This window comes from Shewanella sp. P1-14-1, from assembly GCF_001401775.1.
Classification (GTDB): Bacteria; Pseudomonadota; Gammaproteobacteria; order Enterobacterales; family Shewanellaceae; genus Shewanella; species Shewanella japonica.
Genome location: NZ_LKTL01000021.1, coordinates 1 through 99665 on the forward strand (window position 1 = coordinate 1; position 99665 = coordinate 99665).

At 41.8% G+C, this 99665-nt stretch carries 67 protein-coding genes and 2 pseudogenes; 29 read left to right on the top strand and 40 right to left on the bottom strand.

Annotated features, from left to right (window positions below; all coding sequences use genetic code 11):
* A pseudogene (locus AN944_RS21785) lies at positions 1-313 on the bottom strand (hypothetical protein); the annotation flags it as partial.
* A 309-nt stretch (positions 314-622) separates the two neighbouring features.
* On the opposite strand from AN944_RS21785, the gene AN944_RS15300 reads away from it, so the two are divergent.
* From AN944_RS15300 to AN944_RS15315, 4 genes are all read left to right on the top strand, one after another.
* Complete coding sequence (locus tag AN944_RS15300) at positions 623-1015, top strand: nitrous oxide-stimulated promoter family protein (protein WP_055025515.1); 393 nt, start codon at positions 623-625, stop codon at positions 1013-1015.
* A gap of 145 nt (positions 1016-1160) precedes the next feature.
* Entirely contained in the window at positions 1161-1994 is an 834-nt protein-coding gene (locus AN944_RS15305) for a hypothetical protein (RefSeq protein WP_063124248.1), read from the top strand.
* A gap of 29 nt (positions 1995-2023) precedes the next feature.
* Complete coding sequence (locus AN944_RS15310) at positions 2024-4087, top strand: S9 family peptidase (RefSeq protein WP_055025517.1); 2064 nt, start codon at positions 2024-2026, stop codon at positions 4085-4087.
* A gap of 246 nt (positions 4088-4333) precedes the next feature.
* Positions 4334-4918: a YSC84-related protein gene (locus AN944_RS15315; protein ID WP_055025518.1), complete on the top strand. Its 585-nt coding sequence runs from the start codon at positions 4334-4336 to the stop codon at positions 4916-4918.
* A gap of 862 nt (positions 4919-5780) precedes the next feature.
* On the opposite strand, the gene AN944_RS15320 is transcribed toward AN944_RS15315, so the two are convergent.
* The 7 genes and pseudogenes from AN944_RS15320 to AN944_RS15345 form a co-directional block, all read right to left on the bottom strand.
* Positions 5781-9374, bottom strand: coding sequence for a VCBS domain-containing protein (locus AN944_RS15320; RefSeq protein ID WP_055025519.1), 3594 nt, complete (start codon positions 9372-9374; stop codon positions 5781-5783).
* A 63-nt stretch (positions 9375-9437) separates the two neighbouring features.
* The gene (locus AN944_RS15325) at positions 9438-12476 is read right to left on the bottom strand and encodes a TonB-dependent receptor (RefSeq protein ID WP_055025520.1); all 3039 of its coding nucleotides are present in this window, start codon (positions 12474-12476) and stop codon (positions 9438-9440) included.
* A gap of 382 nt (positions 12477-12858) precedes the next feature.
* Entirely contained in the window at positions 12859-13848 is a 990-nt protein-coding gene (locus AN944_RS15330) for a polysaccharide lyase family 7 protein (protein ID WP_055025521.1), read from the bottom strand.
* Positions 13849-14944: 1096 nt separating this feature from the next.
* Positions 14945-15166, bottom strand: a pseudogene (locus tag AN944_RS21895) (hypothetical protein); the annotation flags it as partial.
* Between the two features lie 469 nt (positions 15167-15635).
* The gene (locus AN944_RS15335; RefSeq protein ID WP_235530946.1) at positions 15636-16184 is read right to left on the bottom strand and encodes a hypothetical protein; all 549 of its coding nucleotides are present in this window, start codon (positions 16182-16184) and stop codon (positions 15636-15638) included.
* 186 nt (positions 16185-16370) lie between these two features.
* Positions 16371-18710, bottom strand: a complete 2340-nt coding sequence (locus tag AN944_RS15340) for a YgiQ family radical SAM protein (RefSeq protein ID WP_055025523.1) — start codon at positions 18708-18710, stop codon at positions 16371-16373.
* A 215-nt stretch (positions 18711-18925) separates the two neighbouring features.
* A complete protein-coding gene (locus AN944_RS15345) occupies positions 18926-19321 on the bottom strand; it encodes an MAPEG family protein (protein WP_055025524.1) in 396 nt (131 codons plus the stop codon).
* A 207-nt stretch (positions 19322-19528) separates the two neighbouring features.
* On the opposite strand from AN944_RS15345, the gene AN944_RS15350 reads away from it, so the two are divergent.
* From AN944_RS15350 to AN944_RS15360, 3 genes are all read left to right on the top strand, one after another.
* A complete protein-coding gene (locus AN944_RS15350) occupies positions 19529-20752 on the top strand; it encodes a threonine/serine exporter ThrE family protein (RefSeq protein WP_055025525.1) in 1224 nt (407 codons plus the stop codon).
* A gap of 333 nt (positions 20753-21085) precedes the next feature.
* The gene (locus AN944_RS15355; protein WP_055025526.1) at positions 21086-21838 is read left to right on the top strand and encodes a putative porin; all 753 of its coding nucleotides are present in this window, start codon (positions 21086-21088) and stop codon (positions 21836-21838) included.
* Between the two features lie 323 nt (positions 21839-22161).
* Positions 22162-23790 (top strand): ShlB/FhaC/HecB family hemolysin secretion/activation protein, encoded by a 1629-nt coding sequence (locus tag AN944_RS15360; RefSeq protein WP_080917055.1) that lies wholly within the window; start codon positions 22162-22164, stop codon positions 23788-23790.
* Between the two features lie 78 nt (positions 23791-23868).
* Here AN944_RS15360 and AN944_RS15365 read toward each other — a convergent pair whose 3' ends face one another.
* From AN944_RS15365 to AN944_RS15380, 4 genes are all read right to left on the bottom strand, one after another.
* Positions 23869-24285, bottom strand: a complete 417-nt coding sequence (locus AN944_RS15365) for a DUF6491 family protein (RefSeq protein ID WP_055025527.1) — start codon at positions 24283-24285, stop codon at positions 23869-23871.
* Between the two features lie 82 nt (positions 24286-24367).
* On the bottom strand, positions 24368-25105 hold the full coding sequence (locus AN944_RS15370; RefSeq protein ID WP_055025528.1) for an ABC transporter substrate-binding protein: 738 nt from the start codon (positions 25103-25105) through the stop codon (positions 24368-24370).
* Between the two features lie 145 nt (positions 25106-25250).
* The gene (locus AN944_RS15375) at positions 25251-27224 is read right to left on the bottom strand and encodes a methyl-accepting chemotaxis protein (RefSeq protein ID WP_055025529.1); all 1974 of its coding nucleotides are present in this window, start codon (positions 27222-27224) and stop codon (positions 25251-25253) included.
* A 216-nt stretch (positions 27225-27440) separates the two neighbouring features.
* Entirely contained in the window at positions 27441-31274 is a 3834-nt protein-coding gene (locus AN944_RS15380) for a S8 family serine peptidase (RefSeq protein WP_055025530.1), read from the bottom strand.
* Between the two features lie 563 nt (positions 31275-31837).
* Here AN944_RS15380 and AN944_RS15385 point away from each other — a divergent pair.
* From AN944_RS15385 to AN944_RS15395, 3 genes are all read left to right on the top strand, one after another.
* Complete coding sequence (locus AN944_RS15385) at positions 31838-35485, top strand: S8 family serine peptidase (protein ID WP_055025531.1); 3648 nt, start codon at positions 31838-31840, stop codon at positions 35483-35485.
* A 342-nt stretch (positions 35486-35827) separates the two neighbouring features.
* Complete coding sequence (locus AN944_RS15390) at positions 35828-37942, top strand: winged helix-turn-helix domain-containing protein (RefSeq protein WP_055025532.1); 2115 nt, start codon at positions 35828-35830, stop codon at positions 37940-37942.
* A gap of 154 nt (positions 37943-38096) precedes the next feature.
* Positions 38097-40556: a S9 family peptidase gene (locus AN944_RS15395; RefSeq protein WP_055025533.1), complete on the top strand. Its 2460-nt coding sequence runs from the start codon at positions 38097-38099 to the stop codon at positions 40554-40556.
* Between the two features lie 75 nt (positions 40557-40631).
* Here AN944_RS15395 and AN944_RS15400 read toward each other — a convergent pair whose 3' ends face one another.
* Complete coding sequence (locus tag AN944_RS15400; RefSeq protein WP_055025534.1) at positions 40632-41579, bottom strand: LysR family transcriptional regulator; 948 nt, start codon at positions 41577-41579, stop codon at positions 40632-40634.
* 197 nt (positions 41580-41776) lie between these two features.
* Here AN944_RS15400 and AN944_RS15405 point away from each other — a divergent pair, with 197 nt between their 5' ends.
* Positions 41777-42199, top strand: a complete 423-nt coding sequence (locus AN944_RS15405; protein WP_055025535.1) for a hypothetical protein — start codon at positions 41777-41779, stop codon at positions 42197-42199.
* A gap of 7 nt (positions 42200-42206) precedes the next feature.
* Here the strand turns inward: AN944_RS15405 and AN944_RS15410 are convergent, their stop codons facing one another.
* Positions 42207-42566, bottom strand: a complete 360-nt coding sequence (locus AN944_RS15410) for an HMA2 domain-containing protein (protein WP_055025536.1) — start codon at positions 42564-42566, stop codon at positions 42207-42209.
* Between the two features lie 387 nt (positions 42567-42953).
* On the opposite strand from AN944_RS15410, the gene AN944_RS15415 reads away from it, so the two are divergent.
* Genes AN944_RS15415 through AN944_RS15435 form a run of 5 tightly spaced genes read left to right on the top strand, consistent with a single transcriptional unit; the run spans position 42954 to position 46824 of the window.
* Complete coding sequence (locus tag AN944_RS15415) at positions 42954-43256, top strand: HMA2 domain-containing protein (protein WP_144430204.1); 303 nt, start codon at positions 42954-42956, stop codon at positions 43254-43256.
* Positions 43253-44134, top strand: coding sequence for a hypothetical protein (locus AN944_RS21790; protein WP_200913379.1), 882 nt, complete (start codon positions 43253-43255; stop codon positions 44132-44134). The genes AN944_RS15415 and AN944_RS21790 overlap by 4 nt, the downstream gene beginning before the upstream one ends.
* On the top strand, positions 44131-44436 hold the full coding sequence (locus tag AN944_RS15425; protein WP_055025538.1) for a magnetosome protein MamC: 306 nt from the start codon (positions 44131-44133) through the stop codon (positions 44434-44436). The genes AN944_RS21790 and AN944_RS15425 overlap by 4 nt, the downstream gene beginning before the upstream one ends.
* Positions 44429-44743 (top strand): YtxH domain-containing protein, encoded by a 315-nt coding sequence (locus AN944_RS15430; protein WP_055025539.1) that lies wholly within the window; start codon positions 44429-44431, stop codon positions 44741-44743. Before AN944_RS15425 ends, AN944_RS15430 begins: the two co-directional genes overlap by 8 nt.
* The gene (locus AN944_RS15435) at positions 44743-46824 is read left to right on the top strand and encodes a heavy metal translocating P-type ATPase (protein ID WP_055025540.1); all 2082 of its coding nucleotides are present in this window, start codon (positions 44743-44745) and stop codon (positions 46822-46824) included. Before AN944_RS15430 ends, AN944_RS15435 begins: the two co-directional genes overlap by 1 nt.
* Positions 46825-46940: 116 nt before the next feature.
* Here the strand turns inward: AN944_RS15435 and fhuB are convergent, their stop codons facing one another.
* The 6 genes from fhuB to AN944_RS15465 all read right to left on the bottom strand — a co-directional run bounded on the left by fhuB (position 46941) and on the right by AN944_RS15465 (position 54764).
* Positions 46941-48968, bottom strand: coding sequence for a Fe(3+)-hydroxamate ABC transporter permease FhuB (gene fhuB, locus AN944_RS15440; RefSeq protein WP_055025541.1), 2028 nt, complete (start codon positions 48966-48968; stop codon positions 46941-46943).
* Entirely contained in the window at positions 48961-49947 is a 987-nt protein-coding gene (locus tag AN944_RS15445; protein WP_200913380.1) for an ABC transporter substrate-binding protein, read from the bottom strand. Before AN944_RS15445 ends, fhuB begins: the two co-directional genes overlap by 8 nt.
* Positions 49941-50738: an ABC transporter ATP-binding protein gene (locus AN944_RS15450; protein WP_225442122.1), complete on the bottom strand. Its 798-nt coding sequence runs from the start codon at positions 50736-50738 to the stop codon at positions 49941-49943. The genes AN944_RS15445 and AN944_RS15450 overlap by 7 nt, the downstream gene beginning before the upstream one ends.
* Complete coding sequence (locus tag AN944_RS15455) at positions 50708-51430, bottom strand: siderophore ferric iron reductase (RefSeq protein ID WP_055025543.1); 723 nt, start codon at positions 51428-51430, stop codon at positions 50708-50710. The genes AN944_RS15450 and AN944_RS15455 overlap by 31 nt, the downstream gene beginning before the upstream one ends.
* A gap of 72 nt (positions 51431-51502) precedes the next feature.
* On the bottom strand, positions 51503-53677 hold the full coding sequence (locus AN944_RS15460) for a TonB-dependent siderophore receptor (RefSeq protein ID WP_055025544.1): 2175 nt from the start codon (positions 53675-53677) through the stop codon (positions 51503-51505).
* A 184-nt stretch (positions 53678-53861) separates the two neighbouring features.
* A complete protein-coding gene (locus AN944_RS15465) occupies positions 53862-54764 on the bottom strand; it encodes a helix-turn-helix domain-containing protein (protein ID WP_055025545.1) in 903 nt (300 codons plus the stop codon).
* A 380-nt stretch (positions 54765-55144) separates the two neighbouring features.
* On the opposite strand from AN944_RS15465, the gene AN944_RS15470 reads away from it, so the two are divergent.
* The 3 genes from AN944_RS15470 to AN944_RS15480 all read left to right on the top strand — a co-directional run bounded on the left by AN944_RS15470 (position 55145) and on the right by AN944_RS15480 (position 57592).
* The gene (locus AN944_RS15470; protein ID WP_055025546.1) at positions 55145-55699 is read left to right on the top strand and encodes a carboxymuconolactone decarboxylase family protein; all 555 of its coding nucleotides are present in this window, start codon (positions 55145-55147) and stop codon (positions 55697-55699) included.
* 72 nt (positions 55700-55771) lie between these two features.
* Positions 55772-56425, top strand: coding sequence for a DsbA family oxidoreductase (locus AN944_RS15475; protein WP_055025547.1), 654 nt, complete (start codon positions 55772-55774; stop codon positions 56423-56425).
* A 186-nt stretch (positions 56426-56611) separates the two neighbouring features.
* Complete coding sequence (locus tag AN944_RS15480; protein WP_055025577.1) at positions 56612-57592, top strand: sensor domain-containing diguanylate cyclase; 981 nt, start codon at positions 56612-56614, stop codon at positions 57590-57592.
* A 148-nt stretch (positions 57593-57740) separates the two neighbouring features.
* Here the strand turns inward: AN944_RS15480 and AN944_RS15485 are convergent, their stop codons facing one another.
* The 4 genes from AN944_RS15485 to AN944_RS15500 form a co-directional block, all read right to left on the bottom strand.
* Positions 57741-58442: a haloacid dehalogenase type II gene (locus AN944_RS15485; protein ID WP_235530943.1), complete on the bottom strand. Its 702-nt coding sequence runs from the start codon at positions 58440-58442 to the stop codon at positions 57741-57743.
* Positions 58443-58542: 100 nt separating this feature from the next.
* Positions 58543-59139, bottom strand: coding sequence for a TetR/AcrR family transcriptional regulator (locus tag AN944_RS15490; protein ID WP_055025548.1), 597 nt, complete (start codon positions 59137-59139; stop codon positions 58543-58545).
* A 177-nt stretch (positions 59140-59316) separates the two neighbouring features.
* Positions 59317-62403, bottom strand: a complete 3087-nt coding sequence (locus tag AN944_RS15495) for an efflux RND transporter permease subunit (RefSeq protein WP_055025549.1) — start codon at positions 62401-62403, stop codon at positions 59317-59319.
* Positions 62404-62406: 3 nt separating this feature from the next.
* On the bottom strand, positions 62407-63489 hold the full coding sequence (locus AN944_RS15500; protein WP_055025550.1) for an efflux RND transporter periplasmic adaptor subunit: 1083 nt from the start codon (positions 63487-63489) through the stop codon (positions 62407-62409).
* 229 nt (positions 63490-63718) lie between these two features.
* Between AN944_RS15500 and AN944_RS15505 the strand changes: the two genes are divergently transcribed.
* Complete coding sequence (locus AN944_RS15505) at positions 63719-64663, top strand: LysR family transcriptional regulator (protein ID WP_055025551.1); 945 nt, start codon at positions 63719-63721, stop codon at positions 64661-64663.
* Positions 64664-64733: 70 nt separating this feature from the next.
* Here AN944_RS15505 and AN944_RS15510 read toward each other — a convergent pair whose 3' ends face one another.
* From AN944_RS15510 to AN944_RS15525, 5 genes are read right to left on the bottom strand one after another with little or no spacing between them, the layout of a single operon-like run.
* The gene (locus tag AN944_RS15510) at positions 64734-65039 is read right to left on the bottom strand and encodes a hypothetical protein (RefSeq protein ID WP_055025552.1); all 306 of its coding nucleotides are present in this window, start codon (positions 65037-65039) and stop codon (positions 64734-64736) included.
* 4 nt (positions 65040-65043) lie between these two features.
* A complete protein-coding gene (locus tag AN944_RS15515) occupies positions 65044-65235 on the bottom strand; it encodes a hypothetical protein (protein WP_055025553.1) in 192 nt (63 codons plus the stop codon).
* Positions 65228-65356 (bottom strand): hypothetical protein, encoded by a 129-nt coding sequence (locus AN944_RS21985; protein WP_268788280.1) that lies wholly within the window; start codon positions 65354-65356, stop codon positions 65228-65230. Before AN944_RS21985 ends, AN944_RS15515 begins: the two co-directional genes overlap by 8 nt.
* Positions 65353-67914, bottom strand: coding sequence for a hypothetical protein (locus AN944_RS15520; protein WP_055025554.1), 2562 nt, complete (start codon positions 67912-67914; stop codon positions 65353-65355). The genes AN944_RS21985 and AN944_RS15520 overlap by 4 nt, the downstream gene beginning before the upstream one ends.
* The gene (locus AN944_RS15525; protein ID WP_055025555.1) at positions 67904-68947 is read right to left on the bottom strand and encodes a hypothetical protein; all 1044 of its coding nucleotides are present in this window, start codon (positions 68945-68947) and stop codon (positions 67904-67906) included. Before AN944_RS15525 ends, AN944_RS15520 begins: the two co-directional genes overlap by 11 nt.
* Before the next feature lie 685 nt (positions 68948-69632).
* On the opposite strand from AN944_RS15525, the gene AN944_RS15535 reads away from it, so the two are divergent.
* From AN944_RS15535 to AN944_RS15545, 3 genes are all read left to right on the top strand, one after another.
* Positions 69633-70856, top strand: a complete 1224-nt coding sequence (locus tag AN944_RS15535) for a family 16 glycosylhydrolase (RefSeq protein ID WP_055025557.1) — start codon at positions 69633-69635, stop codon at positions 70854-70856.
* A 76-nt stretch (positions 70857-70932) separates the two neighbouring features.
* The gene (locus AN944_RS15540) at positions 70933-72147 is read left to right on the top strand and encodes a hypothetical protein (RefSeq protein ID WP_055025558.1); all 1215 of its coding nucleotides are present in this window, start codon (positions 70933-70935) and stop codon (positions 72145-72147) included.
* Positions 72148-72540: 393 nt separating this feature from the next.
* Positions 72541-75654, top strand: a complete 3114-nt coding sequence (locus AN944_RS15545; RefSeq protein ID WP_055025559.1) for a DUF3857 domain-containing protein — start codon at positions 72541-72543, stop codon at positions 75652-75654.
* A gap of 77 nt (positions 75655-75731) precedes the next feature.
* Here the strand turns inward: AN944_RS15545 and AN944_RS15550 are convergent, their stop codons facing one another.
* From AN944_RS15550 to AN944_RS15560, 3 genes are all read right to left on the bottom strand, one after another.
* Positions 75732-76031: a DUF3144 domain-containing protein gene (locus AN944_RS15550; protein ID WP_055025560.1), complete on the bottom strand. Its 300-nt coding sequence runs from the start codon at positions 76029-76031 to the stop codon at positions 75732-75734.
* Positions 76032-76286: 255 nt separating this feature from the next.
* The gene (locus tag AN944_RS15555) at positions 76287-78437 is read right to left on the bottom strand and encodes a bifunctional 2',3'-cyclic-nucleotide 2'-phosphodiesterase/3'-nucleotidase (RefSeq protein ID WP_055025561.1); all 2151 of its coding nucleotides are present in this window, start codon (positions 78435-78437) and stop codon (positions 76287-76289) included.
* A 1068-nt stretch (positions 78438-79505) separates the two neighbouring features.
* A complete protein-coding gene (locus tag AN944_RS15560; protein ID WP_082420030.1) occupies positions 79506-80675 on the bottom strand; it encodes a BamA/TamA family outer membrane protein in 1170 nt (389 codons plus the stop codon).
* A 375-nt stretch (positions 80676-81050) separates the two neighbouring features.
* On the opposite strand from AN944_RS15560, the gene AN944_RS15565 reads away from it, so the two are divergent.
* Positions 81051-82340, top strand: a complete 1290-nt coding sequence (locus AN944_RS15565; RefSeq protein WP_055025562.1) for a hypothetical protein — start codon at positions 81051-81053, stop codon at positions 82338-82340.
* A 228-nt stretch (positions 82341-82568) separates the two neighbouring features.
* Here the strand turns inward: AN944_RS15565 and AN944_RS15570 are convergent, their stop codons facing one another.
* The 3 genes from AN944_RS15570 to AN944_RS15580 all read right to left on the bottom strand — a co-directional run bounded on the left by AN944_RS15570 (position 82569) and on the right by AN944_RS15580 (position 85959).
* Positions 82569-83816 carry an OprD family outer membrane porin gene (locus tag AN944_RS15570; RefSeq protein WP_055025563.1) on the bottom strand — a complete coding sequence of 416 codons (1248 nt, stop codon included), beginning with the start codon at positions 83814-83816 and terminating at the stop codon, positions 82569-82571.
* A 52-nt stretch (positions 83817-83868) separates the two neighbouring features.
* On the bottom strand, positions 83869-84219 hold the full coding sequence (locus AN944_RS15575; RefSeq protein WP_055025564.1) for a cytochrome c3 family protein: 351 nt from the start codon (positions 84217-84219) through the stop codon (positions 83869-83871).
* 78 nt (positions 84220-84297) lie between these two features.
* A complete protein-coding gene (locus AN944_RS15580) occupies positions 84298-85959 on the bottom strand; it encodes an FAD-binding protein (RefSeq protein WP_055025565.1) in 1662 nt (553 codons plus the stop codon).
* Between the two features lie 685 nt (positions 85960-86644).
* Between AN944_RS15580 and AN944_RS15585 the strand changes: the two genes are divergently transcribed.
* The 4 genes from AN944_RS15585 (at position 86645) to AN944_RS15600 (ending at position 92817) form a co-directional block, all read left to right on the top strand.
* Positions 86645-87355, top strand: coding sequence for a FadR/GntR family transcriptional regulator (locus AN944_RS15585; RefSeq protein WP_055025566.1), 711 nt, complete (start codon positions 86645-86647; stop codon positions 87353-87355).
* A gap of 282 nt (positions 87356-87637) precedes the next feature.
* On the top strand, positions 87638-88318 hold the full coding sequence (locus tag AN944_RS15590) for a response regulator transcription factor (protein WP_055025567.1): 681 nt from the start codon (positions 87638-87640) through the stop codon (positions 88316-88318).
* Positions 88315-89706 carry a HAMP domain-containing sensor histidine kinase gene (locus AN944_RS15595; protein WP_055025568.1) on the top strand — a complete coding sequence of 464 codons (1392 nt, stop codon included), beginning with the start codon at positions 88315-88317 and terminating at the stop codon, positions 89704-89706. The genes AN944_RS15590 and AN944_RS15595 overlap by 4 nt, the downstream gene beginning before the upstream one ends.
* Positions 89707-89778: 72 nt before the next feature.
* Complete coding sequence (locus tag AN944_RS15600; RefSeq protein ID WP_055025569.1) at positions 89779-92817, top strand: DUF1566 domain-containing protein; 3039 nt, start codon at positions 89779-89781, stop codon at positions 92815-92817.
* A 161-nt stretch (positions 92818-92978) separates the two neighbouring features.
* Here AN944_RS15600 and AN944_RS15605 read toward each other — a convergent pair whose 3' ends face one another.
* The 5 genes from AN944_RS15605 to AN944_RS15625 all read right to left on the bottom strand — a co-directional run bounded on the left by AN944_RS15605 (position 92979) and on the right by AN944_RS15625 (position 98569).
* Complete coding sequence (locus AN944_RS15605; protein ID WP_055025570.1) at positions 92979-94172, bottom strand: OmpP1/FadL family transporter; 1194 nt, start codon at positions 94170-94172, stop codon at positions 92979-92981.
* A gap of 71 nt (positions 94173-94243) precedes the next feature.
* Complete coding sequence (locus AN944_RS15610; protein ID WP_055025571.1) at positions 94244-95233, bottom strand: efflux RND transporter periplasmic adaptor subunit; 990 nt, start codon at positions 95231-95233, stop codon at positions 94244-94246.
* Between the two features lie 4 nt (positions 95234-95237).
* Positions 95238-95744, bottom strand: a complete 507-nt coding sequence (locus tag AN944_RS15615; protein ID WP_055025572.1) for a hypothetical protein — start codon at positions 95742-95744, stop codon at positions 95238-95240.
* A 292-nt stretch (positions 95745-96036) separates the two neighbouring features.
* Complete coding sequence (locus AN944_RS15620) at positions 96037-96534, bottom strand: hypothetical protein (protein WP_055025573.1); 498 nt, start codon at positions 96532-96534, stop codon at positions 96037-96039.
* A gap of 64 nt (positions 96535-96598) precedes the next feature.
* A complete protein-coding gene (locus AN944_RS15625) occupies positions 96599-98569 on the bottom strand; it encodes an alkyl sulfatase dimerization domain-containing protein (RefSeq protein WP_028775290.1) in 1971 nt (656 codons plus the stop codon).
* A gap of 164 nt (positions 98570-98733) precedes the next feature.
* Between AN944_RS15625 and AN944_RS15630 the strand changes: the two genes are divergently transcribed.
* Positions 98734-99665 (top strand): LysR family transcriptional regulator (locus AN944_RS15630; protein ID WP_055025574.1); only part of this gene is annotated, 932 nt, incomplete at its 3' end.

A 99665-nucleotide genomic window follows, 5' to 3' on the forward strand; every position in this document is an offset into this window, starting at 1 on the left:
CTGGCTCTGGCTCTGGCTCTGGCTCTGGCTCTGGCTCTGGCTCTGGCTCTGGCTCTGGCTCTGGCTCTGGCTCTGGCTCTGGCTCTGGCACGACAGTGTTAGCGCCAACGACAACCTCATCAACAGCCTTTTCAGCTGTTTCTTCCACGACTTCTGCTTCTACGTCAATCACATCTTCTGACACTGTCGTTTCTTGCGGTTTTTCTTGTTGAGCAGATGTTTTCTCATCTAATTCGTTCTGAGCAACCTTCTGCGTTCGACGGTACAAATAAACGCCCAACAAGACTAATAAAATAATGACAATATATTTCATTGATAACACCATACCTGTGTCATGTTTGTGTGTATTTAAATAGCTAAGCAGTCAAGCTCAAAGTCTATTCAAGAGAGATTAATTTTCACGCTGCTTTTTTGAGCAGGTTATCTAGTATTAATAAGCTATTGTGCAGCAATAAATCAAGTATTTATCCTGCTTTTGTGCCATTAAACATGATAAGTGGGGATAAATTCAAATTTTGAGATTTTTGTGCTTTAGCTCAAGCTTATAATCACCTAAATTGAACTGAATCATTGAAGCTAGTTACACTACTCATACCCGAGTAAATTACTAAGGTATTTATTGATGTCTGAATCTTCTATTCTCTCAGGAAAATTACTGTTTGAGCTCAACACAATGACAGCCATGGCTGGCATATATTGTCGTGCTCATCATCAACAGACACAAGGTAAAGAGTTGTGTGAGGAATGCCGTTCATTACTTGAATATGCCGAAACTCGATTAGATCGCTGCCCTTACGGTCAAGACAAACCAACATGCAATAAATGCCCAGTTCATTGCTATAAACCCCACATGAAACAAAAAGTCCGAGAGATAATGATCTACTCAGGACCACGAATGCTGATCCCCCATCCCATTATGTCGATTAAGCATTTATTATCAGAAAGAAAACCCGCACCAGGTAAGCCACCTGAAGGCGTTTCAAATCGTCACATAAGAAAGCAAAAAAAAGCTTAGGATACTGGTCGAAATAGTCGCTTAGAGGTATTATCACTTAGAATGAAATAAGGGGTAACTGATCGAACTCGGACCGTTTTTCTCGCAAGCTTATATTTGGTTATCTTTACTCGGCGGTATTCATTGCTTCGGGGTAGGCTTGTATGTGCGCTACATATACGCCAACAGCGATCCTAGCACGACACAAAGTAATCGTTTATTAGGCTCGTTATTTTTGCTCATTGCACTTTTTTTTGCCACTGGGGCAATCACCCGTGAAAATGCACCGATTCAAATTCATTTCATTTTGACCTTAATGGTGCCCTTTTACTTTTTATTGATGCCTTTACTTTATTCATACTGTAAAGCTTGCCTGCAAATTCCGGTATCAGATAGTAATATTCTCAAACACCTATCACCGACGTTAATCACTATGATTGCCATTATGTTTGCAGTGTTTTTCAACATTGGGCTGGATCCCACCGCTTCAACACAAGTGGTCAATTCAGTTAGCGAACTCCGTCATATCAACACGATTGCATTAGTCATGCCTGGGTTCATCATTTTACAAAGTGCCATCTACTTTGGGTTGATATTCAATACCATCAATAAACATAAAAAACGCTTTAAATTAACCAATCAACAAAGCTTAAAAGATATTAGATTGCGCTGGTTACTGATACTTACTGCCGGAATATTGCTTAATTGGGTACTGCGCATAGTGATGGTATTAATCCCATTTTATTTCGGTGATACTATTTCAGTTTTAGCTCATACCATTGCACGATTGTCACTGCTGATAACGGTTTATGGTTTTGCCTTATATGGTTTGCATCAAATTACCCGTGCTGCCTACCTCAGAGGTAACAACAATAACGCCAATCAGAATCAATCACACAAGCCACAAAAAGCCAGTGAGCAGTTATTAAATTCTGAAGAATTAAATTATTTACAAACCATCATCAATGAAGATACGGCCTCAGAAAAGCGACTCCATTAACACACATCAAGAATAAGGAAAGGAGCTCCATGTCAACGTTATTAACCCGCCTTCGCCCAATTGGGCTTATTTCTCTACTCAGTATTTCTTTTCAGACAACAGCCGAATCTGCACTAGAAAAAATCACTATTGATGACTTTTTTGACATCGCCATGATGAAACAAGTGAGTTTTAGCCCTAATGGTAAAGAAGCGATTTGGGTAGAAAGTCGTTGGGATGAAACGCTCGATAAAGCCCAATCTGACTTATGGAAAGTCAACACTAAAACCCGTCAAACTCAACGCCTCACATTCAGTAATGAAAATGAAGCAAGTCCAGTTTGGAGTCCAGACGGGCAATATATTTACTTTCTTTCAAAACGTACTGACAACCATGAAAAAGCGCCACTGAATGGCAAAAACCAAGTATTTAGAATGACTAATAGTGGTACGGACTTACAGCCATTGACCAAAGAAACTGAAGGGGTAAATGCGTTTCAGTTAAGCCGTGATGGTAAAAACTTGTATTTTACTGGCAATAAAACCACCGAAGAAACCGATGTCTGGAGTGAAATGCGCAGCCGCCATGATGCGCCTCAATATGGCCATGGTGAACACCAGTCAAATCCACTCTATGTGCTTGATTTAGAACACTACAAACAACAAACCTTAATTGATGACGATAAGGTAGTCTGGCAATTCAGTGTTAATAATGCCCAAACTAAAATTGCCCGAATTACGACCGAAGATAATGAATTAGTAAAACTTGAAGGTTGGTCTGACATTGATATTTATGATGTGAAGCAACAACGTCATCAGGTATTGGCTGATCAACAATGGCGTCAACAAGCTCCATCACCTTACGGTTGGTTATTAGGGTTGGCTTGGCATGATAATAATCAGCAACTGGCCTTTCGCATCGACTTTGACGGTCACCCAGGCAAGTTATTTATCGCTGACACCGCCAAAGGCAACAACAGCATAACCGAGCTCTCTCGCCCGAGTAAGGTCACCTTAAATGGACAAGATATTCAGTGGCGTCCAAACAGTGATGAAATTTGTTATCGCGGTGCAGAGTCTGCTCGAGTAAAAATTTATTGCACAGAATTTATCAAGAACAAGCAAGGTGATAGCCGTAAAGTCATAGATGCTGACATCGTAGTCGGCAGCTATGACTTTAATTCATCAGGTAAACAGCTCGTGCTGAGCCATAATGGCTTAACTCATTTTAGCGACCTTTTTATTGCTGATGCTGATAATCGCCGCGCTAAAATTAAACGTATCACTGACATCAACTCGCAAGTAAAACAATGGCAATTACCACAGATTTCCATCGTGAAATGGCAAGCACCCGATGGCGCTACCGTTGAGGGTATATTAGAACTTCCACATGGCTATAAAGCGTCGCAAGGGAGATTACCACTGATAGTACAAATCCATGGTGGTCCTACATCTGCGACACCTTATGCACTACAACATCGCTCATACGGACGCAGCACATTTTCGGCGGATGGCTGGGCGATCTTATCGCCAAACTATCGTGGTTCAACGGGATTCGGTGATAAGTTTCTCACTGACTTAGTGGGTCAAGAACACGATATTGAAGTCAGCGATATTCTTGCAGGTGTTGATCATTTAATCGCTGAAGGCATCGCTGATGAAGATAAAATGGCAGTGATGGGCTGGAGTAATGGCGGCTACTTAACGAATGCCCTCATCAGCACCACCAATCGCTTTAAGGCAGCAAGTTCTGGTGCAGGCGTTTTCGATCAACGTTTACAGTGGATGTTAGAAGATACCCCAGGTCATGTAGTGAACTTTATGCAGGGATTACCGTGGGAACAGCCAGAAGCTTATAAAAAAGCGTCATCACTGACCTATGCCAATAACATTAACACGCCCACATTAATTCATATCGGCGAACACGACCAACGTGTGCCTTTAGGCCATGCTCAAGGGTTATATCGTGCTTTAAAGCACTACCTTAATGTGCCCGTTGAATTAGTTGTGTACCCAGATGAAGGTCATGGATTAAGTCGATATCAGCATCGAAAAGCCAAAATGGAATGGGACAAGAAATGGTTTGATTATTATGTGCTAGGTATACAAGACTAGAAAACAGCCTTTCATATCAAGACTGTATCTAAGTGCGCTTCGCGTCAGTAGGCTGAACCTTAGCTGACAATAAGCGCGTTATTTTTGCCCTTTGACTCACGGCTTTGATATGCTGCTTGCAAACTTGCATCAATTCAGCTCATTTTTATTGTGAGTACGAACATGATTTGCCATTAACATTAATGAGCAAGTAGTGACCCTACATAACAGCTGAAACCAATCCGATATCGATTAACAGGAGTTAGCATGAAAAATATTTTATCCGTCTTAGCACTGAGCGTTGCGCTGTTAGGGCTTACTTTTTCTACCACTGCCCATGCAGATAAATATGCTGACAAATACGCAAAGACCATTGCTGACTTTAAAAAAGCCCCCGAAGTGCAGAGCTTTTTCAATGATGCTTATGGATATGCCGTTTATCCAACAGTAGGTAAAGGTGGTGTAGGTATCGGCGCCGCCTATGGTTCAGGTCGAGTCTATCGTGGTGGCAGCCACACTGGTGACTCAACCCTATCTCAGCTGTCTATTGGTTTTCAATTGGGCGGACAAGCATACAGCGAGCTTATCTTCTTCAAAAATAAAGCTGCGTACGACGACTTTACCAGTGGCACATTCGAATTTAGCGCCCAAGCCTCAGCCGTCGCCATTACTGTTGGTGCAAACGCTCAAGTTGGCTCGACTGGTAATTCTGCCGCTGCAGGTAATGCTGGAAATCGCACAGCAGCCAAGGCAAGTTATATGAATGGCATGGCAATTTTTACAGCGGCTAAAGGTGGCTTTATGTATGAAGCGGCCATTGCCGGTCAAGCTTTCAGCTTTGATCCGAAATAAGCTTATTTAAACAATAAACTGTCACCCATTAAAAATGGCTGCAATAGTAGCCTTTTTACTCTCTAAAATAAGAGCCAACCCCTTTTGAGCTTATTTGTCGCTGCGAGCATAAGTTGACATAACCTTTATCTGACTTTCAAGCTCTTAGCTTAAAGATATAACCATATCCTGATATAAAATATAACCATAAGCTGACAAATTGTAATATTCACTAATAAACGAGAATAGTGTCATGTTCTTTTATTACGATTAAGACATTAGCTCTTTCTAGCTCACTTTTGTACAAAAGTAAGTTAATGCAGAAATTATAAAAGTGAGCTGTGATATTAGAAAATGTATGGTAATAAATTAAAGTTTACACTGACCCAACATATTCTTGATTTATATAGGAACGACAATCAGTAATATTATTGAGATGTTTAAGCATAATGAGTGTAAAAGTAAAGCAAAGCAAATGGGTGGTTATTTAATTACAGTGACGAGATCAATCAAGTCATTATCTAATACTGATCAGTTAACAATTTTGGTCGTTATATCAGGTACGGCATAAAGGTTTCTTTATTGTATGGTTGCCTTTCATTGAATTATCTCAAGCGCTCTAAAAGCTTGATCTAAAATCTGTTATTTTCACTCACCTATTTATTAAAATTCTTATAGCTGGATATTTAAAAAACTCGCTAAAGACGAAAAAGATAAAGAGGAAAAAATAGATACTTTGTTTGCTATTTATCACTTTTAAAAAAGCGAAAGTCGCATTCAAATAGCACACTTTGGTCTACAAAATAAGTACAAAAAATGCCGCTATCAATAAGCGGCATTTTTAACACATTATTTAAAAGATTAATTTACAACAGCAAATTAATTAGTCCTCTTGCACTGTTGCTTCGGCAGAACTAGAGTAAGTCGTACTTAGATCGTCACCCACAGCATAACTTTCGAAGTCCTCAGATAGCACTGCAGTATCGTTTGCATCAGCGATAACAATGTCATCAGCGAGTAACTCTTTTGCTGACTCTTTCGAAGAGCTACCTATACGGATTTGATACGTTTCTGTCGCTGTACCTGTATTGATTGCTTCATAAGGACCGTAGAACGTAGTACCACCATCAATTGAAAGTGAATAACCTGTTGCGGTCCATTCAAGCACTACATCAATGTCCGTATCATTTGCATGCGTTAAGCCATCAATGATTTGCTGCGATTTAGATGAATCACGATATTTAACACTACCATCATTACTAAAGATAATTTCGCCTGTTAGGTTACTTGAAGAGGCTGAGCCACCATAAATACTAATATAAGCGGTATTATCTTCGCTAACCTCTGGTGTTGCAGTGAAGCCAGCAATCGCCTGTAACTTAACGGTTGTTGAAATAGCGCCTTCAGCAAGTGGAGTCGTGGTTAAGCGTAACTCAGCGTCAGCGTCTAGTGATGTGTCAGCCATTCGGGCAACTTTATTTACACTACTTCCCGCTATGGTCTTAACGGTTGCTTCAGCAGAACTTGAATACATTGCACTTAAATCTTCACCTTCAGCATAAGTTTCGAAGTCTTCAGATAGAACCGCCGTATCTGTTTCATCAGCAATGACGATATCATCAGCGAGTAATTCTTTTGCTGACTCTTTCGAAGAGCTACCAATACGAATTTGATACGTTTCGGTCGCTGTACCAGTATTGATTGCTTCATAAGGACCGTAGAACGTAGTACCACCATCAATTGAAAGTGAATAACCTGTTGCTGTCCAAGCAAGAACTACATCAATATCTGTATCATCAAAATAAGTTAAGCCATCAATGGTTTGTTGATCTTTATTTGCATCACGATACTTAACAGCACCGTCTTTAGCAAAGACAATTTCACCCGTTAAGTTACTTGAAGAAGCAGAGCCACCATAGATACTGATGTAAGCGGTATTATCTTCAGAAACTTCTGGTGTAGCAGTGAAGCCAGAAATTGCTTGTAGCTTAATGGTTGTAGAAATAGAACCTTCAGCAAGTGGCTCCGTTGTTAAACGTAACTCAGCGTCAGCAGTTAATGATGTATCAGCCATTCTGGCAACATTGTTTGCTCCAGTATCAACAACAATTGTGCCTGTAATTGTGATTGCTAATTCAGCGGTAGTGCCATCAAAAGATTCAATAGTAAAGGTATCGATTTCACTTTCACCCACAACAAGTGCTGCAATAGTGGCATTAGCAGTATCAAGTGTATACGTCCAAGAGCCATCTTCTAAAATTGCTAATGTACCGTATGTACCCATTAAGGTTGTCTGAACAATAAAAGCTTCGCCATCATCTGGGTCAAGTACACTTACAGCACCTGCTGCCGTTGCCTCATCACTTGCAATTCTTCCAGTTAAATCAAAGAATGCTGCTGGCGTAGCTTCTTCTGTGCCATCGCCTGCATCAAATACAGACACTTCAGCGTAAATAGCTAGGCTATATTTGCTGTCTGTACCATCTAAAGTTTCACCTGCATCATAGCCTTCAAAGTCATCTGAAAATATACTTGTAGTGCCAGCGGTATCAGAAAATACTTCAATGTTATCAGCATAGAAAGAACCGAAAGGAATCGTTCTATCATTATCACCGAATCTAAATTGGATAGCTTTAACACCATCAGCGAACCACTGGTCTAAGCCTGTATAATCAGAGTCAACAACTGCTGCAGTAGAGAATGAACCTCCACCAATCACTTCACCATCAATAGTCACGGTGATTTGATCTGCCTGATCTAAGTCCCATGTGATTTCTACATCATAAAACTGCTCTTCAACAAATGGGGCAGTGATTATATTGCCAGGGTAAGCGTCACTGTCAGTATTTCGAACAAAGAAACGAGGGTCAATTACTGTGCCGTCGTCTTGAGTTTGAGTTCCTTGAATACGCAAATCTATAAGCGATTCACTAGAACTACCAGATGAGCCATAAAGCGTAATGTAGGCATCTTTAATATTTCCATCACTACCAAGCGCAACCTCTTTAGATATAGATGCAGTCAACTTACCTTGACGAAGGTTATCAACGCTAAATCTAATCTCACCCGTATCGCCGCCTGTATCGCTTATTTTTACAACTTGAGTAAGTGAAGCAACACGAATATTAATTTCAGCAGTGGTACCATCAATAGAAGCGATAGTGATTGAATCACTTACAGACTCACCTAGTTCAAGGTTCGCTAAAGTATCATTTGCAGTGTTAACCGTGTAAGACCAGCTACCGTTGGCACTGATACTAAATGTACCATAATCAAGTGCCACATCAGTTTGAGCAACAAAAGCATCTTCTTCGAAGTTTGGATCGATAATGGTTAGTGAACCAGTTAATGGATCCGTAGCTGTATGTTGAACAGTACCGCCAAATTCACCTTCGATGATTGCTGCAACAGGGTCATTGTTATAACCAACAGCGGCTCCAATTCCGTCAAGTAACGCCTCATCAACAGAACTAGCAACTTGTGAAGTCGTTTGCAAATTAATTTGTGCTGTCTCAAGTGTAACTAAAGACTCTTCAGAAAAAGAACCATCAGCGACGTCACTAGCAAGATCTTCCATAACGGTAGATAAATCTGCGTCTGCGTTGTCTGCATCAACTTGTGATAGTAGCGCTAGCACAGAACCATATCTATCAGCATCTTCAGCACCATCAGCACCAAGTTCAACAGTACCAACTAAAGTAGGAAGCACTTCTGTTGTATCAAAACGAATACCAAAACGAGCATTAATTATTTCAGCTGCGTCAGCAAACTGGTTTAAATCACTACCCGCGTTTTGAACAGCCATTTCGGTTAAAGGAGAAACAACATAGGTAGGTGGTGGTAGTATGGTTTCCACACCCTCATCATCAGTCTCAATAATATTTTCAACTACATTCACTACAGATCTTAGTTGAGGAGCATCTAAGGTTAAACCTGTTGATTCGTCCGTATAAGTACCGCCAGTACACGCAATTAAACCCGCACCTTCGAAGTGTACGTCGATAAAAGTAACGCCACCTGAAGTGTCAGAGGTTGCAGTGCCTTGCTCAGGAAGAACCGCAGCACCACTATCATCAACTTCAAATATCTCACAAGTTGCACCATCAATAGGTCCCTTAATAATGCTAGCAGAAACATCTAAGGTCGGGTTGATAGTGGGTGTAGATGCACCTACGCCTTCGGTAAAGCCTGCATCATCGGTATAATTAGCAGAAACAGAAATGACAGTGCCTTCGTCAGCTTCAGTAATTGTGTAAGATGTGCCGATTGTACCTGTTGACCAAACATAGGTAATGGTGTCTGCTTGAATTCCGTCAGCATCAGTAGCTGCTGCAGAGATTGTTTCGCCAGCGATAAAATTGCTTCCGGTTATTGCTATACTACCGCGAGTATTTCCATCTAGTTCAGCACCGTCATCACCGCCACAACCTAATAGGCCTGTCGCAATGATGAGCGATAAAAGAGATTTATTATTCATTTTTATGACTCCAAAAAGATTCTTTTCCAAATTTAGCTTGTTTTATTTAAGTACTAGACTTGGCTAGTACTTAAAGCTGACACCTGCGAACAGGCGAGGACCGTAATCACTTACTTGACCCAAGTTACCTTGGGTATAGAAGTCATCACTGCGTGGCTCACTGAACAAGTTAATTGCTGAAACTTTAATACGAAGGTGTTGATTGATTTTGTAAGCAGCACGAGCTTCCCAAATACCTGCCTCATCAACATAACGCAGTCTTGTGCCGTTAGAAGTGTATGGTTGGAAGTATTCACTACGATACTTGTAGATAAGAGCAGTATCAAAACCGCCTATTTGGTAGTAAACCTGTCCATTGAATACATGCTCAGAAAATCCAGGTACTGAAGCAGGAGGAACAATACCTACGGTTTCCTGAGTAACAACACCATCTAAACCAGTCGTATAGGTATTACCGTAGTTACTGTCTTCAAACTCATAGGTTGTATCGGCGTAGTTATAACCAAGCTTCACACCAATGCCTAAATCCCAACGATACGAAAATGTCGCTTCGAAACCATAAAGGTCACTGTTTTCGTCAGTAGTGACTGAATTAGTAATAGGTAAAGAAACTTCCACACCGTCAACGATAAAATTCTCTAACTGTGTTTGCTGTTGGTAACCGCCATTGAATTGCTTATAGTAAACACCTAGCGCTACCATAGAGTCATCGCTTGGATACCATTCAAAAGCAGCGTCATAGTTCCATGACATTAATGGTTGAAGATCAGGGTTACCTGAACCATTAACACCAACCAACAAGTCTTCAACTGATTCAGGATCATCCGAGTCATCGGTTACGAATGTGCGGCTATAACTTAGATCAGATGGATCTGCACGTGACATACCTCGGTAAATTCCGGCCCTTAGGAGAATATTGTCATCATAATCAACGACTAAGTTAAAGCTTGGTAGTACTTCAGTGTAATCACCACCACTTTCAATCTTTTCAATACTTCCGTTTGGTACTAATTCGACGATACCTGTCGCCGGATCAGTGACAACGTCGAAACCTTCTCGAAAGCCAATAGAGGTAACGTCAGTATCCACTACACGAACACCAAAGTTACCACGAATATATTTACCAAACATTTCAGTGTCGTAATTAAGCATGGCGTAAGCAGAGGTAGTTTGTTCTGTTACGTCAATAGTACCCGCATTCTCGTATGTAACATCTGGGTATGCGAATTCGCCGCCTTGTGATGCTGCTACTGCTTGAGAGAAACACTCGTTATTGTAAGTTGCCCACGAAGCGCCTGTACCGCTTTCTACAACATTACCTGAACTGTCAACATGGGTGATAATATCACCGTCAGAAACACTGGATAAAAAATCAGTCTCAGGGAAGGCTATTTGGCAACCTTCAAGTACATCGATGGCCGATGTTGCAGATTCATCTAAATTATATGTAGTTCTTGAGCCATTACCGTTCGTGCCACCAAATTGAACAAATGTTAGCTCAGAAACGCGAACACCAGCTTGAACGCTACTAAAAAAATCACTGTCTAGAATATAATCAACATCAAGGCGTGCACCCATAATTTCGTTTTCGCGGACATTTTCTCTGTCGATACGAGTACGAAGGCTATCAGTAAAATTGGAAATATCAGTCACATCAAAATCAGTCACTGTGAAATGAGGAATATGTTCACCTAAATCCCAAGATAAGAAAGGACGAGAGCTCGTTCTTCCTCGGTTTGTTATTTGTAGTTCTTCACGGCTGGTTTTAGAATAGCCAAGGTCAAGACTAATCTTTAGATCATCAGAGAAAAAATGTTCAACGTTCAAGCCATATCCACGATATTTTTCTTCACGCGAAAATTGCTCGCCCGCAGACTCGATGCGTTCTTCACCTTCCCAATGTAGAATACCGCCAACATCGTTCGTGATCAGATTTTGTCCCGTTACACCCGGTGTAACGCGCTTTTGTAAGAAAATTAAATCATGACGCGCTTCTGCTTGGGTACGATCTGAAATTTGCGCGTCAAAATTGATATCCCATTTATTTGAGGGTTGGTATTGTAGAGCAAAGAATAAAGCGTCTCTTTCATCAGAGGTTTCATTTTGACGGAAGCTTCGGCTTGAGCCAGTCCATGCGTATTCTCTACCATCATCTACTGCAAGACCTGTGTCTGGATCAATATCATTATTATAACCTTGGTTATTTGAGCCAACAATTTCATCTTCACAATCGCCCGCTGAGCTACGGAAAAAACCGGTATTGGTATCGGTTGGATCATTCAAACATGCCCACAAAGATGAACCCGTTGGGCTTGAGCTTCTATATTCAGCTTCTGGCTGGCTAATATCTTGACGCTGCAAACCTACACTCAAACCAAATGCTTGACCGTTATCAAACTCAAATTGATCAACATAACTTAGTGTTCCACGGTAGCCCAAATCACCTTGAAGTGAATTGTCAACGTTTGCTTGGTCTGGGTTGTAGTTACCTTTTACTTCAGCCTGAAAACGTTGCTTACCAAAATCTAAAGGCTTAAGTGTTTCCAGGGTAATAACACCGGCAACCCCACCTTCAATCATGGAAGCGTCTTGTGTTTTATAAATAGCGACTTTCTGCATCAACTCTGATGGGAACTGAGAAAAGTTAACTGAACGGTCACCACTACCATTGGTCGCTTCACGGCCATTGATGTTAGTGGCACTTAAGAATGGACCTAAACCACGAATACTGATTTCAGTAGCACCACCATTTTCACGGTGAGATGATGCCCCTGTTAATGTTTCTAGCGCCTCACCAATTGAAAGTGCAGGTAAATCACCAATATCTGAAGCAGATAAACCGTCAACAACCGTGGTAGATTCACGCTTTATTGAAATTTGGTCTTGAATTGTTTTACGTGTACCTGTAACGACAACAACTTCTATATCATTATCAACTTTATCTAGATTTTCAGTTTCGGCTTCTTGTGCTATTGCCGAAAATGCAAAAGAACTGGTTACAGAAGTAAATGCAGCAAGCTTCATCCATTTTGCTATAGGTGAAAGCTTGAACTTCCCTATTTTATGGATGGGTTTTGTTTTTTTACTTAACTTCGTCGACATACCGTACTTCCCCTTAGTATTTTAATAAGCATGTTAATGCCATTTATTGGTATATTTATTTTTGCAAGCAGGTTACTGCCATTTACTTCTTATATTTATTATTGCAAGCAGGTAACTGCCTTAAATTCTTATATTTATTATTGCAAGCAGGTGACTGCCATTAAATTCTTATATTTATTATTGCAAGCAGGTGACTGCCATTAAATTCTTATATTTATTATTGCAAGCAGGTGACTGCCTTAAATTCTTATATTTAAATTAGCGCTATATTAATTTCAACAGACGAAACCCAAACAAAAGTTCTAACCTATTAATTTAAATAAAAATATAACCAATAGTTGTAGTTACGAGTTACGAATTTTAAATTGATGTATTAACTGCGCTAAAATTTATACCCTTTATGCGTGTTATGGATATGATAGAAAGTAGCTTGAACATAATCACCATCAGCGCCGCCATTGTTTTGGTTATAAACACCCGCTTTAAAATACATATACTGGTTACTAGCACTGTAACCACTATCTTTCATATCAAAGTACTTAGTAATATTAGGCTTACCTTCCCTGATTATAGTGACGAACAACACTTCATCTTCGACGGAAATTTTATAAGAGAACTTTTCGTTTAAGGCGATGCCGTCATCAGGATCTGACAAAGTATGTGAACGTGAGCCAATCATATTTATCCAAATATCATCACCATCATTTATTTCATGGGCAAAATAAATAGACCCTTTCGAGTTACCAGGTAATTTTCGGTAATATAAACGGATGGGTTCGTCATCAGTGGCGTGAATTTGGCCGATGATCACGCGTCCGACCTTTTTTTCATCACCAGTGGTAGATACTCGATTTATTGCCAAAGTCCCTTCCAAACTGCCTTCAACTCCCCCAGACTTAGCTTTCGCCGAACCATGCGCATTGCTGAAAACCCAGTTATTTTTAGTCAGGCCACGCGTTTTTATTCGACTATTACCTCTACGTAGCATTTCGCGTAGTTCGGTTCTCGCATATTTTGTATTTTTTGAGGTCTTGGCACCTACGTTTGGGCAAGCGAATACCAAGCCACCATCATCTGCTGTATAAAAAAATGGCTTTAAGTTAAAGCCTTTACTTAATGATTTCTCATAGACGGTATCAGCTTTTTTATCTTCGTTGAGATCGGTTGGCAACGTTAATGACCAATCGAGTAAGTCAAAATTTTCACCTGGCTTTTTAAGCGGATCGAGTTTTGACAAATCCCCCAGTAAAACACCTTCAGCAAGACTAGTGTGTGACTTAGGAATAAGCGTATTCCCCTCAATTTTCTGAGCATTGAGTGATGCGCTAAAAACAGCTAAAGCAAAAACTAGCGCAGCAAAAACGTCACACATTTTCCTTTGAAAATGTCGGTAAGATTTATATGTGTTGATATTGGAATCCTTGATAATTTACGATCTCTTTGTTGAATATGTTCGTGTATTGTTCGGCTTAACTATTTTCAACGCTTTCTTAGAATACCTATATGCGCAGCATATAGTGGCGCACCTACACATGAACTTAACTAACCCCGAAAAACGTAATAAAAATAGGTAAGACTTTGCTTCTAATTAACACCCAAAATTATCTAATTTCGTAGTAAAAAGAAGCAGAACTCTTTGTTGTATATGATCAAAGAGCAATGATTAATTGCAATGCATAGAATCATAGATAACTTACCTAACACAGCCACGCTCTTAACAATTTATTCACATCTATAACTTTGCGTTAAACAAAATATAACCACCACAACATATCACTGTCAACCAAAATAGTAACCAAAGCATTACCAAAAAACTAAATTGGTAGTAACTAGAGCATAAAAAAAGACTAACGCATTGGCTTGACACATTTTCTATTTGATAAAAATAAATCATATAAACAGCACCTTATATAAAAACCGAGCTGTTGTTGTAGAATAGTTTTTATATTCACTACCAATGGATATGACAACATGACCAAATAACATAACAAACTTAACCAGCGGTCAGACTGCATTACCAACCCACAAGTGAAGCTATTACCAATCTGCAACATGTGCTATTACCAATATTGATGCAAGCATTACCAATAGATGATGTGATGAGATTACAATTCAGAACTAATAATCAGATAATAAGCTGTACGATAATTCGTATGGATTGTGATTTATCATTAATGATCTTGTTGAACGAAGCTACGCTGTCAGGCGCATTAGAGCTTATTTAGATGCATGTCCTGATAACCTTTCAACCGAAGATTTGAAGCACTACTTTGCCAGTTTGATTGCCTTAAATTCGTGGAGCACGGTGAAACTCGACCGTAATGGGTTGCACATTCACTTGTAAATAGGTCTATCGACATGTCCTTGCCAACAATGGCAATGGCTTAATATTATTCAGCTGCCAGAAGTCAATAGACTGCCTGATATGCTTACGCCCGCAGAAGTCTCTATCGTTATTAGTCTTACTCATAAGCTGCGATATCAATGGCAAACACATCCGTCAGTTCAAGAATGAGTGATTCAATCCATCCACGTCTGTGGTCATAGTTGTTACCTGTGTATTTATCATCACCACATACTATTTGCTGGGAAAAAGTGCGCGGAGATCTACGCGACTACAGCAATGATAATAAGGGCTATCTCGTTGACAAGAGTTCAAGGCTAATTTGGCTTCTACGAGGGCGCGGCATCATAACCTCCTTGTTTAATGCTCAAATCAAGCTTGGTAGGAAGTCACGATTGATGCCATAAACTATGGGGGTCTACGTATTTTTTAAGAAAGCGCGGCGAACCACACGGCTACAGCAATGATAATAAGGACTATCTCGTTGACAAGAGTTCAAGGCTAACTTGGCTTCTACGAGGGCGCGGCATCATAACCTCCTTGTTTAATGCTCAAATCAAGCTTAGTAGGAAGTCACGATTGATGCCATTAACTATGGGTGTCTATGTATTTTTTTGACTGCCAAAAGTCGTAATTGTTTCGCTCACTTTTGCACTCGCGAATTTAAAAACGTTTTTTATTGAGCGAAGGCTTACGTAAATTCCGCATATACATGCACAAAAAACTCGAGCAACACCAGTACATATAATGTACAGCCGCTCGAGATTTTGTCAGACTATGGTTATCTTATGTCAATGTATGCTTTCAGCGACATATTACTCATGACCCCAAGGGGTTGGCGGTAACGCAACAGGCTTGGTTAAATCAAAGTCGACTCTAAAGTCGCGGTTTTCACGCGTTAAACGATAGGTGAATGTGGTTGGCTCAATATACATGTGCCACACGTTAGTTACTGACGCCGTTAAACCGTTTTCATTAAAGTTATCAATCGACTCTTGGTCAACTGGGAATGACTGCTGAGTGGCAGTGCCCATATCAGCAGTATTCCCGCCATACATAGTGACTTTATCTTCAGTGCCATCTTCATGACGATGATCATGCTTGAGACGCAAGCCTGTTTCAGTTTTGGTAATCACCCAAGTACGTGAATGATCATCACCTACATGGAAAGGTATTTTAAGTTCGGTATCGCTACACTCACGTACGTGCATGATTAACGCTTTATTACTAAAAGCAGAGTCAGCTTCATTACCAGCTGTCACTTCACCGGCAAACGCTTTACCACAGTATGCGGCGATTGCATCAAAATATTGATGTTGTGGGTTGTCTTTAGGGGCATGTGCCATTGCAATAGCAGGCGCCATGCTGCTGATTACACCAGCGATCAATATTTTTTTCATTATTATTCCTTTTAGTATCGATCTCGTTATTTTTATTCACACATCACACTAACAGTGATTGTTTAATTAAACCTGAAAAAAAACCGTCTATAAAGACGGTTTTAATGTAACAAGGTTAAGTCATAGAGCTAACAATAGCCATGCTTTGTATTATTTCGCTCTCGCAGGGCGTTTTCCTTGTTTTTGGCCTGCGCCACCAGTGCCTTTAGCGCTAAACGGCTTTTTCTTCTGTGACCAGCCAGTTTTACCTTTGCCTGCATTGTTACCCTTATCCGATGGCTTCCCGCTCCCACTGGTGCCGCCTTCTGCCTTCGCTTTATTCGCAGGTGTGGGTTTCTTGCCTGATGACTTTCTATCATCAAACTGATTACCAGAAAAACGGGTGAAAGCTTTTTTACTGCCGTCACTCTTACTACCACGGTTTTTAGCACCAAAGCCTTGGCGCTCATTACGCGCTTCTGGCGGAACAATATGTTGGACGCCGTGGCCAATCAAATGCTCTTTACCCATAGCAACAAGTGCTTCACGAATAAGAGGCCAGCCAGCGGGATCATGATAACGTAGCAATGCTTTATGTAAGCGACGTTGACGACCTTTTTTCGGCACGGTCACTTCTTCACTGCTGTGTTTCACATTTTTAAGTGAGTTAAGCTCAGTGTGATAAATGGTAGTCGCATTAGCCATTGGCGATGGATAAAAATTCTGAACTTGGTCTAGCTTAAACTTTTCTGATTTAAGCCATAACGCTAGGTTCAGCATGTCCTCATCTGTAGTCCCTGGATGCGCAGAAATAAAGTACGGGATCAAGTACTGCTTCTTACCCGCTTCTTTAGAGTAAAAATCAAATAACTCTTTAAACTTATGATAACTGCCCATACCCGGCTTCATCATCTTACTGAGTGGGCCATCTTCGGTATGCTCTGGGGCAATTTTTAAATAGCCACCAACATGGTGTTTAGCCAGCTCTTTAACATAGCGTGGATCTTCAGTGGCTAAGTCATAACGTACACCAGAGGCAATCAGTACCTTTTTAATTCCTGGGACGTCACGTGCTGCTCGGTATAAATCAATGGTGTGTTTATGATCTGTCCCCAAATGGCCACAGATACTTGGATAAACACAGGATAAACGACGACAGGTTGTTTCCGCTTTTACGCTCGTGCAGCCAAGACGATACATGTTCGCCGTTGGCCCACCAAGATCTGAAATCACCCCAGTAAACCCAGGTACTTTTTCTTGAATATCTTTAATTTCTTTAATGATTGATTCTTGTGAACGACTTTGAATAATGCGTCCTTCGTGTTCTGTAATCGAACAGAACGAACAACCACCGAAACATCCTCGCATAATGTTAATCGAGGTTTTAATCATGTCATATGCAGGAATTTTCGCCTTGCCATAACTTGGGTGCGGCACTCGTTGATACGGCAAATCAAATACTGCGTCCATTTCGTCAGTATTCAATGGCCAAGCTGGCGGATTGACCCAAACAGAGCGATTTCCTTGGGCTTGAAATAACGCACGCGCACAGCCTGGATTTTGCTCTTGATGCAAAATACGTGATGCATGAGCGTATAAATATTTATCATCAGCGACTTTTTCATAGGCTGGCAATAGTACGTAAGTTTTTTCCCATGGCTTGGGTCTTGGCGGCTGGACACTGATAGCTTTTGGCGCATCGTTATCAAAAATTTTCTTATCAGTTGGCCCTGACAGTTTTTCACAGCCAACATCATCTGCACCATATGGGTTTGGGATCGGGTCAATCTTATGCAATTGATCCAATTTACGTGAGTCCATGCCTTTCCAGCCAGGCAATGGCTCATGGCGAATAACTGCGGTACCACGAATGTCGTGCAAGTCAGCCATTTTCTCACCGTTAGCGATACGATGAGCGACTTCCACCAGCGGACGTTCGGCGTTACCATAAATTAGGATATCGGCTTTAGCATCAAAAATAACACTACGGCGTACTTTGTCTGACCAATAATCATAATGGGCGATACGGCGTAAGCTTGCCTCAATCCCCCCAATGACGACGGGCACTTCTTTAAAGGCTTCTTTACAGCGCTGGGTGTAAACAGTAACCGCGCGATCGGGGCGTTTGCCGCCTTCATCATTAGGCGTATAAGCATCATCACTACGAATACGACGATCTGCGGTGTAGCGGTTAATCATCGAATCCATGTTGCCCGCAGTAACACCAAAGAATAAATTCGGGCGACCTAGCTTCATGAAGTCATTTTTATTCGACCAATCTGGCTGGCAAATAATCCCCACTCGAAACCCTTGTGCTTCGAGCATTCGGCCAATAACAGCCATACCAAAACTTGGATGATCGACATAAGCATCGCCACTGACAATAATAATATCGCAGCTATCCCAACCAAGCTGATCCATCTCTTTACGAGACATAGGAAGAAACGGTGCCGTGCCATAGCATTCGGCCCAGTATCTTGGGTAATTAAATAGCGTGGATTCAACTTGCATGAGATTTGCCTACATTAAACATCATCGATCTGGTGAGTTGCACTTAACCAAGTTTAGTTCAACTCACCCAACTTTTTTCTGGAGGCGGAGTATAGCAGTTACATCACACTAAGTGTGACTAAAAAAGCAGCATAAATAAGGTTTTTAAGCTATTTATAGGTTTCTATAACCTTATTAAAAACAATGACTTTTGTCTTTAAGGCTAAAACTGATTGTTATAAACCAATAAAAAATCCAATATTTACAATCGCTAAGCCAACCATCACAACCCAAGTTAACAAGACGCCCCAAACGCGGCCAAAGTGCACACCGCCTTTAGCTGCAGTTAGCCCTATGGCATGTAATAATCTCGCCACAATCCACACGGTACCAAAACAATGCAATATTGCTGCTGGTAAGCCATTAAACTCAGCCAGCATGAATAAAATCAGTGCAAGGGGCGCATTTTCTAGCAAGTTTTCATGGACACGCTTTGCCAACGCTAAATCAGCATTACCACCAGTGCCAATACCGACTTTATTGACCCTTCGCTGCTTAATCACTCTGATGGATAAACCTATTGCAAGTAGCACGGTTAAGCTGGCGTAGAACCCTGAAATCATCAATGACATGTGTGATATTTCCTTTTTATTATTTTTACGGCATTTAGCCAAATAGTGACTACAATTGAGTATTCATTCTATACACATTGAAACAAAATGGAATTATCAACTTTTTAACAATTTTTTGCTGCTTTTTAGGTATTCAGCCAACCTCATTTCGGTTACTATTCGCGCCATTGACCTACTACCCATGTTAACTAGAGTGACGCACGCCTAATGAACGATGACAACTTCATTGAAAAACGCAGATTTATCATAAAATTAGGCAAAGCCCTGCATAAATTCGGTACGCCCGCTTATCGTCTTGAATCCCACTTACAAACGGTGTCTTCGACCTTAGGAATTGAGGGATACTTTTTAATATCACCCACCTCAATGACCTTTGTCTTGCAGCACGATACCGAACAAGAATATAACCATGTTGCCAGGGTTAAACCCGGTGACTTGGATTTAGGCTCTTTGGCGCGCACCTTTGATTTGGTTGAAGAGCTAAGTACAGGGCAACGTACCCTGAGTGAAGCACTCGAGCGTTTAGAAGAAATTGCCAATAAACCTAACCCTTACGGCCATGGGCTAACGTTATTGTCCTTTGGGGTGAGTGCTGGCGCGTTTGCGATGCTAATGGATACCAGCTGGAACGATGTTTTTTGGTCTGGCATGCTGGGCTTACTAGTTTACGGATTAGTATTTTGGGCAGAAAAATCTAAACGTGTCGCTGAAATGCTTGAACCGTTAGCGGCTGTAGTCTGTGCGATTTTAACCTGTGGTATTGCAGCGGTGGTTGATCCCAGCATCAATATACCCGTGGTCATCTTGTCAGGGATCATTATTTTTATCCCTGGTTTAGCGCTCACCCTTGGTTTAGCTGAGCTTGCCGCTCGAGATTTAATATCAGGCACAGCAAGGATCATGGATGCGATCATGCTGCTTTTTAAATTGTATTTTGGTGCTGTACTCGGCATGACTTTGGGTAAAGTGATGTTTGGCGAATCTGTGTATATTGAACCCGATTTGCTCCCTCGCTATGCCTCATGGGCAGCCGTTCCATTACTGTCTATGGCGTTGGTTATCATCTTTAAAGCACGTATCAAAGACTCACCTTGGGGAATTTGCGCAGGTATTGTAGCGTATTTCTCGGCTATGTTAGGCGGTCTTTACCTAGGGGAGTCGATTGGTATATTTGTTGGCGCACTGGCTGTTGGCATTTATTCAAACCTTTATGCTCGTTGGATGAAAGCACCCGTATCAATTGCACTGCTTCAAGGTATTGTTATTTTGGTTCCAGGTAGTAAAACTTATATTGGTTTAAATGCAATGATCTCAGGTGAGACCATGCTAAACCAGGCTCATTTAGGCACACAGGTATTTTTAATTTTTATGTCACTTATTGCAGGTTTAATTTTTGCAAACGTGATTGTGCCTCCTAAACGTAGCCTTTAATCTCAGCGTTAAGGTCAAAGCATGTCATCCCTATTAATATAGGAGCACACGGTTTGACCTTCCCTTACCTCAAAGTATGTCTCAATCAGTAAAATACATTACTTATTACGTAATAACATCATGATAAATAATTAATTTTATGTTATTTCGTATTTTTTATTTTCTTTTTATTCTGATTTGTATTACCTTCTGCGCCGCTAGGAAAGCATGCGGCACCGACTATGATGTTAGGCCGTAATTCAGGTTCAATGGATGAATCAACCGACCTTGATATCTCCATGTCCTTATTTGCTTGAATCACCTAGCGATAATAATCAAATAAAGGAATGATTGATGAAAAACGTTACCGCTTTAGCACTACTATCTGGTCTATTCGCACTTCCTGCAATCGCAGCACAAGATGCTCCGTTTCAACACGAAGCAGGTCTTGAATATTCAGCTAATACTGAAGAATTCGGCGATGGTATTTGGGATCTAAACTACCGCTACTACATCAAGCCAGTATCACAAGATAATGGCCCATATGCATTGAATGGTTTTTTAGCGCAAACCACTAATATTGGTGCTGGTTACTCAATGTTTGATGATGCAGATACTGACACAATTCGTATTGATGGAACTTATGTATTTGACTCAAAATGGTTTGTTGGTGCTGAATACAATCGCTTTGAAATCGGCGATTTCAGTGGCAACCTTTACCAATTCGATGCGGGTTACTACTTCAATGACAGCTCGAAAGTCGCGGCATTCTATGTCGATGGCAGTGATGATTTTGAGTCATTCTACGGTGCTGAAATTCGCAGCTTTCTAGCCTTTGAAACCACAACAGGCATCGATTTAGGTGCTATGTGGACTCACACTGACAATGACGACATCTTCAATTTGAATGCTGACTGGTATGTGACTAAAGCTTGGTCTGTTGGGCTTGGATATGTTGACGACGGTTCAGATAATGATTTTGCAGCTAAGACAGCGTACTGGTTGCGTATGTCTGACGCTTTCTCTGCAACTTTTGAAGTATCTAAAGTACTTGATTCTGATGTAGATGGCTTTGGCGCAAGTATCGGTATTGTCGGTCGCTTCTAAACCTTGCTTACTATCTCCCCTGATACCCAAAAGGAGCCATGATGAGGCTCCTTTTTTTATTGACTCTCTCAGTCAAATCAATAATTTTTGTAAATAATCTGCGAAATTTCAAATACCCGCCATACTTAATCTTAGCCACTAAACCTTTGTACTAAAAATGATCGTGCAATGATTAATTGCTATTAGGTCAATAACTTAATTAGCTAATTCAATTATACATAGCACTCAAGACTTCTCATTTGTGGCCATTAAAATAAGTATAGGTAACCATAATAAAAACAACGAACGCATCAATAAAGCTTACCCATTGCGCTTGGAGCTTTATGTTAGTCATCATGATGTCTCCCGTGCTTGTATTAGCCTCACAAGCACCGCTAACTGTACCCAATCAAAGCGATAAAGACCGTGAGACAGCAAATCAAAATAACACCATTACTGTTGATAACATTATCGTGCAGAGTAATGCTATTTTTGACGAAAGTGACCCTGATGCCTTTTTTATCCACCATTGGGCGAATTGGCTACACATTAATACCACTGAACCTACCATTCTCGACAAGCTCACTTTTAAAGAGGGTGAACAAGTCACTCAAAAAACGTTTGCAGAAGCACAACGGTTATTACGTGCTGAGCCTTACTTACGTGATGCAAAAATATATGTTGCCCAGAAAGCGCCCGATGCGGACTCCGATGAGCAAACCGTGGTGGTTGAAACCTGGGATAACTGGTCGCTACTCCCCACATTTAGTCTAAGTTCAAGTGGCGGTGAAACCAAATATTCAGTCGGGATTAAAGAAGATAACTTAATGGGACTTGGGATTAAAACTCGCCTTAAGTATCAATCTAATGCTGATAGAACGGGTTATAAATTTGGCGTTACCGCCCCACTCAAAATTATTCAACATGCCACTGTATCTGCCAATATTTATGACAACAGTGATGGCCAAGCAACCCACTTATACTTTACTAAGCCTTTTTACTCATTGGACACAAAGGATCAGTATTTTGCAGAGTACTTAACAGATCAACGTATTGATACTTTGAGGCAAAATGGTGAAGACGTTAATGAATTCGAGCATAACGTTGATTATGCCGCCTTATCTTTTGGTTGGTTATTAAATAAAACAGACGCAGATCTTTCAAGAGTAACACTCGGTATTACCCAGGATAAACATCAATTTGCAGCCAGTGACACGTTCCCCGATGGTCCTTTACCTCAAAATAGAGATTTTATTTACCCTTGGATAGGTTATGAATACCTGCAAGATGACTATCAGGTTTTTACCAATATTCACTTGATCAACAATAATGAGGATTTTAATTTAGGCTGGCGCCATTATGCTCGAGTTGGTTTTGAAACCAATGATGTTAGTGAGGGGAATAATATCGGCTACCATTTTAATGTTAGCTCTAGCCGAGGTTATCAACTAGAAAAAGACTTACTGTTACTCAATTTCAGTGGCCAAGCTAGCATCAATACCAGCCAAAAAGACTTTTATAATGTTAGCGCTCAAGCTGAGTACTTTTATAAAATTCATCCTAAATGGACTGCCTACGCTAAAACTCGGCTGGCAACCTCGAAAAACAATTACCTTGATAAACCTTTTGCTTTAGGTGATGACACTGGAGTTCGGGGGTATCCCAATGATTACCAATATGGTGATAATCAATGGTTACTCACAGGTGAAGTTAGGTATTATCCCAACATCAACCTTTACCAATTAGCTGAATTAGGTTGGGCAACCTTTGTTGATATAGGTCAAGCCTTTGGCGGACCTGATGAAAACAACGAGGTCAGCTCCCCTATAGGCAGTGTCGGCATTGGTGCGCGAGTTTTCTCCTCAAAATCAAGCTATGGTAGCGTAGGTCATATTGATTTAGCCGTGCCTTTTACCAGTGGGGAAAAAGTCGATGACTGGGAATGGCGTTTTCAAGTAAAAAACCGTTTTTAATAAGATCTTCACTATTTAACCTCAGCGACTCAACTTGAGTACACCAGTTCCCTTGTTAAACATTAACAGCTGAAAGGCTTATTTGATGTTTTCAAATCCAGCAATCTCGTCACGAATTTGCTGTTCTTGTTCCTTGCTATCGATTTGATAAATTTTCTTAATTTGACTTTTAAATTGCGGAGCGTCGCCAGTTGATACGGTATCAAACCCAACTGTCACCTTACCCATGCGAGATGTAATAACTAAGGCCTTTGCAAACGTTAAATTCGTATTTACCCCACTTAACACAATGAGATAAGTTTGTTTTGGTCGACTATCAACAAACACTGTGCGATTGTCCATAGTTCGCCAACCGTCCATCCTAAAGTTATCAATACTGGTGACTTCAGTCAGCTCATCAAATTGATAAAGTGCAGCTTTTTGTTTGCTTGCCTCTGACGCACTGCATCCCAATAACATTAACGACACCAACGCAATTATCATTTTATTCAACATAAGCTATCACCCCGTAATATGTTCAGTTAGTTAACGTTTTTAACGGCATAACGTCAGCATAACCAATGAATGAGTGAAAAAGCTAATGAATTTTTGATATCACGGATTGTTCAGCGACTACCTGCCATTGCTCCATTAATCCAGCGTTAATGCTGTCGTTAATGGCGCTATCCAATATAGGAGCCAAATGGGCATATTCGCTGTTCAGATACACATATAAGGGGTAAGTTTGTAGCTCTACAGGCAATATCATCACATTGTCGATATTCATCTTATTCAATGTACTTGCACCATCTAAACGACTGGTCACCGCCACATCAATACGACCTTTAACTAAAAGCTGCATGAGTTGTTCAGTAGACGCCACTTTTAATAGCTTATCTGGGTTTACGTCAATTTGTTCGGTATGTTTAACACCACGGATCACTCCCACATTGACATCGACGATATCTTTTAGCGAGTAAATATTGAGGCGATTATCACTGCGAACCAGTAATGCCGTTTTTAAGTGGTAATAAGGAGTGGGAACACGAATGAGATCGGGATTATCAATGCCATATTCCCATATGCGCATGATTTCACCGGCACTTTTAGCTTCGCACACATTAAGCTCAGCTCGGCTTGCAGGCAACATTTCAATTTCACAATTTAATTGGTACTTTTTGCAAAATCCATCAAATAATCTGGCCCCGACTTCCTGCTCTGCTAGCCCTTGGATACCAACAAAAGAATAGGGTTTTGCCATCGCACCAGCGACAGGTATTAGCCAAATGAACATACAAAGAAACTGAAATAAGAAAACATTAAGAAACACTTTCATGGCAATAAGTCCTTTTGCCGCGACCGATATACACCGGGATATGATTGTTGCTTTACCTATATCTATGCCAATTTAACGAGCACTTTCATAGAGGTAGATTGTAGCCAGCCACAACCACATCACCTGAGTTATATCGATAACTCCATTAGTGAGTTTCTATTATAGTAAATTTATCACTCGCAGCTTTTAAATTGGTACTTAAGTGCGACAGTCCTTGAGACTGTTCAGAGACTTCATTAGCAATCATACCCACTTGTTGGCCAACTTCATCTATTTGCGCCAAGCCTTCTGTTAATTCCGACGTTGCTAACGCCTGCTCCTTACTTGCCTGAGCGATAAAATCTTGCTGCTCTGCTGAATAACTCATGTGAGCCACAATATCGTTGAATGCGATGCCAGTTTGCTCTGCAACAAGATTACCTTCATCCATTTTAGTTAACGACACTTGCACTAATTTCACCGTTTTATCAGCCGCTTCAGCGCTGCGACTTGCTAAGTTTCTTACTTCATCTGCCACCACAGAAAACCCTCGGCCAAACTCTCCTGCCCGTGCCGCTTCAATGGCTGCATTAAGTGCAATTAAGTTAGTTTGTTCAGCAATCTGGGTAATTTCTCGCATGATAGTGGCAATTTGTTCACCTGAAACATGAATATCTTGTAAAGCGACCCTCAAGGCTTGCATTCGATCATTACCAGCTTTAGCAGCTAAATAAGCGGATTGACCTTTTTGGTTCATTTCTTCTGTTGCGTTAGCTGTTAAATGGATCTGGCTGTCTATTTCTTGCAACGCTGCACTGATCGAGCCTACTGACGTTAGCTGCTCAGTGGCACTTTGTGCCAGACTGTTGCTGTGGTGATTCAGATCTTCTGTCGCACTGATAATTTGCTGGGTATTTTGCTTTACCGATACCGTCAACAAGGTGAGGTTATGCACCATCTCAACCAACGCATGCCCTAACAGATCTCGCTCACCGGCTACCGACGGCTGACAAGTTAAGTCACCAGATGCGATAATTTCAGCCGCAGCAACTTGGCGCTTTTGCATTTCAATTAATTGCTTCATTGACTGGCTCATATGGCCTAGCTCATCAGTGCGCTGTAATAGTGCTTGCCACTTTTTGGCATCAAGATGGGTCAGATTGCTATCTCCTACCGATAAATCATCGACTGCGGTGACCATTGTCCCTAACCCTTTGGTTATTGCATTTACTAACCCTAAAATAAGCCCTGTGATCAATAATGATGAAACTAAGGCCACAATGCTGCTCAGCAGTATTAATTGAGACTGGCTTGCAGCCATAACTTTTTTATCGGTAGCACTGACAATGATCCACCCCGTACTGGTTTGTTGCCTGATGGAACCAAGATACGCGACCCCATTCTCTTCAAAATCAACGATGCCAGCTTGTTGTTTGCACAATGCTTGGTGTGACGCAAACGCTCGCTGACTGTCTATAAATGGGTGAGCAATAAGCTCACATTGCGCTGATAAAATAAACGCATAGCTATGCTCATCATGTTGGCTAATATCAACAAAGTCATGGTAAAAATTATCCAGTGGGATACTGGCAAATAACACCCCTTCACCTTGAACCCGTTTCGCAAAAGTGACCAATAACTTACCGTCTACTCGGCTTTTTCTCGGGTTAGAGATAACAATATCTGCTTGGTTAAATGCAGCGTTAACATAAGGAAGCTGCTGATAGCTTTGGCCAATACGCTGCTGATTACTTGCTGCGATGGCGACACCTTGTTTATTGAGTAAAGCGAGGTTTCTAAATTGAAATTCAGAAGCTAAGGCCGCAAAGTGCTTAGAGAGTTGCTCAGCAACCTGCGAGACGTTATTGCCTGTCGAGATGCGATTGTCTATGTGAGCATTATTAGCTTGTAACGTTTCACGTATATATGGGCTGCGAATGAGTGCGCTAATAATACCTTGGTTATGCTGATACCAACTATCAATGTTCTTTTGCAGCAATGCACTATTACCACTTACTGTATTTTCAGCTGTTTGTTTCATGGTGGCCAAACTAAAGTAAATAGTCAGTGTTGCCAATAACATAAAACCACACACAACCGCTGGCACAATAATGAGATTAAACTTATGTTTTAGCTTCATATTATTTTTCTTATTTATTCAGAACACGTTAAAACCAATAAGACATACAATATGATAAAAACCAGCTAAAAAAGATGATTAAGCTCAATTAATTTATACTTAATCTGACAGTTCTTATAGATAAAATCACATAAAGCGTACACAAATAAAAAGCCGCTTCATCATTGAAGCGGCTTAAATATAAAGTTTAGAATTTAGATTAAAGATGCGCTGAGATTAACTTCTGCGTCTAAGGCCTAACAAACCCAGCACAAATAACCATAATCCCATTGCACCACCGCTTGAATCAGACTTAGGTTCAGGTTCTGGTGCTATCACTTCAGCAGTCACAGCAATGGTTGCTGTTGCAGCTACCGCTGTTTTAACACCATTACTGACCGTTAGCTCAATCACGGCACTGGCATCAGCATCAACCGCTGGTAGCGTTACATCGGTATCCATGGCCATTGCATCTGCGAAGGTCACCACAGGGCCTGACACTTGGCTCCAAGCATAAGTTAACTCATCATCACTATTAGGCGCGGTACTATCACTTGCTGATAAGCTCACTGTCGTGCCTTCATCAACTGTCAGCGAAATGGATTGTTCACCATTGATTTTGGCAACAGGTACACCACTTAACATTACAGGCGCTAGCATTTCAGTATGACTCACTTCATTAAGAGTATGCGAGACACTGAATACCAAGTCTTGGCTCATCACCAATGCTTGTGTATCAAGTTCCACGACAATCTCTTGTCCAGCTTCATTGGCCGCTTGCACCACTTCCCAAGAAACCATTTCACCATCAACACTCCCTTGATGACTGTCGCTTTCGATAACCAAACCGACTGGCAACTGCGCAGTGACTGATAAGGTGCGTTCCTCATCAGTGTCATTGTCTGCAAGCGCAATAGATAATGTGATCATATCGCCAGTATCTGCTGATTCGACATCCAGCTGACTTTGGGCATAGGTTGCTTTTCGGTATAACTCAATTGGCATTAATCCCACGTTATCTGCAGCATCTACACCGGTACCAATTTCAAGTACAGTCGTATAAAGCGTGTCAGATTTAAGTGTTTTATCCCAGTTAAGGACTAACCCAATATCCTCATCGGCTGCCACAGCAGATTTAAAGTCAACAGTTACACTTTCATCATCTTTGCCAATGACAGCGAGTTCAATCACCACATCATCTTCGACATCTGACGGCGCAGACGTATCACCATAGTTGTGCACTGTGACATAGTAAGAACCTGGATCTGGGTCATTGATTTCACATGACTCATAAGCCGTTTCTGTTGCGCTCATACACGTTAAAGGATCCATTTCCCGTGCATTATCAGGCTTACCGTTATAGTTACTATCACGGCCAATATATAAGTCTAAATCCGGTGAACTGGTATGTTTAACACGTGCAATAAGACGCTTAGTGTTCGGCGTAATGTTCACTAATTGCGAATAATACTTACTGCTATCGTTATACACATTCGTTGGCCAGTTCGATGTATCGCTGTCGTCTCGAGGTATGGTTGTTTCAATCACTTCAACTTCAGCTAACTCAAAGACCCCAACCTGAATATCACTTGAGCCGACGGTCTTAATGCCAGAAATCGCAGCACTGCCTTTATTCTGCCCTGTGGTTAACTGCGCTATTTCAGGCATACTACCAGCAACAAAGCTCCCCACTACCGGCATCTTGGTGGGAGTTAGCGCAGTATTTTCTGGCGTTAATACTAAATAACCCATGCCATATTCTGACGCATAGCCTTCACCAATGGCTGCAGTGATATCTAAGCTAATACTTTCGCCAGCTGCAAGGGTAAAACTTGAAGGGGTTGCAGAGATAGACAAACCAGGGGTTTGAGATAACTCGCCCACAGTCCATGTTGACGATGCTGTTGCTGTGAATGTTCTTGTCCACGAACACGCCATCATACAGTTATTCATTAATGCTGAAGGTAGGTTCAATGACTCGGGTGTGCCGTCTAAACTAGGATCTGCTAACGTATAGTCTTCATGCGATACATCCATCACCAAGCCAGCGTTTAACGCATCTGCGACACGTGCGCTGCCAGCTCCACCTGTAAATAAACTGGATGGCGTCACACCGTCTTCCATCCATGTGTTTGTTTCAGCACTGAGCATTAAAGCAGATTGAGCTTGAGCCGGTGTCCACTCCGGTTTTAAAGCAGCAATTAAGGTATACACACCTGCAATATGCGGACTCGCCATAGAAGTACCGCTCATAAAGGTCGTCGGAGATTCTGTTTTATCTCCAGTATCTCGCCACGGTTGATACTCTGTATTCGCCCCATAAATTTCAACGCCAGGAGCAGAAATATGCGGTGTAAGCCAACGGTTCATTATTGACTCAGGGCCTCGTGAGGTAAATTCCGCCGCAATATCTGCTTTAGCAGGATCGCTTTCAAGTACTGACGCATTAAAACTCACAGTATGATCAGAACCAGACGATAGCCAATCCGTCAGTAGTGCACCTTGATCAGCATCTAAATGTACTGCGGGTAAGACGTGTAAATCAGCATCGACTGTCTCAGCGCCACCCTCTAAGTTAATCAAGACTAAACCAGCAGCGCCACCAGCACGAACATTAGTCCCCTTAGCTACCCTTGCTATATCTCCTCGCTCGCATACAACAATTTTTCCGGTTACTGTGTCAGCGTCAAAAGGCTCAAGACAGCCTGCCATGCCTAAATCTGCAGCACTAATGATGTCGCCAGAGATACCGCTTGTTGCGCCTTTACCTGTTAATGGCTCAAGATCGTAATCTCCGCCTGTAAAGGTGACTTCCTTGTCTGTGAAGCTACGATCATGTGTATAAGCGGCGACGGTGGTAAGCCAAGGCGCATTACCCGGTGAACCAACGGTCTCAGCGCCTGGGCCGTCATTACCTGCTGCGACCGCAACATGGATACCCGCTTCTCGCGCAGCAAGAAATGCTAATGCATCTGTGTCATTCCATGGGTCACTTGCTCCACCACCGACTGAATAGTTGATAACTTGAACGCCATGTTCAATTGCGTGCTCAACCGCTAATGCAGTGACATCAGGCCAACATCCTGCATCGGCGGCGCAGACTTGATAAGACACAATATTGGCATGAGGGGCAACACCACTAATTTGACCAAAGCTAAATTCAGCTTCTTCGCCAACGGCGTTATAAACCGTCACATCTTTAACGATGTTACCTGCTGTGGTTGAAGCCACATGAGAGCCATGACCATTATGGTCAATACCAATTCGGTCGTCCCCTTCTGGGGTATAGTCGTCTAAAAGAGCTTCATGCGCCCAAATACCAATCAATTTGTCATTACAATAATGCGCTAAATCAGAATCACTACAATGACCTAAGTAGGTACCTTCTCCGAGTGGGTTTGTGTGGTCATAACCATCACCACCAATATCAGCAAAAGAAGCACTTGTATGGTTAATCCCAGTATCCATGATTGCGACGATGACGCCTTCACCCATACTAGAAACGCCTGTTGCTGAGCCATCCCAAGCACTTGGCGCTTGGATATGCTTTGGCCCAGAGTCAGTATTCAAATGACGTAGTTCGACTTTTTGAACGCTTTTTACACCCGCAACAGAAGCCAGCATTTGCGCTTCTTTTTCTGATAACTCAGTACTGAAACCGTTTAAGGCAATTTGATAATCGTCATGCACAGCCAATTGGCGGTTCAATGTTGATTTCGCCAGAGACAATGTTTTACTACGCTGGGTATTAAGGTATTGAATATATTGCTGACTCACTGCACTGTTAACATTCAGCACGCCTGTTTTAGCTCGGGAATTTGATGGGTTAGCTAAAATGCTTGTGGCCTTAAGATCCCCTTTATCACCGTGATAAGTCGCTAGGGGCTGGTCATCTAATAACACCATATAAAGGTTATCAATTTGACGTGGATTCTTGGTCGTTGGTTGGTATCCTCGCTGACCACTATCGGTATCAAGACCTCGGGTATCAATCACTTTCGCTTGCAAGTTAGGGCTAAATGCCAGCGTTAGCGCTGCTGCAATTAAGCTTTTCTTATATATCGATGTCACAATATCTTCCTCGTTCTAATTATTATCTATCGCGTCTTTATCTGTTTTCGTTAGCCATTGCTTGGCAATAAATCATGCTGTTAACGACAACATTTCGCAGCAATAACGATGTCTGTAACCTTGATACTCGAAGATAATAATCTGAGGCAAATATACAGCGACTATTCCATTTCATTTAAGCTTCACTTTTATTTCAATTCCTTTTTAATCATAAACTTACAAAAACAAACTGTATCTAAATGTATCCAATTTTAGCGATATATTCTCTTTTAACTCCATAACAGGGCTTCATGACATTTTTATGGTGCACTCACCAAATTCAACAATAAAAAACAGATGCTATCTTATTGTTTATTAAGTAAATGAAAAATTATTGAAAGATAAAAGAAACAAAATCAACGCCCATTTGCTTGAGCTTTGTGGTGGTTTCAATGAAAACCTATGTACGAGTATTGAGCAGAGGACTTCTGACTCAATGAGCCTAAGAGTGCGGCAACTCTATTTGAAATAAAAAGAAATGAAGTTAAGCAAAAAAATAAAACAATAATTTGAAGGGAAACCCTATGTCATTTACCAAGTCAAAACTAGCGACGTGCATTGCAATCGCCTCAATGATGCCAGCAGCTAGCGTCGTTGCCAGTCAGTCTGATGTGTTGTCACCTTACTCAGCCTCAGCTCAACAAACCGAAAATGCGACCTTATATGTTTACTTATCTGATAAAGGGTCGTTAACTAAAGCAACTATCAACAACAAAAGTAAATTTGCCCAGCGCCTACAACAAATAGAAGCAAGCCAGCAGCAAGTGATTAATAACATCATGGCACTTGATGGCAATATCAAGACGCTTCCTGGTTCTAAACTCGTAGGTAACTTTATTCGAGTACAAGCCGACAGCAGCTATATTGAAAAAATTAAACAACTTGATGGTGTACAAGCCGTGGTTGTGGCTGCAGCACCTATTAGCGTGCCAACAAATGCACTTCGTACAGCAACAAGTCCTTCGACTAACTCTATCACTCCAGCTTCTGCGCCAGCATTTTCTGACGACATGACAGCGGGTGAAGGCGTTAAAGTTGCCATCATTGGTAGTGGTGTTGATTATACCCATACAGGACTTGGCGGCGATGGCAGCGATGAATCCTATGCAACAGCAATGGAGAATGCCGTTAATGCATTTGATGGTTTTCCAACAGATGTGGTTGTTGAAGGGATGGACTTAGCCAGTGATGCAGGCTGGGGATTAGATCCAAACCCAATCGACCAAAATGTGTATTTTACCCGTGATTACGACGGCGCGACACACAATACAGGTCACGGTACTCGACTTGCCAGCGTTGTTCACGCTTTAGCGCCTGCAGCCAAAATTGCAGCGTATAAAACCTCAAATGTGTCTGATCCATATGGCTACGGCTATAGCTTGTCATCAGAAACTTCAAGCACATTTATGTTGGCTCTAGAATACGCTCTTGACCCAAATCAAGATGGCAGTTTTGACGATCGAGCAGACATCATTGTCGTCGATGCATTAGGTGGTAATGCATTTTATGCTGAGCATGATGATGGCGTATCAGGTGCAGTGATTGAAGCTTATGCAATTGAAATGGCTTCGGCATTAGGTAGCTTAGTGGTAGTTAACGCTGGTAATGGCGGAGAATGGTACGACAATAGTTTTAATATGACATGGCGCGGCGCCGCGCCGAGTGCATTAACAGTTGGTGGCATGGTTGCTGACGAAGAAGGCAATATGATGGTCACAGAAAAGACCCCATATGGCCCAGTTCGTGGTGCATCAACATTCAGTAAACCTGATATGGTCAGCTACGCTGAAGATATCGAAGTCGCCGTTGTCGGTGGTGGCGATGAAATGGACACCCAATCTGACACTGTCATGGCAGCTGCCCGCATGGCTGCCGCCGCTGCGGTATTAAAATCAAAACGCCCTTCATTGTCGATGACTGAAATCAAAGCATTGCTCATGAATACAGCCAACAACAAAGTCATGGATCTAAACAACAAGCAAGGTGAATTAACGCTTATTGGTAGCGGCGCTGAAAACCTTGAAGACGCATTAGCTTCTTCAGCGGTTGTGTGGGAAAAAGGCTCATATCAGCCTAACCTCAGTTTTGGCTTTTCAGAAGGCACTGGCACGCAGCGTTATACCAAACAAGTGCAGCTTAAAAACCTTTCAGAAGAAACCGTCACATACGATGTTGCCCTAACAAGCATGGGCAAAGATGGCGACATGGCGCTGACTTGGGAGCACCCAGCCAATATCAGTGTCCCTGCAGGACAAACGGTCGTTTTCCCAGTCACTATGGTTGTTGATTACACCAAGCTGGCTAATTGGCCGATGAAAATGGGCAGTGATTTAACTATTGAAAATTGGCAAAAAATCGAGCTTTCAGGCCAGCTGCAATTAATGGCTGAAGAACGACCAACACTGAGTGTGAATTGGCTTGCCAAACCACGTGCGAAAACTTCTATCACCCGTCACTTTGATACGTATGAAGAAATATACGGTACTGAGTTTACTCAAAAATTTAGCGAAACAGCTGGTGCATATGCACAGCAATTTACCAATGACAGTGAAACAGAAACAACGTTTGCCGTGTTTCCTGCCATGAAACACCAACCCAACATCAATGTCGGCAAAGAGCATACCAAAGGTAACATGCTCAACACGGTTGCTGGTGGTATTTATGATGAAGCGATGTGTTCGTCAGGTAAAAAAATGGTTGTTGCTGGCCGCTTCTTTGAACCGAATGATGTCGGGATGGCGAACCATTTTGATAAAGCGGGTGCAGCACTTGTCTATTGGAGTACTTACCAAGAGCAGTTTGTTATCGACAACGAACTCGATAAAGCAGTTAATGGCGATCCTTATGCATGGGATGAAGCGACTCAAATGGTCATGAGTGGTTTTATTGAAGTTGATGAAAATGGTCAGCCACATTCCTACTACATTGATTTTAACAAAGAGTACGACTGGACCGATCATTATGGCCGCTACACAAAATCTAGCTTACCCACGTATGTCACAGGTCATGGCCAAAACTTTGTCGCACAATACTGTCTCGATGACTTATATCATGGCGAAAACATGGCGAGCTTAGAGGACTTTGACCAAAACCAAGGCTGGCTTTTTGGCACCGACCGCGACGCTTTAGCAAACCTTGGTGAACCCATTATTCTGTTTAATCCGGTCAAATATGGTAAGACAACCACAACTGAGTATTTCGACTGGTTTACCGGCGAAATGGTCGAAACACAAAGTAAAGATGGTGGACTACCATTAATCTCTCGCTTAGTGGAAGAAGGTGAAGCCAAAGATTACAGCCCGATGGTCACTCTAGCCGCTGGCGAAACAGCTGAGCTTGCGATGGCAAGTGAGTGTAACTTCTCTTTCGGATTTGGTGGCGGGGGCTGCCAAAATGACGGGATGTTAATCATGAGCCTGGAAAATAACTGGGCAATGGCGACGCCTATGGGCCAAGGTGATTATGCCTTTATTCCACATCCCAAAGACGGCCAAAGTCACAGCATTAATGAAGATGCTGAAATGGGAGAAGTGGTTGCCCATGTTGAACTGGATGCAGAAACCTTCTTTGCTAATGGTCAATATGAAGCAGAATGGTCTCCATACACACTGGCATTAGCCAAAGCAATTCCTGGCGATCCTTTCTCGGTTGCAAACAACGGAGAAATCACCGTCAACAACCCTGATGCTATCGATTATGATGCAGGCCACATGAGCTATGATTTAGAAGTCATTGGCTATCAAGGTAACGCATACACTGCGGTATCGACAGTGACGATTAACATTAATAACGTTAATGATATTGCACCAGCAATTATCGCTGAAATGCCAGCTGTCACCATGGATGCTCAACAAGCGGCTGAAATTGATGCCTCAATGTATTTCAGCGACGCTGAAGGTGATGCACTGACATTTAGCGCGACGGGTCTACCTGAAGGCATCAGTATCGACAGTAAAACAGGTATGATTACTGGTACTGCAGCTGCTGGGACTTATGAGGTGGTTGTAACAGCTGATGACATGGTCAATAAAACCGAAACTAGCTTTACCATGACCATTAATGCACCTGTGGCTGAAGCGGCGCCAGAACCTAAAAGTGACGATGGTGGTAGCCTAGGCTGGTTAAGCTTAAGCTTGCTCGCTTTACTTGGGTTACGCCGCAGACAACACTAACCTTAGATATCATCTAAAATGAATAAAAAGCGCCTTAGGGCGCTTTTTTATTTCCCGAGATACAAATTGAAACATTAATTTAACATTTGAGCAATATAACTTAAGGCGCTGTAATTGTTATAAAAACACTCCTATCAGTAAACATTATCCAAGATCCCAAAATGCATGGCGTATTTCAAAAAATAATAAATCAGTTATGTTACTCAAAGCTATTTGGTCATGCCTAAAACGCATTAATAAAATATACCAGCACCGTTAAATAATATTTTTAGGCACCATAACCAAATATTACTCTGAACATAATAACGAATAGAAACACGCTCAGGAGTTTATGCTGTTAATATGATTTCCCTTCCTTATCAGCGCTACCAGATTGGTCAATGCATTATCAACTGTTACGACATGACCATCACCTCAGAAAACAATACGGTTGCCTTACCTGCAAAAGTATTCGAATTTTTGAAATTATTGCTGCTTCATCCTCAACAAACAGTCACTAAAGAACAAGCAATTGAAAAAGTATGGCAAGGTAATATTGAAGTAGGAAAGCGTGGAACAGGGAATGCCATTTGGCAGTTACGAAAATCATTTTCTGAGCTTGGACAACAGCCTGAAGATTACTTCAAAACCGTCACAAAAGTGGGTTACCAGCTATTAATTGATCCGGTCCCCATTACTAAGGTGGTCACTCATCAACAGCAAAAATCTGATAATAAAAAGCCCATATTTATAGGGTTTTCTTTGGCGTTAATTGCATGTATTGCATTTTTTGTCAGCCAAACAGCAACCAAGTTAACCCAGCCTCCGATTAATGCTCAGGTTAAACCAGAGCGAATCACACATTTTGAAGGTGTAGAAGAGCGACCATCCATTTCACCTGATGGACGGTTTATGGCGTTTCAATGGCGTAAAAGTGGGACAAAAGGTCAGTTATACATTAAGAATTTACAAGACGAAGATGCCCCACTAAGACAAATTTCAATGAGTCACGATACCGAAGCAACGCCAAGCTGGTCGCCTGACGGACAATCATTGGCCTACCTAAGAACCACAGTCGATAATCAGTGTTTTGTGCATGTTCGTGATCTCATCACAAACCAAGATAAGCAGCTGGATAATGCCTGCGTTAGTAAGGGGTATTTACACAGTCTTGAATGGTCGCCAAACGGTAAAGCGCTTGCGTATGTCAAAGCGACCACAGATGCATCAGCTATTTTTAGCTATCAATTCGATACTCAGGAAGTGACTCAGTTAACCACACCATTAGCTGGTGAGCATGACCTAATGATGAGCTGGTCAGCAGACTCAACTCAGCTTGCAGTCATGCGAAGCCAAGATAACATGCAAGCAAAGATCATGCTGTATTCACTCGATAGCAACACCACAACCAACCTCATTTCAGATGAAACCCTTATCATTGGAATGGACTGGGAACATACACAAAATCAATTGTATTTTACCGCGCTAAGGGAAGCGGACTTTGTCATACAACGATACGACTTCGACACCCAAACATTAAGCGCTTTTCACCAAGATGAAACCATCAGCAGTATTACAATCAATGAAGCTAACCAGAGCCTGTATTATGCAAGGCATATTTCACAAGAACACATCACACATCGCTCGTTAAAAGATGGGCAAATCATCAAACAGCTTATCTCTTCATCTCGCGATTTATATGGACAATACTTTACCGCAACCAACGAATTAATCTTTCTATCTAATCGCTCTGGGAACTGGGAATTATGGCTTAAGCGTCAAAATGAAAATATGATGCTAACCAATGATATCGGTATGATTTCAATCCCTTCCCCTTCTCCAACAAGTTCTCTGTATGCTGCGCCTATTCGCACCCATGGGATTGACTACAATGAACTGTACTTAGGTGATACTCAAAACCAAACCTTAGCAAAGATTGAACAAGTGAAAGGCAATGTGCGCTACGCATCTTTTTCTAATGATGGTAGCGCTATTTATTACTCGGCATTTGTTAACGAACATTGGGGATTTTATCACTTCGACCTTGCCACAAAAAAAGTCAGCCTACTCCTTGATAAAAATATAAAATTTGCCATCGAAGACGATAAAAATGGTATTTACTACACGTTAGATAATGAGCCTGGAATTTATTATTGGGCCATCAGCGATGGGTCAGTTATTCAAGCCGCTAATGATGAAGCCCAAAGCACTCACACCAAAGTAAATGACTCACTGAGAGCCAAAGATTGGGGCAGTTTTTTCTATCAACAAAATACCTTGTATTACCTTGAGCGAAGCGATGAGAATGACCTCATTCAAAAACGTGATGCCAATGGCCAAATCACTACAGCGTTTACCTTACCAGCAATGAGTATTCGCAATGAGCGCAGCCTTGCCAGTAGCACTGACGGTCACTTAATTGTCAGTATGCAGGGTATCAATGATGCTGATATTTATCGTATTCCACTATCAGACTAGCCATGAGTTCTAAAAAATTGTGACATATTCTTTTACAAGCCAACTAAGTTTAACGAATTAAAACATGGTGCATAAGCGCACAATTTTTGACACACTGTAGCGCTAATTTTGGGTTTAAATTCAAGCAAAGAATTAATAACAACAAGGATGCCCCATGAAAGCACTTTCACTGGTTTGTGCCAGTATCGCTTTGGCGTTTTCAGGATTCAGCCACAGCGCAGAAATCGACCATAGTCATATTCAACAATTTGGCCCTGTCGCCATTCCCACTTCACAATCTTTATCGGCTGGCAGTCACAGTGATGCTCTAAGAGCCAACCTTGCATCAAGCTTGTCTGCTAATAGTGATATCGATATTTTTGGTAAAAGCTACCAATGGCAAGCTGTTGATACTAAAACAGCAGCCGGTTGGGTTGGCTATAAAGTCCAGCTTAGTGCAGAGCGATTTACCCAAGGTACATTAACGGTTTCAGGCCTTAATGAGCCGCAGATATACCTTAACGGTGTGCTATTTGAAGCATCTGCTAAAGCTGAAATTGCACTGCAAAGTGGCGATTACCAATTCATGATTTTAGCCGATGGCAGTGATGATGAATCGGAGTTCAGTATTGACTGGCAAGGTAAATCAGATGTTGATAATCCGAGTTTTACAGCAACTAAAACCCATCGCGTGTCTCCTGAGCAGTTGTTTGACTCTGAAGTCGTCACGAGTCTGAACCTATCGCCAAATGGCAAATATTTACTCCAAAGCAAAAGCCATTATCCGGCCAATAATGACAATAAACCTGTCAGTGTCACCGAGTTAATCAGTACCTCAAGTAAAGATGTGCTTTATCGTTGGCAGCACAGTGCTCCAGCAAGCGCAGCTTGGGCAAATAACAGTAAACAATTGGCTTTTGTTGCCGACAATCAAATACAACTGCTCACTGTAGATGGCATTAACCTTGATATCCTCGCTAATGACATGGAAAACGTCTCGGGCCTTCAATGGTACGGCGATAACTTACTATTTAGCTGGGAAAAGCCCTATAAAGCAGACGAGAAAGCAACCAATAAACGCTTCCAAGCCCTGCAAGATAGATGGAGTTACTGGCGTAACAACAGCCAAATTTATCAATTAGATGTTAAATCAGGCTTCATTCGCCAGTTAACCAGTGACAAACTCAGCAGCTACTTGCTCGACAGTCATGCCGATAAAGAAACACTACTGCTGACTCGTTCACCTGTTGATTATAAAGAACCTGCTCATAGCTTAACTCAACTGGTTGAGCTCAATGTAAAAGACCTATCTGAAAAGCTCATTGGTGAATACCGTACTTTCAATTCAGCCACTTATACTGATGATGGAATGTACATCATGGCCGGGCCTGATTTTATGAACGGTCTAGGGGTTCAAGACACTAGCGTGGTTGTCAATAACTATGATGGTCAGCTTTACTGGCGTAGTAATGAAGGTAAAGTCACCGCTCTCAGCAAAGACTTTGATCCTGCTATTGGTGGCGCAGCAAAACTGAGTAATGACGACTTAGTATTGCGCGTTGGCGAAGGCGACCGTGGCCAATTATATTTGTTCGATATTAGCAAAAAGCGCTTTAATAAAATTAATGCAGGCATGGATATGGTTAATCGCTTCAGCGTAGCCAGCGACTTATCAAAACCTGTTATTGCTTATGCTGGCACCTCTGCCACCGTGCCACAAAAAGCTTACTTGATGAAATCGGGTAAAAAGTCACTGCTATTTGATAGCCAAGCAGCCAGTTATGCTGATACACGCTTAGGTGATATTCAAGACTTCGATTTTACCAACAAACATGGCCACAACATTGATGGCCGTGTCTATCTGCCTGTTGATTTTGACGCCAATAAACAATACCCAGCACTTGTTTATTACTATGGCGGTACATCGCCAGTAACCCGTAACTTTACTGGTCGTTGGCCATTTAACCTATGGGCTGCGAAAGGTTATGTCGTGTATGTACTACAACCCAATGGTGCAACAGGTTATGGCCAAGCATTCAGTGGTCGTCACGTTAACGCTTGGGGCGACTACAGCGCTGATGACATTATCGAAGGTACACAAGCCTTCTTGAAGGCACATAACTTTGTCGACCCTAAACGTGTTGGTAACATGGGCGCCTCTTACGGCGGCTTTATGACCATGTATTTAGCCACTAAAACCGATATTTTTGCCGCTTCAATGGCACATGCTGGGATCAGTAACTTATCAGCTTACTGGGGCCATGGTTGGTGGGGTTACGGCTACTCAGGAATTGCGAGTAAAGGCAGTTTCCCATGGAATAACCGTGATTTGTATGTTGAACACAGCCCGCTTTATAACGCCGACAAGATTAACACCCCAATGTTATTGCTTCACGGTAATGCTGATACCAATGTACCTGTAGGTGAAAGCCACTACATGTACACCGCATTAAAGATGCTAGATAAACCAGTTGAACTCATTGAGTTTAACGGCCAAGACCATCATATAAATGGTCGCCAAGCTCGCTTTGATTGGTGGGATGCAACCTTGGCATGGTTCGACTTACATTTGAAAGACGAGCCACAATGGTGGAACACGCTTTATCCTGAAACTAAAGCAGCTGAGTCTGAGTAAGCTTTTATGGCAGGACAAACCTAACCAATAAAAAGCCCTGATGATTCAGGGCTTTTTATTATTCAGACACAAGGATTACTGATATAGCTGTTTGTAGTTGGGGATATGTTCGAGCCAAAATGGCGGTGTACCGATATATTCTTGCACCGCCTTAATGAACTCACTGACTAATAAAGTCTGTTTTCGATGTGGGTATACCGCATATATGCCTGTATCCATCGTTGATAAACCATAGTTAGTCAGTAATGGTACTAACTTAGATTGCGCGATAGGCTCTTCTAAATTAAACAAATCAATCAAGCTGTAACCAAGTCCAGACTTAACTGCATCGATTAACGTTCGCACATCACTGACTTTATAATTACCACGCATTTTATACATTTTATACAAATCGCCATGGGGAGTTTCAGTTAAGCACATCTGATCTAAATTCACATTACCATTGCCGTAGACCACTGCCGGCAGTTGAATCAGCTCTTCAGGTGTCATAGGCATACCATGTTCTTGAATAAAGCATTCTGACGCCACAATGGCAAAGTGAGTTTTAGCAATTTTCCTTGCAATTAAATTCGACTCGGTGAGTTTGCCAACTCGAAATGCCACATCAAAATGGTCTGTAATAATGTCAGTGCGCTTATCATCTAAGTTTAGGGTGACTTTTACCTCAGGGTATTGCTTCATAAAACGGGTGATCACTGGCTGCAAATATAATTGACCAAAATACACCCCAGACGTAATGCGAATAATCCCCTTAGGCTTTGACTGGTATGAATCTGCAATATTTTGAACTTGGGATAAGGTATCAGTCAGCTGTAACGCTTGAGCTAAAATCTCTTCCCCAGCTGAGGTTAATGAAAACGAACGTGTTGAACGATTCAATAACTGCACACCAAGTTCCGTTTCTAATTTTTTAATCTGTTTAGACAGCAACGAATTGTCCATGTCATGCAAAGTTGCAGCCTTGGTAAACGAGCCTTGCTGAACGACATCAACAAATAGCGCCAATTGTTTGGTTAAAGACATGAAATTACCGTTAATTTAATTCGATATGTGACTAATAATGACCTAATTAGTCCAACTTAGGGAGTCAATTTATAAATTGTTCTGGGATGAATTACCTTAGCAAGTATAAAAAAACCACAACTAAATGAGAATAATATTTATTTACGTTGTAAATTTTGCTATTTTATCATCAAGTCCATGACGTAGTAGGCATTACAGTGAGTTCAAAAAGCGCGCTAAAAAAGCTAAAGAAGAAGTCAAAAAAATTGACCAATAAGTCATTAAAGCAATTGAATGCGTTAACGGCAAACACCAGTAAAGTCACCTTGCTTAATCCGCAACTAAAGCAAGAGCTTAATCAGTTGTCAGGACAAGTTGTTGGTAATGTTGTATCGGAACTTATTCAGCCACTCAATCCAGTTTTATCATGGTTTAATGACAGTGGTCAGCCATCTCATATTGCGCCTGTTAGCCGCGTAAAAATGCCTATCTCTACAGCAAAACCTACAGCGACAAACGCCGTCCAAATTCAGCCACGTTCGATTGCGCAACTGCCGCTAAAAACGCCACCTTGTAAACGCTGTCCAGCACTCGCTGGGGGGAATTGTAAATGTGCGATGAAAAAATTTAATCTGAATTAATAACCCATTAAACGCTTAGAATGACGCGGCTGATTGAGGGCCCAACGAGGCGAGATAATGCAATACCTGCCATTCCTTTTACTAGCGTTTTAGTACCCGCAATAACAGCACTCTCAACGAATGATGACTTACCGCTTTCAACTAGCCAATCATGACTTTCTAGAATGTCTAACAAGCTTTCACAATCAAGCTCATTATCATCAAAGGTAATTGCGACTGAACCTGCATGGCATTGGTGTTTAATATGTTTGATAGCATCAATTTCATTTAGCTGCTCAATAAGCTCAATAACTTGATCTTTATTGTGGCGAATATATTCAGATCTCACTCTTAATCTTTGCTTTGTTTTATGAACATAAACACTCATCGCACACCCCTATAATTGATAATCATTATCATTACACTAATATTATCACTGACAGCAATTGTACGTAAAGCACTCGATCACATTTTTGACCTTCAAACATTATTTCTTTATCCCTGTTCTGCTTACTTCAATAACATATCCCTTTCCTGCACAATCTTTACAAAACTTACAAAACCAAGTCTGTTTCTGCATATATATATTAAAGCATTCAATATCATCAACTTAACGCTACTCCCTACAGCACTTTTTCGCTCAACTTCAAATTTAAACGGATGATTAACGATCCCTGCCATAAAAATTCACTCAAACGTGATCTTAAACAAATAACTCAAGATTTTCGGTTCGTATAATGCTCGAATGGACAAATATCTAAACAAAGTTATCAAAATGAGACGCTGGGTCATGATAGCTCATCATATTCCCGGCCGAATTCGTCTCAAATACAAGCTTGGGATCATGTCACACCTGATGCAGTTTAATTTGCAAAATGTTGACGATGTGATTGCTCAAGTACCCGCTTTTGTCAGTTATAAGATCAATAAATCGACTGGTAGCATCGTCATTGAATACAACGCCAATCTCGTCAAACCTGAGCTGGTTGATGATCTTTTCGCAGGAACAGATGAGCAGGCAGAACACGCTTATTTCGCCCTTGCTCAGTACTTAAATGCCGAAGGAATTAGAACATGAGCCATAAATACACATCCGAGGGTTATGCCCCACAGTATGCTCAACAAGGCGACAATCAAAGCGTCCCTCAACAAGAGCAAAATCCGCAAGCTCAGCCACAGCAGGCTCAAGTACCACCAGAAATGAATCCTTACCAATCACATATGCCTCCAGGTTATGGTTACGGTATGCCGCCTAATGCAGCCTACCCTCACATGCAACACCCTCATGCTCATATGCATCCGGGCATGCATCAAGGCATGCAGCATAACCATCCGCATATGCACCCAGGTTTTAATGGCCCACACGGGCATCCACACTATCACTCACCCTATGCGCAACATCATCCAATGTGGTCACAACCGCACATGATGCACCCCGCATATTATCCTCACCCTAACATGCCACCTCAGTCAGAACCTGACGCAAATGCAGAGCAAAACGATCCATTTATGGAACAGGCGCAAGCCATGCTCGAACAAGCATTAGGTGAAGACGCAGGCATGTTTAAAGACATATTAGGAAGCTTAGGTATGAACGATAAAGAATTTTGGAAAGGCGCAATGATTGGCGCTGCAGCCGCATTATTACTTAGCAATGATAAAGTCCGTGGCAAGTTAATGGACGTAGTCTCTGGCGCAGGTGACATGCTCAAAACGGGTAGCGGTAAAGTAAAAGAAACCGCAAGCCAAACAGCGAGTAGCGTTAAAGAAAACGTGACTAACAGCAGTGAAATCTTTAAAGACACCTACAGTGCGGGTAAAGAAGGTTTTCAAGCATCTGTAGAGCGTCATTATCAAGCACCAGCTGAAGAAGCGACTGCTGAAACAGAACCTGCTCCAACTGAAGAAACACCAGTGCTAGCAACGCAATCATCAGATGAAATGAAACCAGCATGAGTAATACATACAGCCAACTAAGCCCTGCCAGCCGTGCTTTGCTTGTCGGTGCCATGGTAGGCGGTGGCGCCTCGGTCGCCACCCAGTGGAAATCTTACAAACAAGGTGAGATAGAAGCAGAAATGATGGTGTCTAAGGCGACTAAATCAGCTATTCAAGCGGCGGCAATCAGTGGGCTCACCACTTATGCTGCTGGTAAAATGGCTGGCCGTCCAGTCTTGTCATTAATGACGATTTTGGCTGCAGGCGCAGCGGGACTTTACCTCGTCGATCAATTTTCAGGAAAAAATCACCATGAATAATTATCCTCCTTATGGCTATGGTTACGGTTATGGCCCAGCAGGTCAGGCTCAACAGGCACAGTCTGCTCCGACTGAAAACGCTGCACCATACAAAGCACAAAACACCAAAACCCACTTTATGATGGGATTAGCCGCAGGCGCTGCCGTGGCGTATTTGATCAGCAATAAAAAGGTGCAACAAAGCGTGGCATCAACCGGCGAAAAAGCCTGGTCTACAGTACGTGGTGAAGTAGAAGAGCTCAAAGAGCGCCTCGAAGACACACAAGCTGAGTTAGATTATTACCGTAATCTGCATAAAGGTGAATAATGATCCCGTTGCGAATTAAGCACCATATTCCGGGTCGTATACGCTTCAAGCTCAATCGCGCAACCGAGCTTGAAGATACTGGCGAGTGGATCAAAAAAAGCCTCATGGTGATCCAAGGCGTCAGTGCTGTGCGGGTCAATGAAGCTGCTCACTCGATTGTGATTGATTACGATGACAACTTGCTTGAGCCTCACACTATCGAGGCTAGGCTAACCCAGATTGATCTTAGCGAAGCTGAGCTTGAAGAGTCTGAGCATCAATTTACCCGTGGCGATATCGCCATGAATGTCATTGGTACTTTATCAGCGGCTTTGCTGCCTAATAAATGGGGTGCTTTGACCACTGCTACTCTGATAGCACCGACCCTTGCTGAAGGTATTTCAGAGCTGAAACAAAAACGTGTATCGGTTGAAGTGCTTGACGCTATCGCCGTAGGTTTATCAGCCTATCGCGGAGATTATCGCACTGCGATGATGACCCAAACGCTCATTAGTCTTGGCGAATTCATGGAGCAAGAAACCTGTCGTAAAAGTGACAAGTTGCTCGCTGATTTGATGATCCCACAAGAGTCTATTGTTTGGCAGATCATGCCTGATGGCACTCGCTTGCAGGTAAGCTCAACTGAGCTTGCGGTGAACGACATTATCGAATTAGTGCCAGGTGACCCTGTTCCGATTGATGGCGTTGTCATTGATGGCGCTGCGCTAATTAATCAGTCAGCGTTGACGGGTGAAAGTGTTCCTATTCGACGAGAACTCGATGCCGTTGTGTATTCAGGTTCTAGCGTGCATGAAGGCACGATTAAGGTCAGAGTTGATAAGGTCGGTAGTGAAGCGACTACCGCTAAAATTGCCCAACTGATTTACGACTCTCTGAGCGAAAAAAGCGAGATCCAGCAAGTCACCCAAGACATGGCGAATCGCCGCGTTAAAATTACCTTAGGGATCGGTGCAGCAGTATTTGCACTGACTCAAGATATTAATCGTGTCGCATCTGTCTTTTTGGTCGATTACTCCTGTGCGCTAAAACTCAGTACTCCAGTGACGTTCAAGTCCATTATGTACCGCGCCGCTCAGCAAGGCATCTTACTCAAAGGCGGTAGCGCCATTGAAAAGCTAGCCGAAGTCGATGTGTGTGTATTCGATAAAACCGGCACCTTAACCCATGGCGATATGGAGGTCACCGACGTGGTGCCATTCAATTGCCAAGGTGAACACTGCGCTCGAGATTTATTGGCCATCGCAGCCTCAGTTGAAGAGCACAGCAACCATCCGCTTTCACAAGCGGTAGTGAATGCTGCTAAGCATCATCAACTGCCACACATTGATCATGGTGAAGTGGAATACGTCATTGCTCATGGGCTCAAAAGCACCGTCAATGACCATTGCCTTGTTATGGGCAGTCGTCACTTCCTAGAGTCACACGAATCTGTCGACTTTAGTGCCTATGAAGAGCAAATTCGTCAATATGAAGCCAAAGGGCGTCATCTGATTTTTATCTCTCATCAAGGCGAACTAATGGGCATGATTGGCCTTAGAGATCACCTACGTGAAGATGTCTATCAAACCCTAGAAGATCTAAAACAGTTGGGCATTAGCCAATTGATGATGATCTCTGGCGATAGTGTCTACAAAGCCAACATGCTTGGAGAAGATCTCAAACTCGATAGAGTGTTTGCAGAGGCGACACCAGAAACCAAATCAACCATCATTGAGTCATTGCAGCAGCAAGGCCATAAAGTGATGTTTGTGGGTGATGGCGTAAATGATGCACCTGCATTAACCAAAGCTAACGTTGGTGTAGCCATGTGCAAAGGCACTGAGCTTGCCAGACAAGCTGCCGATGTCGTGTTACTGCAAGATAGGTTATACGGTGTTGCTGAAACCTATCAGCTGTCTCAAATCGCAATGAAGATGATCAACAGCAACATAAAAGTCGCTGAATACGTCAACAGTGGCATTATGCTCGCTGCTGCACTTGGCTGGCTTAATCCAACCATGAGTGCGTTATTGCATAACGGGACAACGTTAGGAATTCTGGCCCGTTCGGTCGCCATCAAGAATGGCCCGCGGATCGGCTAGTTCTCGCCAATACGCGATCTAAAAATCCTGTTTTAACCACAAAAAAGCCCAGTGTAACTGGGCTTTTTTATTGGCACCTGTTGTCCAATACCAGTTAGTTTTTAACTGATATAAGACTAATTCATCGACCGCCTGCCTTGTAATAGCAGCAAGATAAAGTAAATTCCGCCAACGACAGATACGATAGTTCCAGCGGCAATTTGCGACGGATAAACTAGGTTTTGCCCTAACCAATCAGAAAACACCATCAAGCCTGCACCTAATACCGCAGCTGTTGGTAATTGCATTTCAACTTTTTTGGCCCCTAAAATCACTGCCATATGCGGTGCAAGTAAACCAATAAATGCAACTGGTCCCATGGTGGCAGTGACAGCAGCGCAAAGTAATGCCACGCAGCTTAGCAACAAGACAAATGCTTTGGGCACGTTCAAGCCTCTGGCTTTAGCAAACTCTCGCCCCGTTGAAATCAATGTTAACCAGCGACATGTCACCAATGCAAAACCAATTAAACCAATCACCATGGCAACTAAGGTTAATGCCGAAGATGGTGTCACTCGATAGGTTGAGCCAGCCAACCAACTCAAAATGATATAAGACGTTTCATCGCCTTTCGCTAAAGCAAACTGCACTATGGCTTCAATCAATGCTGTCAGTGCGATACCAATTAAAATAAGCATTGAAGGCGCATACTGATGTCGTTTGCCTAAGACCAACAAAATAGCTAACACCGACATGCTACCTAAAAAGGCAATGGCAGGCGCAGTGCTAAAAATATTTAACCCAACAAAAATCGCACCGCCCACTAAGGCTAATGTCGCCCCAGCAGAAATACCTAAAATATCAGGACTTGCCAACGGGTTATAAATCAAACGTTGAAGTAGCACGCCAGCGACTGCAAGCCCAGCCCCAGCAGAGGCTGCGGTCAGCAACCTTGGCCACTGAATTTGCCAGCCAAAGGCGTCAGGTATTGCCCAAGTCCAGATGATGTCTTGCGCACTCGATACATCTTGAGCAACAGTGACTTGATTAAATACCGTCGTAAATAAGCCGAGTAACACTAAACCAGCAACTAACACCATTAATTTAGCTTGGCTCATCACATAATGACTTTTCGGCATTGAAAAAGACAACTGATCTTGAGCTGATAGTTTACGGCGAGTAAACCAAATCAATGCGGGTGCTCCCACAAATGCCGCGGCGGTGCCGGAAGGCACTAAGTCAAAAGTGAGTACACTTAACCCGACAGCAAGTGCATCAGTCAGTACCAAGATAACCCCGCCCAATAACATGCTGTAAAACAGCTCATCTTTAGGCGTTCTTGCGCCTAATTGCCGAGCAATATTCGGCGCTAACAAGCCAATAAAACTTATCACACCAACGCTGGTAATACTGGCTGCAATAAGCCACAGGCCAATGGCAAATAAGCCTAAAATGGCAGGAATGATATTCAATCCACGGGCAGATGCACTTGCTTGTCCCATGCGCAACAAGGCTAATATCCGTGGTGCGAATATGAAGATAAGTACTGCTACAGACAACTTAGGCAGCAGCCACTGTATTTGCGCCCAACCATTTTGCGCTAGATCCCCTGCTCCCCATATAAACAGGTTTTTAGCATATTGGTCATTAAGTAGAATAATCGCCGTTGCAATAGCACCCAGTAAGATATTAACCGCCATACCTGCCAGCACCACAGGTAAACCAGCGAGGTTGCGTACTCCCGCAATTAGAATCACTAAACCCAATGTCAGCATGGCGCCAATTAATGCCGCTATCGGTGCATAGTCACCCACATACGACGGAAACCACACATTCATCACCACCAGTGCTAACCAAGCACCTGAGGCAGTACCTAAGGTCATTGGCGACACTAATGGGTTTTGAGTGAGCTGCTGCATTAAACTGCCGACCAGGCCTAACATGGCGCCAACCATGATTGCCATAACAATCCGTGGCAGTTGAGACTCGACAAACATGATGGCATCAAAACTATCTGCCAAAGTGAGTCTGTCAGAAAAGTTCATCAACAATGACAACTGCTCGGAAACAAGGATTTGGGTATCAATCTGCGCCGACATCAATACCGCTAATACCAGTGCAACAAAGGTAAATACGTAGCGCTGCGACATCGTAAGGTTACTCATGCATCGCCCCCTTATGAATCTCAGAGGTTGGCGCAATCGCTAATAAGCTGCGAGTGAGAGCTTGAGCCATGTATTCAATTGAAATGGCCCCGCCATAATTCCATGCAGGTTCAATACTGTTCATCTTGTTGTGACGCACAAAAGGCATGGCATTCCACATGACACTGTCTTCAAGTTCAGCTTCTTGGGCAAAAGGCTCAAAATACAGTGCGACGCCATCTCCCACATGTCGAAGTGATTTTAACCTCTGCTGTTTCACGCCCCATTGAGTGGCTTCCACTTCGATAGCAGGTTTGATACCAAGTAACGATAAAGCATATTGAGCGGTAGAATTGTCACCATACAAATAAACCGAGGTCATACTGGCAAACCTAAAAGTGCTTACATTAGGCAGTTTGCCTTGATATGCCGTGAGTAATTGTTGTTTCTGCTCATCAATCACTGCATGCATTTTGTCAATTCTGGCTTGAGCTTGTGAGGTTTTGTCTAATACTTTTGCGATACTAAAAAAGTTATCTAACGCCGCCTTAGCATTGTCATGATGCTCGCTGTAGGTTTGAAAAAATAATACTGGCGCAATTTGCTCAAGTCGGGGTAATAAATCTAACTGTGGTGATGCAATGATTATCACATCAGGTTTTAATGCAGCTAAACGTTGAAAGTTAGGCTCCACACGAGTGCCAACATCCATCACCTCTTCGGGTACTAACGGGTTCATCACCCACTCTTTGTACCCTGCAACATCTGGCATGGCAATAGGTGTAACGCCCAGCTCTAATACTTGCTCTGCAATATCCCAGTTGAGCGCTGCAACACGCTTAGGAGTGCGAGGTAAAACCTGAATACCACGACTATCCTCAATGGTAATTTGGGTGTTTGTTTTGCCAGTATCGACAGCGACACTAGGCTCAGCTAACGCTGGCATAATCACAATAAATGCCAATAAATACGACCATAACAAGGCAGATGGTTTTAACATACAATCGCCACCTTATGTGGCTTGTTTGGATGATCAACTAAGGTTACTGGCGTTGCATATAAATCACTTAGCAAGGCTTCATCAAGTAAAATATCAGTATCACCCTGAAACGCTATCTGGCCTTTCTTTAAAGCCACTATTTGCGTGGCAAAACGCAGCGCTAAGTTAAGGTCATGCAAAATGACAATCACCCCTACACCGGTTTCTTTATTCAAGCGACTGAGTAGCTCCATCAATTGATATTGGTGCTGAATATCTAAAGCGGATGTGGGCTCATCAAGGATCATCATTTTGGCCTGTTGAGCTAATAACATTGCTACCCAAGTACGTTGTCGTTCACCACCAGATAGTTGATCCGCTAACGCATCTTTAAACTCTGTAACCCCAGTTTCAGCCATCGCTTTTTCGATAATTTGTTGGTCTTCATCACGCCAGCGCCCTAGCGTGCCACGCCAAGGGAAACGCCCCAAGCGAACAAGCTCTGACACATTTAACCCTGCCACCTCAGGTAGCTTTTGCGGCAAATAAGCAACGGTTCTAGCAAGCTCTTTGGCAGAATATTTTTTCAGCGGTTGGTTATCTAAGGTAATGTCACCCGCTTCTGGCTGAAACTGGTTAGCCAAAAGATTAACGAGTGTCGACTTACCAGAACCATTATGACCCAGCACGACGGTTAAGGCGTGGGGATCTATGTTCAGTTGTTCAATATCAAGAATGGTGCGCTCATCGCGGATAACTTTAACGTGACTCAGTTGGTACATTAAACACTCTTCTGTTTTAACTTGGGGCAATTAGCGCACTTTTGGCCAGTAACGGTTTTATACACAGAGCAGCAGCTAGAACGTGTAAACACTAATTGGTTTGTTATAGGTGAAAGCTGAATCTTCGTGATGTGCTCATCAGATAATGACAAAGCATCGAGCCACAACACGGCCTGTTGACGAATAAAAGTAGCAGAGAATTCAGGATTAGTCTGTTGCAATAAGAGTAAGCGAGACAATAATGCATCTGCAATTAAGTGCTCAACAAATCGAGGGCGACAGCGAACAGATTGATCTAGCTCTTGGCGAAAGTGCTCGAAAATAGTCAAAAGTTGCTGACCTGCGGCGCTGACTAACTGATGATACTCACCGGTATCGCAGTCAGTACATGAAAAACAAAAACCTGCCACGACACCATCTTGATGACGCTGAGACATATTGCATAAATCAGGCAAGACTTGGCAGTGATAAATCGCAGTAATGGCAACATACAATGGCTGCCATATCAGTAAATCCCAGCTACGAGTGAGCCAATAAGCTTGACCAGCCTCAGGCGATTGCAGCTTGATACTTTGATACAGTGAGCGAATATTCGCTAGGTTAGAACCATGGTATGAAATCAAAGAAGAATCTGGACGGTCAGAAACCAAAATCTCCCCTTTAAGATAAGGAGAGATTTGTTCACATTGCTGATATATATCGTTAAAAACAGCTAAACTCATGGCCTGACCAATCGATAAATTAGGGCCATAAAGCGAAACGGTTCCGCTTTATGGCAAACACTTCACACTAGATTAGAAGTTATATTTGAAATTTAATTCAATGTTTCGCTCAGCACCGTACCAACAATTCACTGAGTCATAACAGGTGTAGTATTCTTCGTTGAATAGGTTATTAGCCACTAAGTTAACACTGGCACCTAGCAAGCTAGTACTGAACTCACCTAAGTCATAACCCACTGATAAATCAACTAAGGTGTAAGAATCAACTTGGTCTGTGTTCATGGCATCCATTTGCATTTCGCCCACGTAACGCACACCACCACCAATACGCATACCTGCTAACGCACCATCATCAATATGGTAGTTAGTCCATAACGATGCAGCATGTTTTGGCACATAGATAGGCTGTGTACCTTGTAAGCCATTACCACTGTCTTTGGTAATTTCCATGTCGATGTAAGTGTAGTTAACGGCAACATCAAAGCTGTCAGTCACATACCATTGACCTTCAAACTCTGCACCACGAGATTCGATTTCACCGATTTGCAGCTTATCGCCCCATGGGTCATCTGGGTTAGCCATCAGCGCGTCACTTTTCACGATGTTAAAGAATGACAATGCCGCTGTTTTACTTTGATCAGCCGAGCCATATTTTAAACCAAACTCAAACTGCTCACCCATTTCAGGCTTGTAGGTTGAACCATCCGTTTTAGTCCCTGCAACTGGCTCAAAGCTCGTTGCGTAGCTAACAAATGGCGAAATACCATTGTCGAATTCGTACATAGCACCAACACGGTAAGAGAACTCTTGATGATCAGCTGCTGATTTACTATCGCCGTAGTCATCTGAATATTCACTTGATGAACTGTAATCATCATAGCGACCACCTAAAATCATGATCAGGTTGTTGTAGCGCATTTGGTTTTGGAAATACAAACCCGTTTGCTCAACCATCACATCATCTTTTGCATCATAGGTTGATGACAACTGCGATGGGTCAATCATGTCATTATTTGGGTTGAAGATATTGAACGTACCAAACTGGCTCGTCGTGCCGTACTCTGAGTACGCTGACACACCATCAAGTTTTTGGTAATCCAAACCAAACAATAGGTTGTGCTCTAAGTTACCCGTATAGACTAAACCAGATAACTGGTTATCTATGGTGTAGCCCGTTGAGCTCTCTTCAGTGCTGTAGATGTTACGATCTAAGTCACCTGTCATAGGGTCAAAGTTGTCGCCTAAGTGGTAAGTGTTCTTTTGCGATAACGTCGCATCCATATAGCGGAAGTTTTGTAAGAACGACCAGTTATCGTTGAAATCGTGATTGATTTTATAACCAGCTAACACAAATTCACGCTCAAACTCAGACCAATTCTTATCACCCGCAAATGTCGATGGGCTCGTGCTGCCATTTGGGTTGTCGTAAATCATGCCCGATGCAGGTAATGATGAATTCATCCCCATTGACGGGTCATTTTGATAGTACAAGTTAAAGTTAATGTAAGTGCTATCTGACACATTCCAATCGATCGAAGGCGCGAATACAAAACGCTCTTCTTCAGTATGGTCTACTTGACCATCTTTACTGCGTGCTAAAGCAATCACACGGTATGAGAAATCACTATCGCCAATTTGGCCAGTAGTATCAATCGATGCTTCGGTTAGGTTGTCAGAACCCACTGCAACATTCACATCAGTGCTGCGCATTTCTTGTGGAGTTTTGGCAATCATATTGACCATGCCACCAGGTGGCATTGAGCCATAAAGTACTGATGTCGGGCCTTTAAACACTTCAACTTGCTCAAGTGCAATAGGGTCAATTTGTGGTTGTAAGTTCCAGCCTGTTAATGACTGCAGCACTAAACCATCGTAGTAACTTTGATTAACGTCAAAACCACGAATATTGAAAGTATCGTACATGGTGACTGCGCCACCTTTTTGCTCGGTAGTGACACCAGGAACATAACGAAGCGCTTGGTTTAACGACTTAACACCTCGCTGATCTAACAGCTCACTGTCAATAACCGTCACACCTTGTGGCGTCTCTAGTGGCGTTAAAGACGTTTTGGTTGCTGTGTTTCTGTAGGCTTGGCCGAGAACAGTAATTGTCTCAAACTTTGGCACTTCAATACTTAAGTCATTGCTTTCTTCAGCCAATACTTGCTGGCTATATGCCATTGAAGTAGTGATTGCTGCTGCAACCATGGTGATGTTAAATGACTTCTTATTCTTAGATGAGACCATACCGCCCTCTGCCTTATATCGTTCAATTTCATGTCAACAAACATGAATAGTAATGAGAATGATTATCAAGCGCGAATAATATAGTGTTTCATCCTATTACATTTAACAATTTGGTGCATGAAACGAGGAAATTTGAAATAAAGTATGATTTCGAGAGTAAAATCACAATTCCTAATTAACTGTATTAAGGCAAGGTTCGAATAGGTAACCAATATTCCATATCGGTGGGTGTATCAATATGGGACGTGAGTGGTCCATAATGTTCAAGTTCAAAACCATTCACGCTGTCAAAGCCTGATTGAGGTAACCAATCGCATATTAACCACTCAACCAATTGGCTAAAGCCACTCGCTAAACCATGGTAAGACACCACAGCATAATCTTGGGTAGGGATAACCAAACTGGATAACTTAGCTTGTGTAACATAGGACTGTAATGTTTCAGCAGAAGTTGCATCGATTTGCAATGCCGCCCAATAATGTAAATTGGCATGCTCTGGTGTTTGCTGTTGGGTATCTACAACCCCAACCAATTGCGCTTTACATTCCGTGCTCTCACCGAGTTGACTAAATAAGGCCTCCCATAAATTAGGCACAATTGTTGCCACGTTTGGCGAGGCTTCCAACAAACCGTTTAACGGACTTGAAATACCATAAACAGTAAACTCTGGTCGATGCTCAATACGGGTCTGCAAAGAAGTACTATCAATAAAATGCTCAGCTCGTTGAGTGATAGGGTTTCTTAGACCAGCTTTGGTACCCCGTCTGCGATATTGACTAGGGCTAAGACCAAACAGTTGTTTAAATGAACGACTAAAGCTGACCTCAGAAGTAAAACCAAATTGATACGCTATATCTAGCATACGATCATGGGTCGTCAGTACTTTTTCGGCTGCTAAACTTAACTTTAACTCCCTGACATATTGGGCCACATTTAAACCAGTTTGCTGCTGAAAAATACGCTGCAATTGCCATCTTGAAATGCCAAACACCTCCACTAAATCATCCAAACCTAAGGTTTGATCGATATGGCGATGGATATATTCAAGGATTCGCTCAACGCGAGAATAAGGCGACTGGCCTCTCATAGATGTCTTTCCAAATAATGATCAAAACTAACGATAAACGGCAAAAATTCTCGAAAATAAAGCAGCTATAGCTACAACTAGTTATAGCAAGCGAATAGCAAAACATAAAGCCCCTCGCCCAACAGCTCCATCAACCAATTCAGATAACGACTAATGTAACACTTTTATCAGCACAATTATTTTGCTGATAATTTTCATCACCTTAGATAGATAATCAAACCATTTTGAACAATTGTTCAAAATAAAACTTGAACGATCGTTCAATTCATTCTATATTTTAACCAAGCCAAGCAAATGTACGCCAACAACATGGTGTATTACTGCTAATAATATTTGAATTAATTAAACACATTTGAATGATATAAATTCAGGAGTACACCATGAGCAAATTTACTATTCACACCTTAGAGACTGCGCCTGCAGCAAGTAAAGATTTATTAGCGCAATCTAAAAAAGCTAACGGCATGATCCCCAATCTACATGGTGTACTTGCTGAGTCTCCTGCGACATTTGAGGCATATCAAGACCTACATAAACTATTTACTAACTCATCATTTAACGCCGAAGAGCTTACCGTAGTGTGGCAAACCATTAATGTTGAGCATGGCTGCACATATTGTGTCCCAGCACATACCGCTATTGCAGGAATGATGAAGGTTGATAGTGAATTAACCGAAGCTCTAAGAAACCGCACTGCTATGCCAACTGACAAGTTACAAGCGCTGCACGACACCACATTACTCATGGTTCGTAAACGTGGTTTATTATCCGATGCAGAAATGGACGCCTTCTTTGCGGCAGGTTATGGTCAACAGCAGTTACTGGAAATTATTCTAGGTTTGTCGCAAAAAGTGATCAGCAACTACGTTAATCACATTGCACATACTCCAGTAGATGCGCCATTTCAGCCATTTGCATGGCAAGATAACAAGTAAAACATAGCACTAGCGAAAGCATTATCTGCTTTCGCTGGTTTTCGTTTCATCACCACAAAAACAAGGCTAAGCATGTCAGATAAAATTAAACTCGATATCGTGTCAGATGTTGTTTGTCCATGGTGCATTGTTGGTTATCAAAGCTTACAACAAGCGATTCGCGAGCTGGATATTGCAAATAAAGTCGATATTGAGTGGCAACCGTTTGAACTTAACCCAAACATGCCACCAGAAGGTGAAGAGTTACGTGCTCACGTGGCTCGCAAATATGGTTCGAGCCGTGAAGATAGTGACAATGCCCGAGCCAATATTACCGCTCGTGGCGCCGAGTTAGGTTTTGAATTTAACTTTGGCGATAACATGCACATAGTCAATACCTTCGATGCGCACATATTGTTAGATTATGCCAAACAATTCGATAAGCAAACCCAGCTCAAGCTAAGATTATTTTCTGCCTACTTCACTGAACATAAAGATATCTCAGACAGAGCAGTGTTGGCTAAAGAGTTAGCCGCAGTCGGTTTACAAGTTGATGAAGCCATGGCGTTACTGGATAACCCTGAAGTGCGAACGCGCATCAACATGGAAAAAGGCCAATGGACAGCGGCGGGTATTTCATCTGTTCCTACTGTGGTATTTAACCGCACCAGCGCGCTAAACGGTGCGCACCCTGTTGACTCTTATAAGCAAGTGCTGACTCAGTTACTTGAAGAGTCCGCTAACTAACTTGTCATCGTTAGCTAACATGACATCTGTGTTCGGCAAATCTATTGAGCGACAAAAAGCTATTTAGATTTGCCTTCACGGTTTATATTCAAATCCTTGTCTCAACGCTCGCGCTGACTGGCAATACCTCGAATCTGAAATCTTGAACTATAATTAATTCATTGAAAAAGCATGATGGGTTTATCAATGAATAAAAAAAAACCAATATTTGATCCCAAAACATTCCTTCTTGATAATCCTAATGAGCTCATATCATTAGATAAATGGCAGAAAACGGTGAACTTACTTGCTAAGGTATTTCATGCTCCTGCCGGTTTTTTAGTTCAATTTACCCCCGATGATGGCTTTCAAGTCACTATCTCAAGTCAGCAAGACAGTAATCCCTATGCAGCAGGCATTGTCATAGAACCCGAAGCCAACATTTTCTGTCGCCGTATCGTTGAAACTGGCAATCCGCTGTATGTGCCCAATGCCCCGATAGACCCTTGTTGGGATACCAACCCAGAAGTCCACAACGATGGCTTTACGTCTTATTTGGGCGTCCCCGTTTTTTGGCCTGACGGGCACCCTTTCGGAACATTCTGTGTCATGGATTATAAGCAAACAGAATATGAGGACAGTTACTTAGAGCTTATTGAACAATTAAAAGACATTCTTGAATCTGATCTCGCCTTAATCGATTTATACGGCCAAATGCAGCAACTGGCGATTACAGATCCTTTATCAGGCATTAATAATCGTCGTGGCTTTGAAACCCTGAGTCAGCAACGTATTGCGCTAGCCAAACGTAACCAAGCTAAGCTGGGACTTTGCTACTTAGATGTCGATAACTTTAAGCTTATTAATGACCAATATGGCCATAAAACGGGTGACGATATGATTAAGCACATTGGCACAGTATTGCAGAATACCGTGCGCCAAAGTGATGTCATTGGTCGTATTGGTGGGGATGAATTTGTCGCACTGGTTATGTTAGAACATGAGTCCGATCTCGTTGCCTTTAAGCAACGTCTAGAGGTTGGTTTTTGCTGCGCGAAACGGGCGAAACATTTACCTGAGTATTCCGTCTCTATTGGTAGTATCGAAGTCGATTTACATGCTAATTTTACTGATTTACTCGATAAAGCCGATCAAGAAATGCTTAAAAATAAAAAGCGAGTTGCTTAATTCTACTAACGCTTCAATCACTATCAGTTTTTTACTACCAGTTACTTATTATCAGCTACTTACTATCAGTGACTTATTATCAGTGACTATCGGATATTACTCGTTAACAACAACCTAGTATAAGCTCGCTTACGAGTGAGCTTAGCACCTATTTAACACACTCGTTAAGTGCAGAATCAAGCAGCTGTAAATCAGCAACAATCACGTTGGGCTGGATTTCCCACGGATCAAATACAGCACCTTCAGTTCGCTTAACCCAAGCCGCTTTAAGCCCTGTCGCTATTGCACCAATCACATCAAACGGATTACTTGATATCAGCCAAGTATCACTTGCCTTCGACTCAGTTGCCTGTAAAAAGTGTTGGTAAATATCTGGGTTAGGCTTAAACGTTTTTATCTCGTCAGCGCTGACGACCCCTTCAAACAATGCATCTATTCCCGCAGCATGCAGTAATGTTTCAACGGCACGCTTAGTGCCATTTGAAAAAGCAAACATACGATAACCCTGGGCTTTCAATGCTATCAAAGCAGGCTTAACATCTTCAAAGCTGGGTAAGGTTTTATAACACTCCATCAGCGCATGTTTTTGTTCAGCAGATAAGGAAATTTGATAATAATCGCAGGTATATTCAAGTGCTTGGCGGGTACAGTCACTAAAAGGAACATAGTTTTTCATCAACCCGCGACGAAAGGAATACTCTAATTGCTTTTCACGCCAACGATTGGAAAAGGCTTTAGCCTTGTCGCCTATCATTGTCTCGAGCAGGATTAACACGCCATGAGTATTAATTAAGGTGCCATACACATCAAAAGCCAAGGTGATGTTTGGCCGCTTTAGATTTTCTTTCACCTTGTTCACTCCTTACCCTTTAATGATATGTACTCAGTAAATAGCAGAGCTTTTAATAACAGCACCTTCAATAACATCGCTTCAACGATAAAAAGTCTTATTAACTCTGCTTGGCTAAAGGCGGATTACTGAAAATTGCGTCGATAAAATCCTGAATCGTATTATCGTCGCTATTGGCATGGGCATAAGTACGAATACCGATAATCTGTACTTGTAAAAAACGTGCCAATGCTTGAGGTGTCTGCTGAGTTTCTACTTCACCTTGTGCTTGCGCTTGCGCCAATAACTCGGCAAATGCTGTCTCAACCATCACTAATGACCGCTTTGCTTGTTCAAGTAAATCTGCATTTTCGTCAGTCAATTCCGCCACCGTTTTAACAAGCATACACATGCCACTCGGGGCACAATTACGATTAGCCAGCACAGCCGTTTCAACAAATTGTTTAAGCGCTGCAATAGGAGAATCATTATCGGCGATACACTGGTTTAACTGAACAATACCTGATGTTGCATAGTGCTGTAATGCTTCTTTAAATAGTCCTTCTTTGCTACCAAAGCTTGCGTAAATACTACCCGGACGCATATCAATCACTTCTTGAAGGTTACGCATCGATGTAGCGTGAAAGCCTTTTTCCCAATATAAATTGGCCGCTTTTTGAATGGTCTCTTCACGGTTAAATTTGGCAGGTTTACTCATAGCGGTCTCGATATATTAACTGAACAAAATAATACTCAAATTATATTGAGCATTCGTTCAATTATAGGGTTTACTACCCAAATCGTCCAGTGTAATTGCACATAAAAAAGCCTAACTTGCTCGACAAGTTAGGCTTTATTTCATCATCTCATGTGCAAGGTGACCCTTGCTGAATCATTAGATTGCGACGGTTTTTCCTTGATAAGGGATCCGAAATGCGATGGTGTATGTCACAGGTAAAACAATCAATGTCAAAATCGACGCAAAGCCCAAACCAAAGATAATAGTAATCGCCATTGAGCCAAAAAAGGCATCACTTAACAGCGGCACCATACCTAACATGGTGGTAATTGCCGCCATAAGCACTGGCCTAACACGGCTCACTGATGAATCAACAACCGCTTGATAAGGGACTTTGCCTTGAGCTAATTCAACGTTGATTTGGTCCACCAGCACGATGCCATTTTTAATGATCATCCCAGTTAAACTGAGTAACCCAAGTAACGCCATAAAGCTAAACGGTGCATCAAATAACAATAGACCCGATACCACACCAATTAACGCCAGTGGTACAGTAAACCAGATAACCAATGGCTGCCTGACTGAGTTAAATAGTAATACCGTAATCAAAAACATGAATAAGTAACCCATAGGTAATGAGCTAAATACTGACACTTGCGCTTCAGTTGATAATTCATACTCTCCGCCCCATTCAAGCTCATAGCCTGCTGGCAGTTCGATGGCTTCTATTGCTGGGCGTAATTTACGGAATACGGAATCAGCCGTTTCATCAGTACCATTAATCGGGTCGGCAAGCACTGACAACACACGCTTACGGTCACGACGCATAATGATTGGGTTTTCCCACTCAGTATCAAAACTTGAAACCACTTGTGTTGCAGGAACAAAGGTATTGCTTTCGCTACTCCATACTTGCAGTTTCCAAATACTTTCTGCATCTAAACGTTCTGACGCGGGTGCACGAGCAACAATAGGTAGCAGGTGACTATTTTCACGATACACACCCACTGACTTACCACTGAAGTTGGTCAGTAATGCATTATCTAAGTCTGTTTTGCTGATACCGGTTTCTCTAGCTTGAGCAAACGCCAGTTGCGGGCGGATCATTTGAACTTGATTGCGCCAGTTATGTCTTACGCCAACGGCTGTTGGTTCAGCATTAAAAATCGCTTCAGCTTTAACCGCGATTTCACGCAGTACTTTTGGATCTTCGCCATAAAAACGCGCTTCAATTTTTGCGGCTGGGCTTGGACCATTTTCCATGTATTTAAAGCGATATTCAGCCTCTGGAAAACGCACACTCAGCTCTTTTTCCAGAATACGCATATAGCTGTTTACGGTAGTTAAATCGGTCATTTCAATCAATAACTGACCATAAGCACTGTAGCCTTTTTCTGGTACATAGGGCAGCACGTAACGTTGCGCGCCTTGACCTAGCACTGTGGTCAAGTTAACCATGCCGACATCTTTTTCAGCTTGCTCAGTTAATAGATTCTCTTCAATTTTATGTAAGAAAGACTCAGTCGCTTTGATATCAGTCCCTTCAGGCATCCACACATCAACATAAAATATTGGCGTGTTTGACGCAGGGAAGAACACGTTTTTCACGTGACCAAAACCAGCAAGTGAGGTGATTAATGCTGCAATAATTAACAGAACGGTAAGCACTCTAAAGCGTATCGCTAGGTTTAATGTGGTGCGATAAACCTGAAATAACCACCCTTTGTATGGGTCATCCTCAACATCTCCAGTTGGCGCGTCACCATCTTTGAACATCATATTGCAAAAGAAAGGTGTTAGCGTCATCGCAGTAATCCAGCTAATAAATAGCGAGATTAACAACACTTGGAATAGCGATACACAGAACTCGCCAGTAGCAGTGTCAGATAAACCAATAGGCGCAAAAGCAATAATGGCAATAATGGTGGCGCCCAGTAGCGGCCATTGGGTTTGTGTGACGACTTCTTTGGCAGTTTCTAAACGGGTTTTACCACGTTTAATGCCAATTAATATCCCCTCAGTAACTACAATGGCGTTATCCACCAGCATACCAAGCGCGATGATCAAGGCACCGAGCGAGATTAACTGCAGCTCGATATTAAGCACTTTCATCACGATAAAGGTGCCAAGAATGGTCAGTAGCAACACCAAACCAATCAGGATGCCAGAGCGTACCCCCATAAACACCAACAGCACACCAATCACAATAGCGATAGATTGAGCAAGGCTGACTAAAAAGCCTTTTACTGTTTGATCGACCATCTTACTTTGGTCGTAAACCGTTTCTAGCTGCATGCCAATAGGCAGTTCGCCGTTAAGCTCTACCATTCTTGCATTGACACTTTCGCCAACCGTTACCACGTTCACACCACTTGAGAACGAAATACCAATCGATAATGCGTTTTTACCATTAGCATGATAGATATTGCTTGGGGTTTCTTCTGTGTCTTTGTAGATTTTGGCGATATCTCCTAGGTAAACTAATTTAGTGCTACCAGGTGCACTCACCAATAAGCGCTCCATTTCCGATACGCTATCAAATTCCCCTGTTGGATGAATACGAATACGGTTATCACCAACGCGGATAGTCCCAGCATTAGATACCACGTTCTGACTATTGATTAAGCTGTAGATATAATCTTGATCTAGGCCTAACGCATTGAGCTTTTGCTGAGACATCTCAACAATGACTTGCTCGTTAATTTTACCTGCAATCGTGACCTTTTTGATGCCATCAACGAGCACGAGTTCGCGACGTAAAAAGTCCGCATAATTTTGCAGTTCACGGTTGCTATAACCGTCACCACTGATATTGAGTAAGATTCCGTAAACATCACCAAAGTCATCAATCACAGATGGAGTATTAACCCCGGGTGGTAACTGAGGGATCGTGTCATTAACCTTACGGCGCACTTCATCCCACATTTGTGGTAGTGCGTCTTTGTCGTACTGCTCTACAATTTCAATTTCGATTTGCGATAAACCCGCACTGTTAATTGAAACTATGTGCTTTATGCCATCAAGTTGTTGTAGTGCATCTTCAAGCGGTAAAGTGACTTCCTCTTCCACCTGTTCAGGCGATGCGCCAGGGTAACTGGTCACCACTAGTGCATTTTTAAGAGTAAACTCAGGAAATTCCAACTGACCTAAGCTAAAAAATGAAATACTACCGCCAACGAGTAACAATAGCGCGAACATCCAGCTGATCACCTTACGGGTGATTGATAACTCTGCAAAATTCATCGCTTATACACCTCGTTGCCAGCGCAACGGCTTCACTGCTTGATCTTCAGATAAGTACTGCACACCTGCAACCACAACTTGATCGCCAATATTAATACCATCAATAATTTCAATACCATGAGTCGTTACATTACCGATAGTCACTATATGCTGATTCACCGTACCCGTTTCGTCACTGTATAACCAAACAACATCTTGACCATCTGCATCACGCTTAAACACTGCATTGGCAGGAACAATTGCAGTGATAGAGCTTGGCTCTGTCCCAGTCACATCCATACTCACCTCAGCGCTCATACCAGGTAAAACAGTGATAGATTGCGGCCGTGGCAAGGTAAATACCACTTCATAGGTTTGAGTACCTTGAGTAATTTGCGTTGCATGTTCTTTCAATTTTACTGGGTATGCTTTTTGAGGATTATTAGCAAAGCGCACCTGAGGGACAAAACTAGAATTAGGATTAAATCGCGTTACCGTGCTCGCTAATGATTCAGGTACTTGAATCACCACATCAATGTTGCTGTCTTTTTGCAGCACTAAAATGGCTTGGTTCGCTTGTACCATCTGATAGTTGTCCATATCAATCTTGGCAATTGTGCCTGTATATGGCGCTTTCAAAACGGTATAACTTAATTGATCTTTTGCATTCGCAAGATTCGCTTCAGCTGATTTAAGCTGGGCCTTTGCTAAGTCATACTCAGCGGCAGAAATAAGCTCACGTCTTAATAGCTCACCTTTGCGCTTGAAGTCAGCTGCAGCAAGCTCATGATCGGCTTCGCGGTTTAATAACGTGTTACGTGCATCTCGATCATCAAGGCGTGCAAGCACAGTACCCTTTCGCACTTGCTGCCCTTCAAATAACGACAACTCAACTAAATGACCTGAGACTCGAAAAGCAAGGTTAGCTTGTTTAGTCGCAGCGACTTTTGCTGGAAAAGCGCGAATGGAGCCAGCATTAACATCTGTCACTGTTAGCAATTTCACTGGCCGAGTTGTCGGTGGAGGCGTTTCAATAGACTCAGCAGTACAACCCGATGTCATCAGAATGAACAATAAAAGTGAAAATGGTAGTAGGAGGTGTTTCATTTTCGAATTCCCAATAGCGAAACAAAGTCATGTAACCTTGATGTAAACAAGGCGCAAAGATACCAGTGATTATGGTTGAATAAAATGGAATGATCTGGAACTATAGGTTCCATTAAATGAAACTACATTTACTTGCTATATACAGAATTGTGTGTGCAAACTGATAATAGATAGTCAGGACTTTGTTAACGCTATGGATAAGTCAAATACAATTTAAAGAGTCATCTAGATGAAAACTGAAGATATTTCGCTGTTCCATAGAATCGTTGAAACCGGCAGCCTTGTTGAGGCTGCAGACATTTTGAACTTACCAAAATCAACCTTGAGTCGACGCTTACAGGCATTAGAAGATGAATTATCGGTAAAGCTTTTTCACCGCCAAAGCCGCTCAATGACATTAACAGCATCGGGCAGTCACTTTTACGATAAAACCACTTCAATGATGTCTTCATTAGAAGAAACCTTGTCAGAACTGACTAATGAGAAAACCGATGTCGGTGGTCATTTACGAATTCTTGTCTTCCCTATTCCTGAGTTATTGCAAATAACCCAAGGCATTTTACATTTTATGGATCTGCATCCTTCCATCACAGTTGAAATTATTGTCAGTGCCGAACCTCAAGATATGATCCGCAACAATATTGATTTGGCGTTTATGTTGGAAGATTCATTTAATGAAAATGAAATGGTTGCTAGGCACATCATGAGCGAGACAGTACATTTTTTTGCAAGCCCTGAATACCTTGCCCGAGCTGGAACGCCGCAAACCCCTGAAGAAATCAGCGATCACAATTCAATTTTATTTCGATACCCAAATGGACGAATATTTAATGAAGTCCCATTCGGCCAAGACATGGTTTTATCAGTAAAAGGGAATTTATGTGTCAACAACCTCTCTGTTTGCTTAGAAGCCACTTTAGCTGGAGCTGGTATCGCCATGATGCCATTACCTTTTTGCCAAGATTATGTCAAAACAGGTCAACTAGAAATGCTGTTCAAAGACTCAGCCCCTTATGAAGGAAAGTGCTATTTAGTCTACCCATCGAGACGATATATTAGCCTTGCCAGCCAGCGTTTTATTGATCATATGCTCATCGAACTAGAAAACTGCTCACAAACGGGAACCTGTAACCAAATAGCTAAGATTCGTGGTGCGATTAAACCACTGATTTAGGCCAATTCAACACCTATAATATTGAAATATTAAATAAATAAGGATGTCCTTTCTGACATCCTTATTTCATTTATAGCGGCTTTTTATTGTCGATTTCGAGTAAAGCCAACAATAATTTTTTCTCTTTAGGTGACAACGACGCCACTGCTTTTTTAACATTTTTCTGATATTGGGCAAGCGTCACCTTATCGCCAGCGATTGCTGCATCTAGGGTTTGTTCATACTTAACCAATAAATTATTCATTTTATCGGCATTATCCATGTTCTTTTTGTGCGCGGTATAAGCGAAAAACAACACAATTAACAAGGTAAGCAAGCTAAAGAAATTGAAGTCTAAGGTGAAAGTAACCTTGGATTTTTTGGCAGTTTCAGTCATAGGGTTACTCCGTTATCATTGAAATTTTAAGTTTTATTAATTCAGCCTGTTTACCAAGCTCTGCAATGGCGGCTTGTTCTTGTAGATTAAAGTAATAAATACACCCCACTACAATTAAGGCTACAAGTAAGGTTGATATGTTTTCAGCTAGCCATCCGACAACTAGCTCTACAATCCATGAGAGTGCGTTAGTCATTATTTTTCATCTCGTATACTTTCCTTGCCCTGTCTTTCATTCGATAAAAACAAAGCGTTTCAACACCAACAACTTGCTGGTTACTGGCATCGTTAACAGTGATAATTATTACTTGCCTCATATTGTCGCCTTACATTTTGGCAGCTCTTGGTAATCAAAGGTATTCAGGCTGATTGATTGACTAATGGCCGCAGCATCAAGGCTTTTTAACATAAAGCAGCGGTAGCGCTTACTGTTCTCAAGCTCTAACAAAATAAGGTTATTATGGCCTTTACTCTTTAAGCTATTAAGTAAAGCTAAGGTCTCTTCATTATTATTTAAATAGCGGACCATATTGGTTTCAAGCTTATCAATAACTGACTTCTTCCCAACCGAGCCTTGGCTTAAATTAAACCAATAAATCGGGTCGTCATAATTAGAAATAAAGTTAGTGGCTAGCTCGCTAACCTTAGGTTTATAGAAGTACTTTTGCTCTGCAAGCACACCGATATTCGTATGCTCTAAAAAGTTTGGCATGCTGACTGATTTCACTTTATTGTCCGCTAACCTGACACCCATGTAAGCCCCCACATTGAGGTCTTGCTTCAGTACAGTAATATTCGTGTCAAATGGCAAGACAACCTCTTGAAACCCTAGTAACTTAGGGATAAATTGCAGTTGTTTATGAGCAAAGTCATCGTAAATTCTAAATGGATTTTCCCTTGAAATAATCTCACCAGTAGCTGCATCCTGAGTGTCTGTATTGGCATATAGCAGCTCAGCAACAACATCAATAACAGCTAAACGGCGATAGGTACTGTGGATACCATTCTCAATATCCATCACGTAACCAAAGCCCATAGTAAAGCCTTGGTCAAGCAATGACTCTGTACTGTATGTATCAGCAAAGTTTGCCATCATTTGGTTGTAAGCACTTTTGCTGTTCAGGCTAGCACCAACCGGTAATGCAAAGGCCATGACACCGCCTACAATCGCGACAGATAAATACCCTTTATGGCGTGGATATAGGTAAAGGCCAATTTTTAAAAATAACCCGCCAATCGCAAACAAGCTGGCGACAATACTAAAGGGAGGAATAACCGCTAAGGTGACCGCATCTTTACCCAGTTTATGCATACTGCCGCCAGGCGAAAATGCGGCTGTGGCAGCCGTCGATGTGACCATTTTAATGAACGAAATATTGTCTTGTTGATCCAGCCATTTTTTCTTGTAATTTTGTTCAGAAATGCCTGGTGTAAAGCTCGACAAATAAAATGGCCCTAAGCTATCACTTGCAAACTGCTTAACAACATCAGAACGAGCAAATGCTACCCGGTCAAGCCTTGGCTTTGGTAGCTTAAATTGAGATGACGCAAGATATTCATTCCAAATAGCTTTGGCTCGGCCTTTATATTTAGCTTCAATCGCATTTCGCAGTTGTTGATGATCATCAAATGTCCAATCATTACTGACGTTAACGATCCCACTTTTAAATGTACTAATCGCTATTTGGGTCGCGATTGTTGAGCTAAGGTACTGCTCATACTCCATGTCTTCTGGAATGCCATAATGGCGGTGTAAGTAGTTCACTCGCCCTCTATCAAACATTCCCAGTAAATTATATTTAGACTTAAACACTTTAGAAGCGTTGATCTCATCAGGTGCTAAGTAAATACCGAACGGTTCTCCATCTTCAAATTTGAGGTTGTTGATGTAATCTGCAAAGAGTTGTCTATTTCTATCTCGGCAATCTCTTTTACAATCTGAGTCCCAGTATCTTCTTTTAAATTCACTAAATTCTTTACGAAGCACACTTTCATCATCAGTGGCATAGCTTTCTCTAAACTCACCTGCAGTAAGCAAGGCTTCAGAGTATTCTTTCCAGTGGTCACTGATATTAGTATTAGCTTGCTTTAGTAACGCAACACGCTCAGCTTCAATCAATGCATAATTATTTTCTCTTTTAAATGCAGTGACATACTCTTTACTGGCTTGCTTATATTGCGAAAACTCTTGCTCATAAACGCGATCAAACTGACGAATACGCGGTAACGCTTCTGCTATAAACACATCTTCTTGGCGGCTTAACAAAAACTGATTGGCCATGCTTTCTAAATTACTGCCAATCAGGCTATTAAAGCCCGTTGATAAGTAAGCTAAAGACGGGATCATTGCGACCATCAATTGCTTTCGATTTGGGTCACTGGCAATGTTATCTAACTCTGGAAATCCTTCAATACTGACCACTTCAGCCAAGTAAGCTTCTTTATAAACAATAGCTCTTACGGCACCTAGCTTACCTTCATTACTGGTAATGTTAACCGCGGTATCGACTGCCACGCGAAGCGAAGGAATGATAAGCGCCCAAGCAACCAGTAATACTAGCGGCCTAATTTTCCAATTTAGCTGCTTATTAACATATTTATCGTCTTTATCAGCCAATGAAGGCAAGAGCGTTTTAACTCGTTTACTGTTAACGAAAAACGTTGTGATACATAAAGCCAAACCAAAACCAGACAAGACTCGACCAAAAAGTTCGAGCCGCTCGGCGTTTAGACTAAATTCACCAAAAACCTGTTGAATAGGCTGAGCATATAAGTCAATCAATAGCACATTGAGCGATAACTCTAAACAAACATACACACTGAACAAAGCCAGTATGAACACAATAATGAAGTGCTCAAAAAGTTTACTTTTCATTATTTACGCGCCTTAAAATTGCTCTTCCATTTACGGTTTTAGTGTTACCGTCGCCAATTCTGCTACTGCACTCTGCAAGTAAGTGACTTTCTGGCTTAATGCATCGATCGGCAATTAACTTGTTGTTATCGCCATAAGGCTTTTTATCACCCCATATGTTGAGATAAACCCCTTCGCTAAATAGCGCTTCTTGCTCAGCTAACTGATTAAAGTCAGCATCTTTAGGCAATGTTGCTACCAGTAGTTGTTGGTCGATTTTTAATGGTGGTTTTAGCTCATCGTTTACTGGATCATTAACCAAATTAGTATTGGTTTTCATGCACGCAGTTAATGGATCCGACTCGAAAATAATGGCTAAGGTTTCACTATCACCAAAGCTATCGTTTACTTGTATTTGGGTGACCCCGTGAGATGACGAACGAATAAATCTTTGCTGGCTATTTGCTTTGGTGGTGATGGCCTGAAACCCTGCGGTCTTAACCGACGCAGCCTGACTCGCAGACACAATAAATGAATTGGCATGTTGTTCAAACACCTGACTCACAACTTGCATAAGCTGCTTCAATTGGGCGTTTGTTGTGTTAGCAGATGGCTGAAATATTAACTGGTCTTGTGCTGAGAATGTAGCAGAAAAGTCTTCATAAAAATCGTTAAGTGGCATCAATTCACGCTCGGGATTAACGACTTTCCACTGTTCATCGCTATAAATGACTTTTAAAACAAAGCCACTAAGTAAATCTTGATGCTGACCAATATAACTCGGCAACGGTCTATCGCTAATTTGATAATAAAGCGCAGATTGACACACATTTTGATTTAACGGCAATACTTCACCAGTGCGACTGATGACCAGATTACGACGTTCTAATGCATGTTGTAAGGCTTGATCTTTTGAAAGTAAACTTGCGTGGGCTGCGATAGATGGGCTGATATTGATAGCAGGTTTATAGCTATCTGGTCTTTTATCCACTGCACATCCGGTAAACATAAGCGCTACCAGTAAACCAATACAGACATTTCTCAATAACGACACAAAAATCCCTCTTCTTTATCATTGCGAACCGAAAGTAAAGCAGAAAATTAACAAATGCAACGAAAGTGGAACCTTATTGGTTCAATAAGTGATCTAAAGTCGCTTTTTGTAACGTTTACTGTCATTTCTGCCTATTTTTCAAACAGTAATATTGAAGTGCTCCAACTGACTTTATCCTTTATCACTCAGGTCACCTTTAAGGTATTTCTGCAATTCCGCCACCCAAGCTGTGATATCTCCAGTGGTGTCATTCGCAATAAACTTAAATTTTTAAGATCGACTCTCCAACTAATGGCTTCTGTTTATCTTGCATCATGCAGTTTGGTTTTTAATCGATAATTCAAAACCTTAATTCACAAGTTGCTAATGTTAATGACCATCAAAATATGTACTCATCCCCCCAGCTATGATCGCTTTGTACGAAAATAGCTCAATGCACTATTGCGATCGCATACATCATATGTTTACACTAATTATATCAATTTGCTTGTATATCTGTTTGTAAACATAGGTCGCCAAATCGATGACCCATTTATTTGCACTGTTGTCAGTTAGCCCTGCCTCAATTGATACAGAGAAGAAAGCAGCCTGACGTTGACTGTTTCCTCTTATAAAAAATAAGCCCTTATAGCCCGAAAATGTAAGAGCTGACATTATTTTCCCCTAGTAAATAAATGGACTATTTATGAACAAACTTAGAAAGTTAACGGTACTCACATGCAGTATTGCCAGTCTTTTCTCTCTACATAGCTTTGCCGCAGCGCCTAGCGCACCACCTATTGCTAAACCTGGTGAAACTTGGGTATTACAAGCCAAGCGTTCTGATGAATTTAATAATAAAGACTCTGCAAAATGGAACTTTCAGCCTGAAAACTTTGGTGTTTGGTCTTGGCGCGACAGTAATGCTGTTGTTTCTGGCGGCAAGCTGACTCTAACCACTCGACGTGAAAATCACACCCGTACTTTCTGGGATGGTTGTAATAAAAAACAAGTGCCAAACTACCCTTTGTACTACACCTCAGGCATAGCTAAATCACGTGCAACGGGTAATTACGGTTATTACGAAGCAAGAATTAAAGGCGCAAGTACTTACCCTGGAGTATCACCTGCATTTTGGATGTATAGCACGATTGATCGCACCCTGACTGAAGACGGCGATGTGCAATACAGCGAAATTGATGTGGTTGAGTTAACGCAAAAAAATGAAGTTAGAAAATCAGATCATGACCTACACAACATTGTAGTCATTAATGGTGAGCCCACTTGGCAACGCCCGTTAAAAGTGCCATTTAATCACAATCAAATAATTCTGCCTTATGATCCTCGCAACGACTTTCATACCTATGGTGTAAACGTCACTAAAGACAGCATCACTTGGTATGTCGATGGTAAAGAAATCGCCACTAAGGAAAATAAATATTGGCATCGTCAGATGAACTTAACGCTGTCACAGGGATTACGTGCCCCATTAACTGAATTTAGATGTAACCAGTTCTATCCATCAGATCAACGACCATCTGCCGGTTACCCAACCTCAATGGAAGTTGACTACGTTAGAACATGGTTTAAAACCAACGGTGGCACTGGGCCAACCGATCCTACTGACCCAACCGATCCGACAGATCCTGGTAATGGCAATGACTGCCCTACTACTTGGGTTCCGGTAACAGGGGTGACAGTCACACCTGCTTCTAAGGTGCTTGCTAAAAACCAAACTGTTAGCCTGAATACTACGGTATTGCCGCAATGCGCCACCAATAAAAAAGTCACATATTCATCAAGTAATGCCACTGTTGCCGTGGTTAACTCAAATGGCGTTGTTACCGCGCGTAAACGGGGTAATGCTGTCATTACAGTAAAAACCAAAAATAAGGGTAAGGTAGATACGGTCAATATTACGGTTAATTAACCGACTAATATTGCATTAAACTCACCTATCCAAACCGTTACAAGCTTATTGTTACATAAACTCGATCAGTCTATGTATGCAGTCAATAAGCTTGTTTATTGGCGCCCCCTTCAATGACGATGAAGGTTTTATGGTGATAACTAAAAAAGGTGACAAAGTGACGATAAACATAACCACTCACAACATCATCATCTTGGCTCTAATGGCGACGGCTCTGAGCTTGTTCGGTCGCCTTTTACTACAACAGCAACAGCCAAAAGGCTTCCATGAATTGCGACTAGATGAGCCAAAAACAGGCGTATTACAATCCTATAAACCTGTAGCGACTGCAAATAACCGCTTGTTGGCACAAGCTGAACGAGCAAGTGAACAAGCCAGCACAAACCAACATACAAGCAATTTTATCGCTAGGCTTGAGCAAGCAAACCAAATTACCTCATTTGAACAACGTGCACCAATTATCAAAAATCTACTGCAACAGTGGAGTAATCACGACATTCACGCCGTTTTACACTGGCTGCAACAGCAACCAATTACCAACGAACTCGGTGAATACTACTCTCCGGTGTTGCAGCGTTATATGCAAGAAGATGAGCTAGGCGCAGGCGAAATGATCCTCAGCTTGCCCGCTTTTGATGTGATGCCAAGTATTATTGCTCATTATATTAATCACCTTACCCATAAAGATGTTGAAGCAGCTCTACTTTGGGTTGATAGCATCCATGACGACTTATCAAAACAACAGGCAACTCAATCATTACTCAATGCTTGGTCACAACTGGCTCCCCTTGAGGTAATGCAATACCTCTCCGACAACAGCCAAATAACTGAAACCGTTAGCCAAAATGCCATGATATCGATTGCCAATCAGCTGAGTAAACAGCAGCACCAAGCGAGCATAGACGCCATTCATCAATATCCAGAAGTGCTGCAAACCAAGCTGGTTTATAGCTTACTGACACATTGGCCCATTTCTGATGCAGCCAATGCTATTGAGTGGATTAATACCTTGGACGGTGGATTAAAAAATGAGGCTATCCGCAGTTATATTGACTACTTTGGTGTGAGCCAACAGCCTGAAGTCAGTTTTGAACTTGCCACAAATATGGTCAATCACCCATTAAAGTCAGCTTTACTGCTTAGGGTGTTAACCCACTGGTATCGAATCGATCCGAGTTATGCAAGCCAACGTGTGCGAACGACAATGAAGCTAACTGAACTTGAAAAACAGCAACTTATTGCACAGGTTAATCAGGCTATTGAACGATCAAACCATCAACCAACTCGCTGACAAGGACTGAGTGACAGGCAAAGCACATTAGCAAATGCATTTATGTTATAACCGGCGATAAAAAACCACGCTCAATAACATTGAGTGTGGTTAATGACTAAACTACGAATGGCGTTAATCACTACTTTTGAGTTTTACGGTACTTGTCAAAGTTATAACTATCTACTCCAGTATCATTTCACTTAAGCTAAAGAATGTAAGCTGTTTTCATTATTGTTGATGTCACTTTAAAATTTAAAGAATGGCTAAAGACCTTATTTCTATTTAACAATTACACCAAACTGTATTAACATCATCTTGCTTCAAAAAATGAAGCGCCCACAATAATTCTAAATTTCTCATTGATTTAAATATCGCTTAGCACTCTATTTTATAAGCAAAAGGATTAGCTTAATGTCTTGGTGTTCGACACAATTTATATTTGTACTCTTAATTCAGAAACTGTTTGCTTTTATTTTTGTTATTACGACCATTACTCTTCCAACTTTCTCTATTAATGCCCAAGAACAAGAAATAAAGGCAAATTTAACACGGCATAATTTAGATAAAACTTGGTACAAAAATAGTTTTGCTGAAAAAGGAGTTGTGCTTACAACTCAACCTAAATGGGTTCAAACCATTGATAATGACTCCCCTCCTGAACCAGATTCAACAGAATTATCCGATGGGGTATATCACGTCATTCTCGACAATCAGATCAAGGTTTCAGATAGCGATACGTTAAAATTTAGCCGGTATGTCACCAAAGCTGTTACAGCCAAAGGGCTAGAGTATGTATCTCAAATCTCTATCGACTTTGATCCAACTTATGAAAAAATTGCTTTTCATGGCATAACACTCCATCGAGATGGCGAGCGCATTAATAAAAACCTTGAGAGCCAATTTTCATTAGATAAAAGAGATTCAGCAACCGACTTAATCTATGATGGAACCTTAACCGCATTTTGGTTAATAAACGACGTCCGGGTAGGAGATACTATAGAGTATAGTTATACGCGCGAAGGTGCTAATCCAGTCTATAACAATCACTTTTCCTATAATCGTTCGCTGCAATGGAGCGTGCCTATACACAAGCAATTCCTTCGAGTTATATGGGGAAGGTCTACACCACTCAATGTCAAATTTCATAATAGCGAACGTCAGTTCAAAACCACTAAACTAGGGAAAGAAACTGACTATCAATTGTTACTTCAAGATAACGCCCCACTCAGTATTAGCTCAGATGCTGCAATCTGGTACAGCCCTTACGAATACGTAGAAGTTAGTAGTTTGCCAAGCTGGGCATCAGTTATTAACTGGGCACTACCATTATTTGAGAAACAAGTTGATGACAGTGATTTAATTACTCGCCAAGTGCAGCAAATTAAAAAGCAGTCTAGTGTCCCTAAAGAACAGCTAGTTTTGGCACTCAATTTTGTACAGCAGGATATCCGTTATATGGGATTAGAGATGGGTAGTAATAGCCATTTCCCTGCAAAAGCGAGCGAGACCTTGCTAAAAAGATACGGAGATTGCAAAGATAAAACAGTCTTACTTTTAGCGCTGTTAAGAAAACTCAATATTACAGCTTCAGCAACACTAGTAAATTCTGAAAATGGTAAAATATTAAATAAATATTTACCTTCACCACAAACTTTTAACCATGCGATTGTCAAAGCTGAGTTAGATGAAAAAACTTATTGGCTTGACCCAACGTTACTTTATCAAGACGTCAATCTCGACGAACTTTATCAGCCAGATTATGGATTTGGACTAGTAATAAAAAATGGCAACAAAGCATTAGAATCACTAGCCAATAGCAATAGTGGTAGCAAAATTGACTTTAAAGAGCACTACGACTTAAGTGAGGGGGTGAAAGGTAATTCTACTTTTAATTCTGTTGTTACTTTAACGGGTCAAAAAGCACGTCAGCTCCGTGCTAGGATTGAAAATAATAGTGTTACAGAATTATCTGAAACCTATGCAAGTTACTACAATTCAATCTTCAATGGCATTGAAATTGCTGAACCTTTAAAAGTTGACTTTAACCCTCAACAAGGCAATCTCTCCATTGAGGAGAACTATCGTTTAACCTCTGCCTGGACTCAGGACGGTGATGAAGGATATAAAATCTATTTTTACGAAAGCCAGATCGCTCCTTACCTTAGTATGCCTGAAGGCTTTGGTGTACGTGAAATAGCTTTAGCCCACCCTCTAACAATACAAGGCGTTATTACTGCCAAACTTCGTCCTCAAAATTGGGATTTTGACCCAGAACTCATCAAAGAAGATAACCGTTTTTTTAGTACCATTTTCAAGCTAACTTTTGATAAAGAAAGCAACTTACTCACACTAAACTATTCTTATCAATCAAAAGTTGATCACGTTAAACCCTCAGATATTCAAGAGTATTCCAATGCTTTAGCTAATGTTACTGGCATTGACTCGTATGGGATTGTTGACTTTGACAACCCATCAACTCCTACACCTTCAACTCTACAAGTATTCATTGACGAGCTTGGAGGGTTAACATATTGGATTGTGGCGATAATTTGTTTCGGTATTGGTGTGTTTTTTACTATCGTCAGCCTATTAGATGAAACGAAACATCAAACCACTGCTACTTTTTATCCAATTTCATTCAAAAAATTCATTCTGTTAGGTCTTTTTTCTTTTTCTTTATACCTACCATATTGGAGCTACAAAAACTGGCAATTCATTAAAGCAACACATCGATCTGATATTTGGCCTATTGCAAGAGCGTTTTTCAATCCCTTATGGTTCTATGCTTTATTCATGTGGATGGAAGTAGACAGCGAACAACGAAACAAGCGTAATTGGCTGATACCCACTTGGGCTGCAGGGTTAAGTTTCATTGCTTTAATCTGCTACAACATAGTAAATAACAATATAAGTGTAAGTGTTGTAAGTTACATTATCCCTATTGCGCTATTTTTACCCTTAGTTCTATATGCAAACAAAGTAAACGGACGTGACTCTGAAGCGTACATTGCAAATTCAACACTCTATATTCGAAATTGGGTATTCATGATTTGCGCGATTCCATTGCTCGCCTTGATACTAGCTCAAGAGGTCAACTTAATTGCTAAAAACGACGTTATCAACGGTAAAAACCTCTGGCAACATGATATTAGTTTTATGCAAGATAATGAGATGATTCAAGCAGGATCCAGCCCAATTTATTTTTACAGTGAATCCTTTTTTAGCCTGCAAGAAGCTGGCAATGGCTTCACTCAAGACAACGTATTTTCGTACTGGACAGAAAATGATGAATTACACAAAATTTCTGCAGCATTTACCTCAGTTGAAAACATAACTGTTGAATATAGCGACTCAGAAACTGAAGAAACACAAATAAACATTTTCTTAGAGAATAAAGATGAATTTTTCTTACTTGTCACTGCTTCTTCAGCCCAAGATAAAGTTTTTGTAGACAAGTTATTGCAACAATGGAATGCAAGTAAAACGCCTAAAAAACTGATTCAGTTGCCGAACACACCAAAATAAAAGCTGAGTCCGTTTTATAGAGATACATAAAAAGCCACTGAGAAGTGGCTTTTTTATGCTGTTATACATTTTGAAGCTTACTTTTGAGTTTTACGGTACTCGTCAAAGTTAGTGATGTAATCTTCCATATTACCTTCTAGCAGCTTGCGATATTCTTCAACGTAGTATGCAACCATTTCTGCTTTTTTCTGCTTCATTTGCTCTGCATTATCAAAGCTTGTCGATGCAAACCAAGCGTTATAACGAGCAAGTGAGTACATGAAAGAAGCACTGATCTCTCCCGTTTTCACCTGAGGATCTTGATTATTCTCGTTAGCAACATTAATGAATTGATTAGCACGCTCGAAAAACGCTTTATCTGGATTTGTTTCAAACATTATAAGACCCTTGAAATAAAAGCAGCCAAACGGACATGGCTGAATAGTAATACCTATTAACGTACGTGCTTTTAAGGCGATAAACCGTAAGATTGTTCACATTCTAGGTGACTGATATGTCATATCTGTGAGCCGTGTCAGCTTAGTCAATCTGCACGTTCAAACAGGCATAAAAAAGCCCTACTTATGACTTGATTACAAGTATTAAGTAGGGCGACATATTACTTAAAATATGTGGTCTATCTATCAAGCATCTTACTTAGCTTTACAGTTGAACTCGCCGCTGTAGTCAAAGTTGAAGTTGTAGATAGTGAAGCCTTCAGTGCCTTCTTTAGTGCCATCTTCACCTTCAGTAGACAGGCCTGTGATTTCATTTGTTGCACAGCGTAAGCCTTCGTCAAGCTTAGCCGAAGCAAATGAAACGCTAGTTGTGTTTGGCGCTTCAAGTTGGAACACTTTAGCATTCGGGAATTCAAGTGTTGTGCCTTCTTGCATCTCTAAACGATCTGCTAAGTAGAACTGAACTAATTCACGGTTGTTAAATGCGAACTCTTCTTTAACCATCACAGCGTTATCAACACCAGGCATACTTGAGTTAGACGCACGGTAGTTGTTGGTAATCACATAGATTTCAGCATTGTCAGCAATTTCAACACCATTGTAAGTCAGGCTCGTTAGCTGCTCATTTTCAGTTTCAGTGTACTGGTGACCATTGATGTCAGTGAATCTTGATTCGTTTTCAACATTCACAGTGTACTTAAGTAGCCCTTCGCCATCAGCATTGAAGCCACCGTAGAACGCATCGAAGTTATAACCAGGGAACTCTTCTACTAAGAAAGTTTCACCCGCTGATAACGGTAAGCTGCGGTATGCATTTGAGTTAACCCACTCAATCCAACGCTTCATGTCGGTACCAGTCATTTTCAATACTGCTGGCGTGTTGTTATCAAATACATAGATATCAGCAACAGATGCGTTAGTTAACTCACCTTCTTGAATGTTGGTGTAATCAGTACCACCATTACGACCAGACTTGAATGGCGCAGATACAGATAAGAAAATCGCATCTTCTGAAGCATCAGCGAACTCGCCTTCTGCTTTCCATTTATTTAACTGGTGAAGTTGCGCTTCATTAACGACTTGAATAGATAAATCAGGTACCACTTGCGGGAAGAAGCTGTTCATGTTGACGTCGATATCAGCAATTGAGTCAGCCATGTATTCCACTGTGCCTTCATGCTCAGTTTCAACTAAATCTTCGATAGCACCGTCAGAGCCTTCAACTAATGAGCGAAGTTCTGCAGTCGAGAAACTATGGTCAACCGCCCAAGTTTCACCTTTATCTTTAGAGAAAAGTCGTAAATCAATCACACCTAACTTAGCACCCCAGTAACCAGGCATCACTGCTGGAATACCGTTGATTAACCCTTTCTCTGCATCAACATTTGGAATGTCACCATACTCGCCAGTCGAGTTAGGGAAGTCACGGTGATCGTGGCCAAACATGATGGCATCAATGCCTTCAACGTAACCTAAATGCAGTGATGCATTTTCAGCAAATTCGTCATCGTTATTGTTTAAGCCTGAATGCGGAATAGCAACAATCACGTCTGCGCCTTCAGCTTTCATGATTGGTACGTAATGTTCAGCCGTTTTCTTGATGTCTGAAACCACAACGTTACACACTAAGTGAGCAGCATCCCAACCCATGATGTCTGGTGGAGTAAAACCAATCACACCCACTTTTACCGTGTATGTCTCACCATCTGCAGCAGTAAATTCACGATCTAAAATCACATATGGGTCATACATGTGCTCAGCAGTTTCGTAGAAATCTTCAGTAATGCGAACTTCACATTCATCAGCAGCTGCGCTCACTTTTTCTAGTGAATCATCAGCTTTCCACACGTTTGCACCAACGTAAGGGAAATCTGAACCTTTAAGTGCTTCATCTAAGTACTCTAGACCATAGTTGAATTCATGGTTACCTAAGTTAGCAGCATCATATTCTAAATGATTCATCGCTTTGTAAACTGGGTGCTTCTCACCTTTTAAGTGCTCTGCGCCAAGTGCTGCCATGTAGTCGCCCATTGGACTACCTTGAATCAAGTCACCATTGTCAAACAACATGCTATTAGCGACTTCTTTACGAGTTTCTGCAATCACTAAAGAAGTACGTGCTAAGCCCCACTCTGGTAGGTTAGCTTCATTGTGTTCAGCACTTTCAAAGTAGTTGTATGGCATAACGTTAGTATGGATATCTGTTGTCTCCATAAGACGGATATCCATTGAAACGATCGTATTTTCAGGCGGGGTTTCTGGTTTATCGTTATCAGATGAATTACAACCCGCTAGTGCAGCTGCAACACTTGAAACAAGAAGCAGTTTCTTAGCATTAAATTTCATGTTCACTCCAAAGGAATTAAAGTATTTCTTTCATTTGAACCATTACCGCCATGTTTCTATTAATCACATTAACTGAACATAAGCCGTAAAGTATTTATTAGTCACGGTCATTAAAGACGGCGACAAATTAAATAAAATTAATATCTAAGTAAAGTGAAGAATAAATGATACACCGAAACAAATTAACAAATCGGAATACACCACAATAGAAAAACAGAAAGTAAATTAAATAATAAAATTACAGTTTGAATGGAAAACAAGATAATCAGCATGGAAGGTTTATGACATGGGTATTAAATTTGAAAAACAAATGCGTTTTTAGATGGAAGAACTCATACATCGCGCACAAAGACCCCAATGGCTTATCAAACTGGATAAAAATATTAATCACTGCCGATTAACAATAATATAGCTCACCAATAATCCGCCAGTCTGAACAATAAAATTATAATTAAGATCTATATATTACCATTCAACCACTTAGAGCAAAACGAGCCGCAAGAGCAAAAATACAAAATATCACAAATAACAACAAAACCAGCATAAAACACTTCAAAAATAAAAGTGAACAAACAAAACAACCCAAGATTAAAGCCAAAACAAAATATGATCTAAAAATTACAAACCTGATAGAAACATAAATAATATTGATTAAAAAACCAACAGCAAATACAACTAAACACTACAAAAACAAAATTTATCTTTGAATAACAGCAATCAATCCGCAAACAAACAAGCTCAAATGCTGACGCAATAATTAAACAGTTACAAAACAAGCATAACAAGTTAACCACAAAACTTATTGGTAGGCTGTATTGTTTGCTCTTTATTATTAACTCAGCAACTAAGTTCATATAAAACTAAGTAGTAATATCAGCAATAAATAAATTACACTCAACTAAAGAGACAAAATACAATAGCAAAGTATAACCAATAAATATAATTTTAACGCCAACCAAATTGCAAATAAATATTACAACAACAAGACATACATATTAATTATTTAATATACCGTTATGGCAGCTCGCATATTTAACCGACTAGAGGATTAAATTATCTATTAATCAGTTAAAAACCGGATCCCACTTTAAAATAAAGCGCATTTTCTTCATCACTGGCTGCAATATCTATCCCCATGTGAATACCATAGCGGCGTGCGATTTGGTAGCGAAAGCCAACACCGTAAGCATTAACGCTTTCAAGACCATCTTTGAATGATTCATTTTGCGTGACGCCATAGCCGTAAAAACTTGAGACTGTCCAGCGGTGATCAATGTGATACATCAATTGCGCCTGTAACGTTCCTACCTGCTCCCCTTGATAGCGAAACGCCGATACGCCTCGCATATCAACATATGGTTTAGCGGTGGGCGATAATTCAGTGTCTTTCTCATAAATTTCGTCATAGCTGCCCGCCACCGCAAATGTCCACTTATCAGCGATAGGAAAGTAAGCTTCAGCACTGGCATTCAAGGTCGCATAATGACTATCCGATCCAAAAGCTTCATCAAAAGCCATATATTCAGCTGACAAAATATAGCCGTTTTTAGGAAAGAACATATTGTCACGGGTATCAAACTCTGCCACGAGCCCTAAGCCAGATGTCGTATGCTTATCACCTAATGCTTTTTGCAGTAACCAATCAATAATTTGATTTGACGATGATACGCTCGACTCTGACCATATCTGTTTAACGCCAAGCATTAATGGCGTATCTGCAACTCTAAATTGTAATTTTTGCAGTGCAAAAAAAGCCTCTGTCGATGTATCAAACTTAATACTTTGACTCGGAGGCAATATCCCACCCAAATCGGTATAAATGTTTAAATTCGCTTTGGCTGCACCAGCACCGCCTGTGTAGCGGATCCGATCATTAAGCCAAGAGTGGCGATGACCAGCCAGCGCAAACCAAGTACCATTTTCTGTACCACCTGCGCCCACTAGAGTCATAGCAGCAGGAATAAGTTGCGCTCCACCGTCTACAGACTCAAGTGCCTTTTGTTTCCTTAATGCTTTCTCTTCTTCTGTTTCATGTAAGAACAGTCCCATTAATCCGCCACCAAAGCCCACTGCGGGTTCAGTAATAATCACTGGGACGGGTAAAAAACCGTAAGCATTTTCCGCCAAATGATGCCCTAAATCGAGCTGACCATCTTGCTCATCAAAAAAGTATGATGACTCTGCCATTGCATGTGATGAAGCCACCAACATGGCAAATAGTGAAAGATTTTTGAACATGGAAATGCCTATTTAACAATGCAATAAATACAACTGGAACGCGCTTCTGAATATTCCGTTGTCAAAGAGGAGCCAACAAGAATTAAGGTCTATTTTGAAGGAAACATAAAAGGTCAACGAATCGCTGATGAAGGATCGCATCATACCAATGCAGGCAGCATTGCGTTCATCAGCCCCAAACTGATACGGCTAACACTGCGGTAAAATTAAGATAAAAACGATAATAAAAACATAAGCAGACCTTATATTAGCAATTAAGCGTTAATATTCAGGCCTTTTACCCTGCCACCTCACACTTTACGCATTTCATCAACAGCAAGATAACGTTAATAACATATACTAAACACTCCTTCACTTTATCCCATAGGAAAAATGATGACTCGTTATTCACTTGCCGCTACCTGCATTGCTTTAGCGTTATCCACGACTGCCAATGCAAGCTCGATTGAAGAAGAGCTAAAAGCGTTAAAAGAACGAATTGAACAGCTAGAAGCACAACAAGAGGCTGCCAATAAAACGCAGCAACCCGTACAACAGGATGTTGTCGTCATCAATGAAGTTGAAGTCGTCGAAGCTGTGGAAACGGTTGAGAAAACCGAAGCCAAGGTCAACTTTGGTGGCGCAGTACGAGTCAATTACTCCTATGAAGACTTTAATGATGCTAATGCCGATCGTGGTGGTGATTTTGACTTCGACCTATTTAGAATCGACGTTTCGGGCAGTTACGGCGACTTAATCTACTCAGCACAATACCGTTGGTTTGAGTACATGAATGTGGTGCAACATGCCTGGATTGGCTATAACTTTGACGAGCATCAACAAGGTAAAATCGGGGTCACTCAGGTGCCGTTCGGCATGCTCACCTACGCATCGAATAACTACTTTTTCAGTTCTAACTTTTATCTTGGTCTAGAAGATGACCATGATATGGGCCTAAATTACACATACAAAAGCGACGTAAACCGTTTTGATGTCGCCTTTTATAAGAATGATGAACAAGGTGGAATTGATGGGTTTGTGTCAGATCGTACTGACCGCTATGCCTACGATGTCGTGGGAATTCGCTTAGACGGCGAGGATGCTTATGATGCACCAACAGCAGGTTATGAAGCCGGTGAAGTCAACACCTTTAATCTGCGTTACGCCCACAATTTTACTTTTGACAAACTGGGCGTTGAATTAGGCGGCTCAGTACAAGCTGGCCAATTAGAAATTGCTAACGGCACTGATGGTGACAATTTTGCGGCAGCGATTCACGGTATTCTTGATTATGATCGCTGGAACGTGAAATTACAGGTCACTGATTATGAGTACAATGTCGATGGTATGGACGTTGACCGTATAGTGGTTGCTGCTTATCACTTCTATGACTCCATCCCAGCCGAAGCGACCACTTACATCGCAAATGTCGCATACAGCTTGCCGGTTGATTTTGGCCCAGTATCTAACTTAACTTTTTATAACGATTATTCATTGGTTACAGGTAAGTCTGCATCACTTGAAGACACCTTTATGAATGTTACTGGTATGGCAGTGTCAGCAGGAGGTCTTTACACCTACTTCGATTATGTTGTTGCCGAAAACCAACCTTTTATTGGTGGCACTATGGTGGGTAATGGCGATACTAACAAGCGCTTTAACATTAACTTTGGCTACTATTTCTAATCGCTTATTGCGTTATTAAAGAAGACAATATGCCCGATTATCACTCGATAAACGGGCATATTTTTATCATGTTGCGCGCTCTGGCCTTTCTTTGATTTCTTCACTTTTACTTCATCTTTGCAGCTTTTTTCCCACTTGATGCAAGCTAATTACTGACAAAAAAAAGCCCATCAATCAAAGAGAGATGGGCAAAAAAGGTAAATGATGAAATATGAAAAAAAGCGCTAATTACACCTCGAATTTGTAATAAATGTAGAATCGAGTATCCGTTAGGTCGTCGCCTGTCGCGTAATTAACAATGGCATGGCGAGCACGAACACTTAAGCCTTCCACGTATTCAGTTAAGTCATAACGGACTGACAAATCGGTTTCGTCGATATCTTGGCTTGAATCACCATCAACTTGATAATTTGCATAATTCAAATAAGCACTCACCCCATTCAAGGCAGAGCTAGGGGCAAATCGATAAGCTAACTGAGCACCATAGGCATCTTCATTCGCTCGACTCGATTGAACTACTTGTTGAATGATTACTTTTTCATCACCAAATGGCGCAATGATATTCCCGTCACCAGTAGTGACGTATTTCACTGTTGCATCAAAGCCATTCCACTTCATACCGAGATGGAAACCTGCTTGATAAGTGTCAAACTGCGCTGCGGTGTTATCTAAATTACCAATTGAATCTTGCTTCAAATACGACGGTTTGAAGTACCAATTAGTCGCCCCTAACTCACCGCTCAAATCAAACTTGATGTGATATTGGTCGTACACATCTTGCATTGAGTAGTACCAAACACTCGTTTTAGCCTTAATAGAATCGATTGGTAAAGTGTAATTTGCGCCTAATGCCAACATAGGATTGTCATCAACATCAACGATAATACCGCTACGTGCTAACTCTCCTTGAATCCCCTCTGACACACTTACAAAAGACTCTTCAGTCCATCCCATGTAGTCAGTGATATACAAAGCCGAAATGGCTAAGTTATCGATAGAGGTATTTTTAACACTCGCACCACGGTAGGTGAATGGAATCGCACGCAATGGGAACGGATTCATCATAGGTGTACGCAGTTCTTGTGCACCGACGGTAATTTTAGTGTCAAACCAATTACCCGACACAAAGTACTCTTGTAAACGATTAACCGATTCACGTTCAGCGATACTACCTGGTGCTCCACCACCAACAAGGCCATAAATACCTTCACTGTTCGCATCCCAAATGGGGTTAGCAGAAGCAAAAGAACCGCCGAAGCTCACACCATTTGCCTCGCCTGAACGTAAGTAAAATAATCCGCCTAACGATGTATCACGACGATCAGTCGTCTCGCCATCAAAATCACGTTGAAAATCGAATAATTGAAATTGACCTTTAAAGCTACCTTCATCAAACAAGTTTGAGATGGGATCGGCAGCGAACGCTGGGCTTGCGGTCATGCACGCCACCACTAAAGGGAGTAGTTTTGTTTTCATTTTGTCATCCTTGTAAATCAAAAATTAGTTAATTGCTGGACTCGCTCATTGGCTAAGGCACAACAAAATCAAATCGAAGATGACAACTACCACAGTAGTTTTCAGATGCTTTATGCTGATTGTGGCAGTAAGTACAGTCAGTCTCAGTGCTAAAGTGACGGTTTTCATGTGGGTTTGTTGGCATGACATTTTTAGTCGTTTCAGCCAATTCTTTAGTGTCATGACACTCTAAACACTTAAACATTGGCACCGCTTGAGGAGGCTTAGTTTCATGACAATCGCTACATTCAACACCAGCAGCTTTATGGGTGTTACCTAACGACTTATCAGCAGCGATTGCGCCATTAGCAAACACAGTCAATGCCATTGCAAGCAAGATATTTTGTAAGATAAATTTGTTCATTGTTTTATTCCATTTCCATCAAGTCATTTGGAATGGACGCCTGACGCTCAGGCCTCCATATCAGATATTCTTTGCAACTTATAAGTTAGCGACGTGCTTACCTGCTAAGTAACCGAAGGTGTAACAACGCCCTAGCGATAGACCGAATACCGTTAGTGGGTAATCAACGCCGCCATAGAATCCGCCGCCAAGATTTCCGATAACAAATAGGCCGCCAATCGGCTTACCATCGGCATCCAAAGCTTGATGGTTTTTATTCACCAACATGCCAGAACAAATAGTAGAGATACGCATACGACGATGAATACCGTAGAAAGGCGCTTTTACAACTGGCAGCATTTTGCTTGAAGGCTTACCAAAATCATCATCCATGCCTTTTGCGCAAAGCTCGTTATAACGCTTCACATTCGCAGCTAAAGTCTTAGGATCACACTCTAATTTTTCAGCTAACTCTTCGATTGTGTTAGCCACATAGGTGTTGGTTTGCGAAGCATAAACACCCGTTTTAGGTGTTGGATCTTCAGGCATGTACTTTTTCAACTGCTCAGGAGAGTAAAGCTTGCCTGGCCAGTCTGCTGCTTCTGTCATGTAATTTGAGTCGAAGATTTGGCTGTAATGACCTGCATTTTCTTCGTCACGGAGATAGTTATTCATTAATGACATCGCAACGGTTTCGTTAACGAAGCGATTACCTTTGCGATTAACAGCAAGGAATGGCATATCACACATAGAAGCAGGGCCTGCATCAAAATCGTGCAACATCTTAGTGTGGCCAACAGGTTCAATGACACCACCTGCCCAATAAGCCATGCTGAAACCGTCACCTGTACGTTCCATTTGCTTACGTTCGAAGTTCTTCAAATCAGGGATGAAGAAATTACACATCGCTTCATTATTTTGGTAATCACCAGACGATAAAATGACGCCTTTTTTGGCCATGTATTTGTGGTATTTACCATCACGGCTTTTTGCGATAACACCAATCACTTTGCCTGATGCATCTTGAATAAGTTGTTGCGCTGGCGTATTGAAGAAGAATTTCACACCCGCTTTTTCTGCTGTTTTAGCCAAGTCACGCATACCGTCACCAGCGGTATAAGGCTTAGGTCCGAAATATGACGTCACAAAGTTAAGCTTATGCTCGGTGACGCCATGAATACCATGCTGAGGACCAGTACCTTGGTCAACCACTGACGCGCCACCTTTTTTAGCACGGTCAATCACCCAAGAAATGGCTTCACCAGAGTTGTATGCCCACTCTCGGACAAGCTCAGGATGACAACGGTGAGCACTGTCGCTCATTAAACGTGACACCATGGCTTCAACGCCTGCTTTGTCACAGTTTTTTAAGTCTAAACCTGAACCGGTATTACCTTGTGAAACCACAATGGCTTGCTTTTGCAATACAGCAACTTTGGCACCGTTTTCAGCAGCAGAAAGTGCAGCAGGAACGCCCGCAGCACCAGCACCCACTACTACCACGTCAAATGTTTGCGTCGAAGCAATGTCTTTATCAGCGATTGGTTTTGGTTTCGGCATGAAATCTAATGTCGCACCACCGACAGACGCATGAGCTGCTTCAGCTCCTGACTCTGCAGCAGTTGCACTTGCCATCCCCCCTAATCCAGCAAAAGCCACGGCGCCAGTACCTTGTACTGCACGTGTCATAAAACTACGACGAGAAATACCATTTTGAAGCACATTCGCAGTGTACTGATCGATAACGTTGTCTTTACTCATTTTAAAACTCCATTTGCATTCGCCGTAAATGAGAAGCTCCACGCTGCCACCAGCAACAATGAACTCTGTCAAAACAGCAAAGGCTACTTACTTATCAAAGTAGGGTTAGTGTGTTTGCGTCAGAAAAGGAGTAAGCCGCACTTTGATAGAAACGAAATTTGCTATGTCCTACCCCTTTAGGGCTAATGTATGACATATAACATTTAACCAAAAGGATCTAAGGTGACATTTATGCGGTCGATCTCAAAAAAAAGTTATTTTGTGATCCATTAAGTAACAAGGTTGTAAAAGGCTAATATACGTATTAGGCAAGATGATGGGGGCAGTGAGAAAGGAGCATTACAACAAGTGTTTTACCTATTAAAAACAGGGTTATACTTACTATTTATCAAAGACTTAAAAATAAAAGGTGTATTTTTATATCGCATTATCCTTAACTAAAATGGAGCAAAAAATTCGCTTCTAGCAACCTGGTCAAGTATCCGAAATTATCCTTTTCGTAACAAAGCAAGAAGAAAAAAAAGCCAAAAGATCTCCCATGTTTATAGAAGAAACATAGACTTAAAAACACCAAGCAGATCAGTTTTTTTGCCAATTTACCCCAAAACCAACACGATATCCTGAGGCGATGGCCTATCGCCCATGCTATGATAATTGCCATAGTAAACTTCAGGAAAAATGTGTGATGGATTTTAAGCCAGTCAAACAACTTAAAGCGTCAAATGAAATAAGTAATCAGCTTAAAGATGCCATATTTCAAGGAAAATATATCGCTGGTGACAAGTTACCCTCTGAACGAGAGCTTGTAGAATCTTTTCAAGTCAGTCGCACCGTTGTTCGTGAAGCTATCAGAGGATTAGAAGCAAGCGGGCTTGTTGAAATCAAACAAGGCGCTATGGGCGGCGCATTTGTTAAAAGTATCACCTTCGAACGTTTAATCAATGTGTGCCAAGAACTTTTTCTGATGGATCAAATGTCTTTTTCAGAAGTGTGTAATGCCAGACAAATGATTGAGCCAATGGTGGCGGGTTTAGCGGCCAAAAATTGTACCCCTGAAATGGCTGAAAAACTGCTTGAAGCCTGTGCTAATGAAACCCAAATACTTAGTTATGAAGAAACAGTCAAATTACGCCAAAATGTGCACTACCTGCTAGCTGACATGTCCAACAACCGCTTCTTAGCGGCTATTGTGAAATCCTTACTCAAAGTGATCAGTAATACCGCACAAGAGTTCGAACCAGACCATGATGAAATGCACCCTGCTGGTTTACATGATCCTATTGTTAAAGCTGTCATCGCAAATGATGAAGAATTAGCAAAAGCAGAAATGCATAAACATTTATTAGATTTCACCTTTAGACTTGATCAAGTTGAAACTAATTTCAGAAATAAATAATTTCAGTTAGCACTCACTTCAACAAACCTTACACATCACCTAACACAGCAGTGATGGTAAGGTTGCCGAGCAAATCCCTTCTTCAACAACAGTGAGGGCTCTCACAATCTAAATAGGCTAAGGATATAGAGTAATTTAAGTAAGATTATTCCGTGTTCACCTTCTGCTCATGTTACCTTTAGTATATTGATTATAATCACCCCTGCTCGAACATTGTGGTAACGGTAAAGACCTAAGTGATTGACTTCATTAATGTCACTATCATCAATAAGAGAATGTAATATGAAATTATTATTGGTCGAGGACTCAGAAGCCTTACGTCGACCTGTGATCAAAGCGCTTAAAGCATCGGGTTTTGCCGTTGATGCCACAGGTGATGGCCAAGAAGGTTTATGGATGGCGCTTGAGCACGATTATGATGTCATTATTCTCGATATTATGCTGCCAAGTTTAGATGGCCGAGACGTATTAAAGCAGTTACGCGAAGCCAATAATGAATCTCCGGTTTTATTCCTTACCGCTAAAGACGCCATTGAAGATCGTGTTGCAGGTTTGCGCTTGGGCGCCGATGATTACTTAGTCAAATCCTTTGCCATTGAAGAGCTCATCGCACGTGTCGAGGCCCTAGCAAGGCGTAAATACCAAAACCGCTCGCCAAAACTTGTTGTCGCCGATTTGGAATTGGACCGCTCAGCGAAAACCGTAATGCGAGCACAACAATCGATATCATTACCATCGCAGTTATTTGCTTTATTGGAATATTTGATGCTGAACACCAATAAGGTTATTTCTCGAACTCAAATAGAACAACATATCTATGACGAACAAGTCTCACCTAGCAGCAATGTGGTCGATACCGCTGTCTGCGCCTTACGAAAAGCGATTAGTGTATCAAGCAACAGCGCCCCGCTTATCCACACTCGTCGAGGAATGGGTTACATGATCAGTGCAGAAAAACCATGACCAGCATTCGCGCCAAGTTACTATTTTGGCTAGTTCCCTGCTTTGTGATCATCGCCATATTAGCGATATCTGCTCTGTACCTTTCTGAGCAGCGTCGATTGAATGCCAGCCTCACTAATGAGTTGAATGAATTTGCTCGCATCATAAAACTCACGCTTAAAAGACCGCCTAACCGGTTCACTCCACCTGCGGCGTTAAATCAAGATTTTAGCGCTAATATCATGTCAAAACTCGACAATGAAAATAGCAATTACTATCTACAATCTTGGGACAAACAAGGTCAAACACTGCGTAAGTCCATCAGTCTTGGTGATAATCACCTGCCTGCCCCCAGCACTTTACAACAAACCGTTCACTCAAATGATGTCGAATATAACAGTCAGTTAAGTAACGGCGATGCTATTCGTGTTTATTCATTTACCGTTCAAGCTGGCCCAAGAAAACCATCAGCAAACATATCAGTGGCCATAAATCGAGAAGAGATAAATCAACAGTTGTCCACATATGCACTGCAATTGATTGCTGGCGGGTTATTTTTTTGCACCTTATTATCAGTCATGTTGGTCTTTGCTATTCGTAAAGCATTAACGCCAATACAGAACTTGTCTGAACAGGTTGCAAAAGTCGAAGCTGGCTCGTTGCATAACCGATTAATTGCAACCAATGTCCCTTCTGAGATCAGCCCATTAGTCGACAGGCTCAATCAACTGCTCGCAAGGTTAGAACAAAGCTTTGCCAGAGAGCGTCAATTTAATAATGACTTAGCCCACGAGCTACGCACCCCATTGGCCGCAATGCGAACCACCAGCGAAGTTGCTTTGAAATGGCCAGAGCAATCTTCATCTGAAGATTTTCAGTATATTGCAGAGTCATCAGCTCAATTACAGCAAACCATTGATAGCTTGCTGTCGTTAGCACGAATCGAAAACTCAAGCGCTGAAACAATACTGGAACAAGTCAATATAACCACGCTCATTGAAGAGTGTTTATCATTACAAACCGCTCAAATACAACAGCGAAATATCACCATCAGTCAATTAGTCACTCAAGATCAATACATAGTGAGTGATCCTCGCCTACTGCGCGTTATTATTTCAAATTTAATCAGCAATGCCATCGCCTATGCCCCGGTCAATAGTGACGTCATCATTGACAGTGAAAGCCAACAATCAGTCATTCGAGTCAGCAACCATGCACCTCATCTCAATCAAGATGACTTAACAACCATGTTTGATCGCCTCTGGCGAAAAGACAAAGCAAGAACGGATAACCAGCATGTCGGATTAGGCCTATCTATTGCCCATAGTGCTGCCCAAGCGCTATCGCTTGAGTTGAACGCCATACTCAGTGAACAGCAGTTACACATGTCACTTAACTACAGTAAATAACACTCGCTCATCTTCTGCTCATCTTTGGTTAATTATGCTAGCCCTGTATGAACAACTCATAAGGGAAGCACAGTGATAATTAAACTAAAAACAAACCACACGCTGCGTATACTTTGCTCAATGTTACTCAGTCTCATGTTATTGGGTTGCGGCGGCGATAGCACGGATAGCCATCAAGACGAAACAGACATTGGCGAAACCCCCATCGACAACGGCGGAGATTCTGGCGATGATGATAATGGTGATAATGATAGTGATGATAATGGAGACGACGGCGACTCAGGCACCGGTGAAGATGATGACGGTAGCGGCGAAGACGGTGAAACACCCCCAGTGAGTTTCAATCTCGGTACGGCAGCCCTTAACGATACCGGCATTACCTTTGGCGCAGACTACAACCGAAATGGTTTTGATTGCAGTACGACACTCACAGCAAGTGATAACACAACGCTCGCTCAAGATTGTAATCAAGGCAGAAGTGCTAGTACGAGTCAAAGCGGTTTTGATTTTACCCGTATCAATGCAGATGGCACTGAATATAACGGCAGTGGTGACTATCAAACCGCACCTTGGGCATGTGTTAGGGATAATCGCACAGGCTTAATGTGGGAGGTAAAAACTCAGGATGGCGGCATTCACGATGCCAATAAAACCTACCGCTGGGGAGGATTAACTGCGCTCGAAAGAGATCACCCCGAACGTCAAGGAGATTACTATGATGATTGGAACAGCTTAATCATTGGCACCAATGAAGCTAACCTTTGTGGCTACAGTGACTGGCGAGTACCGAGTAATCATCAATTAATGTCAATTGCCCATTTCGGTTCCACCTTTACCAATAGCAATGGCAATCTTGCGTCTAAAATTGACGGGCAATATTTTCCCAATACGGTTAGCGAGTTTTACTGGAGCTCAATGCCTTATTACGGCGAACATCAAGCGTTTTATGCATGGGCGTTTCAATTCGTATTCGGTAATAACAAAAATATTCAGCGTTACCAGCCAGCAGCATTGCGCTTAGTGCGAGTGATTGACCCTATCGCCACCACCAATAGTGCGCAGCAAACCCCAGATGAACGTTACACCGTACATGATGACGGTACCGTTACCGATTTAGCCACTGGCCTAATGTGGGCACAATGTGTTGCTGGCCTTAATGGGCTTAACTGCGATAGTGGCTCAGCAGAAGCGATGGACTGGGGCCTAGCACTTGAATACGCACAAAATACTCAACTGGCAGGCTACAGCGATTGGCGTTTACCTAATAATAAAGAGCTATTTTCACTGATAGATTTTAGTGCTGTCTCCCCTGCCATTAACCTCACCATTTTCCCTTCAACCTCCAATGATTACACCTGGAGCTCGTCGCCGATGATCGAGTTCTCACAAGACTCATGGTTTATCAATTTCAAAACAGGGTTAAATTGGTTTAAAGGGCGAAGTGATAACATGTTAGTCAGAGTAGTGCGGGCTGGTACGTCAGACTCGCAACTGGCAGCTATTGATATTCAAGATGGCGAGGCGATAACCTTTGATGACGGTTTAGGTACTATCGAAGGTGATGTTGCGCCAGTAGATGTGCATGCTCAAGTGCTTATTAATGAGCAAGGATTAACGGGTGATCCTACAACTGGTCGCAATTTACCTGATATTAATGATGCTAAAGCCCAGTTAGGTAAAGCGCTGTTTTATTCAAAACGATTAAGCGGTGAATACGATACCGCCTGCGCCTCTTGTCATCATCCAGCGCTGGGTGGTGGTGACAATTTATCATGGCCTGTGGGATACGATGCTGTTGATGTATTTCACGACTTTGCGCCTAACCTACTCGGTTCAGGTCGATACTTTAACGGCAGTGATAGTGATGAACTTGCGGGTTACCCCGTGATAGGTCGCAATGCGCCAACCGTGTTTAATCTAGGTCTGCTAGATCGAGGGCTGTTTTGGGATGGCCGTATCGAAAGCATCAACGGTACACCGAATGCCCGTGGTACTGATGCTGGCATCATCACCCCTGACTCCGCTAACTTCAGCAGCGCAGATAGTAATATCCCGTTAGGTGCATCATTGGCCAATGCACAATCTCGTTTCCCCACTATTACTCATAACGAAATGCGTGGCGACGAGCCCCTAGGTGACAGTCATCAAGCATATCGCTCAATGTTAGCAGCTCGCTTTGAAGGTCATGCAGAATGGGAAGCACTATTCCTAGCGGCCTATGGCAATAACACGGTGACATTTGATCGTATTGCTGAAGCTCTGGCCGCCTTTGAAGAGTCAATGGTCTTTGCGAACAACCCATGGAAAGAGTATGTCGCAGCGCTGCGTGGTGAAGCCAATAACAACATCGATAGTCTCAGCTTTAATCAAAAAGTCGGTGCGGTATTGTTCATGACAGCTGGTGACGAAGGTGGCGCAGCTTGTAGCCAATGCCATACTGGAGATGCGTTTACTGACGGTAAATTCCACGCCATCGGTCTAGGCCAAGTTGGCCCGGGTAATGGTGACAGCAATCAGTTTGTCATCGACAGCGATTTTGGACGCCAAAATATTACAGGTGATATAGGCGATGCTTATCTTTTTCGCACCTCGCCATTACTGAACATTGCGGTCACTGGGCCGTACATGCATAACGGCGCTCTATCTACGCTAGCTCAAGTCATGGATGTTTATGGTAATCCTGGTGGTGCCATGAATGATCTGTTAGGCATTAGCTCAATACTCAATGCCGACTCACAATTTAATGAGCTCAATAATGCCGATTATTGTCAGCTAACCTCTGTAGTCGATTTAATGAACAAGTATGGTGAAAGCTGTGAGCAGGTTTACTACAATATGAACCCATACGCATTTGAAAATACACGCTTCTTGTTCCGTCAAAGCTTTGATGAATCAACTTCCCATTCACCAGCGCCAGAAATCGATATCAATATTGAGCAATCCGATAAAGTCGTTGAATTTATGGAGGCACTAACCGATCCCTGTGTGACCGATAGAGCTTGTTTACAACCATGGATTATCGATAGTAGTAATTGGCAACAACACCCTGATTATGCTGACAACCCTAGTTTGATATTAATCGGTGAGGACAGTCATGGCATAAAGCATTAATGCTTTGGCGCATTTAGCTTTTTAAGTACTTTAGTACATGAAGTCATACTTACACTTCAACAATATACGTTCAGCCCCTTAATGTGCAAAATGCTTGTAAACGGCATTTTCGGCCAAAAAGGGGTTGAACACATATTAATCATCTGGCGATTGACCCACTGCTAAAAACGATAGTTAGTCATCACTCCAAAGAAGTGAATATTGGCATTATATTCACCACGTAATGTTGAATCAGCTAACGCATATTCAATACTCGGTTGACCAACATCAAGGTACTCATAATACACATTAAAGCGCCAATGATGATTCATCTCATACGTGGCACCTACGGCATACTTCCAAAGTTCGCCCGTTGGCACATCAGGATATTGCATGGTGGGATCATCTTGTGGTGACGTTTCATAAGACACCCCGCCCTCAAGACGCCATTGCTCATTAAGCTGATAATAACCACCAATACTGGCGGTGACTGTATCTTCCCACTGACGTTGAATGTCAAATACGCCAGAATCTAACGTAATATTTGTCGTCTCAACACTGCTAAATTGCATCCAGCCTAAGCTCCATAACAAGCTCGCTTTATCAGTCAGCTGATGAAAACCGCTCATTGTGGCGTTAGCTGGCATGATGATACCGACGCTTGAATCAACCCCTTGGTTAGACAGAGTTAAGTCGCCGTCCATGTCGTGTTCAATTTCAGAACGATACGAAAACCCCACACGATGCTTGTCATTAAACTCGTATAAAGCACTTGCTGTATAACCAAATTCAAGGCTGCTGCCTGTGGCTTCAATTTGAAATTTATCGGTTCCTGCAAATCGTTGTTCGAGCATGCCATATTCGGCGACGACCCCAACACCCAAGGACAAATTATCATTCACTTTATACGCGATACTTGGGTTTAATTGCGCTGTGATAAGCATGGCATCTTGCAATAAGATAGCGCCAGAAAAGTCAGCGCCATAGTCAATCACCGACCCACCTGCTGACACTAACGCAATACCAGCACTCCACTTATCATTAAGTGGCGCAACATAGTAAACCGATCCCGCTGGCATGGCGCTTCCTGCTTGTGTACTTGATTCACCACCAGCAAATAATCCATCCGAACCTGTATCGGTAAATTGAATATCTGACACCATGCCTTGCACATTAAATGCAATGGTTGGCTCGCTCATTTTGGTCATTGCTGCCGAGTTTGCATAAGCAGTTTCAGCGCCTTCTGCAACGGCCTGTGCACCCGCACCAGCGGTACTGATGTTTGCTCCCCCAAGTTCTGGGAACATGTATGCGCCTGCCAAGGCATTGTTTGCGACGAGCAAAGATATAAGCAGCAGGGATAATGTAGTTTTCATATAAAACCTTAATAATCATCTTAACAATTAACAAGAGCCGCCCCAGCTATCAGTGAGGCAACTTAATCACGTTAGATTGCGTTTAGGTAAGACTTGTAAGAGTGAAGACGAACCGTTGCGGCGCCAATCACATCGATGAAACCGAAAAATGGGTGTGGCTTATTGGCTGCAATCCAAGCTGAGCCTGTCGCACCAATCGGAATAACCTTGCCTTCTGGTTCAAATATTTCTAGCACGACAGTACGACCATGGCTGCTGGTATTTGAGCCAACATGTTGACGTACACTTTGCGGGCCTTGCATTGGTGAAATCGATGCTTCACCTGTGCCTGTGGTAATACTGTGAACACGTGCACGGAAGACTTCACCAGGGTAAGCATCCACATAAAACTCTGAAAACTGTCCTTTCTCAACATATCTATATGTTTGATCAGGAATGCGCATTTCCAAGAATTTTCGGCTGGTATCGTAGATATGCATATTACCGATACGGCTACCATCAGCGACATTGACCACCGCAACTTGACCGTCAAACTGTGCTCGCACCGTTTTGCGGTTCTGTTCAAAATGGGTTTTATCTAAGTCTGCATGCAGTGAACTCAGTGCAGCTTCCGCAATACGACGTTGTGAGCGGTAATACTCAACATCACGCTTTTTAAAGATATCAGGTGACGCTTTCGCACGTGCTAAGTCGCGATCAATTTGCGCGATATCTTCTTCATTGGTGACAATCGATGCTTTGATTTTTTCGACATCCGCTTTTGACTTAGTATCAACTAAGGTATAAATCACCTCACCTTGTTTAACGATTTGGTTGTGCCCGACATGAATTTGTTCAATCTCTTCACCTAGCAAAGGAGATAACACTGCATGTGGCGCTTTAATGGTCGAAGAATACGTAAGATCGACCGGAGCCCAAAGTCGAGACAATATCCCTAGCACAACAAGAATAAATACCCCGCCAGACACAATCCAAAAACCGCTACGTAATGTCCACTTTATTGCCCCTGTCGATACTAAGATCCACATCAGCAAAATATAAGGAATCATGACTTCTTTCATTGTATTACTCCTCTACTTTTTTAATCGCATCATTGGGGGATTTCAACTCATCAATCTTGTTACGACTATTGCGTAACACACCACTCAGCGATTCGCCGATGTGAGCCCAATTTGCAAAGGCAATAATGATTGCTAATACCCACCACGCCTTGTGAATAAACAGGCCACATAAAGACAATGCAAACACCAATTGAACATGTGAGCTGCGCTTTTCTTCTGCACGATGAACGGCAAGTTCATGCACTGTCCAAAGTAGGTATAAAACAAAGACCACCAACGCGATGGTGACCGAGAACAAATAGCCACTGAAATACTCTGAATTGAAAATGAGCATCATGGTTTCGTTTGGGGTATTAGTGAAAAGACTCATATCGATATCTTTAGAATTCACCTCGCCCATTGGAGCGAGTAAGTAGGCACCGAATAACATCAATGCCATAAAGGAGATGAACTTGATAAGCACTAATAAAATCGTGCCTATTTTGGATAAAACGGTTTTGAATACGTTCATAACATTCCTCAAAAATGTGATTGGATATTAGGGTCTGTTGATCTTTGCTGATTAGAATTTGTTCGAATTAAAAGCACTTTAATCGCGGCGTGAGCGATGACGTCTAGTCATCTAAACCAACTCGCTCGCAACAAAGAGAAAAGTCCTTTTAAACGAACCTTACAGGCAGCACTTGTTGTCATTTCTACTGCGTTAACGACTTATCATGTGGAATAACCACACATCAAAGTCGTCGCCTTGTATAAATTTCCAACAAGTTGCTGCAAAAACAACCTTGAAAGATCGACAGACCCTAATTAACGCGATCTGATGGAAACAGGTCAGAGAACCATTTATCGAGCATGGCAATGTCTTGTGGCAGTCCATTGATGCGAACTAAACCCTGACTTTTTGCATCTGGCCAGCTCAGTTGTTTGCTAGCCAATGCATCGAGTACGTCTAACTCGGAAATGAGTAACAGGTCACTAGACGACGGCATTGACGCCCGCTCTTGCACAACAATCATTTCAGAAAATAGTATTTCGCTATAATGTCCTTTAACGGCTTCAAACAGGCTAAATGACATTTGTTGATCGCTTTTAGATAACGCATTGGTGAAAGAGTAGAGTTTGAAATGTTCAGGCTTATCCAGGTTACTGAACGTGCCATGCTGCCTTTCATGAATAATGCGTTCAAATATCGGTAGCGAGCCCGGTTCAGATACAAAGCTAAATCCTGCATCTTGATGTACTCCGCAAGCATTAACGTAAAGTGGCATCCCACATAGAAGCAAAAATAAAAGACGAGACATAATGATCACTCCAAACTCTGAGGGACTAAGCTTTTGTCACTTAGTCCCTTGTGGTGTTAACGAATTATCGAACGATTAATTGAAGCTCTTGAGGTGTCATTGGCTTATCAAAGTAGCTCATGAATAATCCAAAGGCTTGCACATCACCATTGGCAAAACTGAACTTACCTGAAGCTAAACTCTCACCAATTACCTGCTGTGATTTAGGGCCAGCAATCAAGATTTGATTTAACACAGCGCGTGTAGTGTTAATTTGAATATCCGCATCGACATATGGCTGCGTATGTAACTGAGCAATACCATTACGAATTTCAATGGTGATTGACTCTTTGGTGTCAGCAAAGTTGTATGTCATCGCCATTTCAACATCGAGCGTTTTTTCAGCGATAAGCGTGGCTGTCATCATGTCAAAGATCTGTTCGCTTGGAAGTGCAGTAAGCACGTCAACTGATGCAAAGCTAATCATGTTAGAGAAGTCACGTGTGCCTTCTAATTCCGCAGCGGCATTCAGTCCCCAGTTACGCCAGTTAATATTGACTTGATTAGCCGACCAGGTTTTATAGGCTTGCGCCTTTAACTCACGTGCTTCAGTATCTTGCTTATTCACTGTGATTGGGTATGACAGGATTTCAGCTGCAAAGGTGTAGTTTTCAGCTTTAATCGCCGCTTTCGCCGTGTTAATAATGTTGTCACGACCGCCCATTAGCTCAACAAATGCTTTAGCACGTTGCTCATATGCCATAGGCTCTAGTTGCCATGGATCTGCTTCAAAAAAGCCAACATATCCCACGTAAATCTGACGAACAGCATGAGCAACGGTGCCGTAGTGCTCACCTAACCAAGGGTGCTCAGCTAAATGCTTAGGTAACTTAACCACCTCAACCAACTCATCAGGTGTCATGCCTTTATTCATGTAGCGAATAGATTGGTCATGGGTGTACTGAATCGCATCACGATAAGCGGTTAATACATTTTCTACCGCGGCTTTACCTTCAACAGGGCGACCGTGAGAGTTAATCATCACTTCGGTGTCAAACTTGCGCATAACATCGATGCCCTTGAACCACATTGCTGGGTCGCGGAATTTGGTACCACGAATGGTGTGCAAGTTAGGGAAGTTCTCACCTTGTAATACTTCAGCTGCGTGAAGGATTTTTTGCTTAGGTAAGTAAACAACCACTTCATCTTTGGTTTCTGATGGCACATTGACAATTTGCAGTTCAACACCTGCAATGGTGATGTCTAAGCGATCTTTTAAGGTGAGGTTTGGCTCGATAAATGAAATATCGCCTTGCATAAAGCGAGGACCTAAACCATCGTTCACTGTACCGTGTTCACCTTCTTCAACGTGCTTAGCACCGGTGTAAGATGTTCTGTGCCCAAACAATGTACCTAGGTTTGAAGACCAGTTAGCCACAGCAGCCGTTAAGCCTTCCTGTGCAATAATGAGTATTTCACCAGAGTCGACTTGTTCGTCAGTCGCCCAAGCACGAACACCTGAGATATGGTCAATATGGTTGTGTGAGTAAATGATGGCTTTAACAGGCTTGTCAGTGATTTTTCTAAACTGCGCCTTAACTGATTCAGCCATTTGCACTGACTCACCGGGATCAACGATGATAATACCGTCATCACCTTCAATCATAACTGGAGTATCAAGACCAAAACCGTAACCAAGGTAGACGTTGTCATCGACTTGGATAATGGCTTGATCCATCTTGCGACTGTGCTTAGTTAGTGCATCATGAACATGCGAAGATGCTTCGACAAAAGCCAGAGTTTCACCTGTGGTAGAAAGCACTTTGATGCGCTCGCCTTTACCCCAGAATAGATTAGATTCATGCTCAAATAACACGCCATTGTTGTAACGTTTATCAAAGTTAATATTTTGGTAATGAGCAGCAGAGCTAGTTTGTAATGCTTGGCCTGTTGTAGATGTAGCTTCAACGGTAGGGGTAGCAAAGGCGGCAGATACAGGAACTAAAGCTGCACTTATCGCTACAGGAAGTAAGAACTTTTTCAACTTAGAAGTCATACGATACCTCAATTTTTGTATTTAAATGAACTTTCCTTTTACTAAATATTAATTCAGGCATAATGATTGATATATAAGCTGTTACGATTTCATAATATCGTAATTACGATATATTATTGGTGATGTGTTAGTGGTGATGTGTTAAAAGAGAGAGCTTGAAAAACATGAATAATGATATTCCTAACTTCAATTTACTCGCCGTGTTTTCTAAAGTGATGGAACATGGCAGCTTGAGTAAAGCAGCAGAGCATCTGAACACCAATCAATCAACGGTGAGCACCATGTTAGGCCGACTGAAAGAAGAAGTTGGGCAAGAATTATTTATCAGAAAGGGACGAGGGGTTATTCCCACGAGTTACTCCACTAACTTGTACCAGCAAATACAAGATCCGATACATCAGCTGAATGACGTATTTACCTCATTTGGAAAATTCGATCCTGCTACCTCTCAGCGCCGATACGTGATCACCGCGCCAGAGCATTTACAAGGGGTATTGTTAACGCAGTTTTCACTGCTCGAAAATAAAGAAATCTCGCTAGAAGTCTATGATCAAATGGATAATGACGAAGGCTTTTTCGAAGCATTACAGCAACAAAAATTCGACTTAATGATTGATATTTTACCGTCTGAAAATCCAAGCTTTGAGAGCCTAAAATTATTTGATAGTGAATTTGTGGTGATATGCAGAGAAGGCCACCCGAGAATTAAGGGGAGTATTTCAGAGCAACAATACATGCAAGAATCCCATGCAGTGTTGGAAAGAACTCGTAACCATCTGTATAGCCTGAGCCACTACACTAATTTAGACCTCACCAAACGCAAAGTCGCATATCACGGACGCTCACTGTTCAGTAACTTATTAATGGTCAGCCAAACCGAGTTTGTCAGCGCCGTACCACTGTCGTTAGCGTTACAGTTTAAAGAACAGCTAAAACTACAGGTGTTTCAACCACCATTTGAATATAAAAAAGTCTCTAATTATCTCATCTGGCTTAAAAAGCAAAACCAAGACCCCGCCCATACTTGGCTTCGTGATGAACTAGTGACGATATCCAATAAAATCGCCCATTATCTTCAAGATAATTTTCCGAAGTA

Coding starts and splice junctions, on each gene's coding strand:
- AN944_RS15300 (WP_055025515.1), top strand. CDS start 623: ATGTCTGAATCTTCTATTCTCTCAGGAAAATTACTGTTTGAGCTCAAC.
- AN944_RS15310 (WP_055025517.1), top strand. CDS start 2,024: ATGTCAACGTTATTAACCCGCCTTCGCCCAATTGGGCTTATTTCTCTA.
- AN944_RS15315 (WP_055025518.1), top strand. CDS start 4,334: ATGAAAAATATTTTATCCGTCTTAGCACTGAGCGTTGCGCTGTTAGGG.
- AN944_RS15320 (WP_055025519.1), bottom strand. CDS start 9,374: ATGAATAATAAATCTCTTTTATCGCTCATCATTGCGACAGGCCTATTA.
- AN944_RS15325 (WP_055025520.1), bottom strand. CDS start 12,476: ATGTCGACGAAGTTAAGTAAAAAAACAAAACCCATCCATAAAATAGGG.
- AN944_RS15330 (WP_055025521.1), bottom strand. CDS start 13,848: ATGTGTGACGTTTTTGCTGCGCTAGTTTTTGCTTTAGCTGTTTTTAGC.
- AN944_RS15335 (WP_235530946.1), bottom strand. CDS start 16,184: ATGGCGCCTGCTATTGCAATGGCACATGCCCCTAAAGACAACCCACAA.
- AN944_RS15340 (WP_055025523.1), bottom strand. CDS start 18,710: ATGCAAGTTGAATCCACGCTATTTAATTACCCAAGATACTGGGCCGAA.
- AN944_RS15345 (WP_055025524.1), bottom strand. CDS start 19,321: ATGTCATTGATGATTTCAGGGTTCTACGCCAGCTTAACCGTGCTACTT.
- AN944_RS15350 (WP_055025525.1), top strand. CDS start 19,529: ATGAACGATGACAACTTCATTGAAAAACGCAGATTTATCATAAAATTA.
- AN944_RS15355 (WP_055025526.1), top strand. CDS start 21,086: ATGAAAAACGTTACCGCTTTAGCACTACTATCTGGTCTATTCGCACTT.
- AN944_RS15360 (WP_080917055.1), top strand. CDS start 22,162: ATGTTAGTCATCATGATGTCTCCCGTGCTTGTATTAGCCTCACAAGCA.
- AN944_RS15365 (WP_055025527.1), bottom strand. CDS start 24,285: ATGTTGAATAAAATGATAATTGCGTTGGTGTCGTTAATGTTATTGGGA.
- AN944_RS15370 (WP_055025528.1), bottom strand. CDS start 25,105: ATGAAAGTGTTTCTTAATGTTTTCTTATTTCAGTTTCTTTGTATGTTC.
- AN944_RS15375 (WP_055025529.1), bottom strand. CDS start 27,224: ATGAAGCTAAAACATAAGTTTAATCTCATTATTGTGCCAGCGGTTGTG.
- AN944_RS15385 (WP_055025531.1), top strand. CDS start 31,838: ATGTCATTTACCAAGTCAAAACTAGCGACGTGCATTGCAATCGCCTCA.
- AN944_RS15390 (WP_055025532.1), top strand. CDS start 35,828: ATGATTTCCCTTCCTTATCAGCGCTACCAGATTGGTCAATGCATTATC.
- AN944_RS15395 (WP_055025533.1), top strand. CDS start 38,097: ATGAAAGCACTTTCACTGGTTTGTGCCAGTATCGCTTTGGCGTTTTCA.
- AN944_RS15400 (WP_055025534.1), bottom strand. CDS start 41,579: ATGTCTTTAACCAAACAATTGGCGCTATTTGTTGATGTCGTTCAGCAA.
- AN944_RS15410 (WP_055025536.1), bottom strand. CDS start 42,566: ATGAGTGTTTATGTTCATAAAACAAAGCAAAGATTAAGAGTGAGATCT.
- AN944_RS15415 (WP_144430204.1), top strand. CDS start 42,954: ATGAGACGCTGGGTCATGATAGCTCATCATATTCCCGGCCGAATTCGT.
- AN944_RS21790 (WP_200913379.1), top strand. CDS start 43,253: ATGAGCCATAAATACACATCCGAGGGTTATGCCCCACAGTATGCTCAA.
- AN944_RS15425 (WP_055025538.1), top strand. CDS start 44,131: ATGAGTAATACATACAGCCAACTAAGCCCTGCCAGCCGTGCTTTGCTT.
- AN944_RS15430 (WP_055025539.1), top strand. CDS start 44,429: ATGAATAATTATCCTCCTTATGGCTATGGTTACGGTTATGGCCCAGCA.
- AN944_RS15435 (WP_055025540.1), top strand. CDS start 44,743: ATGATCCCGTTGCGAATTAAGCACCATATTCCGGGTCGTATACGCTTC.
- fhuB (WP_055025541.1), bottom strand. CDS start 48,968: ATGAGTAACCTTACGATGTCGCAGCGCTACGTATTTACCTTTGTTGCA.
- AN944_RS15445 (WP_200913380.1), bottom strand. CDS start 49,947: ATGTTAAAACCATCTGCCTTGTTATGGTCGTATTTATTGGCATTTATT.
- AN944_RS15455 (WP_055025543.1), bottom strand. CDS start 51,430: ATGAGTTTAGCTGTTTTTAACGATATATATCAGCAATGTGAACAAATC.
- AN944_RS15460 (WP_055025544.1), bottom strand. CDS start 53,677: ATGGTCTCATCTAAGAATAAGAAGTCATTTAACATCACCATGGTTGCA.
- AN944_RS15465 (WP_055025545.1), bottom strand. CDS start 54,764: ATGAGAGGCCAGTCGCCTTATTCTCGCGTTGAGCGAATCCTTGAATAT.
- AN944_RS15470 (WP_055025546.1), top strand. CDS start 55,145: ATGAGCAAATTTACTATTCACACCTTAGAGACTGCGCCTGCAGCAAGT.
- AN944_RS15475 (WP_055025547.1), top strand. CDS start 55,772: ATGTCAGATAAAATTAAACTCGATATCGTGTCAGATGTTGTTTGTCCA.
- AN944_RS15480 (WP_055025577.1), top strand. CDS start 56,612: ATGAATAAAAAAAAACCAATATTTGATCCCAAAACATTCCTTCTTGAT.
- AN944_RS15490 (WP_055025548.1), bottom strand. CDS start 59,139: ATGAGTAAACCTGCCAAATTTAACCGTGAAGAGACCATTCAAAAAGCG.
- AN944_RS15495 (WP_055025549.1), bottom strand. CDS start 62,403: ATGAATTTTGCAGAGTTATCAATCACCCGTAAGGTGATCAGCTGGATG.
- AN944_RS15500 (WP_055025550.1), bottom strand. CDS start 63,489: ATGAAACACCTCCTACTACCATTTTCACTTTTATTGTTCATTCTGATG.
- AN944_RS15505 (WP_055025551.1), top strand. CDS start 63,719: ATGAAAACTGAAGATATTTCGCTGTTCCATAGAATCGTTGAAACCGGC.
- AN944_RS15510 (WP_055025552.1), bottom strand. CDS start 65,039: ATGACTGAAACTGCCAAAAAATCCAAGGTTACTTTCACCTTAGACTTC.
- AN944_RS15515 (WP_055025553.1), bottom strand. CDS start 65,235: ATGACTAACGCACTCTCATGGATTGTAGAGCTAGTTGTCGGATGGCTA.
- AN944_RS21985 (WP_268788280.1), bottom strand. CDS start 65,356: ATGAGGCAAGTAATAATTATCACTGTTAACGATGCCAGTAACCAGCAA.
- AN944_RS15520 (WP_055025554.1), bottom strand. CDS start 67,914: ATGAAAAGTAAACTTTTTGAGCACTTCATTATTGTGTTCATACTGGCT.
- AN944_RS15535 (WP_055025557.1), top strand. CDS start 69,633: ATGAACAAACTTAGAAAGTTAACGGTACTCACATGCAGTATTGCCAGT.
- AN944_RS15540 (WP_055025558.1), top strand. CDS start 70,933: ATGCAGTCAATAAGCTTGTTTATTGGCGCCCCCTTCAATGACGATGAA.
- AN944_RS15545 (WP_055025559.1), top strand. CDS start 72,541: ATGTCTTGGTGTTCGACACAATTTATATTTGTACTCTTAATTCAGAAA.
- AN944_RS15550 (WP_055025560.1), bottom strand. CDS start 76,031: ATGTTTGAAACAAATCCAGATAAAGCGTTTTTCGAGCGTGCTAATCAA.
- AN944_RS15555 (WP_055025561.1), bottom strand. CDS start 78,437: ATGAAATTTAATGCTAAGAAACTGCTTCTTGTTTCAAGTGTTGCAGCT.
- AN944_RS15560 (WP_082420030.1), bottom strand. CDS start 80,675: ATGTTCAAAAATCTTTCACTATTTGCCATGTTGGTGGCTTCATCACAT.
- AN944_RS15565 (WP_055025562.1), top strand. CDS start 81,051: ATGACTCGTTATTCACTTGCCGCTACCTGCATTGCTTTAGCGTTATCC.
- AN944_RS15570 (WP_055025563.1), bottom strand. CDS start 83,816: ATGAAAACAAAACTACTCCCTTTAGTGGTGGCGTGCATGACCGCAAGC.
- AN944_RS15575 (WP_055025564.1), bottom strand. CDS start 84,219: ATGAACAAATTTATCTTACAAAATATCTTGCTTGCAATGGCATTGACT.
- AN944_RS15580 (WP_055025565.1), bottom strand. CDS start 85,959: ATGAGTAAAGACAACGTTATCGATCAGTACACTGCGAATGTGCTTCAA.
- AN944_RS15585 (WP_055025566.1), top strand. CDS start 86,645: ATGGATTTTAAGCCAGTCAAACAACTTAAAGCGTCAAATGAAATAAGT.
- AN944_RS15590 (WP_055025567.1), top strand. CDS start 87,638: ATGAAATTATTATTGGTCGAGGACTCAGAAGCCTTACGTCGACCTGTG.
- AN944_RS15595 (WP_055025568.1), top strand. CDS start 88,315: ATGACCAGCATTCGCGCCAAGTTACTATTTTGGCTAGTTCCCTGCTTT.
- AN944_RS15605 (WP_055025570.1), bottom strand. CDS start 94,172: ATGAAAACTACATTATCCCTGCTGCTTATATCTTTGCTCGTCGCAAAC.
- AN944_RS15610 (WP_055025571.1), bottom strand. CDS start 95,233: ATGAAAGAAGTCATGATTCCTTATATTTTGCTGATGTGGATCTTAGTA.
- AN944_RS15615 (WP_055025572.1), bottom strand. CDS start 95,744: ATGAACGTATTCAAAACCGTTTTATCCAAAATAGGCACGATTTTATTA.
- AN944_RS15620 (WP_055025573.1), bottom strand. CDS start 96,534: ATGTCTCGTCTTTTATTTTTGCTTCTATGTGGGATGCCACTTTACGTT.
- AN944_RS15625 (WP_028775290.1), bottom strand. CDS start 98,569: ATGACTTCTAAGTTGAAAAAGTTCTTACTTCCTGTAGCGATAAGTGCA.